The organism is Lentzea sp. (assembly GCF_035525475.1).
Lineage (GTDB): Bacteria > Actinomycetota > Actinomycetes > Mycobacteriales > Pseudonocardiaceae > Lentzea.
This window is the reverse complement of record NZ_DATLEC010000103.1, coordinates 1-111,897: the sequence shown is the minus strand read 5'-3', so window position 1 is coordinate 111,897 and position 111,897 is coordinate 1. Positions and strand designations below refer to the sequence as shown.

The 111,897-nt window shown below is 71.3% G+C and carries 111 protein-coding genes and 2 pseudogenes (1 of these 113 only partly in view); 55 read left to right on the top strand and 58 right to left on the bottom strand.

Annotated features, from left to right (window positions below; genetic code table 11):
* Window positions 1–367, top strand: the final stretch of a protein-coding gene (locus VM306_RS18735; protein WP_325516605.1) for an aspartate aminotransferase family protein. 860 nt of this gene lie to the left of the window's left edge; only the last 367 of its 1,227 coding nucleotides appear in the window; the start codon falls outside the window, past its left edge; its stop codon occupies window positions 365–367.
* A gap of 162 nt (window positions 368–529) precedes the next feature.
* Here the strand turns inward: VM306_RS18735 and VM306_RS18730 are convergent, their stop codons facing one another.
* From VM306_RS18730 to VM306_RS18705, 6 genes and pseudogenes are all read right to left on the bottom strand, one after another.
* A complete protein-coding gene (locus VM306_RS18730) occupies window positions 530–916 on the bottom strand; it encodes a carbohydrate-binding protein (RefSeq protein ID WP_325516640.1) in 387 nt (128 codons plus the stop codon).
* Between the two features lie 27 nt (window positions 917–943).
* Window positions 944–2,752: pseudogene (locus VM306_RS18725) on the bottom strand (glycoside hydrolase family 3 protein); the annotation flags it as partial.
* Between the two features lie 129 nt (window positions 2,753–2,881).
* Window positions 2,882–3,424: an SMI1/KNR4 family protein gene (locus VM306_RS18720; protein ID WP_325516603.1), complete on the bottom strand. Its 543-nt coding sequence runs from the start codon at window positions 3,422–3,424 to the stop codon at window positions 2,882–2,884.
* Between the two features lie 22 nt (window positions 3,425–3,446).
* Entirely contained in the window at window positions 3,447–5,843 is a 2,397-nt protein-coding gene (locus VM306_RS18715; protein ID WP_325516601.1) for a type 2 lanthipeptide synthetase LanM family protein, read from the bottom strand.
* A 75-nt stretch (window positions 5,844–5,918) separates the two neighbouring features.
* Complete coding sequence (locus VM306_RS18710; RefSeq protein WP_325516599.1) at window positions 5,919–6,275, bottom strand: hypothetical protein; 357 nt, start codon at window positions 6,273–6,275, stop codon at window positions 5,919–5,921.
* A 21-nt stretch (window positions 6,276–6,296) separates the two neighbouring features.
* The gene (locus VM306_RS18705) at window positions 6,297–6,797 is read right to left on the bottom strand and encodes a helix-turn-helix domain-containing protein (RefSeq protein WP_325516597.1); all 501 of its coding nucleotides are present in this window, start codon (window positions 6,795–6,797) and stop codon (window positions 6,297–6,299) included.
* Between the two features lie 96 nt (window positions 6,798–6,893).
* Between VM306_RS18705 and VM306_RS18700 the strand changes: the two genes are divergently transcribed.
* Entirely contained in the window at window positions 6,894–7,394 is a 501-nt protein-coding gene (locus VM306_RS18700; protein ID WP_325516593.1) for a PaaI family thioesterase, read from the top strand.
* A gap of 36 nt (window positions 7,395–7,430) precedes the next feature.
* Here the strand turns inward: VM306_RS18700 and VM306_RS18695 are convergent, their stop codons facing one another.
* Entirely contained in the window at window positions 7,431–8,195 is a 765-nt protein-coding gene (locus VM306_RS18695) for an SDR family oxidoreductase (protein WP_325516591.1), read from the bottom strand.
* Between the two features lie 100 nt (window positions 8,196–8,295).
* Here VM306_RS18695 and VM306_RS18690 point away from each other — a divergent pair, with 100 nt between their 5' ends.
* The gene (locus VM306_RS18690; RefSeq protein WP_325516589.1) at window positions 8,296–9,138 is read left to right on the top strand and encodes a helix-turn-helix transcriptional regulator; all 843 of its coding nucleotides are present in this window, start codon (window positions 8,296–8,298) and stop codon (window positions 9,136–9,138) included.
* Here the strand turns inward: VM306_RS18690 and VM306_RS18685 are convergent.
* On the bottom strand, window positions 9,125–9,601 hold the full coding sequence (locus VM306_RS18685) for a GNAT family N-acetyltransferase (protein WP_325516587.1): 477 nt from the start codon (window positions 9,599–9,601) through the stop codon (window positions 9,125–9,127). The genes VM306_RS18690 and VM306_RS18685 overlap by 14 nt on opposite strands.
* Entirely contained in the window at window positions 9,598–10,620 is a 1,023-nt protein-coding gene (locus VM306_RS18680; protein WP_325516585.1) for an alpha/beta hydrolase-fold protein, read from the bottom strand. Before VM306_RS18680 ends, VM306_RS18685 begins: the two co-directional genes overlap by 4 nt.
* A 53-nt stretch (window positions 10,621–10,673) precedes the next feature.
* Between VM306_RS18680 and VM306_RS18675 the strand changes: the two genes are divergently transcribed.
* The 5 genes from VM306_RS18675 to lnt all read left to right on the top strand — a co-directional run bounded on the left by VM306_RS18675 (window position 10,674) and on the right by lnt (window position 16,921).
* A complete protein-coding gene (locus VM306_RS18675) occupies window positions 10,674–11,285 on the top strand; it encodes a TetR/AcrR family transcriptional regulator (RefSeq protein WP_325516583.1) in 612 nt (203 codons plus the stop codon).
* Window positions 11,286–11,360: 75 nt separating this feature from the next.
* Window positions 11,361–12,068 carry an SDR family oxidoreductase gene (locus VM306_RS18670; protein WP_325516637.1) on the top strand — a complete coding sequence of 236 codons (708 nt, stop codon included), beginning with the start codon at window positions 11,361–11,363 and terminating at the stop codon, window positions 12,066–12,068.
* A gap of 330 nt (window positions 12,069–12,398) precedes the next feature.
* Entirely contained in the window at window positions 12,399–13,949 is a 1,551-nt protein-coding gene (locus VM306_RS18665) for a sigma-70 family RNA polymerase sigma factor (RefSeq protein ID WP_325516581.1), read from the top strand.
* 97 nt (window positions 13,950–14,046) lie between these two features.
* On the top strand, window positions 14,047–15,456 hold the full coding sequence (gene mptB, locus VM306_RS18660) for a polyprenol phosphomannose-dependent alpha 1,6 mannosyltransferase MptB (protein ID WP_325516579.1): 1,410 nt from the start codon (window positions 14,047–14,049) through the stop codon (window positions 15,454–15,456).
* Window positions 15,443–16,921: an apolipoprotein N-acyltransferase gene (lnt, locus tag VM306_RS18655; protein ID WP_325516577.1), complete on the top strand. Its 1,479-nt coding sequence runs from the start codon at window positions 15,443–15,445 to the stop codon at window positions 16,919–16,921. The genes mptB and lnt overlap by 14 nt, the downstream gene beginning before the upstream one ends.
* Here the strand turns inward: lnt and VM306_RS18650 are convergent.
* The 3 genes from VM306_RS18650 to VM306_RS18640 form a co-directional block, all read right to left on the bottom strand.
* Complete coding sequence (locus tag VM306_RS18650; protein ID WP_325516575.1) at window positions 16,898–17,821, bottom strand: ArsR/SmtB family transcription factor; 924 nt, start codon at window positions 17,819–17,821, stop codon at window positions 16,898–16,900. The two genes, lnt and VM306_RS18650, sit on opposite strands and share 24 nt — an antisense overlap.
* A gap of 182 nt (window positions 17,822–18,003) precedes the next feature.
* Complete coding sequence (locus VM306_RS18645) at window positions 18,004–18,438, bottom strand: peptidase inhibitor family I36 protein (protein WP_325516573.1); 435 nt, start codon at window positions 18,436–18,438, stop codon at window positions 18,004–18,006.
* Window positions 18,439–18,560: 122 nt separating this feature from the next.
* Entirely contained in the window at window positions 18,561–20,006 is a 1,446-nt protein-coding gene (locus tag VM306_RS18640) for a phenylacetate--CoA ligase family protein (protein WP_325516571.1), read from the bottom strand.
* Window positions 20,007–20,107: 101 nt separating this feature from the next.
* Between VM306_RS18640 and VM306_RS18635 the strand changes: the two genes are divergently transcribed.
* Window positions 20,108–21,223, top strand: a complete 1,116-nt coding sequence (locus VM306_RS18635; RefSeq protein WP_325516569.1) for a glycosyltransferase — start codon at window positions 20,108–20,110, stop codon at window positions 21,221–21,223.
* Here VM306_RS18635 and VM306_RS18630 read toward each other — a convergent pair.
* From VM306_RS18630 to VM306_RS18605, 6 genes are read right to left on the bottom strand one after another with little or no spacing between them, the layout of a single operon-like run.
* Window positions 21,198–22,472, bottom strand: coding sequence for a cation:proton antiporter (locus tag VM306_RS18630; protein ID WP_325516567.1), 1,275 nt, complete (start codon window positions 22,470–22,472; stop codon window positions 21,198–21,200). The genes VM306_RS18635 and VM306_RS18630 overlap by 26 nt on opposite strands.
* 16 nt (window positions 22,473–22,488) lie before the next feature.
* Window positions 22,489–23,796: a cytochrome P450 gene (locus tag VM306_RS18625; RefSeq protein ID WP_325516565.1), complete on the bottom strand. Its 1,308-nt coding sequence runs from the start codon at window positions 23,794–23,796 to the stop codon at window positions 22,489–22,491.
* Window positions 23,790–24,797: an alpha-hydroxy acid oxidase gene (locus VM306_RS18620; RefSeq protein ID WP_325516563.1), complete on the bottom strand. Its 1,008-nt coding sequence runs from the start codon at window positions 24,795–24,797 to the stop codon at window positions 23,790–23,792. Before VM306_RS18620 ends, VM306_RS18625 begins: the two co-directional genes overlap by 7 nt.
* Complete coding sequence (locus tag VM306_RS18615; RefSeq protein ID WP_325516561.1) at window positions 24,794–26,347, bottom strand: NAD(P)-binding domain-containing protein; 1,554 nt, start codon at window positions 26,345–26,347, stop codon at window positions 24,794–24,796. The genes VM306_RS18620 and VM306_RS18615 overlap by 4 nt, the downstream gene beginning before the upstream one ends.
* A gap of 11 nt (window positions 26,348–26,358) precedes the next feature.
* Window positions 26,359–27,726, bottom strand: coding sequence for a class I adenylate-forming enzyme family protein (locus tag VM306_RS18610; RefSeq protein ID WP_325516559.1), 1,368 nt, complete (start codon window positions 27,724–27,726; stop codon window positions 26,359–26,361).
* Window positions 27,713–29,257, bottom strand: coding sequence for an NAD(P)-binding domain-containing protein (locus VM306_RS18605; RefSeq protein ID WP_325516557.1), 1,545 nt, complete (start codon window positions 29,255–29,257; stop codon window positions 27,713–27,715). Before VM306_RS18605 ends, VM306_RS18610 begins: the two co-directional genes overlap by 14 nt.
* 62 nt (window positions 29,258–29,319) lie before the next feature.
* Between VM306_RS18605 and VM306_RS18600 the strand changes: the two genes are divergently transcribed.
* Window positions 29,320–30,816, top strand: coding sequence for an aromatic amino acid ammonia-lyase (locus VM306_RS18600; protein WP_325516555.1), 1,497 nt, complete (start codon window positions 29,320–29,322; stop codon window positions 30,814–30,816).
* Window positions 30,817–31,064: 248 nt separating this feature from the next.
* Here the strand turns inward: VM306_RS18600 and VM306_RS18595 are convergent, their stop codons facing one another.
* From VM306_RS18595 to VM306_RS18575, 5 genes are all read right to left on the bottom strand, one after another.
* Complete coding sequence (locus tag VM306_RS18595; RefSeq protein WP_325516553.1) at window positions 31,065–32,315, bottom strand: HAMP domain-containing sensor histidine kinase; 1,251 nt, start codon at window positions 32,313–32,315, stop codon at window positions 31,065–31,067.
* On the bottom strand, window positions 32,312–33,001 hold the full coding sequence (locus VM306_RS18590; protein WP_325516550.1) for a response regulator transcription factor: 690 nt from the start codon (window positions 32,999–33,001) through the stop codon (window positions 32,312–32,314). The genes VM306_RS18595 and VM306_RS18590 overlap by 4 nt, the downstream gene beginning before the upstream one ends.
* Window positions 33,002–33,248: 247 nt before the next feature.
* Window positions 33,249–34,040, bottom strand: coding sequence for a glycoside hydrolase family 20 zincin-like fold domain-containing protein (locus VM306_RS18585; RefSeq protein WP_325516548.1), 792 nt, complete (start codon window positions 34,038–34,040; stop codon window positions 33,249–33,251).
* Window positions 34,041–34,074: 34 nt separating this feature from the next.
* Entirely contained in the window at window positions 34,075–35,775 is a 1,701-nt protein-coding gene (locus tag VM306_RS18580; RefSeq protein ID WP_325516546.1) for a HAMP domain-containing sensor histidine kinase, read from the bottom strand.
* A complete protein-coding gene (locus VM306_RS18575) occupies window positions 35,762–36,457 on the bottom strand; it encodes a response regulator transcription factor (protein WP_325516544.1) in 696 nt (231 codons plus the stop codon). The genes VM306_RS18580 and VM306_RS18575 overlap by 14 nt, the downstream gene beginning before the upstream one ends.
* A 79-nt stretch (window positions 36,458–36,536) precedes the next feature.
* Here VM306_RS18575 and VM306_RS18570 point away from each other — a divergent pair, with 79 nt between their 5' ends.
* Genes VM306_RS18570 through VM306_RS18555 form a run of 4 tightly spaced genes read left to right on the top strand, consistent with a single transcriptional unit; the run spans window position 36,537 to window position 39,988 of the window.
* Window positions 36,537–37,568, top strand: coding sequence for a peptidoglycan-binding protein (locus VM306_RS18570; protein ID WP_325516542.1), 1,032 nt, complete (start codon window positions 36,537–36,539; stop codon window positions 37,566–37,568).
* A complete protein-coding gene (locus VM306_RS18565) occupies window positions 37,565–38,275 on the top strand; it encodes an ABC transporter ATP-binding protein (protein WP_325516540.1) in 711 nt (236 codons plus the stop codon). Before VM306_RS18570 ends, VM306_RS18565 begins: the two co-directional genes overlap by 4 nt.
* On the top strand, window positions 38,272–39,441 hold the full coding sequence (locus tag VM306_RS18560; RefSeq protein ID WP_325516538.1) for an ABC transporter permease: 1,170 nt from the start codon (window positions 38,272–38,274) through the stop codon (window positions 39,439–39,441). The genes VM306_RS18565 and VM306_RS18560 overlap by 4 nt, the downstream gene beginning before the upstream one ends.
* Before the next feature lie 10 nt (window positions 39,442–39,451).
* Window positions 39,452–39,988 carry a hypothetical protein gene (locus VM306_RS18555; protein WP_325516536.1) on the top strand — a complete coding sequence of 179 codons (537 nt, stop codon included), beginning with the start codon at window positions 39,452–39,454 and terminating at the stop codon, window positions 39,986–39,988.
* 1 nt (window position 39,989) lies between these two features.
* On the opposite strand, the gene VM306_RS18550 is transcribed toward VM306_RS18555, so the two are convergent.
* Together VM306_RS18550 and VM306_RS18545 are read right to left on the bottom strand one after the other, a co-directional pair.
* Entirely contained in the window at window positions 39,990–41,009 is a 1,020-nt protein-coding gene (locus VM306_RS18550; protein WP_325516534.1) for an LLM class flavin-dependent oxidoreductase, read from the bottom strand.
* Window positions 41,006–41,599, bottom strand: coding sequence for an NADPH-dependent F420 reductase (locus VM306_RS18545; RefSeq protein ID WP_325516532.1), 594 nt, complete (start codon window positions 41,597–41,599; stop codon window positions 41,006–41,008). Before VM306_RS18545 ends, VM306_RS18550 begins: the two co-directional genes overlap by 4 nt.
* A 97-nt stretch (window positions 41,600–41,696) precedes the next feature.
* Here VM306_RS18545 and VM306_RS18540 point away from each other — a divergent pair, with 97 nt between their 5' ends.
* Window positions 41,697–42,449 (top strand): class I SAM-dependent methyltransferase, encoded by a 753-nt coding sequence (locus tag VM306_RS18540; protein ID WP_325516530.1) that lies wholly within the window; start codon window positions 41,697–41,699, stop codon window positions 42,447–42,449.
* Here the strand turns inward: VM306_RS18540 and VM306_RS18535 are convergent.
* Window positions 42,433–43,212, bottom strand: coding sequence for an alpha/beta fold hydrolase (locus VM306_RS18535; RefSeq protein ID WP_325516527.1), 780 nt, complete (start codon window positions 43,210–43,212; stop codon window positions 42,433–42,435). The two genes, VM306_RS18540 and VM306_RS18535, sit on opposite strands and share 17 nt — an antisense overlap.
* Window positions 43,213–43,470: 258 nt before the next feature.
* On the opposite strand from VM306_RS18535, the gene VM306_RS18530 reads away from it, so the two are divergent.
* A complete protein-coding gene (locus tag VM306_RS18530) occupies window positions 43,471–43,779 on the top strand; it encodes a DUF1540 domain-containing protein (RefSeq protein ID WP_325516524.1) in 309 nt (102 codons plus the stop codon).
* 14 nt (window positions 43,780–43,793) lie between these two features.
* On the opposite strand, the pseudogene VM306_RS18525 reads toward VM306_RS18530, so the two are convergent.
* Together VM306_RS18525 and VM306_RS18520 are read right to left on the bottom strand one after the other, a co-directional pair.
* Window positions 43,794–44,210, bottom strand: a pseudogene (locus tag VM306_RS18525) (MgtC/SapB family protein); the annotation flags it as partial.
* A gap of 172 nt (window positions 44,211–44,382) precedes the next feature.
* A complete protein-coding gene (locus VM306_RS18520; RefSeq protein ID WP_325516522.1) occupies window positions 44,383–45,207 on the bottom strand; it encodes an aldo/keto reductase in 825 nt (274 codons plus the stop codon).
* Between the two features lie 30 nt (window positions 45,208–45,237).
* Between VM306_RS18520 and VM306_RS18515 the strand changes: the two genes are divergently transcribed.
* Complete coding sequence (locus VM306_RS18515; RefSeq protein ID WP_325516519.1) at window positions 45,238–45,879, top strand: TVP38/TMEM64 family protein; 642 nt, start codon at window positions 45,238–45,240, stop codon at window positions 45,877–45,879.
* Window positions 45,880–45,983: 104 nt separating this feature from the next.
* On the opposite strand, the gene VM306_RS18510 is transcribed toward VM306_RS18515, so the two are convergent.
* Entirely contained in the window at window positions 45,984–46,328 is a 345-nt protein-coding gene (locus VM306_RS18510; RefSeq protein ID WP_065919117.1) for an RNA polymerase-binding protein RbpA, read from the bottom strand.
* A gap of 238 nt (window positions 46,329–46,566) precedes the next feature.
* A complete protein-coding gene (locus tag VM306_RS18505) occupies window positions 46,567–47,322 on the bottom strand; it encodes a thymidine kinase (protein ID WP_325516512.1) in 756 nt (251 codons plus the stop codon).
* Window positions 47,323–47,651: 329 nt separating this feature from the next.
* Between VM306_RS18505 and VM306_RS18500 the strand changes: the two genes are divergently transcribed.
* From VM306_RS18500 to VM306_RS18490, 3 genes are read left to right on the top strand one after another with little or no spacing between them, the layout of a single operon-like run.
* Entirely contained in the window at window positions 47,652–47,999 is a 348-nt protein-coding gene (locus tag VM306_RS18500) for a PadR family transcriptional regulator (protein ID WP_325516509.1), read from the top strand.
* The gene (locus VM306_RS18495) at window positions 47,981–48,823 is read left to right on the top strand and encodes a hypothetical protein (protein WP_325516505.1); all 843 of its coding nucleotides are present in this window, start codon (window positions 47,981–47,983) and stop codon (window positions 48,821–48,823) included. Before VM306_RS18500 ends, VM306_RS18495 begins: the two co-directional genes overlap by 19 nt.
* Complete coding sequence (locus tag VM306_RS18490; RefSeq protein WP_325516502.1) at window positions 48,820–49,716, top strand: hypothetical protein; 897 nt, start codon at window positions 48,820–48,822, stop codon at window positions 49,714–49,716. The genes VM306_RS18495 and VM306_RS18490 overlap by 4 nt, the downstream gene beginning before the upstream one ends.
* Here the strand turns inward: VM306_RS18490 and VM306_RS18485 are convergent.
* Complete coding sequence (locus VM306_RS18485; RefSeq protein WP_325516500.1) at window positions 49,679–51,088, bottom strand: MFS transporter; 1,410 nt, start codon at window positions 51,086–51,088, stop codon at window positions 49,679–49,681. The genes VM306_RS18490 and VM306_RS18485 overlap by 38 nt on opposite strands.
* Window positions 51,089–51,142: 54 nt before the next feature.
* Entirely contained in the window at window positions 51,143–51,904 is a 762-nt protein-coding gene (locus tag VM306_RS18480) for a glycerophosphodiester phosphodiesterase (protein ID WP_325516495.1), read from the bottom strand.
* A gap of 384 nt (window positions 51,905–52,288) precedes the next feature.
* On the opposite strand from VM306_RS18480, the gene VM306_RS18475 reads away from it, so the two are divergent.
* The 3 genes from VM306_RS18475 to VM306_RS18465 all read left to right on the top strand — a co-directional run bounded on the left by VM306_RS18475 (window position 52,289) and on the right by VM306_RS18465 (window position 55,363).
* The gene (locus tag VM306_RS18475) at window positions 52,289–52,630 is read left to right on the top strand and encodes a hypothetical protein (protein ID WP_030475304.1); all 342 of its coding nucleotides are present in this window, start codon (window positions 52,289–52,291) and stop codon (window positions 52,628–52,630) included.
* A gap of 63 nt (window positions 52,631–52,693) precedes the next feature.
* Complete coding sequence (locus VM306_RS18470) at window positions 52,694–54,703, top strand: putative bifunctional diguanylate cyclase/phosphodiesterase (protein ID WP_325516478.1); 2,010 nt, start codon at window positions 52,694–52,696, stop codon at window positions 54,701–54,703.
* 21 nt (window positions 54,704–54,724) lie between these two features.
* Window positions 54,725–55,363 (top strand): VOC family protein, encoded by a 639-nt coding sequence (locus VM306_RS18465; protein WP_325516477.1) that lies wholly within the window; start codon window positions 54,725–54,727, stop codon window positions 55,361–55,363.
* A 133-nt stretch (window positions 55,364–55,496) separates the two neighbouring features.
* Here VM306_RS18465 and VM306_RS18460 read toward each other — a convergent pair whose 3' ends face one another.
* Window positions 55,497–55,961, bottom strand: a complete 465-nt coding sequence (locus VM306_RS18460) for a PPOX class F420-dependent oxidoreductase (RefSeq protein WP_325516633.1) — start codon at window positions 55,959–55,961, stop codon at window positions 55,497–55,499.
* Window positions 55,962–55,971: 10 nt separating this feature from the next.
* On the opposite strand from VM306_RS18460, the gene VM306_RS18455 reads away from it, so the two are divergent.
* A complete protein-coding gene (locus VM306_RS18455; RefSeq protein ID WP_325516475.1) occupies window positions 55,972–56,889 on the top strand; it encodes an alpha/beta hydrolase in 918 nt (305 codons plus the stop codon).
* On the opposite strand, the gene VM306_RS18450 is transcribed toward VM306_RS18455, so the two are convergent.
* The 4 genes from VM306_RS18450 to VM306_RS18435 all read right to left on the bottom strand — a co-directional run bounded on the left by VM306_RS18450 (window position 56,886) and on the right by VM306_RS18435 (window position 62,585).
* Window positions 56,886–58,139, bottom strand: coding sequence for a GGDEF domain-containing protein (locus VM306_RS18450; protein WP_325516474.1), 1,254 nt, complete (start codon window positions 58,137–58,139; stop codon window positions 56,886–56,888). The genes VM306_RS18455 and VM306_RS18450 overlap by 4 nt on opposite strands.
* 166 nt (window positions 58,140–58,305) lie before the next feature.
* Window positions 58,306–59,568 carry an MFS transporter gene (locus VM306_RS18445; protein ID WP_325516473.1) on the bottom strand — a complete coding sequence of 421 codons (1,263 nt, stop codon included), beginning with the start codon at window positions 59,566–59,568 and terminating at the stop codon, window positions 58,306–58,308.
* Between the two features lie 33 nt (window positions 59,569–59,601).
* A complete protein-coding gene (locus VM306_RS18440) occupies window positions 59,602–61,089 on the bottom strand; it encodes a carboxylesterase/lipase family protein (protein WP_325516472.1) in 1,488 nt (495 codons plus the stop codon).
* Entirely contained in the window at window positions 61,086–62,585 is a 1,500-nt protein-coding gene (locus tag VM306_RS18435) for a carboxylesterase/lipase family protein (protein ID WP_325516470.1), read from the bottom strand. Before VM306_RS18435 ends, VM306_RS18440 begins: the two co-directional genes overlap by 4 nt.
* A 130-nt stretch (window positions 62,586–62,715) precedes the next feature.
* Between VM306_RS18435 and VM306_RS18430 the strand changes: the two genes are divergently transcribed.
* The 3 genes from VM306_RS18430 to VM306_RS18420 are packed head-to-tail and all read left to right on the top strand — an operon-like array spanning window position 62,716 to window position 65,644.
* Window positions 62,716–63,372 (top strand): HAD family phosphatase, encoded by a 657-nt coding sequence (locus VM306_RS18430; protein WP_325516468.1) that lies wholly within the window; start codon window positions 62,716–62,718, stop codon window positions 63,370–63,372.
* A gap of 20 nt (window positions 63,373–63,392) precedes the next feature.
* Window positions 63,393–64,415, top strand: coding sequence for a phosphotransferase family protein (locus VM306_RS18425; protein WP_325516466.1), 1,023 nt, complete (start codon window positions 63,393–63,395; stop codon window positions 64,413–64,415).
* 2 nt (window positions 64,416–64,417) lie between these two features.
* Window positions 64,418–65,644 carry an acyl-CoA dehydrogenase family protein gene (locus VM306_RS18420; protein ID WP_325516464.1) on the top strand — a complete coding sequence of 409 codons (1,227 nt, stop codon included), beginning with the start codon at window positions 64,418–64,420 and terminating at the stop codon, window positions 65,642–65,644.
* A 489-nt stretch (window positions 65,645–66,133) separates the two neighbouring features.
* On the opposite strand, the gene VM306_RS18415 is transcribed toward VM306_RS18420, so the two are convergent.
* Together VM306_RS18415 and VM306_RS18410 are read right to left on the bottom strand one after the other, a co-directional pair.
* Complete coding sequence (locus tag VM306_RS18415; protein ID WP_325516463.1) at window positions 66,134–66,847, bottom strand: poly-gamma-glutamate hydrolase family protein; 714 nt, start codon at window positions 66,845–66,847, stop codon at window positions 66,134–66,136.
* A gap of 54 nt (window positions 66,848–66,901) precedes the next feature.
* On the bottom strand, window positions 66,902–67,333 hold the full coding sequence (locus tag VM306_RS18410; protein WP_325516461.1) for an Hsp20/alpha crystallin family protein: 432 nt from the start codon (window positions 67,331–67,333) through the stop codon (window positions 66,902–66,904).
* Window positions 67,334–67,437: 104 nt separating this feature from the next.
* On the opposite strand from VM306_RS18410, the gene VM306_RS18405 reads away from it, so the two are divergent.
* The gene (locus tag VM306_RS18405) at window positions 67,438–67,983 is read left to right on the top strand and encodes an HSP18 transcriptional regulator (RefSeq protein WP_325516459.1); all 546 of its coding nucleotides are present in this window, start codon (window positions 67,438–67,440) and stop codon (window positions 67,981–67,983) included.
* A 329-nt stretch (window positions 67,984–68,312) separates the two neighbouring features.
* Here VM306_RS18405 and VM306_RS18400 read toward each other — a convergent pair whose 3' ends face one another.
* On the bottom strand, window positions 68,313–69,161 hold the full coding sequence (locus VM306_RS18400) for an LD-carboxypeptidase (protein ID WP_325516457.1): 849 nt from the start codon (window positions 69,159–69,161) through the stop codon (window positions 68,313–68,315).
* Window positions 69,158–71,044 carry a prolyl oligopeptidase family serine peptidase gene (locus VM306_RS18395; RefSeq protein ID WP_325516455.1) on the bottom strand — a complete coding sequence of 629 codons (1,887 nt, stop codon included), beginning with the start codon at window positions 71,042–71,044 and terminating at the stop codon, window positions 69,158–69,160. Before VM306_RS18395 ends, VM306_RS18400 begins: the two co-directional genes overlap by 4 nt.
* A gap of 78 nt (window positions 71,045–71,122) precedes the next feature.
* Between VM306_RS18395 and VM306_RS18390 the strand changes: the two genes are divergently transcribed.
* From VM306_RS18390 to VM306_RS18345, 10 genes are all read left to right on the top strand, one after another.
* The gene (locus tag VM306_RS18390) at window positions 71,123–71,689 is read left to right on the top strand and encodes a DUF3090 domain-containing protein (protein WP_325516453.1); all 567 of its coding nucleotides are present in this window, start codon (window positions 71,123–71,125) and stop codon (window positions 71,687–71,689) included.
* Between the two features lies 1 nt (window position 71,690).
* The gene (locus VM306_RS18385; RefSeq protein WP_325516451.1) at window positions 71,691–72,479 is read left to right on the top strand and encodes an SCO1664 family protein; all 789 of its coding nucleotides are present in this window, start codon (window positions 71,691–71,693) and stop codon (window positions 72,477–72,479) included.
* Window positions 72,480–72,666: 187 nt separating this feature from the next.
* On the top strand, window positions 72,667–73,095 hold the full coding sequence (locus tag VM306_RS18380; RefSeq protein ID WP_325516449.1) for a hypothetical protein: 429 nt from the start codon (window positions 72,667–72,669) through the stop codon (window positions 73,093–73,095).
* Between the two features lie 5 nt (window positions 73,096–73,100).
* Window positions 73,101–73,805 (top strand): aminoglycoside phosphotransferase family protein, encoded by a 705-nt coding sequence (locus VM306_RS18375; RefSeq protein WP_325516447.1) that lies wholly within the window; start codon window positions 73,101–73,103, stop codon window positions 73,803–73,805.
* A gap of 9 nt (window positions 73,806–73,814) precedes the next feature.
* Window positions 73,815–74,621 (top strand): DUF3097 domain-containing protein, encoded by an 807-nt coding sequence (locus VM306_RS18370; protein WP_325516445.1) that lies wholly within the window; start codon window positions 73,815–73,817, stop codon window positions 74,619–74,621.
* 97 nt (window positions 74,622–74,718) lie between these two features.
* A complete protein-coding gene (locus tag VM306_RS18365) occupies window positions 74,719–75,144 on the top strand; it encodes an NfeD family protein (protein WP_325516443.1) in 426 nt (141 codons plus the stop codon).
* Between the two features lie 82 nt (window positions 75,145–75,226).
* On the top strand, window positions 75,227–76,423 hold the full coding sequence (locus tag VM306_RS18360; protein WP_325516629.1) for an SPFH domain-containing protein: 1,197 nt from the start codon (window positions 75,227–75,229) through the stop codon (window positions 76,421–76,423).
* 177 nt (window positions 76,424–76,600) lie between these two features.
* Complete coding sequence (locus VM306_RS18355; RefSeq protein WP_325516440.1) at window positions 76,601–77,023, top strand: YciI family protein; 423 nt, start codon at window positions 76,601–76,603, stop codon at window positions 77,021–77,023.
* 26 nt (window positions 77,024–77,049) lie between these two features.
* Complete coding sequence (locus VM306_RS18350; RefSeq protein ID WP_325516438.1) at window positions 77,050–78,354, top strand: RNA polymerase sigma factor; 1,305 nt, start codon at window positions 77,050–77,052, stop codon at window positions 78,352–78,354.
* A 63-nt stretch (window positions 78,355–78,417) separates the two neighbouring features.
* Window positions 78,418–79,524 carry a hypothetical protein gene (locus tag VM306_RS18345; protein ID WP_325516436.1) on the top strand — a complete coding sequence of 369 codons (1,107 nt, stop codon included), beginning with the start codon at window positions 78,418–78,420 and terminating at the stop codon, window positions 79,522–79,524.
* A 13-nt stretch (window positions 79,525–79,537) separates the two neighbouring features.
* Here VM306_RS18345 and VM306_RS18340 read toward each other — a convergent pair whose 3' ends face one another.
* Entirely contained in the window at window positions 79,538–80,944 is a 1,407-nt protein-coding gene (locus VM306_RS18340) for an amidase (protein WP_325516433.1), read from the bottom strand.
* A 42-nt stretch (window positions 80,945–80,986) separates the two neighbouring features.
* Window positions 80,987–81,487, bottom strand: coding sequence for a CGNR zinc finger domain-containing protein (locus VM306_RS18335; protein ID WP_325516431.1), 501 nt, complete (start codon window positions 81,485–81,487; stop codon window positions 80,987–80,989).
* Window positions 81,488–81,512: 25 nt separating this feature from the next.
* On the opposite strand from VM306_RS18335, the gene VM306_RS18330 reads away from it, so the two are divergent.
* Window positions 81,513–81,719 (top strand): hypothetical protein, encoded by a 207-nt coding sequence (locus VM306_RS18330; RefSeq protein ID WP_325516429.1) that lies wholly within the window; start codon window positions 81,513–81,515, stop codon window positions 81,717–81,719.
* On the top strand, window positions 81,706–82,317 hold the full coding sequence (locus tag VM306_RS18325) for a TetR/AcrR family transcriptional regulator (protein ID WP_325516427.1): 612 nt from the start codon (window positions 81,706–81,708) through the stop codon (window positions 82,315–82,317). Before VM306_RS18330 ends, VM306_RS18325 begins: the two co-directional genes overlap by 14 nt.
* Here the strand turns inward: VM306_RS18325 and VM306_RS18320 are convergent.
* From VM306_RS18320 to VM306_RS18305, 4 genes are all read right to left on the bottom strand, one after another.
* Window positions 82,284–82,805 (bottom strand): AAA family ATPase, encoded by a 522-nt coding sequence (locus VM306_RS18320; protein WP_325516425.1) that lies wholly within the window; start codon window positions 82,803–82,805, stop codon window positions 82,284–82,286. The two genes, VM306_RS18325 and VM306_RS18320, sit on opposite strands and share 34 nt — an antisense overlap.
* Window positions 82,806–82,871: 66 nt before the next feature.
* Window positions 82,872–83,735: a sucrase ferredoxin gene (locus VM306_RS18315; protein WP_325516422.1), complete on the bottom strand. Its 864-nt coding sequence runs from the start codon at window positions 83,733–83,735 to the stop codon at window positions 82,872–82,874.
* 129 nt (window positions 83,736–83,864) lie between these two features.
* Complete coding sequence (locus tag VM306_RS18310; protein ID WP_325516419.1) at window positions 83,865–84,188, bottom strand: hypothetical protein; 324 nt, start codon at window positions 84,186–84,188, stop codon at window positions 83,865–83,867.
* Complete coding sequence (locus VM306_RS18305) at window positions 84,185–84,772, bottom strand: PadR family transcriptional regulator (protein WP_325516415.1); 588 nt, start codon at window positions 84,770–84,772, stop codon at window positions 84,185–84,187. Before VM306_RS18305 ends, VM306_RS18310 begins: the two co-directional genes overlap by 4 nt.
* A 50-nt stretch (window positions 84,773–84,822) precedes the next feature.
* On the opposite strand from VM306_RS18305, the gene VM306_RS18300 reads away from it, so the two are divergent.
* On the top strand, window positions 84,823–85,521 hold the full coding sequence (locus tag VM306_RS18300; protein WP_325516412.1) for an SDR family oxidoreductase: 699 nt from the start codon (window positions 84,823–84,825) through the stop codon (window positions 85,519–85,521).
* Between the two features lie 66 nt (window positions 85,522–85,587).
* The gene (locus tag VM306_RS18295; protein WP_325516409.1) at window positions 85,588–86,217 is read left to right on the top strand and encodes a class I SAM-dependent methyltransferase; all 630 of its coding nucleotides are present in this window, start codon (window positions 85,588–85,590) and stop codon (window positions 86,215–86,217) included.
* Between the two features lie 3 nt (window positions 86,218–86,220).
* Here VM306_RS18295 and VM306_RS18290 read toward each other — a convergent pair whose 3' ends face one another.
* A complete protein-coding gene (locus tag VM306_RS18290; RefSeq protein ID WP_325516407.1) occupies window positions 86,221–86,577 on the bottom strand; it encodes a VOC family protein in 357 nt (118 codons plus the stop codon).
* A gap of 31 nt (window positions 86,578–86,608) precedes the next feature.
* On the bottom strand, window positions 86,609–87,358 hold the full coding sequence (locus tag VM306_RS18285; protein ID WP_325516405.1) for a ZIP family zinc transporter: 750 nt from the start codon (window positions 87,356–87,358) through the stop codon (window positions 86,609–86,611).
* A gap of 151 nt (window positions 87,359–87,509) precedes the next feature.
* Here VM306_RS18285 and VM306_RS18280 point away from each other — a divergent pair, with 151 nt between their 5' ends.
* Window positions 87,510–88,454 (top strand): YafY family protein, encoded by a 945-nt coding sequence (locus tag VM306_RS18280; RefSeq protein WP_325516404.1) that lies wholly within the window; start codon window positions 87,510–87,512, stop codon window positions 88,452–88,454.
* A gap of 2 nt (window positions 88,455–88,456) precedes the next feature.
* Entirely contained in the window at window positions 88,457–88,723 is a 267-nt protein-coding gene (locus VM306_RS18275) for a hypothetical protein (RefSeq protein WP_325516401.1), read from the top strand.
* Between the two features lie 35 nt (window positions 88,724–88,758).
* On the opposite strand, the gene VM306_RS18270 is transcribed toward VM306_RS18275, so the two are convergent.
* Window positions 88,759–89,277 (bottom strand): cadmium resistance transporter, encoded by a 519-nt coding sequence (locus VM306_RS18270; protein WP_414672410.1) that lies wholly within the window; start codon window positions 89,275–89,277, stop codon window positions 88,759–88,761.
* 129 nt (window positions 89,278–89,406) lie between these two features.
* On the opposite strand from VM306_RS18270, the gene VM306_RS18265 reads away from it, so the two are divergent.
* Together VM306_RS18265 and VM306_RS18260 are read left to right on the top strand one after the other, a co-directional pair.
* Window positions 89,407–90,279, top strand: a complete 873-nt coding sequence (locus VM306_RS18265) for an SDR family NAD(P)-dependent oxidoreductase (protein ID WP_325516394.1) — start codon at window positions 89,407–89,409, stop codon at window positions 90,277–90,279.
* 9 nt (window positions 90,280–90,288) lie between these two features.
* Window positions 90,289–90,849, top strand: a complete 561-nt coding sequence (locus tag VM306_RS18260; RefSeq protein ID WP_325516392.1) for a TetR/AcrR family transcriptional regulator — start codon at window positions 90,289–90,291, stop codon at window positions 90,847–90,849.
* On the opposite strand, the gene VM306_RS18255 is transcribed toward VM306_RS18260, so the two are convergent.
* Together VM306_RS18255 and VM306_RS18250 are read right to left on the bottom strand one after the other, a co-directional pair.
* Window positions 90,838–91,635, bottom strand: a complete 798-nt coding sequence (locus VM306_RS18255) for an LLM class flavin-dependent oxidoreductase (RefSeq protein WP_325516389.1) — start codon at window positions 91,633–91,635, stop codon at window positions 90,838–90,840. The genes VM306_RS18260 and VM306_RS18255 overlap by 12 nt on opposite strands.
* Before the next feature lie 61 nt (window positions 91,636–91,696).
* Complete coding sequence (locus VM306_RS18250) at window positions 91,697–92,191, bottom strand: DinB family protein (RefSeq protein WP_325516386.1); 495 nt, start codon at window positions 92,189–92,191, stop codon at window positions 91,697–91,699.
* 553 nt (window positions 92,192–92,744) lie between these two features.
* Between VM306_RS18250 and VM306_RS18245 the strand changes: the two genes are divergently transcribed.
* The 5 genes from VM306_RS18245 (at window position 92,745) to VM306_RS18225 (ending at window position 98,087) form a co-directional block, all read left to right on the top strand.
* Window positions 92,745–93,722, top strand: a complete 978-nt coding sequence (locus tag VM306_RS18245; RefSeq protein ID WP_325516625.1) for a tyrosine-type recombinase/integrase — start codon at window positions 92,745–92,747, stop codon at window positions 93,720–93,722.
* A 119-nt stretch (window positions 93,723–93,841) separates the two neighbouring features.
* The gene (locus VM306_RS18240) at window positions 93,842–94,663 is read left to right on the top strand and encodes a Ku protein (protein WP_325516385.1); all 822 of its coding nucleotides are present in this window, start codon (window positions 93,842–93,844) and stop codon (window positions 94,661–94,663) included.
* Entirely contained in the window at window positions 94,664–96,136 is a 1,473-nt protein-coding gene (gene ligD, locus VM306_RS18235) for a non-homologous end-joining DNA ligase (protein ID WP_325516382.1), read from the top strand. It abuts the gene before it with no gap.
* Window positions 96,126–97,013, top strand: coding sequence for a non-homologous end-joining DNA ligase (gene ligD / locus VM306_RS18230; protein WP_325516380.1), 888 nt, complete (start codon window positions 96,126–96,128; stop codon window positions 97,011–97,013). Before ligD (VM306_RS18235) ends, ligD (VM306_RS18230) begins: the two co-directional genes overlap by 11 nt.
* A gap of 33 nt (window positions 97,014–97,046) precedes the next feature.
* Complete coding sequence (locus tag VM306_RS18225; RefSeq protein WP_325516379.1) at window positions 97,047–98,087, top strand: GrpB family protein; 1,041 nt, start codon at window positions 97,047–97,049, stop codon at window positions 98,085–98,087.
* Here the strand turns inward: VM306_RS18225 and VM306_RS18220 are convergent, their stop codons facing one another.
* Together VM306_RS18220 and VM306_RS18215 are read right to left on the bottom strand one after the other, a co-directional pair.
* Window positions 98,088–100,220, bottom strand: a complete 2,133-nt coding sequence (locus tag VM306_RS18220; protein ID WP_325516377.1) for a choice-of-anchor P family protein — start codon at window positions 100,218–100,220, stop codon at window positions 98,088–98,090. It abuts the gene before it with no gap.
* A 126-nt stretch (window positions 100,221–100,346) separates the two neighbouring features.
* Entirely contained in the window at window positions 100,347–101,375 is a 1,029-nt protein-coding gene (locus tag VM306_RS18215; RefSeq protein ID WP_325516376.1) for a GlxA family transcriptional regulator, read from the bottom strand.
* Between the two features lie 52 nt (window positions 101,376–101,427).
* Here VM306_RS18215 and VM306_RS18210 point away from each other — a divergent pair, with 52 nt between their 5' ends.
* A complete protein-coding gene (locus tag VM306_RS18210) occupies window positions 101,428–101,820 on the top strand; it encodes a cupin domain-containing protein (RefSeq protein ID WP_325516374.1) in 393 nt (130 codons plus the stop codon).
* Window positions 101,821–101,849: 29 nt separating this feature from the next.
* On the top strand, window positions 101,850–104,588 hold the full coding sequence (locus VM306_RS18205) for a BTAD domain-containing putative transcriptional regulator (RefSeq protein WP_325516372.1): 2,739 nt from the start codon (window positions 101,850–101,852) through the stop codon (window positions 104,586–104,588).
* A 3-nt stretch (window positions 104,589–104,591) separates the two neighbouring features.
* Here VM306_RS18205 and VM306_RS18200 read toward each other — a convergent pair whose 3' ends face one another.
* From VM306_RS18200 to VM306_RS18185, 4 genes are read right to left on the bottom strand one after another with little or no spacing between them, the layout of a single operon-like run.
* Window positions 104,592–106,115, bottom strand: coding sequence for an ABC transporter ATP-binding protein (locus VM306_RS18200; RefSeq protein ID WP_325516369.1), 1,524 nt, complete (start codon window positions 106,113–106,115; stop codon window positions 104,592–104,594).
* Window positions 106,116–106,117: 2 nt separating this feature from the next.
* Window positions 106,118–106,936, bottom strand: a complete 819-nt coding sequence (locus VM306_RS18195) for an ABC transporter permease (RefSeq protein WP_325516367.1) — start codon at window positions 106,934–106,936, stop codon at window positions 106,118–106,120.
* Complete coding sequence (locus tag VM306_RS18190) at window positions 106,933–107,883, bottom strand: ABC transporter permease (protein WP_325516365.1); 951 nt, start codon at window positions 107,881–107,883, stop codon at window positions 106,933–106,935. Before VM306_RS18190 ends, VM306_RS18195 begins: the two co-directional genes overlap by 4 nt.
* The gene (locus tag VM306_RS18185; protein ID WP_325516363.1) at window positions 107,884–109,638 is read right to left on the bottom strand and encodes an ABC transporter substrate-binding protein; all 1,755 of its coding nucleotides are present in this window, start codon (window positions 109,636–109,638) and stop codon (window positions 107,884–107,886) included.
* Between the two features lie 44 nt (window positions 109,639–109,682).
* On the opposite strand from VM306_RS18185, the gene VM306_RS18180 reads away from it, so the two are divergent.
* Together VM306_RS18180 and VM306_RS18175 are read left to right on the top strand one after the other, a co-directional pair.
* Complete coding sequence (locus tag VM306_RS18180; protein WP_325516361.1) at window positions 109,683–110,510, top strand: M55 family metallopeptidase; 828 nt, start codon at window positions 109,683–109,685, stop codon at window positions 110,508–110,510.
* A 17-nt stretch (window positions 110,511–110,527) separates the two neighbouring features.
* Window positions 110,528–111,814, top strand: coding sequence for a M20/M25/M40 family metallo-hydrolase (locus VM306_RS18175; protein WP_325516359.1), 1,287 nt, complete (start codon window positions 110,528–110,530; stop codon window positions 111,812–111,814).
* The last annotated feature ends 83 nt before the right edge of the window (window positions 111,815–111,897 follow it).

Sequence of the window (111,897 nt, the reverse complement as noted above, 5' to 3'; positions counted from 1 at the left end):
GCACGTGTCGGACCCGCTCGTCGCCGCGGTCGGCAACACCGTGCTGGACGTGCTGGCCGAGGAACGGCTGGACGAGCGCGCGGCCAAGCTGGGGACGTTCCTGCGCAACGGGCTGGACGACATCGCCTCGCGCCACTCGCTGGTGTCGGACGTGCGGGGCCGGGGACTGCTGGTGGGGCTGGAGATCGCCGACGAGTCGCTGAGCGCGCCCATCACCCGGAAGTGCCTGGAGCTCGGGCTGCACATGAACATCGTGCAGATCCCGGGGATGGGCGGGGTGTTCCGGATCGCGCCGCCGCTGACCGCCTCGGAGGAGGAGCTGGCGCTCGGGCTGGGCATCCTGGACGAGGCCATCGGGTCCGCCTGACCACCTGGCCACCCGGCTCGCTGACCACCACGCTCATCGCGCCGAGCTGCTCGGCAACTCCTGCGTGTGGCTGGCCCTGGCGTTCCTCTGCTGGTGCGCGGTCCAGGTGAGGCGGGGAGGGGCTGGACGGGGTCCCCGCCCGGAACCCCGTCCCGCGACCGCTCATCGCGTGAACTGGAACCAGTTCACGTTCGCCAGGTCACCGCCGCTGCCCCCGGTGGCGACGAGGTACAGCCGGTGCACCCCGGTCGCACCGGACGCGGCCGCGGTCCGGCTGGTCCACGTCTGCCACCCACCGGTGCTCGCCGCGGACACCGACGCCACGAGCGGCCCTGCCGGGCTGTCCAGCCGGTACTGCAGGGTGCCGCCGGCGGTCGACCCGGAGGCGAGACGCGTCGTGACGGAGGTCGGCGGCGTGGCGCCGAAGTCGACGTCCGCGTAGGCCACGTGGTCGCCCGGCGTCAGGTAGCCGACGTTCTGCCCGCAGCCCGAGTCCGTGCACCGCTCGACCTGCGTGCCGCGCTGCTCGTCGTAGTAGGAGGCGCCGATGATGTTGTAGGCGTTCTGCGTGGCGGGGAACTGGGTGCCGAAGCCGTACGGGAACAGCGGTGTCTTCCCGTCGCCGACGTTGATCGGCTGCTGCGAGGCGCTCTGCATCCACGTGAACGGCAGCGTGCCGGTCGGCTGGTAGTCGCCGAAGAGCACGTCCGCGACGCCGTTGCCCTCCGTGCCGGGCAACCAGGCGGCGACGAGCGCGTGCCAGCCGGAGAGCTGGGCCGCGATGTCCAGCGGACGTCCGGAGACGAGCACGACCACGACCGGGACACCGGTGGCGCGCAGGGTGTTCAGGGTCGCGAGGTCCTCGGCGTCGAGGCCCATGCCGCCGGGCCGGTCGCCGGCGCCCTCGGCGTACGGGGTCTCGCCGACCACGGCGATCGCGGCCTGGTACGTGCCGTCGATGCCGGTGCCGTTGCGGTTGTGGGTCACCGTGGTCGACGACGACACGGCGGAACGGATGCCCTGCAGCACGGTGGTTCCCGGCGTGACGGCTCCGCTGCCGCCCTGCCACGAGATGGTCCAGCCGCCGCTCTGGTAGCCGATGTCGTCCGCGCTCTTGCCCGCCACGAACAGCTTCGACGAGGTCTTCGGCAGCGGCAGCACGCCGTTCTGGTTCTTCAGCAGGACCTGCGACTTCCGCACGGCCTCGCGCGCCAGCGCCCGGTGTGCGGCGTTGCCGACGGTCGGGGTGTAGCCGCGGTCGGTCAGCGGCTTCTCGAACAGGCCCAGCTCGAACTTCTTGGTGAGGATGCGGCGGTTGGCGTCGTCGATGCGCGACATCGGCACGCGACCGGCCTGCACCTCGGCCTTGAGCAGCGTGATGAACGAACGCCACCCGGTCGGCACCATGACCATGTCGAGGCCCGCGTTGATCGAGGTGCGCACCTCGGCGGCGGTGAAGCCGGGCTGGCCGTCGATCTGGTCGATCGCGTTCCAGTCCGACACGACGAGACCGCTGAAGCCCAGCTCGCCCTTGAGCACGTCGGTGATGAGGTACTCGTGGCCGTGCAGCTTCACGCCGTTCCAGCTGCTGTAGGTGATCATCACCGAGCCGACGCCGCGGGCGACGGCCTCGCGGAACGGCGGCAGGTGGACCGACCGCAGCTCGGCCTCGGTGAGCCGGGTGTCGCCCTGGTCGTCACCGCCGGTCGTGCCGCCGTCGCCGATGTAGTGCTTGGCGGTGGCGAGGACCGAACCGGAGTCGGACAACCGCGCGCCCTGCAGACCGGTGATCAGCGTGGCCATCGAAGTCGCGTTCTCGGGCGTCTCACCGAACGACTCGTAGGTGCGGCCCCAGCGGTCGTCGCGCGCGACGCACAGGCACGGCGCGAAGTCCCAGTCGATGCCGGTACCGGACACCTCCTCCGCCGTGGCGCGGCCGATCCGCTGCACCAGCGCCGGGTCGTGCGCCGCGCCGAGGCCGATGTTGTGCGGGAAGATCGTGGCGCCGACGACGTTGTTGTGCCCGTGCACGGCGTCCACGCCGTAGATCATCGGAATTCCCAGCGGCGTGGACAAAGCGGCCTGCTGGAAGCCGTCGTACATGGTCGCCCACGAGGTGGCGTTGTTCGGCGACGGCGCGGACCCACCGCCCGACAGCAGCGACCCGATGCGGTAGGTGACCAGGTCGGCGTTGCTGACCGCGGCGCGCTCGGCCTGCGTCATCTGCCCGATCTTCTCGTCGAGCGACATGCGGCCGAGCAGGTCCGCGATGCGCGCGGGGATCGGCTGCGCCGGGTCCTTGTAGATCGGGTCGGCCGCGGCGGACGCGCCGGTCGGAACCGCGGCGGCCGTCAGCAGGAGCACGGCCGCGAGAAGCTTTCTCATGGGGCAGACCTCCGCAGGACGAGGTCCTGTTCACCTTGCGGCACAACAGGTTCCACCGAGCCTAGTAGGTGCCTGCAAACTGGTGTGGACCACCGGGGAACCGGTACTGGTTCCGGTTGCTCCGCGAGATCACCGGCACCACGACTGCACGGTCTCGGCGAAGTCCGGGAACTCGGCCCGTGCCGCCGCGAGCACCTCGGCAGGAGTGCGCGGCCCGACACCGGAGTACTTCTCGGCGACGGCCCGCAGTTCTTCCTGCGGCACACCGCTGTCCGCCCCGATCTCGACGGCCTCCTGCGGCCCGACCCCGCCGGCCAGCAACCACAGGAACTCCCCGAGGCTCGTCGCGACCGGCCCGGCCTCGCCCTCCGAGCCGAAGAACACGACGGGCTGGGCGGTCAACGGCCCTTCCCTCACCAGCCACAACGCGGCGAGCCCGCCGGTGCCGTCCTGCCCGAACACCCGGAACGCGTCGCCGTCGAGATCCTGGTTGCCCGTCCACGCCCTGATCCAGCCGGTCGTCTCCTCGGCGGAGTCGAACTCCTGGTACGGCTCGTAGTCCATGTTCGCGGCGCCTGCCTCGTCGGCCTCCTCGTCGAACTCCCACGGGAAGGTGATGCCGCTCAGCGCGGTCAGGGCCGCGGGGAACTCGCGGTCGTCTGTGATCTTCACGCGCGCACGGTACTGGACCAGGTCATCCCGTCGCCTCGAAACGCAGCACCGACGGCGTGCGGTCCGGGAAACCGAGACGCAGCAAGCCGATGCCGAGGCCGGCCAGCCCGCTGAGCAGGCCGGGCGTCGGCACGTTCCCCGGCGTGGCGCACCGGGGTCCGTCGCGGTCCAGCTCGGCCAGCACCTCGTCCGTGCGGCGGTGCCGGGTCGCGGCGGACCAGCCGCCGGCCGACACGTCCGCGTGGCCGAGTTTTCCGTGGCACAGCGACAGGTCCTCGTCCGTCCAGGCGGCAGCGCCGTGCCGGCACCACTGCACGGGTCCGGTGGGCCCGTCCGGGTAGTGCTCGGCCAGCTCGCGCGCGTAGGAGCAGCCGATCTCCGCGTCCAGGGCGCGCATCGCCGCCGCCAGGCCGTGTTCCGGCGCCTTCACCTCGGCCGCCAGGTCGGCCAGCCGGACGGTCGAGCGGGCCCAGCCGGCGATCTCGTCGTCGTCGAGCAGGGTGGCGGTTCTCGCGAGCGCGTACCCGATCCCGGCGAACCCGGTGAGCCCGCCGGACCCCACCTCGGCGATCAGGTCGTCGTTGTCGCGCAACGCGATCAGGAGATCGGGTATGGCGGTCAGCGCGCGGCGTGCGACGTCGGTGTAGCGGCGGTCGTCGCTGATCTGGCCGAGCTGGGCCAGGAACAACGCCACGCCCGTGTAGCCGTGGGCGAGACCGGCGCCCATCGGCAGCACGAGCCACTGGGTGCCGTCAACGGGTTCGAGGCCCGTCCAGTTGATCCGGCCGGTGCCGCGGCCGGTCGCGATGATCCGGTCGGCGATCGCACGGGCGGCGGACAGCACGTCGTCCGTCGTGATGGTGTGCCGCTCGGCCTGACCGGCGCCGACCGTCGCGACCCGGCGGGTGGCCAGGGAGGCGGCGATCACCCACTCCTGGTCGGCGCGGTCGGACCCGTCGAACGCGGCGAGGCACGTCAGCGCGTCCTCCAGTCCGGACGTGGCGAGCACGCCGGGGAACGCGCCCTTCGCCGACTCCAGGTCGTGGCCGTCGGCACGGGCGGTGAACAGCGGGACGTCACCCGCGTCGAGCTCGGCGGCCTCTGCCTCGGCCAGGGTGGGCAGGAAGGCGGCGCAGGCGTGGTGGAGGGCCCGGAACCTGGCGTGGGCGTCGCGCATCATCGCGGGTCTGCGTGCGGCGGCGAGGAGTTCGGCGTACTGCGCCGCCGGCCGGGGCACGATCCGCACCGGCAGCGAGCCGCACATGGAGAGAATGCGGGCGAACTCCGCGCGGTGCGAGCAGATCGCGTCGTAGGTCTGGCGGAAACCGGACAGCACCGCGTTCGTGTGGTCGGCGGCCTCGACCGGTTGTCCCTGCCACGTCGGGCGGTTGGCGGCGCCGCGCGTGAGCTCCGGCCGGAGCACCGCGTGCATCCCGTCCGTGCCCGCGTCGAGCCATTCCGCCGTGGTGCCGGAGGTGTGCTGGCCCGCGTCGCCACCGACCGCGGAGATGTCGACGAGCCCGTGCCGTCCGGTTCCCGCCGGCAGGATGCCGGTGCGCGCGACCGAACAGGCGAGCGCGACGGTCGCGGGATCGTCCTGCGAGCCGGGAAGTGGTGACCGGAACAGGGTTTCCACGTCGATGAGCAACGGCTGGTCCGCGCGCGTGATCATGTTCTCGTGGTGCATGTCCGTGGCGCGCAGGAGGTGCAGCACCGCGAGCAGACCGCCGAGCCGCCGGAAGTACGTGTCGGCGTCGCCCGCCGGCAGGGGAGCGGGCTCGATGAACTCGGTCCAGCCGTGGTCGTCGCCCGCCACCGCCGTGATGGTCTCGAGTTCGAGGCCCGCCAGGTCGTTCACCAGCTCGACCACCCTGGCCAGCGCCAGGTGCGCGTCGACACCGCGCGGCTTGTAGACGACGCGCTGACCGTCCGCCAGCCACAGGATCGTGGTGGCGCGGCCTCCATGGTGGCGGTCGCCGCTCGGCTCGACGCCGACGAGCGCGGCCTTGGCGTCGAGCACCGTCTCGCTCAGGCGGTCCTGGTCGGCGGCGTACCGGGTGGCGATCTCGGTGATCACCTCGACCGCGGTGTCGCGTTCGGAGTCCAGCTCCCTCACGAGCACGGGATAGGGCCCGAAGTGGCGGCGGGTCAGGAAGTCCGCGAACCGTTCGTGCTCGTCCTCACCGCGGAGCTCGGTCGCCCGCGAGAGCTCGTGCACGAGAACCGGCGCGGCGAGACGCGTCAGGCGCGACGTGAGGCGTTCGGCGCACGAGACGACCAGAGCGCCCGGCTCGACCGCCGACGCGGGCAGTGCGGCCAGCGCGGCGTGCAGGCGGTCGGCGGCCGCGCTCACCCACGGGGCCACGACGTGCGCGAACACGTCCGTGGGTGCGGGTGCGACCCGGCCGCCGATCTCCATGACGCAAAGGGTGCCAGTGAGTCGGCCTCGCAGGCGGACGTGGTGTGGCTGACCGGCCGGATGGACGCCCGCCGGTCAGAAGACGAGCTTCTGGTACGGCTCGCGGTCCAGGTCGTAGACCTCCAGCGTGAGCTGCGCCGGAAGCCCCTCGACCGGCTTCAGGTGGTCGCGCGCGAGACCGATGGCCACCCGTCCCACCTCCTGCTTCAGCTCCACCGGCCGCCCGGACAGCAGCCCGACCCGCACGTGCGCCATCGCCGCCGGCGAGCCGTCGCCGATCACGCTCTCCTCGATCTGCCGGAACCGCGTCTTGAAGTCCACCAGCTCCGAGCTCACCAGCGGGGAGAGGGCCTGGTGCAGCGCCAGGGCGAAGCCGCGGCGGTCGAAGGACTCGGCGAGTCCGGCGGAGTACTCGACGGTGATCTGTGGCATGCCCTCACGCTACCGGTGGGCTCATGTCAGCGGTTCCAGCAACCGGCGCGGCGTGCTGAGCTGCGCGGACACGGGATCGAGCTCGTCGCCCGGAACGTAGCCGGGACCCGGCTCGGTCCGGATGTCCTGCACCGCAACGGTTTCACCGCACGCCCTGCACCTGCCCTCGCGGGTGAGCAGACCGCCGTCCGCGGCGTGCCGGAACGTGCGCCTGGGGCCGTCGGGGGAGTAGTGGGTGTCGCCCCAGATCATCATCGCCCGCATGACCGGCAGCAGCTCCATGCCCTTCGGGGTGAGCTGGTACTCGCCGCCGACGTGCTCCAGCACCCCCTCCTGCACCAGGGACCTCAGCCGGTTGGTCAGGACGGCGCGCGGGATCCCGAGCTGCGTGGCGAAGTCGCCGAACCGGCGGACCCCGAGGAAGGCGTCGCGCACGATCAGCAACGTCCACCGCTCGCCGACGATCTCCAGCGCTCGCGCCAGCGAGCAGTTGCGGTCCGCGTAGGTGCTGGGCAGTGCCATCACCTCAGTGTAGTTCAGTCACTGAACTGGCATGCTACGGTTCGATCGGTTCAGTGAATGAACTCGCCGAGCCTGTTCCGACGCGGAGGGAATGTCATGACGGAACCGCGCACGCGCACCGTGACCTGGAGCGACCCGAAGGCGATGGCCGCAGTGGCGCGGGAACGCGACGGCCTGGACTTCCTGCGGGCCGTCGCCGCGGGCGAGGTGCCGCCGCCGCCCGTCGCCGAGCTGCTCGGCGCGCGGATCGTGTCCGTCGGGAAGGGCGAGGTCGTCTTCGAGCTGGACCCGGCGGAGTTCCACTACAACCCGATCGGCTCCGTGCACGGCGGCGTCTACGCGACGCTGCTCGACTCCGCCGCGGGCTGCGCGGTCCACTCGCTGCTCGAAGCCGGCACCGGCTACGTGAGCCTCGACCTCGCCGTGCGCTTCCTCCGCCCGATCAGGACGGACACCGGCACGGTCACCTGCACCGGAACCGTTGCCCACCACGGCCGCCGGACGGTGCTCGCCGAGGCGCGGATGACCGACGGGGACGGCCGCCTGCTGGCCACCGCGTCGAGCACCTGCCTGATCCAGTCGAAGGCGCGGAGCTGAGCGAGGTCGCCGGCTCGCGCCGCGAGCCGGCGAGCGTCACTTGCCGTGCGGGTCGGTCTGGTTGAGCGCCGCGACCACCTGCTCGTAGTCGCCGCGCGCCTCGGCGTAGCGCAGGAACTTCACGCGCTCGACCTGGATCTCCCGCGCGTCCGGCTGCGTCTCGATGATGCTCATGACCTCGGCGACGTACTCGTCGAGCGGCACGGCGTGCTCGTTCTCGGCCTGGCCGGGCAGCAGGTCGGTCTGCACCGACGGCGGCTCGAGCTCGACGACCTCGACCGAGGTGTCCGCCAGCTGCAGGCGCAGCGTCTCGCTGAGCATGTGGATCGCGGACTTGGACGCGTTGTAGCTGGGCGTGATCTTCAGCGGCGCGAAGGCCAGCCCGGACGAGACGGTCATGATCGTGGCGTTCGGCCGGGTCTGCAGGTGCTCGACGAACGCGGCGATCAGGCGGATCGGGCCCAGGACGTTGGTCGTGATGGTGGCCTCCGCCGACTCGAGGAACGACTCGGGCCGGTGCCAGTCCTCCGCGCGCATGATGCCCGCCATCGTGATCAGCACGTTCAGCGACGGGAAGCGGGCGATCACGTCCTTCGCGGCGTCCTGGACGCTCGCGGCGTCCGCGGTGTCGATGCGGACGGTCTCCACGCCGGGGTGCTCGGCGGCGATCTTCTCGAGCAGCTCGGTGCGCCGGCCGCCGACGACCACGGTGTTGCCGCGCTCCCGCAGTGCGAGGGCGAGCGCCAGACCGATGCCACTGGTGGCGCCGGGGATGAAGACGGTGTTTCCGGTGATGTCCATGCACCGAGCTTGCGCCATCGCGCGGGGGTCGCGGCAGAGAGCCGTTATCGGGGGATCGGCGATCCCTGGTTGAGCGCGTGCCGGTGCCCATACTGGACACATGGACCGTGTCGAGCTCGCCGCCTTCCTGCGGCGCCGCCGTGAAGAGCTGAGGCCGGAGGACGTCGGCCTGCCGGTCGGCGCGCGCAGGCGGGCGCCGGGGCTGCGGCGCGAGGAGGTCGCGTCGCTCGCCGCGATGTCCACGGACTACTACACGCGCCTGGAACAGCAACGCGGCCCGCAGCCCAGCGAGCACATGCTGGCCTCGCTGGCGCGTGCGTTGCGGCTCAGCGACGGCGAGCGCGACTACCTGTTCCACGTCGCCGGCCGCAACGCCCCGTCGCCCCGTGCCACCAGCACGCACGTGGCGCCCGCTCTGCAACGGGTGCTGGACCGGCTCGACGACACCCCCGCGCTGGTCCTGTCCAACCTCGGCGAGGTCCTGGTGCAGAACCGGTTCGCCGAGGCCCTCTACGGCGACTCGTCCGGGTTCACCGGCCTGGCCCGCAGCGGCATCTACCGCTGGTTCACCGATCCCGACGAACGCCTCGTCTACCGCGAGCAGGACCGCGACCACCAGTCCCGGGCACAGGTCGCGAACCTGCGCGCCGCCTACGCCACGATGGGTCCGCGTTCACGGGCCGGTGAGCTCGTCCGCGCGCTGCGCAAGGAAAGCGCCGAGTTCACGGAGCTGTGGGAACGGCACGAGGTCGCGAAGCGGTTCGAGGACCACAAGGTCCTCGTGCACCCGCAGCTCGGTGAGATCGAGGTGGACTGCCAGGCGCTGTTCACGGAGGACCAGTCGCAGGCCCTGCTGGTGCTCACCGCGCCACCGCGCACCGAGGCGTTCGAGAAGCTGCAGCTGCTCGGCGTGCTGGGCACGGAGAAGTTCAGCCGAGCTTGAGGATCGTCTCCTCGATCTCCGCTCCCCGCGCGGCCGCGTGACCGACGTCGGTGCCGACGACCTCGAAGCCCGCCCTGGTGAGGACCTTCAGCGATCCCGCGTTGTCGCTGGCGGCACGGCCGTACACCGGCCTGGTGGTGACCTCCTCGAGCAGCAGCGCGAGCGCCCGGCCCGCCACGCCCTGACCCCAGGCGGAGCGGTCGACCCAGTAGGTGACCTCCGTGTCGCCCTCCACCACGAAGCTCGCGATGGAGCCGACGACGCGACCGTCCCCGACGATCACGCGGTTCGTCGTGTCCTCGCGTGCCAGGTTCCTGCGCATGTGCGCGTCGAACGCGGCCCTGTCGTCGGGGTCCTCGGCGGTGAAGGCTGCCATCCGCACCGATTCCGGGTCGCGCATGAACTCGAACAACACGTCGAGGTCGGTCTCCTCGACCGGCCGCAACGTCACGTCCTGGATCACCGTGCCACCCTCTCCGCGAGCCACGCCAGTGAGAGCGGGTAACGGTAGTCGATCCCGCCGTGGCCGGCGTCGAAGAGCTCGAAGTGCACGCGCTCGCCGGGAATCCCGGCCTCCGCGATCTTCGCCCGGAACGCCTCCGCGCCCAGGTCGAGGTAGTACTCGTCGCTGCGGCCCGCGTCGATCCACACGGCGCGCAACGACCGGATCGCCTCGGCGTGACCGGGCACCATCCGCACCGGGTCCCAGTCGAGCCAGCGCTGCCACACCTCGGGCAGCGGCGCCCCCGTCACCGGGTCGAACGGCAGCTCCGGCGTCCCGTCCTCGCCGGCCGAGAAGCACGCCGCCACACCGAGAACGCTGAGCAGCACCATGTCCTCGGGCTTGGTGAACGCGGTCCGGCCGGTGAAATCCGCCCACCACCGCTGGATGTCGTGGTCGTAGCCGCGCAACGCCCGCGCGGCCTTGCCGAAGTCCGCGAGGTAGCAGAGCTCGTAGAGCGCGTCCCCCGCGTGCGTGGCCAGCGCGCCGAACACGTCCGGCCTCAGCATCGGCGTGATCATCGCCCCGAACCCGCCCGACGACTTGCCCGAGATCGCCCGCGACTCGCGGTCCGGGATCGTGCGGTAGTGCTCGTCCACCCACGGCACGATCTCGTCGCACAGGTACGAGTGGTAGCGGCCGGTGCCGGGGGAGTCGACGAACTGCGAGCCACCGTAAGACGTCCACGCGTCGACGAACACCACGACACACCCCGGCGCGCCGCTGGCGAACACAGCGTCGGCGGTCTCCACGAACGGCTGGCGGAACGGCGAGCGGTTCGTCCACATGCCCACGTGTCCGCCGTAGCCCTGGATGACGTAGACGGTGGGGTAGCGCTCGTCGCCCTCGTCGTAGCCCGGCGGCACGTACACCCACAGCGGCCGCTCGTGCGGATCACCGAGCGGGTTGTCGCGCAGCAGCTCGGACACGACGGTGCACCGGTCGAGCCGACCGGCGAGCGGGCTTTCCCAGGGAAGCATGATCACAGTCAACCACAGTGGACTAAGCGGTCCAGAAAACCTATCGTGGGCCGGTGAAGCTCACCGCGAAGGGCCGTGCGACCCGCCAACGCATCATCGAGGGCGCGGCCGCCCACCTGCGCAGCGACGAGGCGGCCGGCGTGACGCTGGACGACATCCGCGCGATCACCGGCACCAGCAAGGGCCAGATCTTCCACTACTTCCCGGACGGCAAGGAGGAGCTCTTCCTCGCCGTGGCGCAGTTCGAGGCCGACCGCGTGCTGGACGACCAGCAACCGCACCTGAGCGCCCTGACGTCGTGGGCGGCCTGGCAACGCTGGCGCGACTCGGTGGTCGCCCGCTACCGCGCGCAGGGCCGGTCGTGCCCGCTGGGCGTGCTGATGGGGGAACTGGGCAGCACGCCGGGCGCGCAGGAGGTCATCAGCACGCTGCTCCACCAGTGGGAGTCCGAGCTGCACCGGGGGATCGTCGAGATGCAGGGAGCCGGCTTGGTGCGCCAGGAGGCAGACCCGTCGCGGCTGTCCGCGGCGTTGATCGCGGGAATCCAGGGCGGTGTGCAGGTGCTCAGGTCGACAGGCAGCGTCGGGTACCTGGAGGCCGTCCTCGACACCCTCCTGGACCACCTCCGAATTTCTGGACTTGCAGGTCCAAAAAACCACTCCTAACTTCGAGGGCATGGCACAACGACTGCAGGGCAGGACCGCCCTCATCACCGGTTCCACCAGCAACATCGGCGCGCGATCGCGGTCGCGTTCGCCCGGGAGGGGGCACACGTCGTCGTCTCCGGACGCGACGAGACCAAGGGCGCGGCCGCAGTGGCCGAGATCCGCGCGGACGGCGGCAAGGCCGACTTCGCCCGCGCCGACCTCGACGGCTCCTCCGCGGCCAGCCGCACGCTCGCAGCGCAGGCCACCGACCTGCTCGGCGGCCGCGTCGACATCCTCGTCAACAACGCCGGCATCTACCCGGCCTCGTCCACCACGACGGCCGACGACGAGGTGTTCGACCGAGTCTTCGGCGTCAACGTGAAAGCGCCGTTCTTCCTGACCCAGGCCCTCGTCCGCGGCATGATCGCCGCCGGCGGCGGGGCGGTCGTCAACCTCGGCTCCTGGATCACCAGGCTCGGCGTGCCCAGCGGGTCGATCTACAGCTCCAGCAAGGGCGCGATGGAGACGCTCACCCGCGCCTGGGCCTCCGAGTTCGGGCCGCGGGGCATCAGGGTCAACGCCATCTCGCCCGGCGTCATCGCCTCGGCGGACTGGGACCCGGCCACCCGCGACGCCGCCGACGTGATGATGCGCGGCACACCCGCGGGCCGCTCCGGGCAGCCGGAGGCGATCGCCGCGGCGGCGGTGTACCTGGCGTCGGACGAAGCCGAGTTCGTGCACGGGATCGTGCTGGACGTGGACGGCGGGCGGACCGGGGTGGCGGTCGTCGCCACCGCGTGACGTGCCGGGCGTGGGCCGGGGTCGGGCGATCGGGCGGCGCGGGGACTTGAGGAACGCTTGCCGCTTCGCCTGCCCGGTCCATCGCCGCGCCGCCACACCTCGTCCCGCCGCCCGCTGTACCCCGCCCACAGCCCTGCTCGGCTGCCCGTGCCCAACTCCGTTCCCCGCCTCGCCAGCCCTCGCACCTCCCCTCAGCCGTCGCCCCGCCCCCACCCCGCCGCATACAGCGTGTGACCTGGCTCACCTATACGCCCTGTTTCTGTGACCTGAGGTGAGACTCGCCGGTCTCCCCATGGCGTACGGACGGTCGCCGGGCGAAGGGTGCGGAAGTTGACGGGTCGGGAGTGGCTGGGGCAGGTGGACGCGGAGCAGGTGGAGGCCGCGCGGGCCGGTGATCGGGCGGCGCTGGACGCCGTCGTCGCGGCCTGCCTGCCGCTGGTCTACAACGTCGCCGGTCGGGCGCTGCACGCCGACGCCGACGTCGACGACGTGGTGCAGGAGACGATGGTCCGCGTCATTCGCGGCATCGACGCGCTGCGGGAGCCCGACCGGTTCCGGTCGTGGCTGGTCGCCGTCACCATCAACCAGGTGCGCGAGCACTACCGGCGCCGCGACATGGCTCCCGCGCCGCTGGAGGAGTACGACCGGCCCGATCCGGGGGCCGAGTTCGTCGAGGTGGCGTTGTCTCGGTTGCACTTCGCCCAGCAACGGCGCGAGGTCGACGAGGCCGCCCGGTGGCTCGACCCGTCGGACCGCGAGCTGCTGGCGTTGTGGACGCTCGAACGCGTCGGGCAGCTCACGCGGCCGGAGGTCACTGACGCCCTCGACCTCGGCGCCCACGCCGTCACGGTGCGGGTCAGCCGGTTGAAGAGCCGTCTGGAGACGATCCGGCACCTCGTGCGCGCGCTGTCGGTCGAACCGCGCTGCGCCGGGCTGGAGAAGGCGGCGCAGGGCTGGAACGGGGAGCCGAACCCGTTGTGGCGCAAGCGGCTGCTGCGGCACGTCGACGAGTGCGGGCGGTGCCGGCGCGGCGTGGACGACGCGATGCCGGTCGAACGCATCCTGACCGGCGCGGCACTGCTCACCGTGCCCGCCTCCTACCTGCCGCGGCTGCTCGAGAACCTCGGGGACGTCACTCCCGTGGCACACGCGGCCGCCCACCTCGCGGAAGCGACCGGTCCGTTCGCGAAGCTCGCCGGGTTCGTCTCGGCCAAACCGCTGCTCGCGGCTGCCGGAGCCGCGGCCGTGTGCGCCGTGCTGGGCGTCACCGCGGCGGTGGTGCTGCTCCCGTCCGACCCGCCGGCAGCCGTGGCGATCCCCAACGCGGCCACGAACACAAGCACGGCCACGAGCACCGGCACGACCTCGTCCACCACGTCGTCATCAGCCGCGCAAACCACGACCACCACGACGACGACCACGACCATCCCGACGCCGGAACCGGTGCGCGTCCCGACGCCGGAGGAACGCGTCCTCGCCCTGATCAACGAGACCAGGGCGAACGCCGGTCTGCCCGCGGTGACCATGGACCCCGCCCTGGTCACCGCCGCCGAACGGCACACCAGGGCCATGATGAGCAACGGCTGCGGCCTGTCCCACCAGTGCCCGGGCGAGAGCGGGCTCGGCGAGCGCGGCACCGCCGCGGGCGTGAGGTGGAGCTCGGTCGCCGAGAACGTCGGCATGGGCGGCCCGGTCAAGGACGCCGTCGAGCCGATCACCAAGATGGCGCTGAACCTGACCCAGGGCATGATCGACGAGAAGCCCCCGAACGACGGCCACCGCAAGAACATCCTCAGCAGGTCGTCCACGCGCATCGGCATCGTGGTCGTCCGCGACGCCAAGGGAACCGTGTGGATGACGCACGACCTCGCCGGAGGTTGACCGACCGAGGTCGGAAAAAGATCATCCTTTAGTAGTACGCGGGAGCGCGACCGGAGGCGGACGCGCGGTGATCGGTCCTGGCAGCACCCTCTTCACGGTGCAGACCGTCACCTACCGCTGGCCCACCGGGGTCGCCACCGGCACCCCGGAGCTCCTCCGCTGGACGGGGTTCGGGGGCGCGCTCCTGCTCACCGCCGGGGCGTGGGCCGCGAGATCCACCGCGGTGGCCCTGGGTGCCGCGATCGCGGGTGCCGGGCTGGTCGTGCTGACGTGGGCGCTCCTCGGGCGCACGCGGGCGGATCCCCAGTGGTCGCGGCGCACGCTGGCGTGGTGGTGCGGGCCTCTGCTCGTGGCCCCGCCGCTGTTCAGCGGCGACGTGTTCAGCTACCTCGCCCAGGGCGAGGTGGCGGCACGCGGTCTCGACCCCAACGTGGTGAGCCCGGCGGCCGGGGCGAGCGCGGAGGCGGTGGCCCGCGTCGGCGTCTACTGGCGCGAGACGCCCTCGCCGTACGGGCCGCTGTTCACCACGGTCGAGCGCGCGATCACCGAGGTCACCGGCGGGAACCCGGTGGCGGGCGTCGTGCTGCACCGGTTCGTCGCGGTCCTGGGTCTGCTGCTCGTCGTGTGGGCCGTGCCGAGGCTCGCGGCGTTGGCGAACGTCGAGGAGCGCGCGGCGTTGTGGCTGGGCGTGCTGAACCCGTTGGTGCTGTGGCACCTCGTCGGCGGGGTCCACAACGACGCGCTGATGCTCGGCCTGATGCTGTCGGGCACGGTGATCGCGCTGCACGCCCTGCCGGAGCTCCGGTGGTGGCAGCTCACGGCCGGTGTCGTGCTCATCGGGCTCGGCGCGCAGGTCAAGCTGCCCGCACTGGTGGCGCTCGCGGTCGTCGGCACCGCGGTGGCCCGCCGGCTGGGCGGTGGCCTGGCCAGGTTCCTGGCGGCCGGGGTGAGCATGGTCGTCGCCGCGGTCGTGGTGTCGGTCGTGACGTCGCTCGCCGGCGGGTCCGGGTTCGGCTGGGTGCGAGCGCTCGGGACGCCGTCGAAGATCAACAGCTGGATGGCCCCGACCAACTGGCCCGGCTTCCTGACGGGTGCGGTGTCGGGTCCCGAAGCCGGTCAGGCGATGATTTCCTCGGCACGGATCGCGGGGCTCGTGCTGATCCTGTGCGGACTTGTCGTGATCGTGAACCGGCAGTTGCGCGGCGGGGTGTCCGAGGTGACGGCGCTGGGAATGATGATGAGCCTGATCGTGGTGCTGGGGCCGGTGATCCAGCCGTGGTACCTGCTGTGGGCCGCGCTGCCGCTGGCCGCGTGCCTGCCGGTGGGGACGTGGCGGACGCGGGTCGCCGTGCTGGTGGGGGTGTTCGCGCTGCTGGTGCCGCCGCTCGCGGGCAACTTCAGCGGTCGCGTCGCCGAGCTGGTCACGGCCTACGTGCTGGGTGTCGCCCTCGTGGGTGCCGCGTACCTGGTGCTGCGCCGGGTGAGGGTGTCCGTTGCGCAGGGCTGACCTCGGCCGTTACGCCGCGGCCGCACTGGCCGGCGGGGCGCTGGCGCTGAGCTTCCCGCCGCGGACGGTCTGGTGGCTCGCGGTCCCGGCGTTCGCCGTGTTCTGGCTGACGCTGAAGGACGTGCGCGGGCGTCGCGCGGCCGGACTCGGGTTCGTGTTCGGGCTGGGCTTCTTCCTGCCGCACCTCTGGTGGATCCAGCACTTCCTCGGCGACGACTTCGGTCCGTGGCCGTGGCTCGTGCTCTCGGCGTTGATGGCCTTGTTCATCAGCGCGGTGATGGCGTTCGTGCCGTTGGTCGCACGTCTGCCCGTGGCGCCCGTGTGGGCGGCGTTGTTGTTCGTGCTGCAGGAGACCGCGCGTGGCCTGATCCCGTTCAACGGCTTCCCGTGGGGCCGTGTGGCCTTCGGGCAGGTCGACGGTCCGTTCGCGCGGCTCGCGGTCGTCGGTGGCGCGCCGCTCGTGACGTTCGCGGTGGTCGTCACCGGGTTCGGGCTGGCCGCCTGGCTGCCCCGTGTGCGGGAGTGGCGGCGCGGCTGGGCGCTGGTGCCGTTCGCCGCCGCGCTCGCGGTCGGCCCGCTGGTCGCGGTCGACGCGCAGAACGGGCAACGCACCGTCGCGGTCGTGCAGGGCAACGCGCCGGACATCGGGCTCGACCTGCTCACCGCGGGCGACACCCTGCGCGCCAACCACCTGCGCGAGACCGCCGAGCTGACGGCGTTGATCCGCGGCGGCTCGGTGCAGAAGCCGGACCTGGTCGTGTGGCCGGAGAGCGCCACCCGCACCCGCGACCGCGACCCGGTCCTCGACCGCGCGATCACCGACCTCGGCGTGCCGACGCTCGTGAGCGCGTTGCGCGGCGGGCAGAACGCCGTCATCGCCTGGGAGCCCGGCACCGGCGCCGGCCGGTCGTACGCGAAGCAGGAGCTCGTCCCGTTCGCCGAGCACATCCCGCTGCGCGAGCTCGCCCGGCTCGTGACGCCGTTCGCGGACCAGCCCGACCTCGAGGCGGGAACCGAACCGGGCGTCCTGGACATCGCGGGCACCCGCGTGGGCGTCGGCATCTGCTACGAGGTGGCCTACGACTACGTCCTGCGCGAGAGCGCGGCCGCCGGTGCGCAGGTGCTGGTCGTGCCGACGAACAACGCATGGTACGGCCGTGGCGAGATGACCTACCAGCAGCTCGGCATGGCGCGGCTGCGCGCGATCGAGCACGGTCGCGCCGTCGTGGTCGCGGCGATCAGCGGGGTGAGCGCGGTGGTGCGCCCGGACGGCGGCGTCGTGCAGTCGACGGGGATGTTCACCGACGCCCTGATGGTGGACAGCGTCCCGCTGCGGTCGGACCTCACGTTCGCGACGAGGTTCGGCGGCGCGATCCACGTCCTGCTCACGGGTGCGGCGTTCGCCGCGTGCGTGATGGGGCTGTGGTCGCGCCGCCGAACCTCAGTTGTTGCCCAGCAGGGCTGATCCGAGCAACGTCCTCTGGTGCAGCACGGAGAGCCCCTGCCTCTCCGTGGTGAGCAGACCGGCCTCGCGCAGCACGGTCGTGTGCCGGCTGACCGACGAGGGGGAGGCGCCCAGCCGTTCCGCCAGTTCCGTCGTCGTCGCACCGGCGCCGACGGCGGCCAGCACCGCCGAGCGCGTCGTCCCGAGCAACGCCGCGAGCGCCCCCTCCTGACGGCGCCCGCTCGCGAGCTGCCGCTGCCACGTCCAGTCGTGGTGCAGCGGGTAGACCACCGTGGGCGGCAGTCCGGGATCAGCGAACGCGACGGGTGTGCCCCGGCAGAAGTACGACGGCACCAGGCGCAGCCCGCGCCCGTTGAGGTGGAGATCCCGGTCGCACGCGTACTGCACCTCCAGCACCGGCGCACGCCAGTTCATCAACGGCCACATGCCCCGCAGCAGCGCGTCGACGTCGCCCGCCACGCCCGTCCTGTGCATGCGGTCGGTCTCGACCGCCTCCTCGATCAACGAGGTGTACGGCTCGACCACCGCGCCGTGGTAGCGGGCCATCGCCTCGGTGAGATCCAGCAACGCCGCACCGTCGCCCGCCGCCACCGGACGTGTCCACGCCGGTGTCGGACGGACCTCGTCCAGCAGCCTGAACTCCTCCTCGAGCCGGTGGCGCGGTGTCGACCGGATCGCGTCGAGAGCGCCGCACAGCCCCAGAGCGCCCTCCGGTGGTGTGAGCAGGTCGGGGAAGTACGGCCCCAGCGGCGCGAGCACCGACCACATGCGCACACCGGACCTGATCACCTCGCGGTCGCCGCTGCGCCGGATGTCGCGCAGCCACGGCTGCAGCATCAGGCCGCAGTCCAGTTCGGTCAGCCTCAGCCAGCTGAACACCATTTCCCAGAGCGGGTCCACCCTTTCTGCTACCTGCGTACGCTCCAAGTCCAACGCGGAAAAATGGATGCGCAACACAGCAACCTCCCCAGGCCAGGTCACCGTGGATCACAATACTGGTCTTGTCACTCCGCCGAATTCCGCAACGGAAAACCGGTCCCGGGGCTGGGGCCGGGGGACCGGTTCTCACGCGTCCACTGTGATCAGCCGCAGGTGCCGCTGGTCCACTGGTGCGACCGCACCTGGTAGGTGCCGGCGAGATCGCCCTTCTTGCCCTGCTTCGTGCAGCCGATCCGGTTGTTGTACCCGGTGTTGCGGTAGAACACGACGCCCTTGGCCGAGGAGGTACCCCGGTTGTACACGGACTTGACCTCCTTGGTCGTGGCCCAGGAGCACTTGACGGTGCCCGCGGTCCAGTCCGAGTCGGCCACGTCCCACATGCACCTGCTGCCGGTCCCGCCGAAGCCGGTCCAGAAGCAGACGTTGCCGGTGTTGCAGTCCCAGGCGGCGAGCGCCTGGCCCGTCTCGGAGTCGTACGCCGCGCCCACGGCTGCCGCCTGTGCGACCGGCGCCTCGGCCTGCGCGCTCGGGGCAGCGAGCCCGACGACCATCAGCATCGCGAGCGGCATCATCGCCATCAATACACGCCGAACAAACCTCAAGGATTCCTCCACCCCAGTCAACGAATTGCGCCGGGGCCAACTCTAAGCAGGAAGAGGAAGTCCGGAAAAGCTATTGCTCCGTGGTGCAAAAGCGCTTTTCAGGATCGTCGGGTGTACCTGTGTTTCACGCCGGCCGGGAAGTACTCGGGATCGCCCGCCGGCCGCAGCACGACCTCGGGCAGCTGCCGTTCCGCCGGGACGTAGTGCGCGAACTCGCTGTTGAGCCGGAGCAGTTGCTCCTTGATCGACTCCGCGATCGCCGCCGCGTCCGCCGTCCTGCCCGGCGCGGTCTCGACGGTGATCCGCAGCAGCCGGTCGCGGTCGGCGTCCTCGACCGACTCGATCACGAACCTGCCGGTCACCACGTCGCTGACGCCGGGCTGCTCCAGGCCGACCGCCACGTTCTCCGGGTGGACGTTCGCGCCGAAGAACGACACCGTGAACAGCGACCGCCCGAACAGGAAGACGAACGGCAGCTCCGGTCCCGGCGGTGGAGTGAAGCCGTGCCCGGCGCAGAACGCGAGCAGCTCGTCGTGTGCGAAGATCCCGCCCTCGTCGGCGATTCGATAGCGCACCAACGGGATCCCGCCGTCGGCGGTGAACACGAGCGTGCCGTCGTGCACCTCGAAGAACCGGCTGGCCGGGTCGTACTGCACCAGCGTGGGCAGCCGCGAGTCGCCGAAGAGCTCCCGCGCGAGATCGGGACGAATCGCGAAGAACCGCCGGATCCCCACCGACAGCGCGGTTTCGTTGCCGAGCACGCCGGAATCCGCTGTGCCGTACAGAGAAGCGACGTCGCTGACCGGGTCGGGAATTCCAGCCCGTTGTGAAACGAGGTCGCGCCACTGCTCGCTGAACACCTCTCCGGCGAGCACCAGTTTGATCGAGAACGCGGCCCAGCCGACGTCCTGCGCGAGCCCGGTGTCGATCACGTCCTTGACGAACGGCGGATAGCCGAGCAGCACGACCTGGTCGAAGTGCGGCGCCAGCTCCGGCAGCACCCGCAGGATCTCGGCCTTGTTGTTGCCCGGCGCCACGACCGTGATCGGGCAGCCCTTGGCCGCGAGGTGCCGCACGCACGCCTGCGTGAAGAGCCCGCCGACCCAGGTGCCGAGCGGGAAGCACACGACGGCCAGCGTGGACCGTTCGTCAGCGCGGAACCCGTCCACGAGCACCTGCTCGAACCGGCGTGCCACGTGCAGCTCGTCCTCGAGCGAGCGCGGCCAGATCGTCGGACGTCCGCTCGACCCCGACGACACGGCGATCATGTCGCACCCCGTCACCGTGCCGCCGCGGCACAGCTCCGGCAGCGGGTACCGCTCGTGGTAGTTCGCCTTGTCGAGCAGCGGCAACCGCTGGAAGTCCTCGGACGTGCGGATGTCCGCGGGGTCGATCCCGTTGTCCCGCAACAGTTCTGCGTAGGCGGGGACGGTCGAGGCGGTGTGCTGGAACAGGTCGAGCACCCAGCTCTCCGAGCTCGGCGGGATCGGCGCGAAGAAGTCGTCGAACGCCTGGCGCACGCGGGTCTGCCGGCTGCTGTCCATGATCCGAGCGTAGTCATCGGACGGTGTTCTAAAACCTCTATTTCTTCAGTGTTGACTAAAGTGAACCCCTCGGCGTGGTGGAGATCGTTAGAGTCGGGGAAGTGCGCATCCTCTTCTCGTGCCGCCCTGCTCACGGCCACTTCTTCCCGCTGGTCCCGCTCGCCCGAGCAGCCAGGGAGGCGGGCCACGACGTCGTGTTCGCGACGGGTCCGAGCTTCCTGGACCACGTTCGCGCCCTCGGGTTCGAGGCCCACGCGGCGGGCATCTCGATCGGGGAGGCCGAAACGGAGGCGCGCCGGCGTCACCCCGACGCCGAGGTGGTCACGCTGCTGATCACCATGTTCGCGGACCTGGTGCCGCGGGCGACGCTCGCGGATCTGACCACCTTGCTGCCGCGGGTCAAGCCGGACCTGGTGGTGTACGAGCAGAGCGACACCGGTGCCGCCAAGGCCGCGCGGGACGCAGGGATCCCGGTCGTGTCCCACGTGATCGGGCGGTCGATGCCGCCCGCGATCATGGCGATGGCGGCGGAGCACATGGCGTGGCTGTGGGACGGCGAGCCGCCGGCCGACCTGATGCTGGGTGACGCTGTGATCGACATCTGGCCGGACGCCGTGCGCGACCCCGAGGTCGTCAAGCTGCCGACGGTCATCCGGCAGCGGCCGGTGGCGGTCGACCTCGACGTGCCGATGCCGGAGCTGAACGCGGAAAGGCCGCTCGTCTACCTGACTCTCGGCACGGTGGTGTTCGGAGCGACGGAGGTGTTGAGGACGGCCATCGGTGGTCTCGCCCGCCTTCCGGTCGAGGTCCTGGTCGCCGTGGGACCCGGTGATCCCGCGGTGCTGGGCGAGCTGCCGGGGAACGTGACCGTGGCCGGGTTCGTGCCGCAGGCGAAGGTGCTCCAGCGCGCGAGCCTCGTCGTGCACCACGGCGGGACCGGCACCACGCTCGGCACGCTGGCGGCCGGCCTGCCGCAGCTCGTGCTGCCGCAGGGCGCCGACCAGTTCGTGAACGCCGACGCGCTCGTGGAGGCGGGTGCCGGCACCAAACTGGTCGGGCCGGAGGTCACCGCGGACGCGGTCGAGACCGCGGCGCGCCGTCTGCTCGACGACGGCGCCGTGAGGGAGGTCGCGCTGGAGGTGGCGGCCGAGATCGCGGGCATGCCGGACCCGGCCGCCGTCGTTCAGCGGCTCACCGCACTGGTGCGGGGGTCTTGAGGCTCGCCTGGGCCTCCAGGTGCTCCGGCAGGGAGGCGCGGTAGATCGGCATGGCGGCCGCGGTGGTGACGATGGCGACCGCGACGAGGATCGCGAACATCTCCGGTGTCACGAGGTCGTAGGCGAGGCCGATGTTGATGAAGATGAGGATCATCAGGCCGCGGGCGTTCATCAGGCCGCCGACGGCGGAGGCGTAGCGCCAGGAGTAGCCCTGCGCCTTCACGACGAGGCCGCAGCCGACGTACTTGCCGACGAACGCGACGAGCATGATCGCGGCGAGCTGGAACCACAGCGCGCCGCCGGAGCCGAAGCCGTCGACGCGCGTGTTGAGACCGCTGAACGCGAAGAACACGGGCAGCAGCAGGATGGAGTTCAGGTCGGAGAGCTTGGTCTCGAGCTCTTCGCGGACGACCTTCGACTTCGGCATCGCGAGGCCGGTGATGAAGCCGCCGAACACCGAGAACACGCCGATGTAGTCGGTGAACCAGCCGGCCAGCAGGACGATGAACAGGATGACGGCCACCATGTCGCGGCTGAGCTTGCCGTCGCGTTCCGCCCGCTCGCCGAGCTTGGCCAGCCACTTGCGGCCGAGGGTCAGCGTGAGGACGGCGAAGATCGCGGCACCGATGATCGTCTTCAGGGCGCCGGACGGGCTGCCGGACGCGCCGACCGCGATGATCAGGGCGAGGAACGCCCACGCCACGGCGTCGTCGATCGCCGCGGCGACGAGGGTCAGGCCGCCGATCGGGGTGTTCGCGATGCCGCGTTCCTGCAGGATGCGCGCGAGCATGGGGAACGCGGTGATCGACAGGGCGCCGCCGACGAACAGCATGAACACCCACAGGCTGGTGCCCTCGGGGCTGAGGGAGTCGTAGAAGACCATCGCGGCGCCCGCGCCGAGCAGGAACGTCGGCACGATGCCGGACACCGCGAGGATGGACGCCTTGCGCGCGTTGGAACCCGCGGTCAGTCCGTGGTCCAAAGAGGACCCGACGAGGAACATGTAGAACGTCAGGCCGATGGTGCTCAGCACGTACAGGGTGTTCTTGACGTCGGCGGGGAAGAGCTGTGCCTGCACGCCGGGTGCCACGGCGCCGAGCAGTGCGGGGCCGAGCAGGACGCCGGCGACCATCTCGCCGACCACCCTGGGTTGCTTGACCAGCATGGCGAGGCGCCCGCACAACGTGGTCGCGGCGAGCACGACCGCCAGCGCGGCGAAGACCTGCAACGCGAAGTGGATCTGGTTCACGGATGATCTCCTGGGGTCAGTGGCGGACCGGGCAACCCTGCGGGTCGTGCGTGTCGAAGTAGTCGCCCGCCAGCCGGAGCCGATGGGCGTGCAGCACCATGGCGGTGCCGAGCACGAGCTGGACGACGCTGCGCCAGACGTCCTCCCAGCGGTCGCGCACGCGCAGGAACACCAGCCGGAGCCGTGGCGTGGAACCGTCGCGGACCAGCAGACAGGGGCCTCGGCTCGGCAGGGACCGGGTGTGGGCGACCGAGGAGTGCGGCGTCACGCGCCGGAGCACTTCTCTCGCCGCGGCCCGCATCGCCAGGGGCGAGAGCCGCCACGCGGGGCACGGCCGGTTCGCCGCGATGCCGAACGGGATGTGGTGCGACGACCGTGCCGCGGTGTGCTCCCAGCGGCCGGGGTCGAACTCGTCCGGCCGTTCGTGGCCGGTCGCGTGGTAGGCGGGGTAGTTGAAGCACAGCACCGAACCGGCCGGGAACGTCGTGTCGTCGTCCAGGGAGATGTCGGCGGTGGTGATGCGGTGGGCGATGCCGAACAGCGGGTAGAGGCGGAAGGTCTCGTCCAGGACGTGGGCGAAGTAGCGGTCGTCTGAGGGGTTCGCCGCGAGCCTGTGCGCGACCGGGGGGTGCTGGGCCAGTGCGAGCAGCAGGTGTGCCATCGCCTCGGACATCTGCACGACGGCGGTGTTGAAGTAGGTGCCTTGCAGGTAGTGCACCTGTTCGGTGGGGGAGAGCGTCTCGGGCAGCGGGTGCCGGACGTCCGCGAGCCGCCGTTCCAGGTACCGGGTCAGCCGTGCCCGTCGCTTGGGGTGGCGCAAGCCCGTGCACTTCAACGACGTCACGACGTCGTTGGCGTGCCCGATGATCAGGTCACGTGCCGCACGCGGGCACGGTTCGCCGAACACGAGCTCGTGGAAGTACTCGGCCCAGACCGGCATCATCAGGTCGCGCAGCCGGACGTGCGTGACGGGCCCGGTCAGCACCTCGTCGAGCACCTTCGCGGTGCAGCGGGTCGCCGCGGCCGACAGCTCCTCCGTCGGCCCGGCCAGGAAGCCGCGTGTCGCGCGGGCCACGTCGTCGTAGCGCGGCCCGGCCTCCAGGTGCTCCTGGTGCACCTCGGGACCGGGGGCGAGCCAGTACCAGAACAGGTCCGAGAGCCCGGCGCCCCTGCTGCGGCCGTTCGCGGCGGGGTGGCCGTAGAGCTCCTGGAAGCGCTCCGGGCCGACCTGGGAGTTGGGGAACGTGATCGCGTTGTCGCCGTTGACCTTCTCGAACACCTTGGCGCGCAGGGCGACCACCCGTCCGGGCAACCAGCTCAGCACCGGGGCCCCCTGACCACGACCATGTCGCGGGTGAGCCGGCCGCCGCACATCGTCAGGACGTGCAGGAACTCCTCGCGCAGCACGTCGAGCACCCGCCGCACGCCGGCCTCGCCGTCCGCCGCCAGTCCCCACAGCACCGGCCTGCCCACACCCACCGCCGTCGCTCCGAGCGCGAGCGCCACCGCGATGTCCGCTCCACTTCGGACACCGCCGTCGAGCACGACGGGCACGCGCCCGGCGACGGCGTCGACCACGGCGGGCAACGCGTCGAGGGAGGCCGGCACGACGTCGAGCTGGCGGCCGCCGTGGTTGGACACGACGATCCCCGCGACCCCGTGCCCGAGTGCGATCTCGGCGTCGTCCGGGTGCAGGACACCCTTGAGCCACAACGGAAGTGAGGTCATCTCACGCACCCGGTCGATGTGCTCCCACGACACCGCGGCCGACATCTCGATGCTCCGCGGCCCGGGAACGCCCGCCAGGTCCCGCATGTTCTCGGCGGCGAGACCGGCGGGCAGGTCGTGGAAGCCGTGCTCGATGTCGCGCCGGTGCCGGCCGAACACGGGGGAGTCGACCGTCACGACCAACGCCGTGCAGCCCGCCCGTTCCGCCCGCCGCACCAGCGCTTCCGTGACGTCCATGTCCGGCTGCACGTACAGCTGAAACCACACGGGGCCGCGGGAAGCCGCCACGACGTCGGCGATCGGCACCGTCGACGCCATGCTCGACACGACGACCGTGTCACCGGCCCCGCGTGCGGTGGCCAGCTCGCCGTCGGGGTGCGCGAGCTTGTGGAACGCCGTCGGCGAGACCAGCACCGGCACGTCGGTCCGGAGCCCGGTGCCCCGCAGCACCCGTGGCAGCAGGGCGAGCCGCCGGAACGCGGCCTCGTTCTCCGCGAGGACGGCCTCGTCCCCGACCCCGCCCGCGAAGAAGTCGTAGTGGACTCCGTCGAGCACCGCACGCGCCTTGTCGTGCAGCTCGGCGAGCGCCGGGTTCACAAGCGGGAGCCCAGGAACGCGCGCAGCGGGGCCTTGTGCACCTGCTCGCTGTCCCACTCGTTCTCGAGGTTCTCGGTGATGTGGTGCTCGCCCCGCAGGTCGCCGGCGCGGAAGTGCCGCACGACCGGGTGCAGGTAGCGGCCGTCGAGCCCGCTGGTGTCCTGCTGCGAGGTGCGGCGCGCGGTGATGTCGAACGGGTTGACCTGGTCGTGGTCGGCGCCGTACTCCAGCGTCACCGTCAGGTACGACTCGACGTCGCCGAAGTCGCCGCGCGCCACGGCCTCGTGCAGGTGCGCGACCGGTACTTCCTCCACGTACCGCACGGAGCCGTCCGGTCCGATGAGCACCGCGTCGGCCATGAACGCGAACAGCTGCCACAGCGCGGAAGTGCGGTTGACCCGCTCGATGACCGCCTCGGTGACGTCCCCGGCCGCGACGGGCCGGCTCGGCCAGTCGACGCCGTGGTAGCGCTGCTCGACGATCCGGTGCAGCGCCTGGACCCCGTAGCGGAAGCCGTGGATGAACCCGCTGGTCGACTTCTTGAAGTCGCGGGCCTGTGTGATGGTGCCCGCGAAGAACAGGTCCGGCACGTTCACCGACTCCCACGCCGCGGTCTGGTCGGGGAACCGGGACTTGATCGTGAGCCGCGGCCGGCACTCGGGCGCGAAGATCGAGGCGTCGAACCGGAACCCGGTGGCGAGGATGACCCGGTCGTAGCGGATCTCCTTGATCACCTCGTCGACCCGCTGGAAGCTGACCTTGACCAGGTAGTCGTCGCCGTCGCGCCGGATGCCCGCGATGTGCCCGTCCAGCAACGCGTTCTGCGACTTGAGCTGGTAGGTGTCGAGGAAGTTGTTGTTCACCGCCCGAAGGTGCCCGACGAAGTGCGTCTGCCAGGCCAGCTTCAACGAGCCGGGGCCCGCGAGGTGGATGACCGACGCCGTCTCGACCAGGGCGTCGGCGGTCTCGAACGCCGAGTTGCCGCGGCCGATGATCAGCACCTTCTTGTTCACGAAGTCCTGCGGGTCGACGGAGACGTCGTAGTAGTGCTCGGCGTGCTCGACGCCCTCGATCTCCGGCACGTACTGCTGCGAGACACCGGTCGCGACGATGACCCGCTTCGCCCGGTAGGTGCCGCCGTGCTGGTCGTGCACCACGAAGTCGTCCGGCCTGGCCACCGACACGACTCTGGTGTCGTAGCGGATCGGCAGGTCGTTCTTCACGGCGAAGTCGCCGAGGTAGCGGACCATGTCGTCGGCGTGCGGGAAGTAGCGCGGCGTGTAGCCGGTGAACAGCAGCTCGGGGTCGTCGGACAGCAACGAGTTCCAGTCGACCCGCAGGTTGAGCTCCGGGTCGTCCCAGCCCGTGTGGACCTTGTTGATGGAGATCAACTGGCGGTGCCAGGGGAAGCGGGTGAAGAACGTCCCCGCCGCCGCGCCGGCCTCCAGCACGATGTGGTCGCGTCCGGCCTGCTTGAGCAGGTAGGACGCCTGCAGGCCCGCCGGACCGGCGCCGATCACGAGACACTCGGTCGAAACCTCGCTGGACACGACGATCTCCTTCACGCGATGAGCTGACGCTTGTCGGGTTTGCCGCTGGGGGCGACGGGAGGTTCGGGGATGGCGGTGACGGCCACCGGAGCGCAGGCGGCGCCCAGCCGTTCGGTCACGAGCTCGCGGAGTTCTCCGATCGGGGGAACGCGGTCCGCTCTCGGGACGACGAACGCGTGGACGGCCTCGCCGGTCTCGTCGTCCGGCACCGCGACGACGTAGGCCTCCGCGACGTCCGGGTGCTCGTTGATGACGTGCTCGATCGGGCCGATGTGGTGCAGGTTCGCGTTGATGATCACGACGTCCCTGGCGCGCCCGGTGAGGATCAGGTTGCCGTCGTCGTCGAACCGGCCGAGGTCGCGCGTGCGGATCCACCCGTCCACGAACACCTCGGCGGACTCCTCAGGGGCGTCCCAGTAGGAGCTCGCCTGGGCCGGGGTCCTGACGAACAGCTCGCCGTCGCGGATCTTCACGTCCACCGGCGGTTTCCCCACCGTGCCGGGAGGGTCGGACGGGGTGGCCATCGAGATCATGCCGGTCTCGGTCTGGCCGTAGCCGTGGAACAGCACCGGTCCGAGCACGGCGAGCGCCTCGCGGTGGCGTTCGGCGGTCAGCGGTGAACCCGAGACCAGCAACGCCTTCAGCGAGCCCAGGTCGGCAGGGGAGTGCTTCTGCGACGCGACGAGCCTGGCCAGTCCGGGCACGGTGATCACGCGGGCCGTGGCGCGCAGGCGGGTGATCGCGTCGGCGGGGTCGTCCGCGACGACGACGGTGCCACCCGCGGTGAGGGTGAGCACCGCGTACTCGAACATCACCTGGCTCGACAGCGACCCGAACACGAGGTAGCGGCCGAGCCGGGTCGCCAGGTCCCGGACCGCGGGAGGCCAGGCGTCGGGCCGGGTGTTCCACGCGTTCGTCATCGAGGCGTAGGTGTGCGCGCACGCCTTGGGCGCGTCCGTGCTGCCGCTGGTGTGGACCAGCCGCGCGACGTCGTCGAGCCTGCCGGTGCACTTGATCGGGGCCGCGGGTGACGCGGCGAGGTCCTCCGTGTCGCGGACGACGAGCCTGATGTCCAGTCCCAGGAGGTGCTCGACCTGTGCCTCGGTCAGTCCCGGACGGACGCCCACGACCCGCGCGCCCACCGCGTGCGCCGCCAGGATCGTCGCGAACGCCTCCGCGGTCACGCCGAGCAGCAACGCGACCCCGTCACCGGGCCCCAAACCTCTGGCGCGCAACCCGTTCGCGATCCGCGCGACGAGGTCGAGCAGTTCCGCGCCGGTCACCACGCGGGTGCCGTGCTCGAACACCGGCCGATCCCCGGCGGTGCCGAGCACGTCGAGCACCGCGCGCGGGAACGGCTCGGCGTCACGCGCCGGCAAGGCATTCCTTCACGAACGCGGCCAGCGGCTGCTGGTGCACCTCCGGCAGGTCCCAGTCGTTCTCGAGGTTCTCGGCCAGGTGGTGCGTCGCGGTGAGCACGCCGTCGCGGTAGTAGCGGGTCACGGGGTGCAGGTAGCTCGCGTCCGCGGCGTTGACCGGGTCGTTCTCGGCGACGCGTGGGACGGTGATGTCGAACGGGTCCACCGTGTCGTGGTCGGGCCCGTACTCCAGCGTCGTGACGAACCGGTGCCCGGCCGGTCCCAGCCCGCCGTCGGCGACGTAGGCGACCGGCACCTCCTCCTCGTACCGCGCGGTCTCGCCGTCGACCGTGACGACGTCGCCGATGACCGCGAACTGCTGCCACAGGCACGAGGAGGTGTTCACCCTGGCGATCACGGCGTCGCTGATCGCCTCCGGCGACAGCTCCAGCTCGGTCATGGGCCACGGGGTGTCGTGGTGGCGGGCGTTGAGGACGCGGTGCAGCGCGCGGGCGCCGTAGCGGAAGCCGTGGATGAACCCGCTGGTCGACTTCTTGAAGTCGCGCGACTGCGTGATCGTGCCCGCGAAGTACAGGCCGGGGATGTTGGTCGACTCGAACGCGGACGTCAGCTGCGGGAACCGGTCCTTGATGATCAGCGTCGGCCGGCAGTCCGGGGCGAAGACCGAGGCGTCGAACCGGAACCCGGTGCACGCGATGATCCGGTCGTACTCCAGCTCGCGCAGCTTCTCGACCGTGCGCGCGTACCGGAACTGGATCCGGAAACCGCCTTCCGGGCGGGGCTCGATGCGTTCGACCGTGCCGTCGATGACCGCGTTCTCGCTCTTGAGCTGGTAGGTGTCGAGGAAGTTGTTGTTCACCGCCCGCAGGTGTCCGACGTAGTGGGTCTGCCAGGCGAGCTTCACCGAGCTCGGCCCGGCGACGTGGATGACGGCCGCGTGCTCGACCAGCGCGTCGGCGGTCTCGAAACCCGAGTTGCCCTTGCCGATCACGAGCACGCGCTGGCCGGTGAACGACGCGGGGTCGGTGTCGAACGTGTCGTAGCGCTCGGCGTGCTCGATGCCGGGGATCGGCGGCACGTGGAGCTGCGAGACGCCGGTGGCCGTCACGAGGCGCTTCGACCGCCAGGTCTGCCCGCTGTGGTCCTGGACGATGAACCCGTCGTCGTCGCGGGAGATCCGCGTGACATCGATGTCGTAGTGCACCTTCAGGCCGTCGGCGCAGTCCTGGAAGTACCGCACGATGTCGTCGGCGTCCGGGAAGTACCTGGGGGAGTAGCGGGTGAACAGCAGCTCCGGGTCGTCGAGCAGCAACGAGTTCCAGTCCATCCGCATCCGGCGCTCCGGGTCCGCCGACCCGGTGTGCACCTTGTTGATGGAGATGAGCTTGCGGTGCCTCGGGTAGCGCGTGAAGAACGTGCCGGCCCCGCTGCCGCGCTCGAGGACGGCGTAGTCACGACCGTCCCGCTCGAGCAGTGCCGCGAGCTGCAAACCGGCCGGTCCCGCGCCGATGATCAGGTAGTCGTACGCCATGGCGGGGAAGCTACCCACGCGATCTCAGAACTTTCTGAGATCGCCTGCCTACCGTCCGTGCGGTGACGACGACTGCCTCAGACACGGCCGTGGACCTGGGTTCACCGCTGACCGTCCCGCAGCTCCTGCGCGCCTCGGCGCCGCTGGAGGTGATCGCCGGAGCGGTGGTGGAGGACCGCGTGGCGCGGGGCCGCGCCTACGTGCGCTCCCTGCTGGCCGACGACGAACGCCCCGTCTACGGCCTGAAGACCGGCTTCGGCGCCCTGGTGGGCTACGCGGGCCGTTCCTCCGAGGCCGACCAGTGCGACAACACCCTGGCACACCTCGGCGCGGGCAAAGGACCCGACCTGCCCCTGGACGTCGCCCGCGCCGCGCTGCTGGTCCGCGCCTGGTCGTTGGCCCAGGGCCTGTCCGGCGTCTCCTCACACGTCGTCTCGGGCCTCGCCGCGATGTTCGCCACGACGTTCACGCCGGCGATCCCGCGCTACGGCTCGGTGGGCGCCAGCGGCGACCTCATCCCGCTCGCCTACGCGGCCCAGGCGCTGCGCGGCCGTGGACACGCCTACCTCGACGGCGTCCGGCGGCCGGCGTCCGAGGCACTGACCACCGCGGGCCTCTCGCCGTTGGAGCTGGACGGCCGCGACGCGCTGGCCCTGGTCAACGGCACGTCCGTGACGACCGCCGCCACCGCGCTTGCCCTGTCGTCGGTGCGGGCCTCGCACCGCGCCCTGTCCGACCTGACCTGCCTGCTGGTGGACGTCCTCGGCGCCGACGCCGGCTTCGTGGACGCCCGGCTGATCTCCGCCTTCGGCCACACCGGTGCCGTGACGGTGGGTTCGTGGATGCGCTCCATGCTGTCGGGTGCGTCGCCGAGTGGTTCGCGTGCGTTGCAGGAGCCCTACAGCATCCGCTGCTCACCGCAGCTGCTCGGAGCGGCGGAGGACGCGCTGCGCTACGTGGACGGCGTGGTCGCCGCGGACCTCGGGGGAGTGAGCGACAACCCGTTGTTCTTCCCCGGCGACGACCTGGTGGCGCACGGCGGCAACTTCTTCGGCCAGCCCGCCGCGTACGCCGCCGACGTCCTGGCGATGGTCACCGCGTCCCTGGGCAACCTCGCCGAACGCCAGCTCGACCTCCTCGTCGACCCGGCGCGCAACACGGGTCTGCCACCGATGCTCGCCGCCGGCCCCGGTCAGCAGCACGGGTTGCAGGGCGTGCAGCTGGCGACCACCGCCTTCGTCGCGGAGATCCGCCGCAACGTGCTGCCCGCCAGCACCCAGAGCCTGCCGACCAACCTGCACAACCAGGACGTGGTGCCGTTCGGCACCCAGTCGGCGCTGCGCGCCTACGACCTGGCCGACCTGTTGCGGCTGCTGTGCGGATCGCTGGCACTGGGACTGCGGCAGGCCGTGCACGTGGGCGGCAGGCGGCCGACCGCGCCCCGGTGCGCGGCGCTGCTGGACGCGCTGGCCGCGGCGATCGAGCCGGTGGACCCGGACCGCCCGCTGGACGAGGACGTGCGGGTGGCGGCACGGGTGGTGGTCGACGGCGAGTGGTGAGGCGCCGCTCAGAGGCAGGCGGACGTCATGCGGCGTCCTGCTTCGGCGGCGGCACCCGCCGGGTGAAGCGGGGCCTGGCGCTCGGTGCTGCCGGCCGTGGCGAGCGGGCCGCTGGGCTCGGACCGGCTGGGTGGCGGTGGACGCCAGGCGAGGCGCGTGCCGTTCTTCAGGAGCCATCGGGTGTGACGGGGATGCCGGGTCCTGGTGCACGGCGATCGAGCCGTCGGACCAGGACGTCCGGGCAGTGGTCAGGCGAGGTGCGCGCCGTCCCTCGAGGGCAGGCGGACGTGACGCGGTGGCCCCACCGGCGTCACGTCCCGCTCCACCAGCGGCACCCGCAGCGTGAACCGCGCCCCGCGCCCCGGATGCCCGACGGCCTCCACCGCCCCGCCGTGCCCGGTCACGATCTCCCGCACCAGCGCGAGTCCCAGCCCGTACCGGCCCTCGCCGGTCCCGCGGTGGAACCGCTCGAACAACCGCGACGCCTCACCGGGCTCGAACCCCTCACCCGTGTCCGCCACCACCAGCTCCACGTGCCCGCCGGACGCCGTGACGCCCACGGTGATCCGCCCGCCCTCCGGCGTGTGCCGCACGGCGTTGGCCAGCAGCTCGTCCACCGCCCGCCGCAACGCCGTCTCGACACCGATCACCACCAGCGGGTGGCCGGGGTGTTCCAGCGCCAGCGCGATCCGTCGTTCCGCCGCCCGCTCGGTCTCGCCCACCACCGCGGCCTCGGCCACGTCCGCGAGGTCCACCGGCCTGCCCTCGAAGGAGCCGCGGTCGAGCTGGGAGGACCGCAGCAGGTCGTCCACCACGTCCGCGAGCCCGCGGATCGACCTCGTCAGGGCGTCGACGTTGTCCCGTTGCGCGTCGGGGACGGTCGCCGCCAGCAGCTGTGCCCGGAGGTGTGCTCGTGCGATCGGGGTCCGCAGCTCGTGGCTCGCGTCCGTGACGAACCGCCGTTGCCGGGCCAGTGCCTCCGCGAGCGGGCTCACCGCGCGGCGGCTCACCCCGAGGCCGATCAACGCGGCCACCAGCAGGCCCGCCACCTGCGCGATGCCCAGCGCCAGCAGCAGGTGCCAGCGGTCGGCGAGCTGGTAGCGCACGTCGAACACCGCCTGCACCGTGGTGCCGTCCGCGCCCGGTGTCGTGAGCACCTCGTACTCCGTGCCGTTCGCGGAGACGTCCCGCGTGATCGCCTTGCCGGAGGACACGACCGCGTCGAGGTCACCGCGCAACGGGAAGCCGGCGGGCACGGCCAGCACGCCCTGGTCGAGCACGCCGTCGTCCAGCACGAACACCCACGCGCACCGCGGGGCGACGTCCGGCACGCCGTAGGTGGCGTTGTACCGCAGCTCGCGCGCCACCTGCGTCTGCTGCGCCTGTGCCATGACCAGGTACGCGATCCCGCCGACGAACGCGATCACCATCGTGATCGCGACGCCGACCAGCACGCTCACCCGCAGCCGGGCGCGCCGGACCTCCGCGTCCGCCTTCACAGAGCCCCCAACCGGTAGCCGATCCCCTGCACCGTGAGCACGACCGAACGCCCGACCTTGGAGCGCAGGTAGTGCACGTAGGTGTCCACAATGGACTGTGATGGCGCGTCCTGGAACACCGTCCTGCGCAGCGCGGCCCGCGTGTGCACCGTGTCCGGGTGGGTGGCGAGCACCCGCAGCAGCGCGAACTCCCGCGCTGTCAACGGGACCTTCTCTCCGTCGGGCAGCACCACCTGGTGCTGCTCCAGCTCCAGCCGCCCGGCGCCGATGCGCAGCACCGCGGCCAGCTCCGCCGCCCGCCGGCACAACGCGCGCAGCCGGGCGGTCAGCTCGCCCAGGTCGAACGGCTTGGTCAGGTAGTCGTCGGCGCCCGCGTCGAGCCCGTCGATCCTGTCGTGCACCGAGCTCATCGCGGTCAGCACGAGGACCTGCGTGCGCAGGGACCGGGATCGCAACCGGGACACCAGGCCCAGCCCGTCGATCACGGGCAGGCCGCGGTCGATCACCAGCACGTCGTACGGCTGGGTGAGCGCGAGGTGCAGTCCGCGCTGCCCGTCGGACGCGACGTCCACGACGTACCCCTCGCCGCGCAACGCGGCCGCGAGCAGGTCGACCAGCTCTCGGTCGTCCTCGACGAGGAGCAACCGGAAGGGGTGGGTCAGCCGGACCTTCGAAATACCCCGCACATCGACACAATCGCACGCGATCACTCATCCGGCCAGGTCGTCTCAACAGCACAACAGCGAACGGGCAGGCGCCTTTTTTCGCGCGGTACAGGCGGTTTCGCGGCCATGGGGCACAAGGGGATGCAGCATTCGGCGGACACCCCGATGGGCCTGCGCACCGGAAAGCGGAGAAAGACCGGACAATTCAACGATAAACATGTGAACAGCCGCGCTGTGCGACCTGCGATCACAGTCCAGCTGTGAACGGCTACCAGGCCGGTGCGACCGCCGAGGTCGTCCGCTGCCCGCCCACCCAGCCCGCGGTCGCGACGGCGCGCAGGCCGTCGTCGCCCTCGACGAGCTGCCCGTGCGGGCCGAGGAAGTCCGCTCCGCCGTCGTGCCAGCGCACCGGCAGGCGGTCGTGGCGTTCGAGCAGACCGGCGAACCTCGTGCTCAGCTTGGCGCTGCCGATGTGCACCCAGCGGCTCGGGAACAGCTCCAGCAGCTCGATCGTCGCCGGGCTGAGCTCGGGCACGACGGTGATGCCGTGGTCGAGGCCGTACTCGACGAGCTCGCGCAACGCGTCGGGGTCGCCGTCGGGGAAGACGTGCAGCACGTTGAGCTTGTACGCGGCCATCCTGTCGATGGCCTTGCGCATCTCGGCCGGCGCCAGCAGCGGGCTCGACACCCCGCGCCACGCGAACGCGGGGGAGTCGCGCACGTCGGCCGCGCGGACCGTGCCGTCGCGGGTCATCAGCTGCCGGAACGACTGCACGCCGTGGCGCAGACCAGCCTGGGTGCCCGCGCGCAGCATCACCGCGTCCTTGCTGACCAGCAGCGCGTAGCCCTCGGGACCGAGCCCGCGCATCGCCGGGTCGTGCGACACCATGAGCATGCCGTCGGGCGACTCGGCGAGCAGGAAGCCGGTCTGCCGGAAGACGTGCTCGCGCAGCATCGCGGCCGCGGTGCGGGCCTGCCCGGTCACCCGGACGGTCACGTCTTCGGTCAGCACGAACGAGCCCGTGCGACGGGGCGCGCTCGCAGGCATGGGAACGATCACCGGTTTCTCCTCCAGCGGTTCAACGCCGGAGGTGTCAGCGGAGTTCCGGCAACCGGACGCGGAACGTCGTTCCGGCACCTGTCGCGCTGGTCACATCGACCGTGCCGCCGTGCGCCTCGACGAGCTTGCGCACGATCGCCAGACCCAGCCCGCTGCCCCCTGTGCTGCGCGAACGCGACCTGTCGGCCCGCCAGAACCGGTCGAACACGTGCGGCAGGTCCTCCTCGGCGATGCCCGTCCCGGTGTCCGCCACGGAGATGATCACGTTCCCACCATCCGGGACCGCGGTCACCGACACCGATCCGCCGGACGGCACGTACCGCAGCGCGTTCGCCACGAGGTTGTCGAGGATCTGCCGCAACCGCAGCGCGTCCGCGCGCACCACCAGCGACGGCCCTGCCGACACCGACAGCACGACACCGGCCTGCGCCGCGCGTGCCTCGTGCGCCGCGCGGACCTGGTCCAGCGCCGCCGCGACGGGCACCGGTTCGACGGTGAGCCGCAACGAGCCCGCCTCGGCCACCGCCAGGTCCTGCAGGTCGTCCACGACGTGTTGCAGCACCAGCGCTTCCTTGAGCAGCAACGTGATCAGCGCCGGGTCGAGGTCGCTCACCCCGTCCTCGGCCGCCTCCAGCCAGCCGCGGATGGTGCTCAGCGGGGTGCGCAGCTCGTGGGCGACGTCGCTGACCATCGCCTTGCGGGCCTGCTCCAGCTGCGCCCTGTTCGCGGCCATCGTGTTGAACGCCCTGGTCAGTCCCGCGATCTCGTCCTGCCCGCGCACCGGGACCGGCGGGATGTCGCCGCCGGCGGACATGTGCTGCGCGGCCGCGGTCAGCGCCCGCAGCGGCCGCGTGATCCGCGCTCCCGCGAACGCCGCCACGCCGACCGCGGCCAGCAGCACCGCCGCCGCGGCACCCACGACCTGCCAGCCGTTGCCCGACAACGAGATCGCGGTGGTCGGCGTGCCCGTCGGGTTCGTCAGGTACAGCAGCGCGGGCGGTGCCACGTAGGGCTGGAGCTGCTCCTTGCGCGAGGTGGTGACGCAGGCGGCGACGGCCGGTTCGTCGGGCGGTTCCGCGCCGGACGACTGCTTGCGCGCGGGCGTGTAGTCGGGGTCGAGGTCCACCGGCGGCAGCGACCGGCGCGCCAGGCAGGCGTTGACCAGGTCCTCCAGCTCGAGCAGCGCGGTGAAGTCGGCTGCGGTGTCGAACGGCAGGTCGTCCTCCCGGCAGTCCAGCCGCGCCAGCTCCTTCCTGACCAGCCGCAGGCAGTACAGCGAACCCGTGCGGTCCTCGCGGTCGCGGAAGTCGATCGGCGTGCGGAACGGCCCGAGCACCCGCTCGTCGATGCGGTCGGCGGGGGCGTCCGGCACGAGCACCGGGTCCACGGCCAGCGCGTCGACGACCGCGGCGGCCGTCGACGGGAGCTGGCCGCCGTCCCCGCCGCGGTCGGCGACCGTCCTGCCGTCCTTGGTGACCAGCACGACCCGCCGGTGCGGGTGTTCGGTGACCAGCGACTCGACGTAGCCGTCCACTTCGGACCAGTCGCGGTGCGCCGCCGCGTAGCCGAGCAGCGTGCTGTAGATCTTGTTGTCCGCTGCCAGCTCACGGCCCTGCTCCCGGGCGATCGACGCACGGGTGAGCTGGGTCGCGAGCCACGCCGTCGCGGCGATCGAGCACACCGCGATCAGCACGACGACCACGAGCAGGCGGGTGAAGACGCTACGGCGCACCACGGCGCCCGGCGGTGAGCTTGTAGCCGATGCCGTACACCGTGACCAGGTGCTCCGGCGTGCGGGTGTCGGTCTCGATCTTGCGGCGCAGGTTCTTGACGTGCGTGTCGATCGTGCGGGTGGTCAGGAAGCTGTCGAAGCCGTGCATCCGCTCCAGCAGCTGCTCGCGGGAGAACACCCTGTCCACTTCGGACGCCAGCACCTCCAGCAGCCCGAACTCGCCGGGCGTGCACTCGACCGGCTCGCCGCGCACCGTCACCTCGTGCCGCACGGGGTCGACGACGATCGGCCCGACGGAGAGCAACGGCGTGGGTCTGTCCACCGGGCGCCGCCGCAGCAGCGTCCGCACCCGTGCCACCAGTTCGCGCGGGCTGAACGGCTTGGTCATGTAGTCGTCCGCGCCGATACCGAGGCCGTGCAGCAGGTCGTCCTCCGTGGACCGCGCGGTGAGCATGAGCACCAGCACGTCCGAGTCGGCCCGCAGCGCGCGGCAGACGTCGAGGCCGCCGAGTCCGGGCAGCATCAGGTCCAGCACGACGAGGGCGGGCTGCCGGGCGCGCACGACGTCGAGCGCGTCCCGTCCGTCGTGGACCACGAGCACCCGGTGGTGGTCCTGCTCCAGGTAGCGGCGGACCAGCTCGGCCTGGTTCTCGTCGTCCTCGGCGACGAGGATGAGAGCGCTCACCGGGCGATCATAGGGACGCCCTCGGGGCGGTCACCGCTTCGACACAGGATCCTCACAAGTGCCTCCGAAGATCCACCGCATGCGCAACACCGTCATCGCGGCCACGCTGCTCGTCGTGGCCGTCACCGCCATCGTGCTGGTCGTGCGCGGCAGACCCGCCGAACCGGAAGCGGCGCCGCCACCGGCGGTGAAGACCACGACCGTGCGGAAAGGAGACCTCGCGAACACCCGCGTGCTGCAGGCCACCCTCGGCTTCGGCACCGCCCGTCCGGTCAAAGGGGGCACCGGCACCGTCACGAAGCTGCCGGCCACCGGTCAGGCCACCGAACTGGGCAAGGAGCTGTACCGCGTGGACGACCAGCCGGTGGTCGTGTTCTACGGCGCGACGCCCCTGTTCCGCACCCTCGACGCGCCGGGCGTCAAGGGCTCGGACGTCGCGGTGGTGATGGACAACCTCGCCGCGCTGGGCTACCAGGTCGGCACGCGGCCGAAGGACGCGTCCAGGGCCGAGCTCACCCCGCGTGCGGTCGAGGCGCTGAAGAAGTGGCAGAAGGCCGTGGGCGTCGAGCAGAACGGTGTCCTCGCGCCCGGCCGGGTGCTCGTGCTGGACCGGCCGATGCGCGTCGGGTCGGTGAAGGCCCAGCTCGGCGCCGCCGCCTCGGAGGAGCTGTTCGAGCTCACGCCGACCACCCGCCTGGTCACCGCCCAGGTGCCGGTCGCCGACGCGGGCGTGGTGAAGGCCGGCATGCCCGTCACGGTCGTGCGCCCCGACAACCGCGAGGTGCCCGGCAAGGTCACGTCGGTGACGAACGCGGCCCCGCAGGAGAACGGCGGCGGCCAGAAGGTCGACGTGGTGGTCACCCCGGACACCCCGGCCGACGTGGGCGACCTGGACACCGCGCCGGTGCGCCTGAAGATCACGACCGAGAGCAGGACGGGCGTGCTGACGGTCCCGCTGGCGGCGCTCATCGCGTTGAAGGAGGGCGGCTATGCGGTTCAGCTGCCCGGCGGCGGGCTGAAGGCCGTGAAGACCGGGCTGTACTCGAACGACCAGGTCGAGATCTCCGGTGACGGCGTCACCGACGGCCTGGAAGTGGTGACGGCGCAGTGACCCCGGTGCTCGCGTTGCGCTCGGTCAGCAAGCGCTACCCCGGTGGCGTGACGGCGTTGGACGACGTGTCGTTGCAGGTCCGCTCGGGAGAGCTGCTCGCGATCGTGGGCCCGTCCGGCTCGGGCAAGTCCACGCTGCTGCACCTGGTCGGCACGCTCGACCTGCCGTCGTCGGGGACGGTGGAGATCGACGGCCAGGACGTGTCGGCGTTGCCCGACCGCAGGCTTTCGGCGTTGCGCGGCAGCCGGATCGGGTTCGTGTTCCAGCAGTTCCACCTCTCCGACGCGCTCTCGGCCACCGAGAACGTCGCCACCGGCCTGCTGTACGCGGGCGTGCGGCGCAAGGACCGCCGGGAGCTGGCCGTGGGGGCGTTGAAGCGCGTCGGCCTGGGCCACCGCGCCGACCACCGGCCGCAGCAGCTCTCCGGCGGCGAACGGCAACGCGTCGCGATCGCCCGTGCCGTGGTGAACACCCCGTCGCTCGTGCTGGCCGACGAACCGACCGGCGCACTGGACACCGCGAACGGCCGCGCGGTCCTGGACCTGCTGCGCGAGCTGAACAGCCAGGGCACGACCATCGCCCTGATCACGCACGACCGCGACATCGCCGCCTCATTGCCACGTCGGGTGGAATTGCGCGACGGGCGCATCGTCTCCGACACGGGCACGGCGTCCGGACGAACCGTCGTGACCAGGAGCGTGCGATGAGACGTCTCTCGTTCGCCGACCTGCTCTCCCTGGGCTCCCTCGGCATCCGCACCCGCAGGCTCCGCGCCGCCCTGTCCGCGCTCGGCATCGCGCTGGGCATCGCCACCGTCGTCGTGGTCACCGGCATCCCCGCGTCCAGCCAGCAGGCCCTGCTCGACGAGCTGACCGCGCTCGGCACCAACCTCCTGCGCGCCCAACCGGCACCACGCCAGGAGGACCCGGTGCTGCTGCCGGAGTCCTCGGTGGCGATGGTCCAGCGCATCGGCCCGGTGACCGCCGCGGCGGCCGTCGCCAACACCCACGCCCGCGTCCGCCGCAACGACCTGCTCGACCCCGGCCACAGCTCCGACCTCACCGTCCTGGCCACCACCCCCGGCCTGCTCGGCGCCGTGAACGGCCACGTCCGCAGCGGCGAGTTCCTGCCCCGCCCGGACTTCCCGTCGGTGGTGCTGGGCCACGTCGCCGCGTCGAGGCTCGGCATCCAGGACGCGGGCGGGCACCCGGCGGTGTTCGTGGGGGAGAGCTGGTTCACCGTCGTCGGCGTGCTGGGCCCCATGCCGCTGGCGCCGGACATCGAACGCGCGGTCCTCGTCGGCTGGGAGGCCGCCCGCACCCGGCTCGGCTTCGACGGCCACCCCACGGTCGTGTATGTGAAGGCACGCGAGGAGTCCATCGAGGACGTCCGGGCCGTGCTGCCGGCGACTCTGTACGGCGAGACACCCGGTCTCGTGCTGGTCAGCCGCCCGTCCGACGCGCTGGCCGCCAAACGAGCCACCCAGAACTCCTACAGCGCCCTGTTCCTGGGCCTGGCGGGTGTCGCGCTGCTGGTCGGCGGCGTCGGCGTGGCGAACACGATGGTGATCTCCGTGCTGGAACGCCGCAGCGAGATAGGCCTGCGCCGGGCACTCGGCGCCACCCGCGGCCACATCCGGGCCCAGTTCCTCACCGAAGCCGTTCTCCTGTCGGGCCTGGGCGGCCTGGCGGGCACGGCCCTGGGCGCGCTGGGCGTCGCCGGCTACGCCACCTGGCACCGCTGGCCGCTCGTCATCCCCGTGCCGGTCCTGGCCTCCGGCGTGCTGGCCGCGTTCGTCGTGGGCGCCGCCGCGGGCCTCTACCCCTCCATCCGCGCCGCCCGGCTCACGCCGACGCAGGCGCTCTCCGTGTGAAAGGTTCCCGATGAAGAAAGCTCTGCTCGCCCTGCCGCTGCTGTTCGTGGCCGCCTGCGCCCAGCCGGCAGCCCCACCGCAGGTCGCCTCGATCTCGACACCCAGCAGCGCCGCCCCCACCTCCGCCGCACAGGAACAACGCCCGCGCGAACGCCTCGACATGACCCCGGAGGACTTCGAGGCCCTGCGGGCCCCGTACGACCAGTGCATGGCGGGGTTCGGCATGGACAGGAGGGGCCGCCCCGCGGAAGGCAGCGGCCGGCCGGAGCCCGTCAAGGAGGAGCTGGACAAGGCGCTGAAGGCGTGCGAGAACAAGGTCCCGCTGCCACCGTGGGAGAAGGACACCACCAACCCGGAGGCGGTCGACTTCGCCAACCGGGTCGTGCAGTGCCTGCGGGGCAAGGGCGTCCGGTACGTCGAGGTGCTGAACGAGCCCGGCGCGGAGATCATCGGCTACGCGCTCGGCGGCCCGAACAACGACGCCGCGTCGATCTCCCTCGGCCTCGAGCACGCCAAGGAGTGCGAGATCGCCTCGTCGCGGAGGTGACCTACGCGAGCAGGTCCCGCACGCGCGGCACGACCTGCGTCCCGTACAGCTCGATCGTCCGCATCAGCGACTCGTGCGACAGCCCGCCGATCCCGTACTTCAGGTCGAACCGGCTGGCGTCGAGCGTCTTCATGGTGCGGGCCATCTTCGCGGCCACCGTCTCCGGCGACCCGACGAACAGCGCGCCGTGCGGCCCCACCTCGTGGGCGAAGGACTCCGGGGTGGGGGTCGCGAACCCGCGCGTCCTGCCGAGCCGGCCGATCATGTCCAGGTAGTGCGGCCAGAACTCCTCACGCGCCTGCTCGTCGGTCTCGGCGACGTGGCCGGGGGAGTGGATGCCGATGGGCAGCGGCTCGCGGCCGAACTTCTCCAGCGCGTGCTTGTACAGCTCGGTGAACGGGGCGAAGCGCGACGGGTGACCACCGATGATCGCGAGCATCAACGAGAAGCCGTAGGACGCGGCGCGCACCACGGACTGCGGGCTGCCGCCCACGCCGATCCACGTCGGGAACGGCTCGCTGAACGGCACGACGTCCTGCTCGTGCAGCGGTGCGCGGGTCTTGCCCTGCCAGGTGACCGGGCCGCCCTTCAGGATCTCCGCGAACAGGTGGGTCTTCTCCTCGAACAGGTCCTCGTAGTCGGCGAGGTCGTAGCCGAACAGGGGGAACGAGTCCACACTGGACCCGCGGCCGAGGATGATCTCCGCGCGGCCGTCCGAGACGGCGTTGAGCGTCGAGAAGCGCTGGAACACGCGCACCGGGTCGTCCGAGCTGAGCACCGTCACGGCCGAGCCCAGGTGGATGCGGGAGGTGCGGGCGGCGATCGCGGCCAGCACCACGTCGGCGGCCGAGAGCGGCATGTCCGGCGTGTGGTGTTCGCCGATGCCGAAGAAGTCCAGGCCGACCTGGTCGGCGAGCACGCCCTGCTCGACGAGGTCGCGGATGGTCTGGGCGTGGGTCAGCGGGGTGCCGGAGGCGTCGTGGGTGACGTCGCCGAACGTGTCGAGCCCGAACGTGGTCATGATTGCTCCTTCACGAGCGTGGAGAGGTTTTCGAAGTCCGGCCTGCCGGCCGCGACGCCGAACAGCGGGCTGCCCGGTTCCAGGTGCCGTCCCGCAGCCAGGGGTCCCACCGGCACCGGGTCGAACCCGATGTCCCGCAGGAACTCCGCCACGAGACGCACGGCGCCGGGGGAGTCACCGGCGACGCCGGCGGCACGGCCGCCCGCGGGTTCCATGTCCTGGTAGGCGATGTGGTTGAGCGCTTTCACGACGTGCGCGCCCACGAGCCGTGCGGCGACTTCCTCGCTCGTGCCCAACGGCGCGGCGGCGGGTGGCCAGTGGTTCATCGCGTCCACGACGACCTTGCCCGCGAACATCCCCGGCTCGAGAGCGGGGAACCGGTGCTGCGGGATCGCCAGCACGACGAGGTCGGCGTCCGCGACGGCGTCGGAGGCGGACATCGGCACCGCGCCCGGCGCGAGGAACTCGGTGATCATCGCGATCCGCGAGGGGTCGCCGGAACCCGCGATCGTCACGGTGTGGCCCGCCGCGAGGGCGAGGCGCGCGAGGACGGGACCGACGTGGCCCGCACCGAGAACAGCGATCTTCACAGCACACCCGACCTTGCTAGTTGACGTATCACCTAGCTTAACCGGACCAGCCCCCGGATATTCCCCGCGGGTGGCGAGCGGCGTTACCCTTCGCCGCGTGTGGGGATTCGGTGAGGCGTACGAGAGGTACGTGGGCCGGTGGAGCCGGCCCGTCGCGGTGGAGTTCGTGCGCTGGCTGGACGTGCCGCCCGGCAGGACGTGGCTCGACGTCGGCTGCGGCACCGGCGCGCTGACCGAGACCGTCCTCGCCCACGCGCGACCCGCGTCGGTCACCGGCATCGACCCGTCGGAGGGCTTCCTCGCACGCGCACGGCGGCAGGTGCCCGGCGCGACCTTCGAGGTCGGCGACGCGCTGGACCTCGGCGGGCGCACGGCCGACGTCGTGGTCAGCGGGCTCGTGCTGACCTTCGTGCCCGACGTGGCGCGGGCCGTGGCGGAGTTCGCCCGCGCCGGGTCACGGGTGGGCGCCTACCTCTGGGACTACACCACCGGCATGCAGATGATGCGGTTGTTCTGGGACGCCGCGAAGGACGTCGACCCCGCCGCGGCGTCGCACGACGAGGGCCTGCGCTTCACCTCGGTGAGCGCCCCCGACCCGTTGCGCACCTTCTGGACGGGAGCGGGCCTGAACGACGTGGAGGTGCGCGGCATCGTCGTGCCCACGGTCTTCCGCGACTTCGACGACTTCTGGGAGCCGTTCCTCGGCGGCACGGGCGCGGCCCCCGCCTACGCCGCCACGCTGCCCCCGGAACAGCTCGACGCCGTGCGCGACCTGCTGCGCTCCCGCCTGCCCGCCCAGGGGCCGATCGAGCTCACCGCCCAGGCGTGGGCGGTCACCGGGTCGCGCTGAGGAACCGCTCCAGGTGCGGGTTCACCTCCGCCGCGTGGGTCAGGCTCAGGAAGTGCGCGCCGCCCTCGACGAGGACCAGCGGCTCCGCCCCCGGCAACGCCGCGACGAGCGCCTCGGCCTTCGCGACGGGGTAGGCGAGATCGGCCGTGCCGTGCAGCACCAGCGCGGGCGCCTCGATCTCACCGAGACGCTCCAGCACGCTCTCACGGCCCACCAGGGCGTTCACGATCAGCCGCAGCCGCTCCGGCTCGACCGCGCTCCACTTCGGCGTCCACTCCGACGGGTCGTAATCGCCCAGGCAGATCTTCGCCACCGCCTCGGTCACCGTCTCCGGTCCCTGCGCGATCCACACCTCCGAGAGCTGCTGGTAGGCCGCCGAGATCTGCTCGTCCTCCGTCTCACCGGACGTGCCCAGCAACGCGAGCGCGCTCACCCGTTCCGGCGCCAGCAATGCCATGCGCAGCGCCACGAACCCGCCCTGGCTGGTTCCCGTCACGGCGGCACGGGCGATGCCGAGGGTGTCGAGCACCGCCAGCGCGTCCCGTGCGGTGTCCCAGTGGTCGAACGGCCCGTCGGCGGGCGTCGCGCCGTGCCCGCGCTCGTCGATCGCGATGAGCCGGAAGCGACCGCCGAACGCAGCGACCTGCGGCGCCCACATCGTCGCGTCCATGAGGAAGCTGTGCAGCAACACGACCGCCGGGCCGTCACCGCCGTGGTCCACGTAGGACACGAGCTGCCCGTCACCTGTCGTCACCATTGCCATGCCACACCTTCACATCTCCCGCTCCGCCGCGCACCCGACAAAGCGGTTCGAAAAAGAGCCGATGACTCGGAAGTGTGGAGAACAGCCTTCGCCGAGTAGGGGATCCGCTCGCTGCAAGGCCAGGTCAGACCCGCTGTCTCCACTGCTGAAATGATTCTTGGAGGATAGGCTCACCTACTCTGTTTCGAATTGCGGGGGTTCTGCCGCGGTGGCATCGTCCGGGTCAACCGAACCTTTCCCACCACGGCAGGAGCGGACATGACCACTCTCGAGAACCCGGCGATGCCCGCGGTCCACGATTGCACCGTGAGCGACTGCTCGTACAACCACGACGGCTGCCACGCCTTCGCGATCACGGTGCGCGGCGACAACGGTGCCGCGGACTGCGGCACGTTCATCCCGCTCGGCACCAAGGGCGGTCTGGACAAGGTCGTCGCCCAGGTCGGCGCCTGTTCGCGCACCGACTGCGTGCACAACGCCTCGCTGGAGTGCACGGCGCAGAGCGTGCGCGTCGGTCAGGGCGCCGGCGACCACCTCGCGAACTGCCTGACGTACCAGCCGCGCTAGGGAACACCCTGGTCGTCGTCCTTGCGGTCGACGGCCCTGCCCAGCTCTCGCAGGCCGACGTTGACCGCGATGACGGCGACCGTGCCGGCCGCCGCGACGGCGTGCAGACCGGCACCGGCGAGCGAGCCCACCGCGGCCGCGCACCAGAGCGTGGCCGCGGTGTTCAGCCCGCGCACCGACAGCCCGTCGCGCAGGATCACGCCCGCGCCGAGGAACCCGATCCCGGACACCACCTGTGCGGCGACGCGCGTGGGGTCGCCCTGGCCGTCGAAACCCTGCGCGGACAGCAGGACGAACAACGCGGCGCCCACCGCGACGAGGGCGTTGGTCCTCAGACCCGCCATGCGCGAGCGGTACTGCCGCTCGAAACCGATCAACGCGCCGAGGCCCATGCCCTCGGCGATGCGCAGTGTCATGTCGAAGACGTGCATCGTGTGACTCCCCTTGCGTACAGGGGTGTGCGTCACACGCCAGAACTGAAGCGTGCGAGGTGGGATGACCTGCGCGGGCTACTGTCGCCTGGCATGTGTCGCTCACCTCGCTTCCTCGTGTCCGTCGGCCGAAACCTGCCGGCAACGCTACCCGCCTCCGCGTGAGAGGCGGCTACAGCATCGCGAGCGGTTCCGGTCCGCTCGGGGGAGGGAACGCGCGGTCGAGCTCGGCCAGGTCCTCGTCCGTCAGCGTCAGGTCCAGCGCCCGAGCGTTGTCGCGGACGTGTTCCACCGTGCCCGCCTTGGGGATCGCGTTCACGTGCGGCAGCCGCAGCACCCACGCCAGCGCCACCTGCGCGGCGGTCGCGTCGTGCCGCCGCGCGACGGACGCGAGCACCGGTGAGCCCAGCAGCCGGCCCTGTTCGACGGGGGAGTAGGCCATCACCGGGATGCCGGTCTCCGCGTGCCACGGCAGCAGGTCGTGCTCCGGGCCGCGCCGCGTGAGGTTGTAGAGGATCTGGTTGGTCTGGCAGAAGCCCGGCAACGCCGTCAGCTCGCGCATGCCGGCCAGGTCGAGGTTGCTCACGCCCCAGTGCCGGATCTTGCCCGCCTCGACCAGCGCCGCGAACCCGTCGAGCGTCTCGGCGAGGGGGAACCGGCCCCGCCAGTGCAGCAGGTAGAGGTCGACGCGGTCGGTGCCCAGCCGGCGCAGGCTCGCCTCGCAGGCGCGGACCGTGCCGGCGGTGCTCGCGTTGCCGGGCAGCACCTTGGACACCAGGAACACCTCGTCACGGCGTTCGGCGATCGCCTCGCCGACGAGCGACTCCGCCGCGCCGTCCCCGTACATCTCCGCCGTGTCGATCAGCGTGAGGCCCAGGTCGAGCCCGGCCCGCAGCGCCGCGACCTCGCCGGCGCGCCGGGCGTCGTCCTCGGCCATCATCCAGGTCCCCATGCCGAGCGAGGGGATGGTCTCGCCGGACGGCAGCAGCACGGTCATGGGCTCCAGCTTGCCGGGTAGGTTGGTGTGATGCGACGCGCGGCCCTGATCCTCCTGGTGCTGCTCGTGGTCGCTCTCGCCGTCCTGGCCCAGGTGATGGACGTCCCCGACGGCGCCGCGCTCCGCTCGTGGGTCGACGGCGCGGGGTGGGCGGCCCCCTTCGTCTTCACGGGCGTGTGCGCGCTCGGCACGGCGGTGTTCTTCCCGAAACCGGTTCTCGCCACGGCGGCGGGGCTGCTCTTCGGCATCGGGTGGGGGAGCGCTCTCGCCGTCGCCGGGTTCACGGCGGGCGCGATGATCGCGTTCGCGGTCGCCCGCGGGCTCGGGCGCGACACCGTGAAGGGCTGGCTGGGGGAGCGGCTGCGCGTGATCGAGACCGTCTTCGCCCGGCGTGGCGTCGAGGCGACGCTCGTGATCCGGCTGCTGCCGGTCGTGCCGTTCACGCTGGCGAACTACGGCGCGGGCGTCACGGCGGTGAAGGCGAGGGACTTCGCGCTCGGCACGGCGCTGGGGCTCGTGCCCTCGACGGTGCTCGCCGCGGTGCTGGGGGACGCGCTGAGCGACCTCGGGTCACCCCGTTCGCTGGTCGCGCTGGCGATCTGGGGCGTCCTGGCGGTCGCGGGGGTGTGGTGGGGGCGGAACTTGATCACAGCGGCCGCGCGGGCCGCGTAGGGCCCTGGGCCGCGACTGTCGCGGACGAGACCCACGGGACACGCCCTGACGCAAAAAGCCGCCCCGGCGGGAGACCGGGACGGCTTGAAGCGTCTGCGAGGAGATCAGGCCGTGCGGGTGCGGCGTCCCCGGAGCTCTTCGAGGCGCTCGTCGAGCAGCTCCTCGAGCTCGGGGATCGACCGGCGCTCCAGGAGCATGTCCCAGTGAGTGCGCGGCGGCTTGATCTTCTTCACCTCCGGCTCGACCCCGTCGATGATCTTCGACTCGGTGCCGTGGAGACGGCATTCCCAGGTCGGTGGCAACTCGGCGTCGTCGGAGAACGGGACCTCGAAGTCGTGTCCCTTGGGGCAGGCGTACCGCGCTGCCCGGCGCGGAGCGAGATCGTGGTTGCGGTCGGTCTCGTAGCTGACTGCTCCGAGCCGGCTTCCACGCAAAACGCGGTCGGCCATGGCGGTGTCCTTTCGCTCGGCTCAGGGCCGGGGCCCAGGCTTCTTGCTCACCGTGTGCAACGCCCGGATTGCTCCGTTTGTTTCCGGTTCGCTCTCATGGTCGCCCACAGTGACGTCGTTCACTCGTCAACGAAGGCTTCCTACTAATGGATGCGATCGCCACAGGATCGTGACGCGTTATCAAGCTCCTGCGCTCATGCATCACTCTAATGGCCTAGAGGAGGCGAGTGGTAGTCGCCTAGGCCAATCGAAGCTGACCACTTTGTGCGACGTCAGGGCCTAGGTCGCCCAGTCGGAAGTGACGCCTGCACAGCACCTGGTAGCGCACGGTAGTTTCCGTGGTGTCGGTTACACCGTCGCTCTCCGTACCCGGCCGGTGCTGTTGCGTATCCGGCGCCGTGTCGGCGACCAGAACGGTGTCCCCGGCGCGGATCACCTGGCCGGACAGCACCCGTGCGTTGAACCGTCCCGGTACGCCGCACCAGCACAGCACCTCGACCTGGATGGCCTTGAGCTCGTCGGCCAGCTCGAACAACCGCTGCGATCCGGGGAACATCTCGCCGCGGAAGTCCGTGGCGAGCCCGAAGCAGTACACGTCGACCTGGACGTCGTCCGCGAGTTCCGCCAGCTGTTCCACCTGGTCGGAGGAGAGGAACTGCGCCTCGTCGACGATCAGGTAGTCCACCCGCCGGCCCTGCGCCCACTCCGCCCGCACCAGCCGGCGGAGATCGTCGTCGCGGATCTCCGCGGCCTCGCGCGTGATGCCGATGCGGCTGGAGATCTGCGGCTTGCCCGACCGGTCGTGCCGCACCAGCAGCAGCCCGCGACGACCCTGCCGCGAGTTGTTGTGGTCGATCTGCAGCGCGAGCGTCGACTTGCCGCAGTCCATCGGACCGAAGAAGAACTTGAGGTGCCCGACCACCGGCGTCGAGCGCCGGGAACCAGCGACAGGTACAGCGGAGAGGGCGTCTGTCGGATCGGGAAGGGCGTCCACGGCGGGTCACCCTAGTGCCTGGGTCCCGATCATGAGGAATCCCCACGGTTCATCGCCCGCCCCTTCACCCCGCGACCTGGTAGTTCCGCGAGGACATAGCCGTGGAGCGGGGTGCTCAAACATCCTCTCCGACCAGGTCACCCGATAGTTTCAGCGTTGACCGAAATCGACCTTCAGGCCGCCGCGGGACAGGACCTCGGGCTCACTGCCGGCCGCCTGAGCGACGTCACAGTGTTCTGGTTGCTCGATAACTTCAGTGTTGACTAAAGTTGATGTCGCCTTGCGGTTCCGCTTCCCGATATAACTCGTGTCGCGATATATTCAAGGACATGAGTGGTCGGATCATGTCCGAGCAGACGTTCCTCGTGCTTACCGCGCTGGCGGAGGAGCCGTTGCACGGGTACGCGATCGTGCAGGCGGTGGAGCAGCTGTCCGAGGGGCGGATGGTGCTGCGCGTGGGCACGTTGTACGGGGTGCTGGACAGGGTGGTGGCGGACGGGCTCGCCGAGCGGGACCGCGAGGAGGTGCACCAGGGGAGGCTGCGGCGCTACTACAAGCTGACCGACTCCGGTGTGCGGGCGTTGCAGGCGGAGGTCGCGCGGCTCAGCGCGAACGTGCGGGCGGCCTCGGCCGTGCTGCGGGGGAGAGGTGTTCAGGCGTGGACGGGTCGGGCATGAGCAACCTGGAGCGGCGGTACCGGAGGCTGCTGGGGGTGTTGCCGCGGTGGTACCGGCAGGACCGCGAGGAGGAGATGGTCGGGATCTTCCTGGCCGACCGGACCGATGACCTGGACCTGGAGCACGGCTGGCCGGGGTGGGGCGAGACCTGGGCGGTGCTCGGGCTCGCGGTGCGCACGCACCTGGCGGCGGGGGCCGCGCTCGGGGGCGGCGTGAGGTGGCGCGGCGAGGTCGTGCGGGCGCTGGGCATGATCGGGTTGCTCGTCGGGTTGCTCCAGGCGGGCGCGTCGGTCACCGGTTCGGGGCTCTCCGGACCGGGCAGCGGGATGCTGGTGCTGAACCTGGTGCCGGTGGCGGCGTTCGTGGCGTTGCTGGCGGGGAAGCGGACGACGGCGAAGGTCCTGGCGTTCGTGGCGGTCGCGACCGGTCTGCTGCTGGGGCCGTTGATGGGGACGTGGTTGCTCTTCCAGTTGCCGGCGGTGGTGACGTTCGCGTGCCTCTGCCTGGGGTTCCACCGGGAGGCGCCGACGCCGCCGGCCGGGAGGCTCGCGTGGTGGGGCGGGGGAGCGCTGCTGCTGGGGCTGGTCGCCGGGCCGTGGCTGGGGACGGTCGCGGTCATCGCGGTGCTGGTGGTGGTGCGCGTGGTGGCGTTGGTGCGCGGTGACTTCGTGCTGGGGCGGGCGTTGTCGTTGTTCGCGGTGCTGGAGCTGGGGCCGGTGGTGTTGCTGCTGCTGAGCGGGACGGTGTTCGCCGTCGCGCTCGTTCTCATGGCGTTGCTGGTGGTCAGCGCGGTGGCGCCGGTGCGGAGGCCGCAGTTCTCGTGACGAACTTGGAGCGCAGGTACCGGGCGTTGGTGGGGGTGTTGCCGCGGTGGTACCGGGAGGACCGCGAGGAGGAGATGGTCGGTCTGTTCTTGGCCGATCGGACCGACGAGCTCGACCTGGAGCACGGCTGGCCGGGGTGGGGCGAGACGGGTGCGATGCTCGCGCTGGCGGTCCGCACGCGGTTCGCGGCTTCTCACGCACCGGTGAGCGCGGTGCGGCTGGGGGAGGTCGCGCGGTGGCTGGCGGTGCTGGGGTTGGTGCTGGGGCTCAAGGACGTCGTGCACGTGGTGTACGCCGAGATCGTGGTGCGGGTCTCGGGGGAGCAGGTGCCGCCGCCGCAGTGGGAGGCGGTGCTGGCGAACTTCAGTCCGCTGGCGGTGATCGCGCTGCTGCTGCGCGGGCACCGGACGTGGGCGAAGGTCGTGGCCGGGGCGGCGTTGGTGCCGTGGCTGGTCAATGCCGTCACCGATCCGGGTCCGGCGGGGGTGGCGAGCGTGCTGTGGCAGTTGCCGCTGCTGGGGGCGTTCGTGGCGCTGTGCCTCGGTTTTCACCGGGAGGCGCCGGTGCCGTCGGCCAGGTCGGTGCTGTGGTGGGCCGGGGCCGCTGTGCTGGTGGGCGTGGCGGAGCTGTTCGCGTGGGGCTTCAGCCCGCTCGTGGTGCCGGTGGCGGTGCTGGCCGCGCGGGTGTTCGCGTACGTGCGCGGGGAGGTGGCGTTGGGACGAGCGCTGGCGATCTTCGCGGTGTTGTCGGCCGGGGGTGTCGTGGTGACGTACCTGAGTGGGCCGCCCGAGCTGCGCGGGGTGGTCGTGGTGGCGGCGGCGCTGCTGGTGGTCAGCGCCGCCGCCCCGGTGGGCGCTACACGAGTGCGGGTTCGTCGTTCCCCACGGCCTTGATGGCCCTGCGGACCGGTACGAAGATCAGCAGGATGAAGCCGGCGACGAAGAAGACGATCAGGGCGAGGATGGCGGGGCGCAGGCTGCCGGTGGCCTGGCCGACGCCGGCGAACACCAGTGGGCCGAGCCAGCTGGTGGAGCGTTCGCCGACCTCGTAGAGCGAGAAGTACTGCGCTTCGCGGCCGGGTGGCACCATCTGGCTGAAGAGGCTGCGGGACAGGGCGTTCGTGCCGCCGAGCACGATGCCGATGCCTGCGGCGACGAAGTAGAACTGCAGCTCGTCGCCTGCTTCGACGAAGAACGCGGCGGTGATGACGACGATCCAGACGAGCAGTGAGCCGAGGATCGTCTTCTTGGCGCCGACGCGTTTGGCGACGAAGCCGTGCAGGACGCCGCCGATGAAGGCGACGAACTGGACGATCAGGATCACGGTGATGAGCGTCTGCTGTTCGAACTTGAGCTCGACGCTGCCGTACTGGGCGGACACGTTCGCGACCGTGGCGATGCCGTCGGTGTAGATCAGGTAGGTGCCGAGGAACGCGAGTGTGAGCGGGAAGGCCTTGGCCTGCCTGAGGGTTGTGCCGAGTTCCTTGAAGCCCGCGGAGACGACCGAGGTGCCTTGTTCGCGGCCGTGCGGGTTCCGGTGCTCGGTGAGGGCGCGCAGCGGGATGATCGTGAATGCGGCCCACCAGATGCCGGAGATGACGAACGCGATGCGCGCGGCGTCGCCGGAGGTGATGCCGAGGGAGTCGGCGGAGAGCGTGATGCCGAGCTGGATGGCGAGGGCGACGCCGCCGCCGAGGTAGCCGAAGGCCCAGCCGCGGCTGGAGACGGCGTCGCGTTCGTCGGGGGTCGCGATCTCGGGCAGGAAGGCGTAGTAGACGACGACGCTGGCGCCGTAGCAGATGTTGGCGATGATGAAGAAGAAGACGCCGAGCTTCCAGTTGGTGCCTTCGACGGTGGCGAGCGCGATGGTGGCCGCGGAGCCGGTGAAGGCGAAGAAGGCGAGCATCTTCTTCTTGTTCTGGGTGCGGTCGGCGATGGCGCCCATGACGGGCAGCACGAGGACCTGGACCACGGTCGCGATGGAGAGCAGGTAGCCCCACAGCGAGCCGGAGGGGAACTGCAGGCCGAGGATCGTGACGTCGCAGTGGTCGAACGCGTTGTCGTTGGCGCACGGGGTGGCGCCGTTGAGCGCGGTGTCGGCCTTGGCGGCGTTGGTCGCGATGCTCGTGAGGTACAGCGAGAGGAAGACGGTGATCACGGACGTGGGGAACACGGAGTTCGCCACGTCGTACCAGACCCAGCCGCGTTGTTCCTTGCGACGGCTGGTGGTGTTGGCGTCGGCGGCGTCGTCGCCCTTGACCTTCATGTCGGCGGACTGTACTTGTCCGGCCACTCGTCCCATGACCGACTGTCCAAGCTGTTACCAGCTGTTGCGCGAGCGGAGAACTTCGCGCAGGACGTCGGGCCTGTCGGTGACCAGGCCGTCGACTCCGAGGTCGAGCAGGGCGCGCATGTCGGCCTCGTCGTCGATCGTCCACACGTGCACTTCGAGGTCCCTGCGGTGGGCTGCTCGGACGAAGCGGGCGTCGACGACTTTCAGGCGTCCCTGGTTGACGGGGACCTGGGCGACCTGGCCGCGCACGGCGAGTCCGGCGAACGGGATGCGTCCCGCTGCCCACAGGGCGCCGGCGGAGCGGGGGCCCATGGAGGTGAGCAGGCCGGGTCCGCCGAGGCGGCGCAGGCGGGCGAGGCGGTTGTCGGAGAAGCTCGCGAGGCAGACCCGCTGCAGTGCCTTGGTCTTGCGCAGCAGGGTGAGGATGGGTTCGACGGCGTTCTCGGACTTCACGTCGATGTTGAAGAACGTGTCCGGGAGCTCTTCGAGGACGTCGGCGAGGCGGGCGACGGGTTCGCGGCCGCCGACGCGGGCGTGCCGGACCTCGGTCCAGGGCAGGTCGGCGACGCGTCCGCGTCCGTCGGTGGTGCGGTCGAGGGTGTCGTCGTGGTGGACGACGACCTCGCCGTCGGCGGTGGCGTGGACGTCGGTCTCGATGTAGCGGTAGCCCTCCTGCACGGCGCGGCGGAAGGAGCTCAGGGAGTTCTCCATTCCGGTGAGGTCGTCGACGTGCCAGCCGCGGTGGGCGAAGGCGCGGGGCCGCGGGTCTGCGAGGTACGGGTGGGTCACGGCCCCGAGTCTGCCTGGTGGTGGTGGCTCCGGGATGGACGGTGGGTGGCGCGACACTTTCTTCTTGTTCTCTATTGCTTCAGTGTCATCTGAAATCAAATTTCCACATCATCGCGTCCGCAGAAACGTCACGAGTCAAGAACGCAATGGAACCCGGGAAGGTCATTCGATCATCGAAGAGGGCGGGGACATCGGGCAGAGGAGAGGCCGTTGACGCGCGAACAACCGAAGCAGCCGCACCGCCGTGGAACGGCCACGGGTGACCGGGTGCTGCCCGAGACCGGTGCCACCGGCTCGGGCGGTGCTGTCCGGTTCCCTACGAAGGTAGTGCTTTCTGGCGCGTCGCTGGAGGTCAAGCGCCGTCATTCGCTACCGTCGCGCGCCATGGAGCGGTCCATGGAGGCGGATGAGCCGAGGCACTGCGCGTGGTGCGGGAGGCGGTTGCCGGGGAGTGGACGGATCGGCCGGCCGAGGCGGTACTGTGCGCAGCCGTGCCGGCAGCGTGCGTACGAGCGCAGGGCGGCGTTGCAGCGGGGTGGTCTTCCCGAGGACGCTGTGGTGTTGTCGACCGCGGAGCTGGCTGATCTGCAGGACCGGCTGTTCCAGCTGCGGTGTGCCGCGGAGGACGTGGTGACCGCGGCGCAGGACGGTGCGGAGAACGAGGAGCTGAGGAAGCTGGCGGCGGAGCTGGTGGAGTCGGCGAAGGGTTTGGAGAGGTTGCGTTAGCCGTTCGGGCAACAGCGAACCAACCGGCGTAGCGGGTTGCTTACGTCCGGTGATCGGACGATCATGACGCGCGTGATGTCCTACTGCCGCACGGTGCTGGACCGGGCGGGTGTCGGCTATGCCGTGACGGATTCGCGCGGGAACCTGCTGTGGTGCAACCGCGCGATGGGTGTTGTGCTCGGGGTTCCGGTGGAGCAGGCGTACGGGCGGTCGTTGCCGGCGTTGCTGCCGGGTGCGCCCGAGGTGCCTGCTCCCGCGCGGGAGGTGCTGGTGCCGGGGCCGAAGTGGCTCGAGGTGCGGTGCACCCGTTTGGGTGATGACCTGATGTACGAGGTCGTGGACGTGTCGGCGTGGCGTGATCGTGAGTTGACGGTGACGCAGGAGGCGGACGCGTTGCGGCGGGCTCAGGCGCTGGGGCGGATGGGCACGTGGGAGTGGGCGATCACCGAGGATCGGGTGACGTGGTCGGACACGTTGCTGGAGATGTTCGGGTTCGCGGCGGGGACGGCGTTCGACTTCGAGATGTACTCGCGGCTGGTGCACCCGGACGATCTGCCGATGATCGAGGAGACGCTGGACGCGGCGCTCAAGACGGGGTCGGTGTTCACGTACACGCATCGGATGTTGCGTCCGGACGGCAAGGAGCGGGTGTTCGAGTGCTTCGGTGAGGTCGTCGTGGGTGATGACGGCACTCCGTTGCGTGCTTTGGGGACGGCGCACGACGTGACGCAGTCGTCGCGGGTGCACGACGAGCTGGTGAGGATGGCGGAGCAGGATCCGCTGACGGGGTTGCCAAACCGCAGGGCGTTGACGCGTGCGCTGGAGCGGGAGCTGGCGAACGGTGTGTCGGGTGCTCTGCTGGTGCTGGATCTGGACAACTTCAAGGACGTCAACGATCTGCGTGGTCATGCGGTGGGTGACCGGGTGATGCGGATGCTGGCGTCGGCGTTGCAGTCGCGGCTGGGTGATCGGTTGATCGCGCGGTTGGGTGGTGACGAGTTCGCGGTGGTGTTGCCGGGTGCGTCGCCTGCGGACGCGTCGGCGGTGGCGGATGGGTTGCGGGACGCGGTGTCGCGTTTTCCGCTGGCGGGGATCGGTACTCCTGCGCGGATCACGGTGAGCACGGGGCTGGCGGAGTTCGGTCCGGGTGATTCGTGGGAGTTGGTGCTGGCGAACGCGGATTTGGCGTTGTACGCGTCGAAGGCGGCGGGCCGGGATCGGGTGACGGTGTACGAGCCGAACCATTACGCGGACACGGTGAAGCGTGTTTCGGTGCTGGATCGTCTTCGTGCGGCGTTGGCCGGTGGTGGGTTGGCGTTGTACGGGATGCCGATGGTGGAGCTGACGACGGGTCAGACGCTGGGGCACGAGTTGTTGTTGCGGTTGGAGGACGGGCAGGAGCCGTATCTGGGTCCTGCGGATTTCCTGCCGGTGGCGGAGCGGTCGAACCTGATCCTGGAGGTGGACCGGTGGGTGTTGACGACGGCGATCGACGCGTTGGTGGCGGAGCCGGATTCGCGGTTGCGGTTCAACGTGAACGTGTCGGGCCGGACGTTGGAGGATCCGGACTTCGGTGATTTCGTGCTGGACAAGCTCGGTTCGGCCGGTGTCGCGCCGGGGCGGCTTGGGTTGGAGATCACGGAGACGGCGGCGGTGACGAACCTGGACGCGGCGGTGGCGTTGGCGACGCAGTTGCGGAGTTTCGGGTGCCGGATCACTCTGGACGACTTCGGGTCGGGGTTCGGGTCGTTCGTGCACCTGAAGCACCTGCCGATCACGGGGATCAAGATCGATGGTGAGTTCGTGAAGGGCATCGAGACGAACGACGCGGACGCGGTGCTGGTGTCGGGGATCGTGCAGATCGCGAACGGGCTGGGGTTGTCGGCGGTGGCGGAGTGGGTGGAGCGGCCGTCGCAGGTGGAGGCGTTGCGGCGGTTGGGTGTGCGGGTGGGGCAGGGTTTTCACCTGGGCAGGCCGGTGCCGTTGCGTGATGTGGTGAGCGCGGAGCGCATGCCGCCGAATGGCGCATTGTCGTCTCAGGTGGTCGGAGCAGAGGATGGTGCGCGCTCCTGATCCCCGCCTGATGGGTTGCCCGTGTCGTCTTGTGGTGTGCGTCGTCTTGAGTTGAGTGTTGCCGCGCCTGAGTTGTCGGTGGATTTTTTGGCCGGTGTGCTGGGGTGGACGGTGATCGCGGAGCCTGGTGGGTCGTTCTCGGGCTGGGTGGGTGATCGGCTCGCGGTTCAGGTCGTCGCGGGGAACGCGGGCTGGTGTGTGGTGTTCGGTGGCGATGCGCCTCGGGGCCTGGAGCTGAACTGCTCGGTGGATTCGGGGCGGGTGTTGCACGGTCCGTGGGCGCCGCCGCCGCGTCATGGTGAGCCGTGTTGGGTGGAGCTGGTGTCGTCGTCCGAGGTGGGGTACTGGGCGCGGGAGCTGGGCTGGGAAACGGCTCCGGGTGGTGTTTTCACGTCGTCTCGGCATGGTGAGCCGCGCCCGGTGGCGGGGAGCTCGCCGGACGGCGTGCCTGGGGGCTGGGGTGTGTTCTTCGCCGTTGACGACATCAAGGCGGCGTGCGCGCGTGTGTCCGAGTTGGACGGTGAGGTGATCTCGGGTCCGTCGTCGTCGCCGCTCGGTGTGGTGGCGTCGATCTCGGGTCCGAAGGGCGGGGTGTGCTCGGTGCTGGAGTGCCCTGCCGGGTGGGGCGGGCTTCAGGGCTCGTACGGGGTTCAGGGCTAGTACGGGGTTCAGGGCGCGTAGCGGGTGGCGGTCTCGGTGGCGCGCCGGTGCAGGGCGTCGGGCAGCCGCCGGGGTGTCCGCGCACCAGCGCGGTGACCCCGATGGGCGGTCGGCCGCCCATCGGGGTGTGGGGTCAGGCGTCCAGTTCGGGCGGGAAGCCGCCGGTGGCGATGGGGCCCCAGCTGTCGATGGTGACGCGGATGAGGGACTTGCCCTGGCGGAGCATGGCGGCGCGGTACTCGTCCCAGTCGGGGTGTTCGCCGGCGATGCTGCGGTAGTACTCGACGAAGTCGTCCAGTGCCTCTGGCAGGTCGAGGACTTCGGCGGTGCCGTCGATCTGGACGTAGGCGTCGTTCCAGTCGTTGGAGAGCACGCACATCGTGACCGAGGGGTTGCGGCGGGCGTTGCGGACCTTGGCGCGCTGCGGGTAGGTGGCCACGACGATGCGGCCCTGCGTGTCGAGGCCGCAGGAGACGGGGGAGACCTGCACGCCGTCGGTGGTGCTGCGGCGGGTGATCAGGACGCCGTGGTGGCGCGGTCGGAGGAACTCGAGCAGCTGCGGCCGGTCGACGAGGTCGGCCGTGGCGATCTTCGGCATGATGTGCAGCATGGCACGGTTCACCTCGTTCGACGGTACGGAGCTCGCTTTCCGGGAGGCCGGTGACGGCGTCCCGCTGGTGGTGCTGGCGGGTGGTCCAGGCAGGGCGTCGTCCTACCTGGAGACGTTGGGCGGGCTGGACGCGTCGCGGCGGCTGGTGGTGCTGGACAACCGGGGCACGGGCGAGTCGGGCGAGCCCGCGGACCCGTTCACCTACCGGCGCGACATGCTCGTGCGTGACGTGGAGATGCTGCGCCGCCACCTGGGTCTGGAGCGGGTGGACGTGCTGGGGCACTCGGCGGGCGCCGGGATCGCCATGGGGTACGCGGCGGATTTCCCGGATCGGGTCGGGCGGCTGGTGCTGCTGACGCCGGCGTTGCGCAGTGTCGGGTTGTCGCCGGAGCAGAGCGACTGGGACACCTTCCTCGCCGCCCGCGCCGGCGAGCCGTGGTTCGCCGGCGCGGTGGCCGCGCTGGAGCGCAACGCCGCGGGGGACGACTCGGTGGAGAACCGGGTGGCCGCCTCCCCGCTGCTCTACGCCCGCTGGGACGACCGGGCCCAGGCGCACGCGCGGGCCGAGCTGGGGCAGTGGAAGTACGAGGTGGCGCTGGGCTATAACGCCGAGGGCGCGTTCGTGCCGGGGGTGTTGCGGCGCGCGCTGGCCGACTTCGACCACCCGGTGCTGGTGTACGCGTGCACCGAGGACCCGATCTCCCCGGTGCGCCGGTGCGCGGAGCTGGCGGAGCTGTTCCCGCACGCGACCCTGCACGTGCACGAGGGTGTCGGGCACTACCCGTGGGTGGAGGAACCGGACAGGGTCGCGAAGCAGATCGCGACGTTCCTGGACTCCCGGAAACCGGACTCCCCGAACCTGGGCGCCCCGAACCTGGGCGCCCCGAACCTGGGCGCCCCGAACCTGGGCCCCTAGAACACCGTGGCGGTGGCGACGCGGTCGCGGCCGTTGTTCTTGGCCTGGTAGAGGGCCTCGTCGGCGGCCAGCAGCAGCGGGCTGAGCTCGGTCGCGGTGTCGGGGAACACCGCCGCGCCCACCGACGCCGTCAGCCCGGAGATGACCCGGTCCTCGCCGAGGCGGTCGACGACGGCGATGTGCAGGCTCGCGATCTCGAACCGGATGCGTTCGGCGGCGGCGCGGACCTCGTCGGTGCTCACGCCGGGCAGCAGCACCGCGAACTCCTCACCGCCGAAGCGGCCCACGAGGTCGTAGGAGCGCACGGAGTGTTTGAGCGCGTCGGCGACGGCGCGCAGCACCCGGTCGCCGGCGAGGTGGCCGTAGTTGTCGTTGATCAGCTTGAAGTGGTCGAGGTCGAGCAGCAGCACGCCGACGGTGGAGACCAGGCGGCGGGCGCGGGCCAGTTCGCGTTCGGCCACGTCGTGCCAGAACGTCGCGTCGACCAGGCCGGTCTTGGAGTCGGTGCGCGCCGCGACCCGGAACTGCGGCAGCAGCAGCCCCATGTGCAGGGCGAGGACGGTGAGCAGCAGCATCGGCGTGAGCCACGGCCGTGCCAGCATGATGATCGCCACTCCGGAGCCCAGGCCGACCGAGGCGAGCACGATGAGCACGTCGGAGGCGTTGCCCAGTGCCGTGCGGACGGGGTTCTGGCGGTTCGTCACGAAGATCGCCGTCACGACCAGCGCGTAGTTGATGAACCAGTACAGGAAGCCGGCCGTAACCAGCACCAGCAGGCCGAGCGGGCCGTCGACGTCCACCGCCCTGCCGGGGAAGAGACCGAGCACGAGCTGCGCGGCAGCGCTGCCGAGGACCACGGAGGCCGCCGAGAACACCTTGCGGAACAGCACCGCCCGCCGTTTGTAGACCCGGAACCACGAGTGCGTGTAGCTGACGACGATCAGTGCCACGAGCAGGGGCATCGGCAGCACGAGCACGCCGGCGAAGAGCCACACGGACTGCATGTGGGCGTGCGGCGACCCTTCGGCGCCGATCTCGCGGATCCGTTCGATGCCCCGGGCCGCTTCCAGGTGCAGCACGGCACCGCCGGCCAGCAGCAGGAAGAAGGGCCAGTTCAAGGCCTCGGCAGGGGTACGTCGTGCGGTGGCGAGCGTGACGAGGGTCGCTGCGGCAACCACCGTCACGACATAGGCCAGCACCACAGGGGGAAGCGACCATAACTTCCACCGGCGCGGGTCGAGCCAAGGCACGCTGCCACCCCCACACCACCGTCCAGGAACCAACCACTGTAGCTACCGGGTAACTCAAAGTCGTGGCTCCATGTGGGGGACCTCACTGTGAGTAGTCCTCACTGAATGCGGCCCCGGTCCATCACCGCAGTTCACACGCAACGAACACCCATAGGAGCAGTCATGATCAACCGTACCTCCGCTGCCGGCCGTCCCGTCCGTCCGACCGACTGGCTGCGCCCCACCGACTGGAACCGCCCGACCGACTGGGCCCGGCGCTGAGCCACCACACCACGGCCGCCCCGCTCGCCGCGAGCACGCCCAGTGCTCCGGCGGCGGCGACGACCTGGTGCACCGCGAGGGTGTCCGCGGCCAGCCCGGCCAGGGCGATCCCCACGCCCTGCGAGACCCGCAGCGCGGTGACCGCCAGCCCGAACGCCTGCCCGCGCGAGGAGTCCGGCACCGCCCGCACGAACCGCGTGTTCGCGACCAGGTGGTAGGAACTGGCCGCGCCGGACAGTGCGAACAGCCCGAGACTGACCACCAGGCCCGGCCGCACCGCGGCCGGGACGAGAACCGCGCACGCCGCGATCGCCAGCCACGGCATCAGCCGCAGCTGCAGCCGCTCACCCAGCCGCGCCACCACCAGCATGCCCGCGGCCGCGCCGGCCGCGTAGGCGCCGAAGATCATCCCCACCCCGGCCGGTCCCGCCCCGAGGCCCGCCGCGTAGGGGGCCGCGAGCGCCTCGCCGACGATGTAGAAGCCGGACACGCAGGCGAGCGCGAGCAGTGCCCGCAGCTGCCGGTCCTCCCACACCAGTCTCGCCCCGCCGACCAGGTCGGCGGGCCACGCCCGCACGTGCGGGCTGGACGGGGCGGGCCGCGGCAGCAGGAACACCCCCACCAGCAGCGCCGACACCGCGAACGTGACCGCGTCCGCCAGCAGCACCAGACCCGGCCCGAACCACGCCACCAGCGCGCCGCCGGTGAGGAACCCGGCGACCTGCGCGGCCTGCGTCACCGTGCTCAGCACCGCCTGGCCCAGCGGGTAGCGTTCGTCGGGCAGGATCTGCGGCAGCAACGCCGCCCGCGCCGCCCCGTGCGGCGCCCCCGCGAACTGCACCTGCACCAGCAGCGCCGCGAGCACCCACAGCGGCAGCCCCGGCACCGCCATCACCACCAGCAGCGCCACCCGGACCAGGTCGGCGGCGACCATCACCTCCCTGCGCGCGAACCGGTCGGCGAGCCCGGAGAGCACGGGCCCGCCGATGAGGTCCGGCAGGAACGTCAACGCATACGTCAGCGCGGTCAGGCCCGCGCTCGCCGTGCGGTCGTAGACGTGCACGGTGAGCGCGACCCGCGCGAACTGGTCCCCGGCCACCGACACCCCGTGCGCCACGAACAGGGCGCGGAACTCGCGGTCACGGGCGAGCTCGCGGTAGCCGGGCATGCGTCCCAGAATGGACGACTACCCGATCGGCGACTACCCGGTGGACGACCAGAACGCGCACCGGTGATCCCGTGCGAAGTCCGTGCCCCCGATCGCACCGGGCGCGAACGACTGCACCCGCGCGCGCCAGCCCGGGGCGCCGGTGCGGGCGAACCGCCCCCACGCCGCGACCATGCGATCGGACACCTCGCGCTGCTCAGGTGTGAGCTGCTGGCCCAGGTCGAACAGCATCAGCAGCTCGGAGGCGTGGTAGGCCTTGTAGTCCGGGAACGGCGGCAGCGGGAAGATCAGCGGTACGTCCGGGTCTGCGAACTCGTAGCCCGCCACCCGCGCGAACCGGCCGAGTTCGCGGCGCGCGACCTGTGAGGTGCACGACCACGACTTGTCGGTCAGCAGTCGCGCGATCTCGTCGCGTGCGTCGTCGTTGCCGTTCACCGGGTACAGCGCCGCGATGGCGTCCACGTGCCGTGGATCGAACAATCCGCCCAGCAGCTCCTTGTACGCGGACTCGGGGATGGGTTGTGGCCAGATCAACGGCGCGAACAACGTCATCTCGTCGTGCGTCGTCCCCACCATCGTCGGCACCCGGTGCATCCGCCCGGTCCGCTGCGCCACCACCGGGTCGACCGGCAGCACCGCCGTGCCGAAGGCGGGGTTGCCGAACTGCTCGTGCACGGTCAGCACCGCCGACGCCGGCTGCGCCCGCAGACACGCGAGATCCGCGCAGCCCAACGCGCCCACGCCCCGTTGCTCGACCTCGGCGCGTGAGCGCCACACCGTCGAGAACTCCCGCGGACCCGGCCCCGGCGAGGTCAGCCCGCACGGGCCGGACTGGATGATCGCCTTGGCGAACAACCCCGCCGCCCGCGGCGACGCCAGCTGCGCGCACACGCTCAACCCACCCGCCGACTCCCCGAACACCGTCACGTTGCGGGCGTCACCGCCGAACGCGCGGGCGTTGCGCTGCACCCACCGCAACGCCGCCTGCTGGTCGGCCAGCCCGAACGCCCCCGAACCGGGCAGCCCGGGATAGCCGAAGAACCCGAACGCCCCCAGCCGGTAGTTCACCGTCACCACGATGACGTCGTTGCGGGTCACCAGCCACCGGGCGTCGTAGTCCGACGCGCCACCCGCGGTGAACCCGCCACCGTGGATCCACACCATCACCGGCCGGGGCTTGTGCGCCTTGCTCGCCGGGGTGGTGACGTTGAGGTAGAGACAGTCCTCGTTCTCCGCCCCCGGCTGCCCGAGCTGCGAGGTCTGCGCGCACTTCGGCGCCGGTGCCGTCGCGTCCCGCACACCCGGCCACGCCGTGACCGGTCGTGGGTCGCGCCACCGGTTGTCCCCGACCGGGGGAGCGGCGAACGGGATGCTCCCGAACGTGCGGACCTGGCCGGTCACCGTTCCCCGCACCACGCCCTTGTCGGTGCGCACCACCGCGCCGCTGTCCGCGGCCGCCGGGCTCACCAGCACCGCACCGGTCACCACAGCGGTGACCACCACCGTCAGCAGCCTGTTCACAGCGACCCCCAGAAACCGCACTGGTGATCCTTCGCGAAGTCAGCCGGCTTCACCGCGCCCACCGACAACGACTGGACGTCCGCGCGCCAGCCCGGGTCACCGGTGCGGGCGAACCGCCCCCACGCCGCGACCATGTAGTCCGACAGCTCCCGCTGCCCCGGCGTGAGCGGCACCCCGAGGTCGAACAGCAACGGCAGCTCCGAGCCGTGGAACGCCTTGTAGCCGCCGGGGAAGGCGGGCAGGCCCGGGAAGAACATCGGCACGTCGCGGTCGGCGAACTCGTAGCCCGACACCCGCGTCGTGCGGCCCAGCAGACGGCGTGTGTCGTGTGTCGGGCACGCCCACGAGTGGTCGGTCAGCACGGTCGCGAACTCGTCGCGGGCGTCACCGTTGCCGTTGACCGGGTAGCGCGCCACGATCGCGTCCGCGTCGCTCTCCCCGAACACCGTGCCGACCAGCCCGCGATAGCCCTCCTCGGGCACCGGGACCGGCACGAACAACGCGGCGAACAGTGTCGCCTCGTCGTGCGTCGACCCGACCAGCGTCGGCACCCTGTGCATCCGGCCGGTCCGCTGCGCCTCCGCCGGGTCGGCCGGCAGCAGGCGCGTGCCGAACGCCGGGAACGCGAACGCGTTGTGCACCGGCAGCAGCGCCGCGACCGGCAACGCCCGCAGACAGGTCAGGTCCTCACACCCCAGCGGCTGTGCCGCGCCCATCCGCTCGACCTCGGCGCGCGGCTTCCACAGCGTGGTGAACACGCCGGGTCGTTGCGTGTCCGGCGTCGTGATCGCGCACGCGCCGGACTGGATGATCGCCTTGTGGAACAGGCCCGCCGCGGCCGGTGACGCCAGCTGCGCGCAGACACTCAGGCCGCCCGCGGACTCGCCGAAGACGGTGACGTTGCGGGTGTCGCCGCCGAACGCGCGGGCGTTGCGCCGCACCCACTTCAGCGCGGCCTGCTGGTCGGCGAGGCCGAACGTGCCCGAGCCGGGCAGGCCGGGGTAGCCGAAGAACCCGAACACGCCCAGCCGGTAGTTGATCGTGACGACGACGGCGTCACCGGCGGCCGCGAGGTGTTGCGCGTCGTAGAGGCGTGCGGCGCCGCTGGTGAACCCGCCGCCGTGGATCCACACCATCACCGGCCGGGGTTGGTGCGCCTTGCCGGCCGGGGTGGTGACGTTGAGGTAGAGGCAGTCCTCGTTCTCGGAGGACGGCTGGCCCAGCTGCGGTGTCTGCGCGCAGTCCGGGCCCGGTGCGGTCGCGTCCCTCACGCCCTGCCACGGCGTCACCGGCCGCGGGTCGCGCCACCGGTTCTCACCCACCGGCGGGGCGGCGAACGGAATGCCCGCGAACACGCGGCCGGTGCCGGTCACGGTGCCCCGCACCGCACCCGCGTCGGTCTGGACGATCCCGCCGCTCTCCGCCTGAGCCGCCGGGACTGGGATGAACGCGAGCGCCATCACGGCAGCCGTGGCCGCCGTCAGAATTCTCGACATCAGTGTCGACCCCCTTCGGGCTCGAAAGTAGCGAGCCCGGCCCGGACCGGGAACCGCTGAAAGAGAACACCGGCCCCGCCGGACGTCGTCACCTGTTGCCCACATACCGACCGGTCGGTACCCTCGTGTCGTGGGTGACACGACACTTCCCGAACAGCCCCTCGTCGACGCGCTGGTGTTCGACTGGGGCGGGGTCATGACAGTCTCCGTGCCCGAGTTCGTCGGCGCGTGGCTGCACTCCGAGGCCGTGGACCGCGAGGTCTACGGCCGGATCATGCGCGAGTGGCTGGGCCGCGAGGCCCTGCCCGGCAACCCCGTGCACCGCCTCGAGACCGGTGAGCTGACGGTGGCCGAGTTCGAACGGCTGCTCGCCGCCGAGCTCATCACCACCACCGGGGCCCGCGTCGGCGAGAAGGGGCTGCTGCAGCGCATGTTCGGTGGCGCCACCCCGGACCCGGCGATGGTGGAGCTCGTGCGCAAGGCCCGCGCCGCCGGTCTGCACACCGCGCTGCTGTCCAACAGCTGGGGCGAGGGCTACCCGAAGGACCTGCTGGTCGAGCTGTTCGACACGGTCGTGATCAGCGGCCGCGTCGGCCTGCGCAAACCCGACGAGCGCATCTACCACCACACCCTCGACAAGATCGGTGTCCCCGCCGCCCGCGCGGTGTTCTTCGACGACGCGCCGATCAACGTCGACGCCGCCCGGGCCGTCGGCATGCACGCCTTCCGGCACACCGGCGCCGACAGCACCCGCACGAACCTCGCCACCCTCGGAGTGAACCTGTGACCGACCTGCCCGGACCTGACTTGCCCGGACCTGACCTGCCCGGCCTCGACCTGGACGCACTGGCCGCACACCTGGGCACGGGCCCGCTGACCGGCGAGCTGTTCCGCGGGGGCCGCTCCAACCTCACCTACAGCGTCACCGACGGCACCCGGCGGTGGGTGCTGCGCCGCCCGCCGCTGGGCCACGTCCTCGCGACCGCGCACGACATGGCGCGGGAGTTCCGCGTCATCTCCGCGCTCGCCGGCACCGCCGTCCCCGTGCCGCGCGCCTACCAGCTCGTCGAGGACACCGCCGTCATCGGCGCGCCGTTCTACCTCATGGAGCAGATGCCCGGCGCCGCGCTGCGCGAACGGTCCCAGTGCCCGTGGCTCACCCCGGACATGGCGCGCACCCTGTCGCAGCGGCTGGTCGACGTGCTCGCCGACCTGCACTCCGTCGACCCCGCCACCGTCGGCCTGGAGGACTTCGGCCGGCCGGAGGGGTTCCTCGCCCGCCAGGTCAAGCGGTGGGGCAAGCAGCTCGACGCCTCCCGCAGCCGCGACCTGCCCGGCATCGACGAGCTGCGCGACAAGCTCGCCGCCACCGTCCCCGACTCGCCGCGGGCCACGATCATCCACGGCGACTACCGCCTCGACAACGCCCTGGTCACCCAGGACCCGCTCGACATCAGCGCCGTCCTGGACTGGGAGATGGCCACCCTCGGCGACCCGCTCGCCGACCTCGGCCTGCTCTACGTCTACTGGGCCGGCCTGGGCACCGACCCGCAGGCCGGCAGCGACCCCATCACCGGCGGCGTCACCTCACTGCCCGGCTTCCCCACCGCCGACGAGCTCGTCGCCCGCTACACCGCCCGCACCGGCACCGACACCTCCGGCCTCGGCTGGTACATCGCGTTCGGCTACTTCAAGCTCGCCGTCATCGTCGAAGGCATCCACTTCCGCTTCGCCAGCGGCAAGACCGTCGGCGCCGGCTTCGAGAAGCTCGGCGCGTTCACCGTTCCCCTCGCCCGGCAGGGACTCGCCGCCGCACACAAGGAGCTCTGACCATGGACTTCGCCTACGACGCCAAGACCGAGGAACTGCGCACCACGCTGCTCGCGTTCATGGACGAGCACGTGTATCCGGCCGAGGCGGTGCTGGAGCAGCAGCTGCACGACGCCGCCGACCCGTGGGAACGCCAGCCGATCCTCGCCGAGCTCAAGGCCGAGGCCCGCCGCCAGGGCCTGTGGAACCTGTTCCTGCCACCGACGAATGATTCTGGGCACGAGCACGGCGGCGGCCTGACCAACCTGCAGTACGCGCCGCTCGCCGAGATCACCGGCCGCAGCCCTCACCTCGCCCCCGAAGCCCTCAACTGCGCCGCGCCGGACACCGGCAACATGGAAGTGCTCGCCATGTTCGGCACCGACGAGCAGAAGAAGCAGTGGCTGCAGCCGCTGCTCGACGGCGAGATCCGCTCCGCGTTCTGCATGACCGAACCCGACGTCGCCTCCTCCGACGCCACCAACATCGCCACCCGCATCGAACGCGACGGCGACGACTACGTCATCAACGGCCGCAAGTGGTGGTCGTCCGGCGCGATGAACCCCAACTGCGCCATCTTCATCGTCATGGGCAAGACCGACCCCGGCGCCGACCGCCACCGCCAGCAGTCGCAGATCCTCGTCCCGCGCGACACCCCCGGCGTCACCGTCGAACGCGAGATGCGCGTCTTCGGCTACGGCGACCACGCCCACGGCGGCCACGCCGAGATCGTCTTCGACAACGTCCGCGTCCCCGCCTCGAACCTCATCGCCGGCGAGGGCGAGGGCTTCGCGATCGCCCAGGCCCGCCTCGGCCCCGGCCGCATCCACCACTGCATGCGCCTGATCGGCATGGCCGAACGCGCCCTCGAGCTGATGTGCCGCCGCGCCGTCTCCCGCGTCGCCTTCGGCAAGCCCATCGCCACCCAGGGCGTCGTGCAGGAATGGATCGCCGAGGCCCGCGTCCGCATCGAACAGGCCCGCCTGCTCGTGCTCAAGACCGCGTGGCTCATGGACACCGTCGGCAACAAGGGCGCCCACACCGAGATCCAGGCCATCAAGATCGGCACCCCGCTGATGACCGAATGGGTCCTCGACAAGGCCATCCAGGCCCACGGCGCGGGCGGCGTCAGCCAGGACACCCCGCTCGCCGAGTTGTGGGCCGCCGCCCGCATCCTGCGCCTCGCCGACGGACCCGACGAGGTGCACCGCATGTCGCTGGCCAAGCGCGAACTCAAGAAGTACCTGTAACCAGTCCCCAGGTGGTGTGCGCTCATCGGGGCGCGCACCACCCCGCATGGATGCCCGTCCGGGTCGAGCAGGACCTTTCGGTGGCCGCCCCGGCGCGAGCGCCGACCCGCACGCAACGGCGTGACCGGCTACGCCGCCGGGCGGCAGCAGAACCACCGCGGAGCCCACCGGACCACCCTCCCCGGTGACCCGCAGCACCACGCTCAGGCTCGAACCACACCGCGCACGAGTTCGGAAACGCGCTGCTCACAAGCTCGAAAACGCGCCGCGCGCAAGCCCCACCCACCCCGGGGGCCGACCGGCCAGCACCTACGACACTATCGACGAAACCGGCATGTCAACCCACCACTCGGCGATCTGTGGACAACCACAGCGCCCGATGCGGGTGCGGTCAGCCCGGCGTTCTGCGGGCAACTATGGCGCCCGAGGCGGGTGCGGCCAGCCCGCGACCTGCGGACGACCGGGGCGCCTGAACCGTGTGCGGCCGGCTCAGTCGCCGAGCGCCTCGCGTGCCGCCAGAGCCGCCCGGCACGCGTGCACGAAGCCCCAGAACACCTCGGTCGTCGTGTGCCGCCGGCCGGGCCGCGAGTTCTCCGCGAACATCGCCGTGCGCAGGGGAGTGGTCAGCTCCAGCTGACCGCCCTGCCGCGAACGCGTGCGGTTCGCGATGTTCGCCCGGTCGTAGCCGCCCAGCATCGGGTGGTCCACCGCGTCGATCGTGTGGAACCCCGCACGGCGCAGGCACGCCAGCAGCTCCACGCGCAGCAGCGCGTCACGGCCACCGACGAGCACCGCACGGTCGTGGTCCTCCAGGCCCGCCGCCGCGGCAGTGCACCCGTGCAGGCCCAACGCGTGCGAGGCGCCCGACACGAGCGTGCGGGCCACACGGTCGTCGCAATGCGAGGACGTCACGTGCAACTCGTCGTTCGCGGCCGTGCGCAGGCCCTCGAACATCCAGTAGTCGTGCGTCTGGCCGATCGGCACCCGCGTGGAGGGGTGGTAGCCCGCGATCGCGAGGCACAGCTCCGACGTGCCGACCTCGATACCGCCGCCGTGCGGGGCGAGGACGACGGACGGGGTGCGGGGACGGTGCCGCCGGAAGCGGCGCCGGTAGTCCACCCGTTCCACCAGTCGGGGATCGGCGTAGAGGTCGGAGTTGGACGCGTAGACGTCCAGCTCCGACCACTGAGGCTGGGGTCTCATGGCGGGCGGAAGCCTACCCGGCACCACCCGGTCGGCCGCCGCCCGCCGGGGTGATCAGGCGTCGATCTGCCTGGGCGTCTCGTCGGCCGAGGTGATCGCGATCTTGCGGGGCTTCGCGCGTTCCGCGATCGGGATCCGCAGCGTCAGCACACCCGCGTCGTACTTCGCGTCGATGTGGTCGGTGTCGAGCGTGTCCCCGAGGAACAGCTGCCGCGAGAACACACCCAGCGGCCGCTCCGACACCTGCATCTCCACGTCCGCGCCCACCGGCCGGCGCTCCGCCTTGACCGTCAGCACGTTGCGCTCGACACCGAGCTCGATCGCCTCCGGGGACACACCCGGCAGGTCGAAGCACACGACGAACTGGTCCCCGTCGCGGTAGGCGTCCATCGGCATCGCCGTGGGCCGCGACCAGGTGCCCGAACCGCCGAACACCTGCTGCGTCAGCCGGTCCAGCTCGCGGAACGGGTCAGTGCGCATCAACATCTGACACCTCCTGTTTGTCTCTCGCGGACTGTCAATGCGCTGCACCACTGTTGTAGCATGTCGTCGAAACGATGACAAGCCTCCGATGTCATCGGGAGGGCGACATGACGAACGACTACGACTCCGTCCGCGCCGCGGCGGCCGAACCAGGCGACGCCACCGAGGTCCTGGCGGCGTTGATGCTGCTCAGACAGCTGCGCGACGAACTGTCCGGCTGGGAGCCCCAGCTCATCGAAGCCGCACGCGCCCTCGGCACCAGCTGGGCCGACCTCGCCCCGGCCCTCGGCGTCGCCAGCCGGCAGGCGGCGGAGAAGCGGTATCTGCGCGTGCGCCGCACCGGCGAACCCGGCACCGGCGACGAACGCGTCCAAGCCGAACGCGACCGCCGCGCCGGCGACCGAGCCGTCGCCGTCTGGGCCCGCAAGAACGCGAGCGTGCTGCGAGGACTGGCCGCCCAGGTCGGCCCGCACGACCCCGCGGTGCAGGAAGCGCTCGGCGGCGAGGACGCGGCGAGGCTGCTCGCACCCCTGGCCGACGCGGGACCGGCCCTGCGCACCGGACAACCCGGGCTCGCCGACCAGATCGCCCGCCTCGGCGAACAGACCGACCAGATCCGCCTCGGCGCGCAAACCCGCAGGTCCGGCGCCTGAACAGAAGTGTCGGTGGTGCTGAGTACGGTGAAACGCAGGGGTTCCCAGCTCGGGGGTACCCCTGCGTCAGCGCGCCCGGACCCCGGTGGCAACGCACCCGCACCCGAGCGGCAACGCGCCCATACCCAGGTGACAACGCCTCGGCACCCGGCGTCGGCCTGCCCACACCCAGCAGCGTGCCTGCATCCAGACACTGCGTCAGCGTCGACAAGCCCGCCCTCGGTGACAACGCACTCAGCGGCAGCGTGCCCACACCTGGCAGCACACCTGCCCCAGCGACGAAGGCGTCCGCATACCCGGCACCGCGTCCTCACCCGGCGGCAGCGTGCTCACACGAGCGTCAACGTCGCGGCCGAGGCGTCCAGCTCCGCCTCCACCCCCAGCGGCAGCGACCACGACCCGGCGCAGTGCCCGAACCCGAACTCGCCCAGGATCGGCACCCCCAGCCCCGACAGCCGGTCCCACAACACCGACGCCACGTCACCGCAGCCCGTCCACGACCCCAGCACGATCCCGGACACCGGCTCGAACCACCCCGCCCGCAGCAGCTGCGTCAGCAGCCGGTCCAGCCGGTACGGCTCCTCACCGACGTCCTCCAGCAGCACCACCGAGCCCTCGACGGGCCGGGCCCACCGCGGCCCGCCCACCGACGCCGCCAGCAACGCGCAGTTGCCGCCCGTCAGCACCCCGCGCGCGACACCGGGCACCACGGTCACACCGGACGTCCACGACCGCACGCCCTCGAACAGCACCGACCGCAGCCGTGACTGGGCCAGCGGGTCGTCCACGAAGTCCGAGGTCCCCGGCATCGGCCCGAACACCGTCGGCAGGCCCACCAGGTTCAGCTCGGCGTGCAGCACCGTCACGTCCGACGAGCCCACGAACACCCGCGGCGGCAGGTCCTTCCACGGCACCAGGTCCGTCATCCGCAGACACCCGTAGCCGCCGCGCACGCAGAACACCGCCGACACGTCCGAGCGCCACGCCGACACGAACTCCGCGGCCCGCGCCTCGTCGGAGCCGGCGAGGTAGGGCAACGACCACGGCTGCACCACCGGCACCACCACCGACAGGCCCCACGACCGCAGCACCTGTGCCCCCGCGAGCAGCCGCGCGGGCAGCGCCGGGCCGGCCGGTGACACCAGCGCGACCCGGTCCCCGGGCGACAGCAAGCTCACTCGGACAGGTCCAGCACCGGCACGCCCGCGGGCACGAACCCGAACACCTGGCCGTAGAACGACAGCTCCGCCTCCAGCGCCGCCTTGATGTTCTCGGCCTTGCGGAACCCGTGCTGCTCGCCCTCGAACGTGATGTAGGCGTGCGGGACGCCCGACCCGGCGAGGTCCGCGGCGAAGCGGTCCGCCTGCTCCGGCGGGCAGATCTCGTCCTCCAGGCCCTGCAGCAGCAGCACCGGGCCCGACACCGACCGCGCCTTCGTCGACGGCGACCGGTCGCGGTAGCGGTCCGCGGCCTCCGGGAGCGTGCCGACCAGGCCCTCGACGTAGCGGGACTCGAAGTCGTGCGTCTCGCCGCCCTGCGAGGTCCAGCCCGCCAGGTCCAGGATCGGGAACGCCACCATCCCGCACCGGTACACATCCGTGGAGGTCAGCGACGCCGCCGACGTGTAGCCGCCCGCCGAGCCGCCCCGGATGCCCAGCCGCGCCGGGTCCGCGGTGCCCTCCTTCGCGAGCTGCTGGGCCACGAACGCGCAGTCCTCCACGTCCACGACACCCCACTGCTCCCGCAGCCGCTCCCGGAACGCCCGCCCGTAGCCGGTCGACCCGCCGTAGTTCACCGCCACCACACCGATGCCGCGGCTGGGGAGATAGGCGATGTCGCTGTCGAGCTTCGGCAACGCACGGCCCGTGGGGCCGCCGTGCACGTGCACCACGTACGGCGGCAGCTCACCCTCGGGCGCGGCGAAGTCCGGGTTGGACGGCGGGTACACGTACGCCGGGATCTCCCCGAACACCCGCTCCACCGGCACCGGCACGTAGGCGTCCTCGGGTGAGGTCTCGCCGCCGGTGAGGTAGGTCAGCTCCCCGTTGGACAGGTCCAGCCGCACCACCGAGAACTCCGACGTCGGGCCGGCCGCGCCGCACACGACCACGCCGTCGCGCACCGCCAGCTCCGGCGCCCACGTCGGCAGGTCGGTCTGCACGTCGGTGACCGTGGCGCTGCGCTCGTCGAGCACCGCCAGGTGCCCTGAGCGCACGACCAGGTAGCGGCCCGGCGACAGCGTCGCGAACCAGCGGTTGCCCAGCCGCCACATCGGCCCGCCCAGCTCCTCCGCGCACGGCGCGAGGTTGCGGCGCGTGCCGTCGGGGGAGACGCGGAACAGGTTCCACCAGCCGTCCGGGTCGGTCAGCGCCAGCAGCTCCTCGCCCTCCCACTCGAACTGGCACACCGCCTCGGTCTGCGACCCCGACACCACGCGGTGCTCCGGCGAGCCGACGTCGGCGACGCACAGCTCGGAGCCGTCCCACGGCATCTGCGGGTGGTTCCAGCCGATCCACGCGAACCGCGTGCCGTCCGGGCTGATCTTCGGGCCCGTCATGAAGTGGTGCGAGGCGCCCAGCACCCGGATCTCACCCGAAGCGGTGATCGCCACCAGGTCGCGGCGCACGTCCGTGCGCGCGTCACCGGTGATCGTCTCCCGCACGCACCACACCTCGCCGTCCGGGCCCGCGGACAGGTCGGCGAAACGCACACCGTGGTGGCGCTGAGGTTCCGGTGTCAGCGCCACCGGCCGCGGGTCGTCCGGGTTGAACACGTACACGCGCTGGTCGGCCCAGTTCGTGAACGCCACCCTGTCGGAGGCCAGCACCACGAACGGCCTGCCGCCGTACTCGTGCACCCGGTTGCGGGCGTTCCACGGCGCGGGCAGCACGTCCACCCCGTCGCGCACCAGCGCCACCCGGCCGCCCTCGGCCGGACGGCTCTCCGCCCACCACACCCGATCACCGGCGAGGTCGGCCCACTGGAAGCCACCACCCGGCTTCGAGGTGTCGCCGGCGCTGATCGGCGAGGTCCACGTCCCGTACGAAGCGATCTTCACCACAACCCGACCCTATACGCGGAGTGTTTGGTGGGGGAGGACCTGCCGACGATCTCCGCGTGGCCTAGGGTCGTAGGTGCCATGGCTCGCGTCATTCACGTATTCCGCGCACCCGACCGGTTCATCGCAGGAACCGTCGGGCAGCCCGGCGACCGCACCTTCTACCTGCAGGCCTCCGAGCAGAGCAGGTTGATCAGCGTCGCCCTGGAAAAGCAACAGGTGCAGGTCCTCGCCGAACGCATCGGCTCGCTGCTCGAGGAGGTGCACCGCCGCTTCGGCACCGACGTGCCCGACGACGCACCCCCCGACGACCTCGACACCCAGCCCCTCGACGTGCCCGTCGAGGAGGAGTTCCGCGTCGGCACGATGGGCCTGGGCTGGGACGCCGAGTCCAAGGCCGTCGTGATCGAGCTCCTCGCGATCTCCGAGGAGGAAATCGACGAGGCCGTCGTGCTCGACGACACCGAGGAAGGCCCCGACGCCGTGCGGGTGTTCCTGTCCCCGTCGGCGGCCCGCGCCTTCGCCGAACGCGCCGACCGCGTCGTCAACGCCGGCCGCAAACCCTGCCCGCTGTGCGCCGAACCGCTCGACCCGGACGGCCACATCTGCCCGCGGCAGAACGGCTACCGCCGCACAGAAGAAGACTGACGTGGACACCGACGCGGCCCTGGAGTTGCTGACTCACGGCCGCATCGAGGTCGAGGGCCGCCTCGTCGACGCCTCCAACGCGACGCTGTTCTGCAAGATCTCCCTGGACGGCGCCGACGCCCAGTGCGTCTACAAACCCGTGCGCGGCGAACGCCCGCTGTGGGACTTCCCCGACGGCACCCTCGCGGGCCGCGAGGTGGCCACCTACCTCATCTCCGCCGCCGCCGGCCTCGGCGTCGTGCCGCCCACGGTGCTGCGCCCCGGCCCGTTTGGCAGCGGCATGGTGCAGCTGTGGGTCGACACCCGCGAAGAGGACGAGCTGGTCGACATCGTCGGCGTCGACGACGTCAAACCCGGCTGGATCCCCGTCTTCCACGCCCACGACCGCTTCGGCGACCCCGCCGTGCTCGTGCACGCCGACCACCCCCGCATGGCCCTGATGGCCGCCTTCGACGTCGTCGTCAACAACGCCGACCGCAAAGGCGGCCACGTCCTGCACGCCCTCGACGGCTCCGTCTACGGCGTCGACCACGGCATCTGCCTGCACGTCGAACCCAAGCTCCGCACCGTGCTGTGGGGCTGGGCCCGCGACCCGCTCGGACCCGAGGTCCTCGACGCGCTGCGCCGGCTGCGCTCCGAGCTGGACGGGACGCTGGGGGAGACGCTGCACGAACACCTGACCCGCGCCGAGGTCCGCGCCGTGGCCGAACGCACCGGCAAGCTCCTCGCCGCCGGCGTCTACCCCGAACCGTCCGGCGACTGGCCCGCCGTCCCGTGGCCCGCGTTCTGAACGACCGCCCTCTCCGGCGCCAATTGAGACGCGACGAAATCCCCAGAAAGCCATCAAGCTCGAACATCCCTATTTCTGATTCGCTGTTCAGAATTCGGACATTGACGCGCAGATCATCGTTCCCCTATCTTTTGATGGGCATCTGACCTGCGCAAACATTTGAATTGCGAATTCGGGCACGGGGGACATGACTTATCTGGAACGCATCGTCGTCGTCGGGACCGCCGAACTCGGCGCCCAGGCGGCCACGCGTCTCGCGCGAAGATTCGGGCCGGTTCACCTGATCGGACCTGCCACCGGCGCGCTCACCGGCATCGGGGTGCGGTGCTACCCGCTCGCCACCGTCCGCGACCTCGACGTCGACACACCCGCGGTGATCGTCGACAACGACGGTGGCCGCCTGCAGCGGCTGGTCTGCGACCGGCTCGTCGTGGTCGGGTGGCCCGTGCCGCTGCTGCCGCGCAACCGGTGGGTCGTCGACGGCAGGGTCGCCATCGCCGGCGACGGCGCGGCCCTGGAGCTGCTCACGTCGTGCCTCGACGCGAACGGCCTGTGGCGCCCGGCGCTCGCGGAGTACCAGTTCCGCCGCCAGGCGGGAGCCGACTCGCTAGCCTGAGCCGGGTGATCGACGAGGACGCCGGATCCCGGCTCATCCGACGCTTCGGCAGCGACGTCACCGGCTGGATCGACGCACTGCCCGGCCTGGTCGCCGCCCTGAGCGCCCGCTGGGGCCTCACCGTCACCGCCTCCGTGCCCGGCGGCACCAGCGCGGTGTTCCTGTGCACCACCGCGGTCCTCAAGCTCACCCCGGACCACGCCATCGCCGCCCTCGAGGCCCGCGCCCTCACCGCCTGGTCCGGCACCCCCGCCGTGGTCGACCTGCTCGACACCGACCTGTCGTGCGGTGCCCTGCTGCTCGAACGCGTCACCCCCGGCACCCCCGCCCCCGACGACGCCGCCAAGGTCCTCCCGCTGCTGCACCGGGCACCACCGGCGGGGTTCCCGCCGCTCAAGGCCCGCGTCGACTTCCTGTTCGAAACCCTGCTCACCCGCCGCACCGGCACCTACTACGCCACCGAGCACCACCGCGCCCGCACACTCGCCGACGACGACATCGCGCCCGTGCTGCTGCACGGCGACATGCACCCCGGCAACGTCCTGCGCGGCGCCACCGGCCCCAGGGCGATCGACCCGCGCGCCTGCGTCGGCGACCCGGCGTTCGACTGGATGGACTTCGTGCACGACCACCACGACCTGCACGGCGCCGACGTCGACCTCGGCCGCGTCCACGAGTGGCTCACCGCCTTCGAACCGTTCTACGGCTAGCGTGTGCGCGTGCGTTCCCACGACTACGGCCGCGACGTCCTGTCGACCCCGAAGCGCAAGAAGGTGCCTGAGATCCCGGCCGAACCCGGCCTGGTCGTCGAGGACCCCGCCAGCGGATTCTGCGGCGCCGTCGTGAAGTTCGAGTACGGCCAGGTCGTCCTGGAGGACCGCCACGGCCGCCACCGCCTGTTCCCGCTGGCCCCCGCCGGGTTCCTCGTCGACGGCAAGCCCGTCACCCTCGTCAGACCCGCACCCCGGCCGGCGGGACCGCGCATCACCGCGTCCGGCTCGGTCCGCGTCGAAGGCCTGCGCGCCCAGACCGCCAAGGCCAGCCGCATCTGGGTCGAGGGCAAGCACGACGCCGAGCTCGTCGAACGCGTCTGGGGTCACGACCTGCGCGTCGAGGGCATCGTCGTCGAACCCCTGCACGGCGTCGACGAGCTCCCGCAGCGCATCGCCGAGTTCGGCACCGCCCCCCACCGGCGCCTCGGTGTGCTGGTCGACCACCTCGTCACCGGCTCCAAGGAACAGCGCGTCGTCGACCAGATCCGCGACGACAACGTCCTGGTCACCGGCCACCCCTACGTCGACATCTGGCAGGCCGTGAAACCGCGGGCCGTGAAGATCGAGGCCTGGCCGGTGGTGCCCCGCGGCGCCGACTGGAAGACCGGTGTCTGCGCGCGGCTGGGCTGGGGTGAGACCTGGGAGGGCTGGCAGCGCGTGCTCGGCGCCGTGAGCAGCTACCGCGACATCGAACCCGACCTGCTGGGCGCCGTGGAACGGCTGATCGACTTCGTCACCGTCCCGCGGGACTGACCAGACCCTCCGCCGGGTGATCGATTTCGCAACGGTCCGGGGTGCGGCACGGCCAATCCCGGACCCCCGCACTCCACGGTGGTGTATGTATGGGCTCATGGCCGCGCTGATCTGGCTGATCGTCGGGATACTGCTCGTCGTCGCCGAGGTTCTCTCCGGTGACTTCGTGCTGGTCATGCTCGGCGCCGCCGCGCTGGCCGCCGCGGGCGTGTCCGCGCTGGGCGCCGCCGACCTGGTCAGCGTCCTGGTGTTCGCGGCCTCGTCGCTGGGCCTGATCGTCACGGCCCGGCCGCTGCTCAAGAAGCGGCTGCAGCTCGGGTCCGACGTCCGGATGCACCACGACGCGCTGCTGGGCGGCAGGGCCGTCGCGGTGACGCGGGTGGACGAGCACGGCGGGCAGGTCAAGATCGGCGGCGACACCTGGAGCGCCCGCACCCTCGACGGGTCCGTGGTCGAGCAGGGTGAAGCCGTCACCGTTGTCGAGATCTCGGGCGCGACCGCCGTGGTCATCGCGGCCGTGTGACCCGGACAAGCGTGTGACCCGGACAAGCGTGTGACCCCGACAAGCGTGTGACCCGGATAAGGATGTGAACGAGTTGGACCCGATCACCCTCGTGGTCGTGGCCGTCATCGCGCTCTTCGTGCTGACCCTCGCCGTCAAGTCGGTGCTGGTCATCCCGCAGGCGCAGGCCGCGGTCATCGAACGCCTCGGCCGTTACCGCACCACCGCGGCGCCCGGCCTCAACATCATGGTGCCGTTCATCGACAAGGTGCGTGCCCGCATCGACCTGCGCGAGCAGGTCGTGTCGTTCCCGCCGCAGCCGGTGATCACCCAGGACAACCTCACCGTCTCGATCGACACGGTCGTGTACTTCCAGGTCACCGAACCGCGCTCGGCGGTGTACGAGATCTCCAACTACATCGTCGGCGTCGAGCAGCTCACCATCACGACGCTGCGCAACCTCGTCGGCGGCATGAGCCTGGAGGAGACGCTCACCTCCCGCGACCACATCAACGGCCAGCTGCGCGGCGTCCTGGACGAGGCCACCGGCCGGTGGGGCCTGCGCGTGGCGCGCGTGGAGCTCAAGTCGATCGACCCGCCGCCCTCCATCCAGGACTCGATGGAGAAGCAGATGCGCGCCGACCGCGAGAAGCGCGCCATGATCCTCACCGCCGAGGGCCAGCGGGAGTCGTCGATCAAGACCGCCGAGGGCCAGAAGCAGTCGCAGATCCTCGCCGCCGAGGGCGGCAAGCAGGCCGCGATCCTGTCCGCCGAGGGTGAGCGGCAGTCGCAGATCCTGCGCGCCCAGGGTGAACGCGCCGCCCGCTACCTGCAGGCGCAGGGCCAGGCCAAGGCCATCGAGAAGATCTTCGCCGCGATCAAGGCGGGCAAGCCCACCCCGGAGGTGCTGGCCTACCAGTACCTGCAGACCCTGCCGCAGATGGCACAGGGCGACGCGAACAAGGTGTGGATGATCCCGTCCGACTACGGCAAGGCCCTCGAGGGCTTCGCCCGCATGCTCGGCGCCCCCGGTGACGACGGCGTGTTCCGCTACGAGCCCCCGGCCGCCGACGAGGGCCAGGCGCCGCGCCCGGAGGACGAGGACGAGTCGGTCGCCGCCTGGTTCGACCTCAAGTCCGACCCGAAGGTCGCCGAAGCGGTCGCCGCCGCCGAGGCCGTGGCACGCCAGGAGGTGCCCAGCCCGCTGAGCACGCCCCGGCCGGTCACCGCCGCCCCGCCGGTGCCGGAGCTCGAAGCCGACCAGCCGCGCGCACCGCACCAGCTCGGCGACCAGGCCTGACACACCCCTCTGAGCGGTCTGCCCCGAATGCCCGGGACAGACCGCTCAGTCATGTGACCTGCGGAAAAAGAAAACTCAGGAAAATCCGGGCCCGGTGTCGATTGAAGGCACCTCCCGTTCGACCTCGGCGTGACAGGGTCCGCAAGGGACCCGTCCGCACCACTGGGAGAGACCGACATGAAGTTCATGCTGATCTGGCGCGTGACCTCCGACGAGGCCTGGGGCAACCTCGGTGAGATCGACTTCGACCAGATGCTCGAGACCGTCGGCCGGTTCAACGAGGAGCTCATCGAGGCCGGTGTGCTGATCGCCGCCGAGGGTCTCGCTCCCGCCGAGGAAGGCGTGGTCGTCGACTTCTCCTGCGAGCCGCCCGTGGTCACCGACGGCCCGTACGGGGAGACCAAGGAGCTGTTCAACGGCTTCTACCTGATCAACGTCCCCACCATCGGGGACGCGGTCGAGTGGGCCAAGCGCACCCCGATGACCGCCGCCGGGTTCAAGACCGAGATCCGCCGCGTCCCCTCGATCGACGAGTTCCCGCAGGACAACGAGTGGATCAAGAAGGAACGGGCCTGGCGGGAGTCCACCGGCCAGCTCTGACCGGCGCGTCGGGTGGGATCTGACCCATGAGCAGCAGCGACCCCACGGGACGCAAGGCCGTCGCGGCGGTGTGGCGCATCGACTCCGCGAGGATCATCGGTGCGCTCACCCGCTACACCGGCGACTTCGCCCTGGCCGAGGACCTCGCCCAGGAAGCACTCGCCGAGGCGCTGGTGACCTGGCCGCGCGAGGGCGTGCCGGCCAACCCGGCGGGGTGGCTGCTCACCGTGGGCCGGCGCCGCGCGATCGACGCGTTCCGCCGCCGCAGCACCCGTGACGAGAAGTACGCCGCCCTGGCGCACCACCTGCCCGAGGGCGGCGCTCTCACCGGCGCCACCGACCCCGGCGCCGCGCCCGGCGACGTGCTGTGGGACCCCGACCAGATCGACGACGACACCCTCGCGCTGATGTTCACCTCGTGCCACCCCGTGCTCTCGCGCGAAGCGGGCGTGGCGCTGACGCTGCGCGTGATCGGCGGCCTGACCAGCGACGAGATCGCCCGCGCGTTCCTCGTGCCCACCGCGACCGTGCAGGCCCGCATCACCAGGGCCAAGAAGACCCTCGGCGCGGCGGGCGTGCCGTTCGAGGTACCGCCCGCCGCCGAACGCCCCGCGCGCCTGGCCCAGGTCCTGAGCGTGATCTACCTGATCTTCACCGAGGGCTCGTCGGCGACCTCCGGCGGCGAGGTCCTGCGCCTGGACCTCGCCGGCGAGGCGCAGCGCCTGGCCCGCATCCTCTCCCGGCTCATGCCGTCCGAGCCCGAGGTCCACAGCCTGCTGGCCCTGCTGGAGCTCACCGCCGCCCGTTTCCCCGCCCGGCGGGGCCCCGACGGCGAGACGGTCCTGCTCGAAGACCAGGACCGGCGCCGCTGGGACCGCTCCGCCATCGCCCGCGGCCGCGCCGCCCTGGCCAAGGCCGCCGACGCGGGCCGCGGCTACGGCTACTACGGGCTGCAGGCCGCGATCGCCGAGTGCCACGCGCTGGCGGCCTCGGTCGAGGAGACCCACTGGCAGCGCATCGTCGCCCTCTACGACGGGCTCGGGCGCCTCGCCCCGTCCCCGGTCGTCGACCTCAACCGCGCGGTCGCCGTCTCCATGGCCCAGGGCCCGGCCGCGGCGCTGCCGATCGTCGACGCGCTGGCGGGCACCGACGCGTTCACAGGCTCCCACCAGCTGCCGGGCGTGCGCGGGGAGCTGCTGCGGCGGCTGGGCCGGGTCGAGGAGGCCCGTGCCGAGCTGGACCAGGCCATCCGCCTGTGCGGCAACGACCGCGAACGCGCCGTGCTCACCCGCAAGCTCGCGGACCTGGAGGCACCCGACCACGAATGGTGAACCTCAAAGCCGTTCAGGGGACATCAGTAGTACTCGACCGGGCTACGACGGAATGATGTCGTGATGGAATCGCTGCTCGCCGCCGTGGCCTCCGCGCTCGCCGAGGCCGACAGCGACAGCGCCACCGACAGCGACACCGATAGCGAGCCCTTCGGCTGGCCCGCCCGCTGGCAGGTCCTCACCACCGTCTCGGTCGAGCTGCAGGCACTGCTGGCCACCGGCGCGAGCCCGGAGCTGGTCGCGCTGATCGAGGACATCGTCACCCAGCTGGCGGACGGCGTCGCGAACAGCCGGCGGCACCGCGTCGAGCTGGCCGAGCTCGCCCACCGCGTCCTCGGTATCCACGCCCGTGCGTGCGCCGCGGCCCGCCCGGACCCGGTGCGGCTCGCCGACTGGCTGCTCGACCTGCAGCTGGAACACCCCGACGCCCCCGACGTCGGCCTCGCCGCCTACGCCGGGCCGCTCGACGACGACGGGCTCGCGCACTACCGCGACCGCGCGGTGGCGTTGTTCGCGCCGCTGCCGGTGATCGGGTTCGGCGAGACCGGCCGCTACGACCGGGCCCGCTGGGCGTTGCTGCGCGTCATGGAGGAGCTCGCCGAGTACACCGACGACGTCGACCTGCAGCTGCTCGTGCTCACCAAGGACCTGTCGTCGGGCTGGCACTACCTGCAGGTCGCCACCGTGTTGCGCGACAACGGCCGGTCGGAGGAGGCGCTGGAGTGGGTGCGGCGCGGGCTGGGCGCGGTCGGGGGCAGGGGCGCGGCGCTGCGGCTGATCGACCTCGCCGTGGAGGAGCACCTGCGGCGCGGCGCCCCGCAGCAGGCCGTCGAGGTGTGCCGGGAGGCGTTCCTCACCCGTCCCAGCCTCGAGGTCTACCTCAAGGCCCGCGCCCTGGTCGTGCACACCGACGACTGGCCGCCGCTGCGGGCCGAGCTGGTCGAGCACCTCGTGCGCGACGGCGGCCGGCTCGCCGTCGAGGTCTACCGGCGCATCGTGGAGGTGGAGCTCGCCCGCCGCGGCATCGGGGAACAGGACCTGCTCGTGGAGTGGCTGCACCGGCTGCGCGGCCTGCAGCCCGACGCGTTCGGCGACTACCTCGACCACATCCGGTCGCGCCACGCCGCCGACCGCGACCTGCTCGACGAGCTGACCCGCCGCGGCTTCTGACCCGCCGGCCCTGCTACCCCAGGCCGGCGGGGATCCGGTCCGCCCACGGCCGGGCGCGCTCGAGCTGGGCGGACACCGACAGCAGCGTGCACTCGTCGTGCTGGCGGCCCACGAGCTGCACCGCCAGCGGCAACCCGGACGAGCTGCGCCCGGCGGGCACCGACGCCGCCGGGTTGCCGACGATGTTCCACAGCGGCAGGAACGTCGTGTACTGCGCCGCCGCGAGCAGCGCCGTCACCACCGAGCGGCCGTCCCACTCGCCCACGCGGATCGGCGGCCGGGTCAGCACCGGGGTCAGCAGCACGTCGACCGAGGAGAACACGCGGTTCGCGTACGCCGTGAGCGACGCGTCGTCCTTGAGCGCCCACCGCACCGCACTGCGCGGCAGCCGCCGGCCCAGCTCCCCGGCCGCGCGGGTGCGGGGCTCGAGCAGGTTCGGCAGCTCCATGCCGGTGCAGGCCAGGTGGGCGTTGCGCAGGTAGCGCACGGCGAACTGGGCGGACGCGGTCAGCTCGCGCATCGGCGGGTCGAGGCGCACGACGTCGTGGCCGAGGTCGGTGAGCAGCGCGGCGGTGTCCTGCACGGCGTCGCGGACCTCGCCGGCGATCGGGATGCCCGGCCCCCACGGCCGCAGCGACACCCCGACGCGCAGGCGTCCCGGGTCGGTGCGCGCGGCCTCGGTGAAGCTGGTGCGCGGCGGGTGGGCGACATGCGTGTCACCGGGTGCGGCGCCGTGGATCTGGTCCGCGAGCAGCGCCCAGTCGGCCACGGTGCGGGTGATCGGCCCGGCCACGACGAGCCCGCCCCACATCTGCGGCTCCGGGGCGAGGGAGACGCGGCCGCGCTGGGGCTTGAGGCCGAACAGGCCGGTCATGGCGGACGGGATGCGGATCGACCCGGCGCCGTCGGTGCCGATCGCGCCCGCCGCCAGCCCCGCCGCCACGGCCGCGGCCGACCCGCCGCTGGAGCCGCCGGGGGAGTGCGTCAGCGACCACGGGTTGCGCGTCGGCCCGGCCCAGGAGCTCTCGGTGTGCGGCCACAGGCCCAGCTCGGGCATGCGGGTGCGGCCGATGATCACCGCTCCGGCCGCGCGCAGGCGCCGCACGACCTCCGAGTCCGCCGGCTGCGGGGTGCGGGCGGCGTTGGTGCCCTTCGTCGTGGGCAGGCCCTCGATCGCGATGTCCTCCTTGACCGCGATCGGCACGCCCCGCAGCGGCAGGTCCTGCCCGGAGGCGTCGGCCCTCTCCGCCTCCGCCAGTGCCTGCTCGGCGAAGACCAGCCGGAACGCGTTGAGCCGCGGGTCGAGGCGCTCGATGCGGCGCAGGTGCTCGGCGACGAGGTCGCGCGCGGTCACCTCACCGGAGCGCACCGCGTGCGCCTGCCTGACCACACCGGCGAAACACAGCTCCGTCAGCTCCATGATCCGACCCTAAGCGCCCGCGGGTGATCAGCGGAATGGGCCTCACGCCGGCCGGCGGCTGCGGTGGCCGGCCACCGCGACCCGGTTCGCGCACTTCGTGGAGCAGAAGCGGCGCCGGCCGTTGCGGCTGGTGTCGATGAACACCGTGCCGCAGCCCTCGCGGCCGCACCAGCCGATGCGCCCGGCGTCCTCGCAGTACACCGCCGCCATCCCGGCGGCGGTGTAGGCCTTGATCCGCACGTCGATGGGCGCGTCGGCGCGGGCGTAGTGCAGGTGCGGGGCGCGACCGTCGTGGGTGGAGATGTAGGGCGTGGTCGACGACTCGGCGAGCAGCGCGTTGAGCAGGTCCACCGACGGGTCGCGGAAGACCTGCCGCAGCCGTTCGACCCAGTCTCGTACGTCACGTTCCTGACGGGCGTCGAGCGGCACCAGCGGCTTGTAGTCCGACTCTTTCAGCACGTCGAAAACGGGTGCCGCGGGATCGGCGTTGACGAGCTTCGCGGCGAGGTCGGCCGCCGCCCCGCCGTAAGGGTTGAAATGCACTAGACCATGACATCACGCTGGGGGCATGATCGCCACCTGCCCCACCTGCCGCTGGCCCTGCGCCTCCGCCGTCTCGTCGCACGGCACCGTGTCCTACGTGCGCTGCGTGTGCGGCCTGTTCCTGATCGTCGAACGCGGCACGGTCACCGCGACCGCCGGGACCAGCACGTTCGCCCCGGTCCACCACGGCTGTGGTGATCTTGCTAGTGTGCCGGACCGTGAGCCGTCGTGACCTGCTGTGCGACACCGCGATCCAGATCCTCGCGGTGGAGGGCGGCCGGGGGCTGACCCACCGCGCGATCGACCGCGAGGCCGGCGTCCCGATCGGCACCACCAAGAACTACTTCCCGACCCGTGAGGCGGTCCTCACCGCCGCCGCGGCCCGCATGACGTCGCTGCACCGCGCCGCCGTCGACCGCCTGCGCGAGACGACGCCGACCGGCATCAGCGCCTCCGACGTGGCCGAGCTCTACCCGGCGCTGCTGCGCCGCGCGGTCGCCGACGACCCGACCCAGATGCTCGCGATGGTGGAGCTGTACCTGGAGGCGGTGCGCCGGCCGGGAGTGCGCGAGGCGTTGTCGGGCATGGTGCTCGCGAACGCCGAGGCCGCCGCCGCGTTGCAGCAGGCAGCCGGGCTGCCGTCGACGGTGCGCGACACGGGACTGCTCGACGCCTACTTCCTGGGCGTGGCGATCTCGCTGCTGGCACTGCCGGCGCAGACGCTCGCGACCGTCGGCCTGGACGACCCGTACGCGCTGGGCATCGGCGTGTTCTCGGCGACCGCGCCGCGACCCGGTCAGGCCGGCAGCGCGGCGAGCAGCTCCTCGTAGGTCTGACCGGCCTCGGCGCCACCGGTGTCGATGGTCGTGGTGAGCGCCGTGACGTAGGTGGCGAAGTGCTCGTGGACCCGCCGGATCACCGTCTCGCCGCCCAGCGCCTCGACGGCCTGGTCGATGGGGTGCCCGCGGCGCCGGAACCGGTCGATCGTCGTCTCCGGCGGGGCGAGGAGCACGAACTCGAGGTACTGCGCGCCGGCGGAACGGGCGGCGTCGGCGAACCTGTCGCGTTCGTGGCGGCGGGCGATGAGCTGGGGCATCACCACGTCGTGGCCCGAGGCCAGGTGGGTGGCCGCCATCGACAGGGCCAGCGGGCGGACGAGGTCGACGGCGCCGTAGAAGTCGTCCTGCCAGCCGCCGACGAGCCGGACGATCTCGTCGGCGTCGAGGTTGAGCGTCCTGGGGTGGTCGGCGGCGTAGCGGGCGGCGATGGTGGACTTGCCGACGCCGGTGGGGCCGTTGAGGTGGATCAGCCGGGGCACCGGTCCGATTGTCCCGGCCGGTGGGCGAGGACGACCACCGGCCTGCCGCGGCTTTGCCCGCGGGACCTAGCGGCTGACCTTCACCAGCTGGTCGATCGCCGTCGCCACCAGCGCGATCGCGATGTCCGGTGACTTCCCGCAGCTGGCCGGCCGTGGCGGCACCGGCTGCTCGGCCAGCGCCACCCGCCACTCGCGCCCGTCGCGGTGCCGCACGGTCGCCGAGTCGGCGGTCTCGGCCACGACGGTCAGCACGTCGCGGGTCTCGCCGATCCGGTGGCGCACGGCCACCTCCGCGACTTGGCCCCGCGCGGTGAAGCACGAACGGCCGCGGCAGCGGTCGGCGACGATGCCCTGCGTGACCACGCGGTGCGCCAACTGGTGATCGATGCGCCCGTACAGGTGACCGGTGGGCAGCAGCACTCCGGTGGGCGCGAAGCGGTGCCCGCCGGTGTGCGTGCACTCCCACAGGTTCAGGGCGGTGGCGATCGGGCGGCCGTACAGGGCGCAGCAGACGTCGCGTTTGCTGTTGGTGCAGATCAGCAGCAACGGATCCGCGACCGGGGTGCCGAACGCCGTCGAGCGGCCCTTGCCCAGTGCCTCGAAGTCGAGTTCGAGCGCCTCCTCGGGGGAGGCGAGGTCGGCCTGCTCCAGCCAGGACGCGCCGGGCTTCGTCGAGGCCAGGTACAGGCGGCGGGTCGCGGGCACGTGGTCGTCGGCGTGGCGGCCGGGACGGCGGATCAGCAGGATGCGCACACCGGTGCCGGCGGCGCGGCGGGCCAGCTCGGCGCCGAGCTCGGGGTCGAGGTGGCTCTCGGTCAGGGCGTCACGGCCCCACGGGCCCGGCTGTTCCAGGCACAGCCACGCCGTCGCGGTCGCGGCCGTGCCGGCCAGCGGTTCGTCCGCGAATCCGGAGAGTGTCGAGCACCTCATCTGCACACCCTATACGGCCTTTCGGGTGATTACTAAGGCCAGCCTTACCTTTTCCTCGTGATCTGGGACATCGCTGCGGGCTTCACCAAGCCGGCCACACCGAAACAAGATCTTCTCCCCAGGCCGGCTCTAGCCTTCGAGCTGGGCGATCCGCTGCCGCAGCGAGGCCTCGAGCTTCGCGCGGTAACCGAGGAACAACTTGTTCGCCAAGTAGGGCGCCCAGTTGCCCTGGGGTGCGATGTTGTAGACGCGGTGCACGAGCAGCGCGCCCTGCTCGTGGGGGTGCAGGGAGTCCTCGCCGCGGTACCACCAGTCGCCCCAGTAGGCGATGACACCGGCCTCGCGGTCGACGAGCCGGTGCGATCCGGACACGCCGGCGTCGGCGAACATGCGCGCGCGGACGTCCTCCAGCGGTGCGTGCACGACGCCCTGTACCTCGAACAGCAGTCTCATCGGTGCGCGTCCTCCCAGTGGTCGTACCCGCCGACGGTGCCGTCGCGGGTGGCGGTGGCGAACCAGGTCAGCCAGGCGCGTTCGGCGCGCAGCATCGCCCGCCGGTAGTCGAGCTCGATCCACGCCAGCTGCGGCAGTCCCATGCCCGCGAGCTTCTCCAGCAGTACGGCCAGAGCGGCGAGCTGCTCGTCCACGGCCGCGCGGCGCTGCTCCACGGCGACGAGTGCCTCGGCCGGGGGGAGCAGGCCGACCATGGAGACGCCGGCCTCGAACCGCGGGTACTCCCTGGCGGGCACGGCGATCAGGTCGCGCAGCCAGTCCCGCAGCTCCGCGGTGCCGGACCCGGTGACGGAGTAGACGGTGCGCTCGGGGCGGTTGCCCGCCTTCCGCGTGGCGCTCGCGGTGATCAGCTCGTGCCTGGCCAGCGACTCGACGACGGTGTAGAGCGAGCCGTAGTTGAGCTTGATGACCTCCTCCTGGTGGCGTTCCCGCATGGTCCGCGCCATCTCGTAGGGGTGCATCGGCCGTTCCGACAGCAGCGCCAGCACCGCGAGGGCCAAAGGGTTCGTGCGCTTGAAAACCATATATCCGCTCCCGAATACTCGGCCACGAATATATGGCTAGAGTGGGCGCCATGACAACGGTGATCACCGGGGGAAGCCGGGGTATCGGTGCCGCGACCGCGCGCAGGCTCGTGCGCGACGGGCACCGGGTCGTGATCAGCTACCGCCAGGCCGCCGACGAGGCACGCCGGTTGGAGCAGGAGCTCGGGGTGCTCGCCGTGCGGGCCGACACCGCGGACGAGGACGACGTGGCACGGCTGTTCGACGCCGCCGGTGACGACATCACCGGCGTGGTCAACAACGCCGGCATCACCTCTCCGTCGGGCCCGCTGGCCGAGCTGCGCACCGAGGACCTGAGGCGCGTGGTGGACGTCAACGTCGTCGGCGCGTTCTTCGTCGCTCGTGAGGCGGCGCGGCGGATGACGCGCGGCTGCATCGTGAACGTGTCCTCCGGTGCGGCGACGCTGGGCAGTCCCGGCGAGTACGTGCACTACGCGGCGACCAAGGCGGCGGTGGACGCGATGACGATCGGCCTGTCCAAGGAGCTGGCGCCGCGGGGGATCCGGGTGAACTGCGTGCAGCCGGGCACGATCCGCACCGACATCCACCAGCTCTCCGGCCAGCCGGACCGCCCCGACCGGGTCGCGGGACGGGTGCCGATGGGTCGGGCGGGTGAGGCGGACGAGATCGCGAACGCCATCGCGTGGCTGCTGTCGGAGGAGGCCTCGTACGCGACGGGCGCGATCCTGCGGGTGACCGGCGGAACCTGATCCGGGAACCTCTACGGCCTTTCGCCTCTGAGGCCACGGCGGCCCGGGCCCCTAAGCTTCTCCGTCATGTCCGCGCCTGCGCTGTCCGACTTCGTGCTCGCCAACACGACGCTCACCCCGGTTCCGCTGGTGCCCGAGGTGCTGCTGCACAGCGCGGTCGAGGCGATGGACCTGTGGGAGCTGACCGACCACGACCAGCCGCCGTTCTGGGCGTTCCCGTGGGCGGGCGGCCAGGCGCTGGCCCGGCACCTGCTCGACCACCCCGGCCTGGTGCGCGACAAGAAGGTCTTCGACCTCGCGTCCGGGTCCGGCCTGGTGGCGATCGCCGCCGCGCTGGCGGGCGCGGACTCGGTGACCGCCAACGACATCGATCCGCTCTCGCTCACGGCGGTGCGGCTCAACGCCTCCGCCAACGGCGTCTCGGTCACCCCGCTGCCCGGCGACCAGCTCGACAGCGACGCCCAGGGCGCCGACGTGGTGCTGGCCGGAGACGTCTTCTACGACGCCGAGATCACCGCGCTGATGCTGCCGTTCCTGACCAGGGCCGCGGCACGGGGAGCGCTGGTGCTGCTGGGCGACCCGGACCGCGCGCACCTGCCGCGTGACCGGTTCGTGCGGTACGGCCGCTACGAGGTCCCGGTGCCGTTGACGCTGGAGAGCACCGAGACCCGCAACGCGACCGTGTGGCGCATCTAGCAGCTACACGACGACCAGGCAGAACGGGTGCCCGGCCGGGTCCGCGTAGACGCGGCAGGCCGGGTGGTGGTCGTGCAGCTTCGTCGCGCCGAACTCGAGGACCTGCGCCTCGGAGGCGTCCAGGTCGGAGACCGCGACGTCGACGTGGATCTGCTGCGGCACCTCCTGGCCGGGCCACCGCGGCGGCGTGAAGTCCTCGACCCGCTGAAACGACAGGCGCCTGCCGTTCGCCGTCCGCAGGCTCACCCAGCCGGCGTCGGCGTCGACGACCTCCCCGCCGACGAGCCACCGGTAGAACTCCGCGAGCGCGGCGGGATCCGGGCAGTCGATCACCACGTCGTAGAACTCGCCGATCGCCACGGCGGGTCCCCTTCCCGGTCGGGGACTGAGGTCAGCCGAGACGTTCCACCACGAACGCGGTGAGAAACCCCGCCGTCAGGCACAGGCCCGTGTACAGGCGGGTGCGCTCGAAGGCCTCGGGGATCATCGTGTCCGCGATCATCGCCAGGATCGCCCCGGCCGCGACCGCGGTGATCACCGCGATGAGCTGCGGCGGCGCCCCGTCGAGCAGCAGGTTGCCCAGTGCCGCGGACAGCCCGCTCGCCACCGCGATCACACCCCACACCCCGAACACGTACCCGGCCCCGCGCCCGGCCTGCTTCATGCCGGCCACACTGGACAGTCCTTCCGGGACGTTCGAGATGACCACCGCCGCGAGCATCGCCACCCCGACCCCGCCACCGCTGAGCAGCGACACACCCAGCACCACCGACTCCGGAATGCCGTCCAGCAGCGCGCCGACCGCGATGGCCGTGCCGCTGCCCGCCTGGTCGGTCTCCGACGGCTGGTTGCTGCTGCGCTTGCGATGCCGCCCGCCCAGACGCGCGAGCAGCACGTTGGCCAGCACGTAGATCACCGCCCCGCCCGCGAACCCGGCGGAGGTGGCGAGCAACCCACCGGTCTTCTCCGCCTCGTCCACCAGCTCGAACGCCGCGGCCGCCGTCAGCACGCCCGCGCCGAACGCCATCACCACGGCGACCACGTCCCGCGGCACCCGCAGGAACCAGGCGACGAGCGCGCCCAGCACGAGCGCCCCGCCACCGGCCAGTCCCCACAACCCTGCTTCCACCCACTGCGCCATGCGTGAGGATGACCTGGATCCCGGTGAAGAACACCTCGAGATCACCCACGAGCAGTCCGGGGGAGTCGCCGCCCTCGTGGACCCGCTGGGGATGTCCACTCGTCATCCTCCGATGGCTCTTGCGGTCACGTGCTGTCCTAAAGTTCCGGCCATGTTGGAGACCTCGGCCCGCCTGCTGCGCCTGCTGGCCCTGCTGCAGTCCCGCCGCGACTGGCAGGGCGGCGAACTGGCCGACGAGCTGCGGATCAGTCCCCGCACCGTGCGCCGCGACGTCGACCGCCTGCGCGAGCTCGGCTACCCGGTCAACGCCACCACCGGCTCGTTCGGCGGCTACCGCCTGGGCGCCGGCGCCGAGCTCCCGCCGCTGCTGCTCGACGACAACGAGGCCGTCGCCGTCGCCGTGGCCCTGCGCACCACCCCCGTGACCGGCCTGGAGGAGGTCTCCCTGCGAGCCCTGCTCAAACTCGAACAGGTCCTGCCCTCCCGCCTGCGCCACCGCGTCTCCGCCTTCGAACACGTCGAACAGGTCCCGCGCGACCACGTCGCCGCCGCCGTCGACCCGCAACTGCTCACGACCCTGGCCGCGGTCAGCCGCGACAGCGAGACCATCCGCTTCGACTACACCTCCCACGACGGAGCGCCGACCCGCCGCCGCGTGGAGCCCCACCGACTGGTGAACTGGGGCCGCCGCTGGTACCTCGTCGCCTGGGACTGCGACCGCGCCGACTGGCGCAGCTTCCGCGTGGACCGCATCACCGCCCCCACACCCCCGTACGGCCCGCGCTTCACCCCACGCTCCTTCGACGCCACCACGTTCATCGCCTCCCGCGTCACCTCCGCCGCCTGGCGCTTCCAGGCCCGCGTCGTCGTACGGGCACCCGCCGCCGACGTGGCCGCGCGCATCAACGCCGCGATCGGCACCGTCGAAGCCGTGGACGACTCGTCCTGCGTACTGGTGACCGGCTCGGACTCCGTGGAGTCACTGGCCGTGTGGATCGGCATGCTCGGCTTCGACTTCGAGGTCACCTCACCGCCGGAGCTGGTCGAACACGTTCGCACCCTTGCGGCCCGATACACGCGGGCCGTAGAAGACTGAGCATGACCATCACCGGACGGGACATCGAGCACCTGCTCTACACCGATACGCCCGACCCGGTCCTGGTCGTGCACGACGGGGTCGCCTCGATCGTGACCGCCGAGGAACTGGGAGAGCACACCGGAGCCGTCGTGGTGGTCTCACGCGACGAGGTCCTGCGCCACGTGGGGGAGCGCGACATCAGCGAGGGAGATCTGGCCGCGATCGCGGCCACTCTGCAGGCGGCCATTCAAGACCCAGCTCAGCCGCGGCCGCTCTGGCCCGCCTGACCAGATCCGCGCAGGATCAAATCTCGGGCGGGCGGTCAACCCGAGAACAACACCACAAGACCAATCGCGATCAGTACGACCGGCAGGGCGATGTGACCCCACTTGGCCAGCGCCTTCGCCACCACCTGGCGGGAGGCCAGGAACCGGCCCGCCAGGCACCACACGCCGACCAGGAGCAGGAACACCGCCACGTAGAGCCACAGGGAGTCCGTGACGGTGAAGACCGGGACGTAGACGCCGATGTTGTCGCCGCCGTTCGCGAGCGTCACGCCCGCCACCGTCAGGACGCCAGGAGCCTGGGAGGGCTCGTCGTCGGAGTCGGAGGCCCGCCACAGCGACCAGGCCGCCTTCACGCCCAGGGCCAGGGGGATCAGGCCCAGCCACGGGCGGAGCTGCTCGGGCAGCAGGGACGCGCCCAGTGCGCCGAGCACCGTCACGGCGAGGATGCCGGTGAAGCCCAGGTACTGGCCCGCGACCACCCTCCACGCCGCGCCGGCCTGCGCGAAGAAGAGGGCCAGGATCACCAGGTCGTCGACGTTCGTCACCGCGAACATGCCCGCCGCCTGGCCGATCACCCCGAGATCCACGGCGCGGATTCTGCACGACCGTGAAGCGGATAGCTCATCCGGATGTGTGCTAGCGTCGGAGACGTAAGCGGATCATCTATCCGGATTGAGGTTGTCATGGCACGCACGGCAGTGGTCACGGCGGGAACCGGCGGCATCGGGCTCGAGACAGCGCTGGGGCTGGCGAGACACGGGTACGCCGTCACAGTCGTCGGGCGCAACGCCGAACGAGGCGCCAAGGCCGTCGAGAACATCAACGCCGAGGCGGGGGAGCAGGCCCGGTTCCTACAGGCCGACCTCGCGTCCCTCGACCAGGTACGAGCCCTCGCCGCGACGATCGCCGCGGACGGAGAGCTGGAACTACTCGTCAACAACGTCGGCGCCATGTTCGCCCACCGCACCGACATCGACGGCGTCGAAGCGTCCTTCGTCGTCAACCACCTCTCGCCCTACCTGCTCACCGAACTCCTGCTACCCGTCATCACCCGGCGAATCGTCAACGTCACCTCCGGCGCCATCATCACCGCCAAGAAGGTCTTCGACGCGGTCGAGCCGCCCGGCGGCTACTACGGCTTCCACTGGTACGGACGCGCCAAGCTCGCCAACCTCACCTACACGCTCGACCTCGCCCAACGACTACGCGGCAGCGGCGTGTCCGTGCTCGCCGCGGACCCCGGCGGCGCCGACACCGACATGACCAACGGCAACAGCCGCCACCCCGGCATCGTCTCACCCGGACTGCGACTGCTCTGGCCCCTGGTGAAGCGCACCTTCGAACACGCCACCTCCAAGCCCGCCTCCCAAGCCGCACGCCCCTCACTCCGCGCCGCGACCGACCACACCCTCGACACCGGCACCGTCATCGGACGCACCGTCATGCCCACCAAACCCACCAAAGCCGCCACCGACCCACGCATCATCGACGCCGTACGACAGCTCAGCGAGAAGCACGCCCCACTCCGACGCGTTCCGGATGAGGTATCGAATTAGGCTCAACCCATGACGCCGCAGCGGAAGGACGCCGCCCGCAACTGGGACCGCATCATCACCGTCGCCAGGGACCTCGTCGACAACGGCACCCCGCTGCAACTCAACGACGTCGCACGCCGCGCCGAACTCGGCGTCGGCACCGTCTACCGGCACTTCCCGACCACCGAAGCACTGCTCGAAACCGTCGCCACACCCCGCCTCGAAGCACTCGCCACCCACGGCGAACAAGCACTCCACGACAACGACGCCTGGCAAGCCCTCGCCGGCTACCTCACCCGCCTCGTCGAAGCACAGGTGAGCGACCCAGCACTCGCCAAGGTGTCCGCCACAGGCGAAAACGCCCTCCCACGCACCACAGAACTCAAACGCCACATCCTCACCATCGGCGCACAACTGCTCAACCGCGCCCGCGACACCGGAGCCGTACGACCCGACCTCGCCGACGGCGACCTCGTCCCACTCATGTGCGGCATCGCCTACGCCACCCACGTCCACGGCGACGCCACCACAGACCGGCTGACCACCGCACGCCGCTACCTCGACACCCTGCTCCGCGGACTACACGCCTGACCGCGGCGGACCAGCCACCACGAACGCCCGCAACTCCTCCACCTCCACCGCACCACCATCAGTCAGCAACCACGTCACACCCGCCTCCTCGTACTCCGCCACGTTCGCCGGCAACACCCCACCACCCCACAACGCCACATCAGCGTCAGCCGCACCACCCGACGCCACGAAATCCGCCTTCACCCGCGCGGCATCAGCGGGGGAGAGAACCACCAAACCGCCCTCCCCGAACGTCGCCGGCACCACACCCGAAGCGTGCGCGGCAGCACGGAACGGCACCTCACGCGGCCACACCCCACCCACCCAGATCGGCACCTCCACCGGCGCGAACCGCACACCCGACGCCTGGAACAGCGGACCCCGGTGCTCCACCACCTCGCCCGATAACAACGCACGCAGAAGCCCGACACCCTCCGACATCGCTTCGGCCCGCGACACGCGCTCACCGAAGGGGGAGTAGTCCTGCGGCACCCCCGCACCCACCCCCAGCACGAACCGGCCACCCGAAAGCCGCTGCAACGTCGACGCCTCCGCCGCCACCTTCCACGGACGCCGCCGCCCCAGCGACGTCACCAAAGGCCCCAACCGGATCGACGACGTCCGCGCCGCCACCGCACCCAACGTCACCCACGGATCAGCCACGACCGACTCACCCGGCACCACCACGTGATCCCACACGAAGAACCCGTCCCACCCCGCCTCCTCCGCGGCGACGGCGAGCGACACCAGCACCGAAGGATCACCGAGCGACGAGCCGAACGACGGCACATGAATCGCGAAGCGCATGCCACCAGTGTGACGAGCACCACCGACAAGATCATCCACACGCGGGGGAGCAGCACAAACGTCAGCGACCCTCACCAGTCGCACCATCCAGCTGCTCCCGCAGGATGTCAGCGTGCCCCGCGTGCCGCGCCGTCTCCGTCACCACATGCACCAAAACGTTGAACAACATCACGTCAGGACGCGGCCACCACGGCACATGACCAGCAGAATCCACCGCAAGAGAAGAAATAGTCACATCCGAATGCGCCCACACACGCCGATACCGACCAACGATCTCCTCACGCGTCTCCAGCTCCGTCGCCCACATGTCCGCACCCCGCGCCGCAAGGTCGTCCCACCGCGGCATCGGCTCGGGAAACGGCCGGCCGAACACCTCACCGAAGTACCGCGACTCCGACAACGTCAGATGCTTCACCAGACCGAGCAGGTTCGTGCCCGACGCCGTCAACGGACGACGCACGTCCACCTCGGCCAGACCGTCGAGCTTCCACAGCATCACCTCACGCAACTCACGCAGATCGCCGTGCAGGTAGTTCTTCGCGAAGTCATCGATCATGGCCGCGGAGCCTGCCACAGCAGCTAACGCCACGGTGACGAAAGCACGGAAGGGCGCGGCAGCGCTGACAGCGTCCGAAGAAGGCGCCGTCAGGAGCCCGCTGAGCGAGACGCTCGTACGAACGACCCGTCGGCGACGCAAGAACGGCGAGCGCTGAACGTGGCCGACAGCGACGGCGGGACAGCAGGCGGCAGACCTGTCCGGGGAGGGCCAAATCTCCGTTACTTGACATAATGTAGATTATCGGCGAAACGGCGACCTGCGAAGATCGTTGCCGGAAGCGGTTCGACGGCGTGTGTTGGCGCGCCTGCAGACATCGGCCGACGGGCAGGCCGGCCGTCTCCGCAGACGCTCAACACCTCAAGCCTCGGCGATGCCGGAGCGCGGTCGGCACAGACGAGTCATCAGTAGAGACGTACGCGGCGGGGTGCCATTACGCTCACGATCCCCGGCAAGTGACGCCACCTGGTCCAGCCGCCTGTGGAACCGGGCGAAACGGACATTTCATGCATAATCGCCATTATCCAGCACAGTGAGCGGAATTGTCGGTGCTGTGCGGTACAAGATCCATATGCACGTGCTCGCCGCCCAGGACGCCTTCTTCCTCGCCCGCCGGACTCGCAAGGACTCGCCGCACACCACAGCGGCCTACCAGCGCGATCTCGCCGGCGTGAACGCGCTCCTGGCCGAGACGCTCCGCTCCCCCGTCGAAGACCTGACGGTGCAGGACCTGGCGGGCTCGAACCTCCGTCATGCTTTCGGGTTGTTCGCGGACACCCACGCCAAGAGCTCCGTGCTGCGGGCCTGGTCGACGTGGAACCAGTTCCTGACGTTCTGCGTGGCCGAGGACCTCATCGCCGGCAACCCGATGGGCGCGGTCGCGCGTCCGAGGACCCCTCCCCTCGTCCCGAAGCCGCTGAGGGGTGAGGACACGCCGGAGCAGTTGCTCACGGCGGCCGCGGAGGGGGCGCGCAAGGGTCGTGACCCGTGGCCGGAACGGGATGTGCTGGTCATCGCGCTGGGGCTCGTGGCGGGTCTGCGCAGTGCGGAGATGCGCACGTTGACGCTGGCGAGCGTGGTGGGGCGGGAGGGTGATCGGAGGTTGCACGTGAAGGGCAAGGGCAACCGGGATCGGAGTGTGCCGATCGAGCCGCCGATGGAGCGGATCGTGGACGCGTACCTGGCGAGTTGCAGGAAGCGGTTTCCGCAGGGGCGGTTCGATCGGGACAGTGCGTTGCTGAGGGATCGTCATGGTGAGCCGATCGGGCGGGGTGGGCTGGAGTACCTGGTGAAGTCGTGTTTCCGGTGGGCGGGGTTGAACGACCGGGTGCCGACGGGGGCGAATCTGCACGCTTTGCGGCACACGTTCGCGACGCGGTTGGCCGAGGACGGGGCGTCGGCGAGCGAGATCATGGCGTTGCTGGGGCATGCGAGTCTGGCGACGAGTCAGAACTACATCGAGGCGACGGCGCGGGAGCGTCGGGCGGCGGTGGCGAGCAATCGGACGTATCGGGCGTTGAGGGACATGTAGCCGGGTTCTACCGGTGTGCGGGACCCTGGGGTGAGACGCGTGGTGTCGGGGGTCGCCCGGTTGGGCCGTGTGGGTGACCTGGTGGTGCGTGAACCGCATTTCAGGGGTACCCAATGGCAATGAGATCCGTGTGGCGTGGGGCCATCTCCTTCGGGTTGGTGTCGATCGCCGTGCGCCTGTACACGGCTGTCGAGGAGCACGACTTCCGCTTCAACCAGGTGCATCGGGAGGACGGCGGGCGCATCAGGTACAAGCGCGTCTGTTCGGTGTGCGGTGAAGAGGTGGAGTACTCGGAGATCACCAAGGGCTATGAGCTGGACGACGGCCGGATGGTGATCATGGAGAACGAGGACTTCGAGAACTTGCCGGTGAAGACGGACAAGTCGATCGACGTGCTGGAGTTCGTGGCGGCGGAGGAGATCGATCCGATCTACTTCCAGAAGACCTATTACCTGGAGCCGGACAAGGCTGCGGCGCGGCCGTACGTGTTGCTCAGGGATGCGTTGGTGAAGACGTCGCAGATGGCGGTCGTGAAGATCACGATTCGGCAGAAGGAGACGTTGGCGACGATCCGGGCGCGGGACGACGTGCTGGTGATGCACACGATGTTGTGGCCGGACGAGATCCGCAAGGCGGAGTTCGGCTTCCTGGATCAGGAGGTCGAGGTGCGGCCGCAGGAGTTGAAGATGGCGACGTCGTTGGTGGAGTCGATGGCCGGGGACTTCGATCCGGACACGTTCACGGACGACTACCGGGATGCGTTGGGGAAGGTCATCGCGGCGAAGGCGGAGGGTGCGGAGTTGCCTGTGCAGCCGGAGGTCGAGGACAAGGGCGATGTCATCGATCTGATGACGGCTCTGGAGCGCAGTGTGGAGAAGGCGAAGGCGGGGCGGAAGAACGCGAAGAAGGTTCCGCCGAAGAAGAAGGCTTCGTCGGCGTAGATGGCGGGGCTCGACGAGTACCGGCGCAAGCGGGATGCGGCGAGGACGCCGGAGCCCGTGCCGGGTGCTGAAAAGCTTCCCCGGGGTGATCTTCTCCGGGGTGATCTTCCTCAGGGTGCCGATGACACGTTCGTGATTCAGGAGCATCACGCGTCGAGTTTGCATTGGGATGTGCGGCTGGAGCGTGGTGGTGTGCTGGTGTCGTGGGCGGTGCCGAAGGGGTTGCCGCCTACGACGGATGTGGTGCGGTTGGCTGTGCACACCGAGGATCACCCTTTGGAGTACGCGGAGTTCTCGGGGGTGATTCCGAAGGGTGAGTACGGCGGCGGTGAGATGTTCATCTGGGACCGCGGTCGCTACGAGACGGTGAAGTGGTCGGACCGCGAGGTGGACGTGGTGCTGCACGGGCAGCGCGTCGAGGGTCAGTTCGTGTTCTTCCGGTCGGGTGAGGACGGGAAGAACTGGATGGTGAAGCGCCGGCACGCCGCGGCGCGGCCGGACTGGGCGGTGCTGCCGGAGCTGCTCAAGCCGATGCTGGCGGTGCCGGGTCCTCTGCCCTCCGATGATGACGACGAGTGGGCGTATGAGTTCAAGTGGGACGGTGTCCGGGCGATCCTGAGGGTCGAGGGTGGCCGGGTGCAGGCGTGGTCGCGGCTGGGGAACGACATCACGGTCGCCTATCCGGAGTTGCAGGGTGTCGGTGCGCAGCTGGGGTCCACCGAGGCGGTGCTGGACGGGGAGATCGTGGCGTTGCAGAACGGGCGGCCGAGTTTCAGCGCGTTGCAGAACCGGATGCACGTGAGCAAGTCGGACGCGGCGCGGCGGGCGGCGCGTCAGTACCCGGTCACGTTGCTGGTGTTCGACCTGCTGCACCTGGACGGCACGTCGTTGCTGGACCTTCCGTTCCGGCAGCGTCGTGAGCTGGTGCGTGAGCTGGAGTTGAAGGGTCCGCATTGGCTTACTCCCCCGTCCTACGACGAGGACGGGGCGTCGGTGCTGGCGGCGAGCCGGGAGCAGGGGCTCGAGGGTGTGGTGGCGAAGCGGCTGGACTCGGTGTACCAGCCGGGGACGCGGTCGCCGGTGTGGCGCAAGATCACCGACCTGATGGCGCAGGAGGTGGTGATCGGGGGCTGGCGGATGGGTGAGGGCAAGCGGGCCGGGGTGATCGGCGCGTTGTTGCTGGGTATCCCGCGGGGTGACGGTTTGGCGTTCGCGGGGTCGGTGGGGACCGGGTTCAACGATGCGGAGCTGGCGGTGCTGACGCCGAGGTTGAAGGCGTTGGCGCGCGGATCGTCGCCGTTCGTGACGGAGATGCCGAGGGAGAGGTCCAGGGGCGCGAAGTGGGTCGAGCCGGAGCTGGTGGCGGAGGTGGTGTTCCGGCAGTGGACACCGGACGGTCGGATGCGTTTTCCGTCGTGGCGGGGGTTGCGGCCGGACAAGACTCCCGGGGAGGTGCGTCGGGTTGAGCAGTGATGCCCCCAAGAAAGAGGTCACGGTCCGGGTCGAGGACCGGGTGCTGAGGCTGACGAACCTGGACAAGGTGCTGTACCCGGAGTTCGGGTTCTCCAAGGGTGAGGTGATCGACTACTACACGCGGATCGCTGCGGTGCTGCTCCCCCACCTGCGGGATCGGCCGGTGACGCTCAAGCGCTATCCGAACGGGGTGGGTGGGAAGTGGTTCTTCGAGAAGAACGCGCCGGAGCACCGTCCTGACTGGGTGCGGACGATGCGGCTGGAGTCGCCGGGCAGCACGAAGGGCAACGAGTTCGTCAACTACGTGATGGTGGACGAGCTGGCGACGCTGGTGTGGCTGGCGAACCTGGCGGCGTTGGAGTTGCACGTGCCGCAGTGGACGGTGGGGCCGCGTGGGGGCAAGCGGGATCCTGACCTGCTGGTGTTCGACCTGGATCCGGGGGCGCCGGCGACGGTGGTGGAGTGTTGCCGGGTCGCGGAGCTGGTGCGGACCGTGCTGGATGACGACGGTGTGGACTCGTGGGCGAAGACGTCGGGCAACAAGGGCATGCAGGTGTACGCGTATGCGCCGGCGAAGGACACGTCGGAGTACGCGAAGGCGGTGGCGCGGCGGCTGGCGAAGGAGCATCCGAGGCTGGTCGTGTCGACGATGGCGAAGGCGCAGCGCACCGGGAAGGTGCTGATCGACTGGTCGCAGAACAACCCGGCGAAGACGACGGTGGCGCCGTACTCGTTGCGGGCGCGGGAGCGGCCGACGGTGTCGACGCCGGTCACGTGGGACGAGGTCGAGGAGTGCCGGGTGGTGGAGGACCTGGTGTTCACGGCGGACGAGGTGCTTCAGCGGGTTGAGGCGGCGGGTGAGCTGTTCGGGAGTTGATATTCTGGCCGACTGCCTACGAGGGGGTTTGCCGTGAAGATCGAGCTCGCCGAGTACGACCCTGCCTGGCCGGGTCTGTACGAGCGGGAACGTGCCAGGGTCCGTGGGGTTCTGCCGGGTGCCGAACTGGAGCACGTGGGGTCGACGGCGGTGCCGGGGTTGTGCGCGAAGCCGGTGATCGACCTGATGCTGGTGGTGGGCGACGCGGCGGACGAGGCGTCGTACGTGCCGGTGTTGGAGGCGGCCGGGTACCGGGTGGTGGTGCGGGAGGACGACTGGCACCACCACCGGATCCTCAGGGGGCCGGACACGAACATCAACCTGCACGTGTTCTCACGCGGGTGTGCGCAGGTGCGGCGGCATCTGCTGTTCCGGGACTGGTTGCGGGCGCAGGAGCAGGACCGTGAGCTGTACGCGTCGGCGAAGCGGACGCTGGCGGAGTCGGACTGGGACTCGGTGCGGGACTACGCGGACGCGAAGAACACCGTGGTGCTGGAGATCCTCGAACGGGCCTACGTGCAGTGGCGGTTGCCGTCGGATGACGTGGAGTTCGTGACCGAGACGCAGACGGGTGGTGTGCGGATCGTGCTGGAGGAGCACAACCCGGAGTGGGCGCGGTGGTACGCGGTCGAGGAGTCGCGGATCCGGGCGGCGCTGGGCGGGGCGGTGCTGCGGCTGGAGCACGTCGGGTCGACGTCGGTGCCGGGGCTGGCGGCGAAGCCGTTGATCGACGTGCTGCTGGTGGTGCCGGACTCGGACGACGAGGACGCCTACGTGCCGGCGTTGGTGCGGGCCGGCTATTACCTGCGGTTGCGGGAGCACGGGTGGCACGAGCACCGGTTGCTCAAGCGGCATGAGGCGCCGGACGTGAACCTGCACGTGTTCTCCCCCGTGTGCGAGGAGATCGACCGGATGCTGGTGTTCCGCGACCACCTGCGTGCCGTTCCGGAGTCGAGGGACGAGTACGAGCGGACCAAGCGCGCCTTGGCGGGCGAGACCTGGAACCGGGGCCAGGACTACGCCGACGCCAAGACGCGGGTGGTCGAGCGGATCATCCTGCGGGCGCTGGCCTGATCAGCCGAGGCGGCATGCGCTCAGGACGATCTCCTGTCCGAGCAGGGTGCGGACGCGGACGGCGTTCTGGACGAGCTGGCCGTTCGGTCCGGTGGTGGTCTCGTTGAGGTGGACGGTGGCGACGCCGGGGATGCCGATGGTGGCGGGGCCGGTGCCGATGGGCTGGCCGTTGAGGGTGCCGACCTTGGACGAGCCGGTGATGCCGTTCGCGTCACTGGTGCAGGTGGCTTCGACGGCGTTGAGGGTGATCGCCCCGCCGAGCAGGGACGCTCCCTCTACCCGTGCGCGGGCGACGGTGCGGCCGGTGCCGGGGTCGAGGGCGCAGTCGGCGTGCAGGGCGTTGACCGAGGCGAGGCCGAGGACGTTCACGGCGGCGACGGTCTTGTCCTCGTTGGGCGGGCACTGGGCGTGCGGCGTCTTGGCGACGGAGACGAGGCCGTTGGCCGAAAGCGCCCATGCTTCGCCGCGCAGGTAGACGACGACCTTGACGACGGCGGTGGCCGATGCGCCGTCATCGTCGGTCACGGTGACCAGGACGGTGTGCGGGCCGAGTGCGGTGAACGTGCGCGAGGAGGTGCAGGTGCCGCTACCGGCGCCTTGGGTGACGGTGCCGGCCACGGTCGGGCTGCCGTCGTCGAAGTTCAGGGTGCAGGTGTGCTTGTCGTTGGTGGCGATGTCGGTGAACGGCGCGGTGAAGGTGACCGTGGTGCCGCGGGTGACGAGGGTCTTGTCGGCGTTCAGGGTGACCTGCGGTGCGACGTTGGACAGCGTCAGCGTGGTGGTCGCCGCGACGGGCGGGTTGACGCCGTCGTTCGCGGTCAGGGCCAGCGTCCAGACGCCGTCATCGGTGCACTTCACGGTCGTGGTCTGGGCGGCGGCGCCGGCGAACGAGCAGGTGGCGCCGGCGTCGACACCGGACTGCGGTGCGGCCGTCCAGGTAGTGGTCAGAGACGGGCCGTCGGGGTCGGTGACCAGGCCCGCGATGGAGACGTCGGTGCCTTCCTGGCCCGCGTAGGGGCCGCCGGGCTTGACCACGGGCGGGGCGTTGACGATGACGGTGGTGCATTCGGTGACGTCACCAGGGCCGCCGCCGTCGGTGCCGTGCGCGGTGACGCACAGCTCGTGCGTGCCGGCGGTCAGGGCCGGGGTGTCGACGGTGTAGTCGACGGTCGCGGGTCCGTCCTGCGGCAGGCCGGGTGTGATCGAGGTGATCGGGATGTCCGTGCCGTTGTCGACCTTGAGAGTCAGGTTCGTGAGCTTGGAGGCGATGACGCCGGGCACGACGTCGGGCAGCTGGGAGACGTCCGGGACCTCGGTGCAGGTGCCGCCGGTGGTCTCGGCGATCTTGCGCAACGAGCCCTGGGTGCCGGCGTTGTTGCAGGCGGCGGCGTTGGACACGGCGAAGGTGAAGATCTTGATGCCCGCGTTCACGGCCTGCTGCAGTGCGGCGTCGACGGTGCCGGCGTCGGTGGATCCGCCGTCGGAGAAGAACACCATCAGTTTGCGCGGCTGGGACGCGGCGGTGGCCGAGGTGATGCCCGCGTTCAGGCCGCCGACGAAGTTGGTGCTGCCACCGGCGTTGCGCGGGGTGAACAACTGCACGCCGCCGCCGATGAACGCGCTGCCCAGGGCTTCGGAGACGTCGGTGGTGCCGTTGCCGTTGGCGTCGGTGGCGGGCGCGACGACCTTCTGGTCGCCCCCGGCGGGGCTGACGTCGACGGACTGCCCGCTGGCGCCGAAGACGGCGGCGCCGACGTTGCCGACGACGGTGTTGGGCAGGGCGGCCTTGGTGTGCAGGGCTCTGGCTGCGGCGATCTCGCAGTCCAGGATCGTGGCGGGCTGACCGTCGCCGTTCTGGTCGCCGCCGCAGCCCGCGGCGACGCCGGTCTGGGTGGAGCCGGACACGTCGAGCACGTAGGTGAGCGCGGTGTCGACGACCGGGACGCCGGTGCCGATCGAGGCCGTGCCGGTGACGGTGATCGGGCCCGGGACGACGACGGCGTTGTCCGCGGGGCTGGCGATCGTGACGCCGATGCTGGTGCCACCGGGCAGGTTGCCGGTGGCCGCGTGCGCTGGTAGGGCAAGTGCCACGGTGGCCGTCAGTGCGGTTGCGACCGTGATGGTGCGTCTCATGCTTCTCCACTCGATGGTGTGGTCCCCCGACCCAACCGAAGGAGACCGCACGCGCCCGTGGAGATACCGTCGGTCACTGGTTCGCGGCGACGGTCGACCTGATCAGAGCAGCAGGGGCATGACGCTTCACTCGTGAGAGGTGTTCACGGCGTTGGGCAGTTCGGGAAGTGCGACCAGTCCATCGGCGGCTTGAGTTCTCAGCCCGAACCTGCGCCGGTACTGCGAGGGGGCCAGGCCGGTCTCGCGGCGCATGACCGACCGCAGGTTGGCCGCGGTGCCCAGGCCGGTGCGGCGGGCCACGACGTCGAGGCGTTGCTCCCCCAGCTCGATCAGCCGGCACGCCAGCGTGACCCGCTCGCCGGTCAGCCAGGCCAGCGGGGTCGTGCCGAGCTGGGCCTGGAAGCGGCGGTGCAGCGTGGCCGGGCTGATGTTCGCGCGGGCGGCCAGGCCGGTGACGGTGAGCGGGGTGTCGAGGTGTTCCTGGGCCCAGGCCAGCAGGGGTGCGAGGGACTCGTCGCGCAGGTCGGGTACCGGGCGTTGGACGAACTGCCGCTGGCCGCCGTCGCGGTGGGCGGCGAAGACGAGGCGGCGGCTGACGGAGTTGGCGATCTCGGCGCCGTGGTCACGGCGCACGAGGTGCAGGCCGAGGTCGAGGGCGGCGGCGCTGCCGGCGGAGGTGAGGACGTCGCCGTCGTCGACGAAGAGCACGTCGGGTTCCAGCCGCACGGCCGGGAAGCGGGTGCGGAACTCCTCGGCCCACTGCCAGTGGGCGGTGGCGCGGCGGCCGTCGAGGACGCCGGCTTCGGCGAGGGTGAACGCGCCGCTGCAGAAGCCGACGAGGCGGGCGCCGCGGGCGTGGGCGCGGCGGATGGCGTCGAGCACGGCCGGGCGGCGGGGCACCTGCACGTCGGGGCGGTTCGGGACGATCAGGGTGTCGGCGGTGTCGGCGGCGTCGAGGCCGGCGACACCGGTGAGGGTGAAGAACCCGTCGCGCATCGCGGTGTGCGGTGCGGGTGAGCAGAGGCGGAAGTCGTAGAGGTCGCGGCCGAGCTCGGGGCGGCGCAGGCCGAAGACCTCGGTCGCGCAGCCGAGCTCGAACGGGTTGGAGTTCTCGTCGACGATCACCACGACCCGGTGCGAGGATTCTTGCGGCATGTGCGATTCCTAGCACTCACGCCGGTGTGGCGCCAGCGGCGAGGCTGGGCACGTGACCGAACCCATTGCTCTCGAGAGCGCCCTAACCTCGTTCGACGCCCTGTGGAGCCCGCGCATCATCACCCGCGTCAACGACTACGACGTGCGCATCGCCAAGGTCGGCGGCGAGCACGTCTGGCACGTCCACGACCACACCGACGAGTTCTTCCTGGTCCTGGACGGCGAGCTGCACATCGCCCTGCGCGAACCGGCCGGGGAACGCACCGTCGTGCTCGCCCGCGGCGCGGTGTTCACGGTGCCGCGCGGCACCTACCACCGGCCGTCCGCGCCGTCGGGTGCGTCGATCCTGATGTTCGAACCGACCGGCACGATGACGGTGGGCGACCACCACGACGACGTCCCGGACCACGTCGACGCGACCACTGGGCACGAACTCGCCTCCTGACACCGCGCCGTGCGCCACAATCACGCGATGTGAGGTTCGGGGTGCTGGGGCCGGTCGAGGTGCGCGACGAGTCGGGGACGGTGACGCCGGTCGCCGCGCCCCGGCAACGGGCCCTGCTCGCGCTGCTGGCCCTGGACGCCGGGCGGATCGTCGGGCACGACCGGCTGGTCGACGGCCTGTACCCCGACCCGCCCGCCGGTGCCGCGAACGCGCTGCAGTCGCAGGTCTCGCGGCTGCGCAGGACCGTGCCGGACCTGGTGATCGAGCACCACCCCGCCGGGTACCGGCTCGTGGCCGAGGCGTCCGCGGTGGACGCCCACCGGTGCGTCGAGCTGCTCGAGGACGGACGGGCCGCGGAGGCGTTGCGGTTGTGGCGGGGCACGGCGCTGGCCGACGTGGACGCGCCGTTCGCGGCCGAGGCACGGCAGCGGCTGACGGACGTGCTCATCCAGTGCACGGTGTCCGGCGGCACCGAGCAGGATCTGCGCCGCATCCTGTCCGAGCACCCGTTGCGCGAGGACGTGCGTGCGGCGTTGATGCGCGCCCTGCACCGCGACGGCCGCACCCCTGAAGCGCTGCGGGTGTTCGCGCAGGGCCGGGCGTTGCTGGCCGACGAGCTCGGTGTCGATCCCTCCCCCGCGCTGGCCGCCGCCCACCTGGAGCTGCTGCGGGCCGGCGCACCGCACCGGGGCGTGCCCGCGCAGCTGACCAGCTTCGTCGGCCGTGACGACGACCTGCGCCGGGTGGTCAGGTGGCTGCGGGAGAACCGGCTGGTCACGCTCATCGGGCCTGGTGGCACCGGCAAGACGCGTCTCGCCGTCGAGGTCGCGCACCGCGATCCCGGCGAGGTGGCGTTCGTCGACCTCAGTGCCACCGCCGACGTCGCCCGCGCCCTGCTCGACGGCGTCGGCGTCCGCGAGGCCGGGCTGCTCTCCGCCGCGCCCCTCCCGGTGGAGGACCGGTTGCGGGCCGCACTGGCCACCCGCGAGGTCCTGCTCGTCGTCGACAACTGCGAGCACGTCGTCGACGAGGCCGCCCGCGTGCTCGGCGCCCTGCTGGCGGCGTGCCCGGACGTGCGGGTGCTCGCGACCAGCCGCGCACCGCTCGGCATCACCGGCGAGACCCTCAGCCCCGTCGCCGCCCTGGACACCGGCTCCGCCACCCGGCTGTTCCTCGACCGGGCGCGGGCGGTCGCACCGGGCTTCGCCGCCGAGCACGACGTGATCGCCGAGGTGTGCCGGCGCCTGGACGGCATCGCGCTCGCGATCGAGCTGGCCGCCGCACGGGTGCGGACGCTGCCCCTGCGCGAGATCGCCGCCCGCCTGGACGACCGGTTCCGGCTGCTGTCCAAGGGCAGCCGCACCGCCGCGCCCCGCCACCGCACGCTGCACGCCGTCGTCGAGTGGAGCTGGGACCTGCTCGACGACGCCGAACGCGACCTCGCCGCCCGCTTCACCGTGTTCTCCGGCGGCGCCTCGCTCGACGCCGTCACGGCCGTCACCGGCGCCGATGTGGACACGCTGTCCTCGGTGGTGGACAAGTCGCTCGTCGAGATCACCGGTGACCGGTACCGGATGCTCGACACCATCCGCGCGTTCTGCGCCGGCCGCGCACCGGACCTGCGCGAGCGGCACGCCCGCTGGTTCCTGGCACGAGCGCAGGAGGCCGAACCGCACCTGCGCGCCCACGACCAGGTCGAATGGCTGCAGACCCTCGGCGCCGACCACGACAACCTCACCGCCGCCGTCGCGTGGGCGGCCGGGCACGACGTAGGCCTGGCGCTGGAGCTCGTCGCGGCGCTCGCGACCTACTACTGGTTCCGGGGCCTGCGCACCGAGGCCGCCGAACGGGCCGAGGCGGTGCTGCGCGCGTGCGGCGAGACCCCGCCACCGGGACGTGGGCAGGAGTACGCGATGTGCCTGCTGATCGCCTGGCCCGTGGCGACCGGTGACCAGTCCGCGCGGCAGCGCCAGGCCGACGAGCTGCTGGTCGCGGTCAACGGGCCGCCGCGGTACCCGATCCTGGCGATGATGTGGGGCATGGCGATGGGCGCTCCGGAGGCCGAGTCGCCGGCCTGGCACAGCCGTCACCGCCTGGTCGGCACCGACGGGTGGAGTGCCGCGCTGTCGCTGGTGGGCGACGGGCTCGTGGCCTGGCAGCACGGGGACACCGCCACCGCGACCGCACTGCTGCGTCGCGGCGCGGAGGCGTTCGACCGGGTCGGTGACCGCTGGGGCATGGCCCTGGCCGTCAACCAGCTCGCCGAGCTCGCTCTCGGGGACGGGGACACGGCCGGGGCGCTGCGGCACATCGAACGCGCCCGCGGCCTGCTCGACGAGCTCGGGGCCACCGAGGACACCGCCGAGGTGCTCGTCAACCGCGCCAGGGCCCGCCTGCACGGCGCCGACCCGGCCGGTGCGCGCGCCGACTACGCCGAGGCGCTGCGCCTGGCACGCCGGGCCGGGGCGCCGCTGGTGGAGTCGAACTGCCACGTCGGGCTGGCCGAGCTCGCCCGCCTCGGCGGCGACCTCACGACCGCGGCCGCGGAGTGCGACACGGCGTGGGAGCTGACACCGGGCGGCTGGTACGGGCCGGACGAGATGCGTTGCCGCATCGCGTTCGAACGCGGCCTGATCGCCCGCGACGCCCGCGACCCCGAGCGGGCCCGGCGGCACTTCGAGGAGGCGCTGCGCCGGGCCGTCGGGCAACGCAACCGCGTGACCGAGACCGCCGTGCGCGCGGAGCTCGACGCCCTGACCGTGGCGTGACCCTCACACCGTCGGCACCGCGCGCACCAACGCCCGCGTGTACTCGTGCGACGGGGTGAGCAGAACCTGTTCCGCCGGGCCCTGTTCGACGATCGCGCCCTGGTGCATCACGGCCACCCGGTCGGCGATCTGCCACGCCAGCCCCAGGTCGTGGGTGATGAGCAGGCACGCGAGGCCCAGTTCGGCACGCAGCCGCAGCAGCAGCGCCACGATCTCCCCGCGCATCGACGCGTCGAGCGAGGCGACGGGTTCGTCCGCCACCAGCAGGCGGGGCTGCAGCACCAGCGCGCCGGCGATCACCACCCGCTGCTGCTGGCCCCCGGACAGCTCGTGCGGCAACGACTCCAGGTACAGGCTCGCCGGACGCAGCTCCGCCCGCTCCACCGCCTCCGTCACCAGCGCCTGCTCGTCACCGGGCACCCCGTGCACGCGCAGGCCCTCCGCCACCGCGTCGAACACCCGGTGGCGCGGGTTGAGCGCGCTCGCCGGTTCCTGCAGCACCAGCTGGACCTGACGCCGCACCGCCTTGAGCGCCTTGCCCTTCGACGGCACCTGCGTCCCGTCGAAGATCACCCGGCCGGAGGACGGCGTGCGCAGCCCCAGGACGGTGCGGGCCAGTGTCGTCTTGCCGGACCCGGACTGGCCCACCAGCGCCACGATCTCGCCGTGCCCGACCGTCAGGTCCACCCCGTCGACCGCGCGCGTGCGGCCGTAGTCGACCACCAGGTCCCGCACCTGCAACAACGGCTCCGGGACGGGTGCGGGTTCGGTCCAGCGGTGTGCCGGGTCGCCGATCACCGGGAACGCCGCCGCCAGCGCCGCCGTGTGCGGATGGCGGGGGTTGGCGATCACCTCCCGGGTCCGGCCGCGTTCGACCAGGGCGCCGCGGTGCATCACCGCCAGGTCCTCGCAGGTCTCGGCGAGCACCGACAGGTCGTGGCTGATCATCAGCAACCCGAGGTCCTGCTCGGCGACCAGGCGCTTGACCAGGCCCAGGACCTGGGCCTGCACGATCACGTCCAGCGCCGTCGTCGGTTCGTCCGCGATGACCAGCCGCGGCCCGCACGCCAGCGCCATCGCGATCATCACCCGCTGCTTCTGCCCGCCGGAGAGCTCGTGCGGATACGCCCGTGCCTTCTCCCGCGGCAGCTCCACCTGCTCCAGCAGGTCGGTGACGCTGCCCGGGGTGCCGTGCAGGCGCATCGGCTCGGCGATCTGGTCCCCGACGCGGCGCACCGGGTTGAGCGAGTGCATCGCGCCCTGGAACACGATCGACGCCGACGCCCACCGCACCGCCCGCAGCCGCCCCCACGACATCGCCCGCACGTCCTCGCCGTCGAGCAGTACCTCGCCGTCGACGCGGGCGGTCCTGGGCAGCAGCCGCAGCACCGACATCGCCACCGTCGACTTGCCCGACCCCGACTCCCCCGCCAGCCCCAGCGTCTGACCGGGGGCCAGCGTCAGGGACACGTCGTCGACGACGCGCGTGTGCCCGTAGTGGACGGTGAGGTTCCGCAGTTGCAGCATGGTCACCTCTTCGGCGTCACAACGGCTTCGAGGGCACGGCCGACGAGCGTGAACGCCAGCACGACCACCACGATCGCCACCCCCGGCGGCAGCAGGAACCACCACGCCTCCCGCGGCACCGCCCCGTGCAGCTGCGCCTGGTGCAGCATCGCGCCCCACGAGATCCGCGTCGGGTCCCCCAGGCCCAGAAACGCCAGCGTCGACTCCGCCACGATCGACGACGCCACCGCCAGCGTCGCGTTGACCAGCACCAGCGGCACCACCGACGGCAGCACGTGCCGCGTGATCACATGGGTGTGGCCGCCGCCCAGTGCCCGCGCGCGTTCCACGAACGGCCGGGCCTCGGTCGTCAGCGTCTGCGCCCGCACCATCCGCGCCGTCGACGGCCAGCTCGTCAGGCCGATCGCCAGGATGATCGTGCCCAGCCCCCGCGGCAGCACCGTCGACAACGCGATCGCCAGCACCAGCGAGGGCAGCACCAGGAAGAAGTCCGTCACCCGCAGCAGCACCCCCGCCGGCAGGCCGCCGAAGTGACCGCTCAGGACACCGACGAGCGTGCCGATGCCCACCGACAGCACCGCCGCCGTCAGCCCGACGAACAACGACGTCCCCGTGCCCTGCGCCACCAGCAGCGCCACCGACCGTCCCGTGTGGTCGGTGCCCAGCCAGTGACCCGGGCCCGGCGGCTGCCACGCCGCGTCGCTCACCCGCGTGACGTCGAGGGCCTCCGCGGGGATCAGCAGCGGCGCGACCACGGCGACCAGCGCGGCCACCGCGAGGACCGCGGCGCCGGCGACGCCCGTGCGGCCGAGCCCGCTCACACGACCCTCACCCGTGGGTCCAGGACCCCGTGCAGCAGGTCGGCCAGCAGGTTCATCACCACGACCGCGCCCGCCGTCACCACCAGCAGCCCCTGCAGCAGGAAGTAGTCCGGGCCGGTCAGCGCGTCGTAGAACAACAACCCCAGCCCCGGCCACGAGAACACCGTCTCCGTCGTGATCGCGCCACCCACCACCAGCCCGAACCTCAGGAACACCAGCGTGATCGCCGGCAGCACCGCGTTGGGCACGGCGTGACGGCGGCGCACCAGGTCCTCGCGCAGCCCCTTCGCCCGCGCCGTCACCAGGTACGGGGCGTGCAGCTCTTCCAGCAACGACGACCGCATCACCAGCGCGTACTCCGCGCACACCACCGCCACCAGCGTCACCGACGGCAGCACCAGGTGGTGCGCCACGTCGAGGGACTGCGACACGAAGTCCGGCGCCGTGTCGGTGTCGCGCATGCCCCGCGACGGGAACAGATCGCCCGTCACCATCATCAGCAGCATGCCGAGCCAGAACGTCGGCACCGCCCACAACGTCAGCGACACCCCCGTGGTGACCCGGTCGAACACCGAGTCGCGCCGCCACGCCGCCCGCACCCCGAGCCACAACCCCAGCAGCACCGCGACCAGCGTCGCCGTGCCGGCCAGCAGCAGCGTCGGCCCGAGCCGTTCGACGATCACGTCGGCGACCGGGCGGCGGAACGTGAACGACGTGCCCAGATCACCCCGCAGCAGCGAGGTGAGGTAGCTCCAGAACTGCTGCGGCAGCGGACGGTCCAGGCCGAACTGCGCCCGCAGCTCGGCCTGCGTCGCCGCCGTCGTCGGACGGCCCCGCGTCATCGACACGACCGGGTCGCCGGGCACCACCCGGAACAGGAAGAAACCCAGCACCGCCACCATCACCAGGCTCAGCGCGGCACCACCGAACCGACCGGCGAGGCGCACCTACTCGCGCTCCCCGGCCGTGGCCCTGCGCCGGCGCGCGTAGATCACGAACGCCATCACCACCGCCGCGATCGCCGCGCCGAACGCCGCGAGCCCGCCCCACCCGCGCGGGGCCGGAGCGGCCTGCCCGGCGGGTTCGGCGCCGTAGTAGCCCCACACGCCGTTCTGCGCCATGATCACGCCGCCCTGCGCGGGCTGGGTGGTGAACCGGGTGAAGTGGTCGGAGCGGTAGGCCTCCAGCGCGTTGTCGTAGGCGAGCACGACCGCGGGCACCTGGTCGTGGAAGCGGGCCTGCATCTGCCGCACGAGCTCTTGGCGCTTGCCCTCGTCGAACTCCGAGAGCTGCCGCGCGTAGAGCTCGTCGTAGGTGGCGTCGCAGAAGTAGGCGTCCGTGGTGCCGCCCTTGCCGTCCGCACCGGGCCGCTGCGCGCAGGTGTGCAGGCTCAGCACGAAGTCCGGGTCCACGTTCGTCGCCCAGCCGGAGAACGCCAGGTCGTAGGCCGCCGCGGTGGTCGCCTCGTTGAGCTGGTTGTCCGACACCAGCCGCACGTCCAGTGGAACGCCGATGTCGCCCATCGACCGCTTGAGGTACTCGGCGGCCTGCTCGTCGTAGGCGCGGCCCGCCCGGCCGGCCAGCCGCAGCGTGAACCGGGTGCCGTCGGCGCCACGCGGGTGACCCGCGGCGTCGAGGGCGGCGTTGGCCGCGGCCGGGTCGAACCTGCGCTGCTCCCCAGGGCCCGGCTGCCAGTGCCACTTCGAGAACACCGGCGGCACGAGCCCGGCGCCCTTCTCCGCATAGCCCAGGCTGACCCGTGCCACCAGCGCGTCGAGGTCGATGGCCTGCGCGATCGCCCGCCGCACCCGCACGTCGCGCAACGCCGGGTTGCCGTCGCCGATCGGCTCACCGGTGCGGGTCTGCGCGCCGGGGTTGATCAGCAGCTCGGTGAAGCGGCGGCCCTGCGCCTTGTTGCGCGCCACGCCCGCCTTGCCCTCGAGGGAGTCGAACTGGGCGGGCGCCATCCGGTTGACCAGGTCGACCTCGCCCTTGCCCAGCGCCTGCACCGCGGCGTCGGAGTTCTGGAAGTACACGAAGTGCAGCTCGTCGTACTTCGGGGCGCCGCGCCAGTAGCCCTTGTTGGCCGTGAGCTTGATGAACTGCCCCGGCACGTGCTCGGTCAGCACGAACGGGCCCGAGCCGACCACCGGCATCCGGTCGTTGGCGTAGTCCTTGACGCTGCCGACCTTCTCCCACACGTGCCGCGGCACGATCGGCACGTCCAGCGCCAGCATCGTCACCTGCGGCGTCTTGGTCCTGATGACCACCGTGCGGTCGTCGGTCGCGGTGACGGTGTCGAAGTTGGTGACGAAGCTGCCGTTCGCGGTGCGCGCCACGACGTCGGTGAGCATGAGGTTGTAGGTGAACGCCACATCGCGCGCGGTGATCGGCTGCCCGTCGGACCACTTCTTGCCCTCGGGCACCGTGAACGTCCACGTGAGCTTGTCGGCCGAGGCTTCCCACCGGTTCGCCAGGCCCTCGGTGACGGTCTGGTCGTCGGCCGAGTACGCCGTGAGGTAGTCGTACATCAGCCGGCCGATCTCCGTGCTCGACTGGAACACCGCCAGGAACGGGTTCAACGAGTCGATCTGCTGCACGATCGCGACCTTCAGAACGACCGGCTGCTGCGCCACCACCGGCGGTGCAGCGAGCCCCAGCGCCGTTGCCGCCGCAAGCAACGCGCACAACTTCACCCGCACGAAAACCCCTCTTCCCCAGCAGCCCACCGCTAACTTACCGAGATGTGCGGATCATGATCTCGGCGGACATGGAAGGCGCTACCGGAGTCACCTGGACCGGGGACGTCGAGCCCGGTACCGAGCAGTGGCAGCGGTTCCGGCGGCTGTTCACCGGCGACGTCAACGCCTGCGTCGCCGGACTGCTCGCCGGTGGCGCCACCGGCGTGCTCGTCAACGAGGCCCACTCCTCGCAGCGCAACCTGCTGCTCGAGGACCTCCACCCCGCGGCACGCCTGCTCACCGGGCGCCACAAACCGCTGTCGATGATGCAGGGCATCGACGGCGACGTGGATGGCGTGGTGTTCCTCGGTTACCACACCGGCGCCGGCGCACCCGGCGTGCTCGCCCACACCTACATGGAGAACTCGATCACCGGCGTGTGGCTCGACGGCGTTGCGGCCTCCGAAGGCCGCCTCAACGCCGCCGTGGCCGCCGAGTACGGCGTGCCCGTGCTCCTCGTGACCGGCGACGACCTCACCTGCGCCGACGCGGGCTCCTACGCGCCGGCCGCCGGGGTCGTGGCGGTCAAGGAGTGCGTGTCGCGGTATGCGGCCGTGTGCCTGCCACCCGCCGTGACCTCCGCCCGGATCACCGAGGCCTCCACCGCCGCCATGACCTCGGCGACACGGTCACCCGCACAGGTGACCCCGCACCGGATCGAGGTCGAGTTCGACGCCACCCACCTCGCCGAGGCCGCCGCCGTGGTGCCCACCGTCGAGCAGATCGGGGTGCGCCGCGTGGGGGTCGACGCCGAGTCCATGACCGAGGCGATGAAGGCGTTCAAGGTGCTCACCTACGTCGCGGGCGGGGCGATCGAAGGCATCTACGGCTGAAACGTAGGGTGTCGCGCATGACGCTGGACGTGGCGCAGCTGTGCGCACAGCTCATCCGCTTCGACACGACCAACCGCGGCGGAGGTGAGTCCGCCGGTGAACGCGAGGCCGCCGAGCACGTGGCGGCGGTCCTGCACGACAGCGGCGTGGCCCCCACGCTGCTCGAACCCGCACCGCGCCGCACCAACGTCCTCGCGCGCATCCCGGGCACCGACCCGTCGCTGCCCGCCGTGCTGGTCCAGTCGCACCTCGACGTCGTGCCCGCCGACCCGGCCGAGTGGAGCTTCGACCCGTTCGCCGGCGAGATCCGCGACGGGTTCGTGCACGGCCGCGGCGCCGTCGACATGAAGGACATGGCCGCCATGACGCTGGCCGTGGTCCACCGCTGGCACACCGAAGGCCGCCGCCCGCGCCGCGACGTCGTGCTGGCCTTCGTCGCCGACGAGGAGGACCAGGGCATCTACGGCGCCCACTGGCTCGTCGAACACCACGCCGCCCACTTCACCGGCGTGCAGGCCGCGATCAGCGAGTCCGGCGCGTTCTCCTACGACGTCGACGGCGTGCGCCTGTACCCCGTGGGCACGGCCGAGCGCGGCACCTCGCACATGCGGCTCACCGCCACCGGGCGCGCCGGGCACGGCTCGCGCCGCAACGACCGCAACGCCGTCACCGCGCTGGTCACCTCCCTGGCCCGCCTCGCCGCCCACGACCACCCGGTCCGGCTCACCCCCACGGTCGAGGCGTTCCTCGTGGAGACCGGCAAGGCGCTGGGCGTGGAGGTCGACCTCGACGACGTCGACGCCACCATCGCCCGCCTGGGCCCCGCGGCCAGGCTCGTCGAGAACACCGTGCGCTGCTCGACCACCCCGACGATGCTGCAGGCCGGCTACAAGGTCAACGTCATCCCCGGCACCGCCACCGCGCAGATCGACGTCCGCACCCTGCCCGGCACCGTCGACGAGCTCCTCGCCACCATCGACTCGCTGCTCGAGGACGGCGTGACCCGCGAGTTCCTCACCCACCAGCCCCCGGTCGAGGCGCCGATCGACACACCGTGGTTCGCCGCCATGGCCGACGCGCTGCGCGACGAGGACCCCACCGCCACCGTCGTGCCGTACTGCCTGGGCGGCGGCACCGACGCCAAGGCGTTCACCCAGCTCGGCATCGACTGCTACGGCTTCTCCCCGCTGCTGCTGCCCACCGGCTTCGACTACCGCGCCATGGCCCACGGCGTCGACGAACGCGTCCCCGTCTCAGGCCTGGAGTTCGGCGCCCGCGTGCTGGACCGCTTCCTGTCGCGCTGACCGCCGCTCGACGAGCTCCTGCACGGCACTGGGCAGCGTCGTGTCGAAGTCGATCAGCTTCGCCCACGTCGGCGTCACCACGA

What these genes read in the sequence shown, in the direction of transcription:
- VM306_RS18715 (WP_325516601.1), bottom strand. Translation starts at nt 5,843, where the DNA reads ATGGAGATCGGCGGCCGGGTCGCACCCGCACCCACGGACGTGTTCGCG.
- VM306_RS18710 (WP_325516599.1), bottom strand. Translation starts at nt 6,275, where the DNA reads ATGCCACAGATCACCGTCGAGTACTCCGCCGGACTCGCCGAGTCCTTC.
- VM306_RS18705 (WP_325516597.1), bottom strand. Translation starts at nt 6,797, where the DNA reads ATGGCACTGCCCAGCACCTACGCGGACCGCAACTGCTCGCTGGCGCGA.
- VM306_RS18700 (WP_325516593.1), top strand. Translation starts at nt 6,894, where the DNA reads ATGACGGAACCGCGCACGCGCACCGTGACCTGGAGCGACCCGAAGGCG.
- VM306_RS18695 (WP_325516591.1), bottom strand. Translation starts at nt 8,195, where the DNA reads ATGGACATCACCGGAAACACCGTCTTCATCCCCGGCGCCACCAGTGGC.
- VM306_RS18690 (WP_325516589.1), top strand. Translation starts at nt 8,296, where the DNA reads ATGGACCGTGTCGAGCTCGCCGCCTTCCTGCGGCGCCGCCGTGAAGAG.
- VM306_RS18680 (WP_325516585.1), bottom strand. Translation starts at nt 10,620, where the DNA reads ATGCTTCCCTGGGAAAGCCCGCTCGCCGGTCGGCTCGACCGGTGCACC.
- VM306_RS18645 (WP_325516573.1), bottom strand. Translation starts at nt 18,438, where the DNA reads ATGGCGATGATGCCGCTCGCGATGCTGATGGTCGTCGGGCTCGCTGCC.
- VM306_RS18640 (WP_325516571.1), bottom strand. Translation starts at nt 20,006, where the DNA reads ATGGACAGCAGCCGGCAGACCCGCGTGCGCCAGGCGTTCGACGACTTC.
- VM306_RS18605 (WP_325516557.1), bottom strand. Translation starts at nt 29,257, where the DNA reads ATGGCGTACGACTACCTGATCATCGGCGCGGGACCGGCCGGTTTGCAG.
- VM306_RS18570 (WP_325516542.1), top strand. Translation starts at nt 36,537, where the DNA reads ATGCGCAACACCGTCATCGCGGCCACGCTGCTCGTCGTGGCCGTCACC.
- VM306_RS18560 (WP_325516538.1), top strand. Translation starts at nt 38,272, where the DNA reads ATGAGACGTCTCTCGTTCGCCGACCTGCTCTCCCTGGGCTCCCTCGGC.
- VM306_RS18555 (WP_325516536.1), top strand. Translation starts at nt 39,452, where the DNA reads ATGAAGAAAGCTCTGCTCGCCCTGCCGCTGCTGTTCGTGGCCGCCTGC.
- VM306_RS18550 (WP_325516534.1), bottom strand. Translation starts at nt 41,009, where the DNA reads ATGACCACGTTCGGGCTCGACACGTTCGGCGACGTCACCCACGACGCC.
- VM306_RS18535 (WP_325516527.1), bottom strand. Translation starts at nt 43,212, where the DNA reads ATGGCAATGGTGACGACAGGTGACGGGCAGCTCGTGTCCTACGTGGAC.
- VM306_RS18530 (WP_325516524.1), top strand. Translation starts at nt 43,471, where the DNA reads ATGACCACTCTCGAGAACCCGGCGATGCCCGCGGTCCACGATTGCACC.
- VM306_RS18520 (WP_325516522.1), bottom strand. Translation starts at nt 45,207, where the DNA reads ATGACCGTGCTGCTGCCGTCCGGCGAGACCATCCCCTCGCTCGGCATG.
- VM306_RS18515 (WP_325516519.1), top strand. Translation starts at nt 45,238, where the DNA reads ATGCGACGCGCGGCCCTGATCCTCCTGGTGCTGCTCGTGGTCGCTCTC.
- VM306_RS18510 (WP_065919117.1), bottom strand. Translation starts at nt 46,328, where the DNA reads ATGGCCGACCGCGTTTTGCGTGGAAGCCGGCTCGGAGCAGTCAGCTAC.
- VM306_RS18500 (WP_325516509.1), top strand. Translation starts at nt 47,652, where the DNA reads ATGAGTGGTCGGATCATGTCCGAGCAGACGTTCCTCGTGCTTACCGCG.
- VM306_RS18485 (WP_325516500.1), bottom strand. Translation starts at nt 51,088, where the DNA reads ATGAAGGTCAAGGGCGACGACGCCGCCGACGCCAACACCACCAGCCGT.
- VM306_RS18475 (WP_030475304.1), top strand. Translation starts at nt 52,289, where the DNA reads ATGGAGCGGTCCATGGAGGCGGATGAGCCGAGGCACTGCGCGTGGTGC.
- VM306_RS18470 (WP_325516478.1), top strand. Translation starts at nt 52,694, where the DNA reads ATGACGCGCGTGATGTCCTACTGCCGCACGGTGCTGGACCGGGCGGGT.
- VM306_RS18460 (WP_325516633.1), bottom strand. Translation starts at nt 55,961, where the DNA reads ATGCCGAAGATCGCCACGGCCGACCTCGTCGACCGGCCGCAGCTGCTC.
- VM306_RS18455 (WP_325516475.1), top strand. Translation starts at nt 55,972, where the DNA reads ATGGCACGGTTCACCTCGTTCGACGGTACGGAGCTCGCTTTCCGGGAG.
- VM306_RS18445 (WP_325516473.1), bottom strand. Translation starts at nt 59,568, where the DNA reads ATGCCCGGCTACCGCGAGCTCGCCCGTGACCGCGAGTTCCGCGCCCTG.
- VM306_RS18435 (WP_325516470.1), bottom strand. Translation starts at nt 62,585, where the DNA reads ATGTCGAGAATTCTGACGGCGGCCACGGCTGCCGTGATGGCGCTCGCG.
- VM306_RS18420 (WP_325516464.1), top strand. Translation starts at nt 64,418, where the DNA reads ATGGACTTCGCCTACGACGCCAAGACCGAGGAACTGCGCACCACGCTG.
- VM306_RS18415 (WP_325516463.1), bottom strand. Translation starts at nt 66,847, where the DNA reads ATGAGACCCCAGCCTCAGTGGTCGGAGCTGGACGTCTACGCGTCCAAC.
- VM306_RS18410 (WP_325516461.1), bottom strand. Translation starts at nt 67,333, where the DNA reads ATGTTGATGCGCACTGACCCGTTCCGCGAGCTGGACCGGCTGACGCAG.
- VM306_RS18405 (WP_325516459.1), top strand. Translation starts at nt 67,438, where the DNA reads ATGACGAACGACTACGACTCCGTCCGCGCCGCGGCGGCCGAACCAGGC.
- VM306_RS18390 (WP_325516453.1), top strand. Translation starts at nt 71,123, where the DNA reads ATGGCTCGCGTCATTCACGTATTCCGCGCACCCGACCGGTTCATCGCA.
- VM306_RS18380 (WP_325516449.1), top strand. Translation starts at nt 72,667, where the DNA reads ATGACTTATCTGGAACGCATCGTCGTCGTCGGGACCGCCGAACTCGGC.
- VM306_RS18365 (WP_325516443.1), top strand. Translation starts at nt 74,719, where the DNA reads ATGGCCGCGCTGATCTGGCTGATCGTCGGGATACTGCTCGTCGTCGCC.
- VM306_RS18355 (WP_325516440.1), top strand. Translation starts at nt 76,601, where the DNA reads ATGAAGTTCATGCTGATCTGGCGCGTGACCTCCGACGAGGCCTGGGGC.
- VM306_RS18350 (WP_325516438.1), top strand. Translation starts at nt 77,050, where the DNA reads ATGAGCAGCAGCGACCCCACGGGACGCAAGGCCGTCGCGGCGGTGTGG.
- VM306_RS18345 (WP_325516436.1), top strand. Translation starts at nt 78,418, where the DNA reads ATGGAATCGCTGCTCGCCGCCGTGGCCTCCGCGCTCGCCGAGGCCGAC.
- VM306_RS18340 (WP_325516433.1), bottom strand. Translation starts at nt 80,944, where the DNA reads ATGGAGCTGACGGAGCTGTGTTTCGCCGGTGTGGTCAGGCAGGCGCAC.
- VM306_RS18330 (WP_325516429.1), top strand. Translation starts at nt 81,513, where the DNA reads ATGATCGCCACCTGCCCCACCTGCCGCTGGCCCTGCGCCTCCGCCGTC.
- VM306_RS18315 (WP_325516422.1), bottom strand. Translation starts at nt 83,735, where the DNA reads ATGAGGTGCTCGACACTCTCCGGATTCGCGGACGAACCGCTGGCCGGC.
- VM306_RS18310 (WP_325516419.1), bottom strand. Translation starts at nt 84,188, where the DNA reads ATGAGACTGCTGTTCGAGGTACAGGGCGTCGTGCACGCACCGCTGGAG.
- VM306_RS18305 (WP_325516415.1), bottom strand. Translation starts at nt 84,772, where the DNA reads ATGGTTTTCAAGCGCACGAACCCTTTGGCCCTCGCGGTGCTGGCGCTG.
- VM306_RS18300 (WP_325516412.1), top strand. Translation starts at nt 84,823, where the DNA reads ATGACAACGGTGATCACCGGGGGAAGCCGGGGTATCGGTGCCGCGACC.
- VM306_RS18295 (WP_325516409.1), top strand. Translation starts at nt 85,588, where the DNA reads ATGTCCGCGCCTGCGCTGTCCGACTTCGTGCTCGCCAACACGACGCTC.
- VM306_RS18285 (WP_325516405.1), bottom strand. Translation starts at nt 87,358, where the DNA reads ATGGCGCAGTGGGTGGAAGCAGGGTTGTGGGGACTGGCCGGTGGCGGG.
- VM306_RS18280 (WP_325516404.1), top strand. Translation starts at nt 87,510, where the DNA reads ATGTTGGAGACCTCGGCCCGCCTGCTGCGCCTGCTGGCCCTGCTGCAG.
- VM306_RS18275 (WP_325516401.1), top strand. Translation starts at nt 88,457, where the DNA reads ATGACCATCACCGGACGGGACATCGAGCACCTGCTCTACACCGATACG.
- VM306_RS18270 (WP_414672410.1), bottom strand. Translation starts at nt 89,277, where the DNA reads ATGTTCGCGGTGACGAACGTCGACGACCTGGTGATCCTGGCCCTCTTC.
- VM306_RS18265 (WP_325516394.1), top strand. Translation starts at nt 89,407, where the DNA reads ATGGCACGCACGGCAGTGGTCACGGCGGGAACCGGCGGCATCGGGCTC.
- VM306_RS18260 (WP_325516392.1), top strand. Translation starts at nt 90,289, where the DNA reads ATGACGCCGCAGCGGAAGGACGCCGCCCGCAACTGGGACCGCATCATC.
- VM306_RS18255 (WP_325516389.1), bottom strand. Translation starts at nt 91,635, where the DNA reads ATGCGCTTCGCGATTCATGTGCCGTCGTTCGGCTCGTCGCTCGGTGAT.
- VM306_RS18250 (WP_325516386.1), bottom strand. Translation starts at nt 92,191, where the DNA reads ATGATCGATGACTTCGCGAAGAACTACCTGCACGGCGATCTGCGTGAG.
- VM306_RS18240 (WP_325516385.1), top strand. Translation starts at nt 93,842, where the DNA reads ATGAGATCCGTGTGGCGTGGGGCCATCTCCTTCGGGTTGGTGTCGATC.
- ligD (WP_325516382.1), top strand. Translation starts at nt 94,664, where the DNA reads ATGGCGGGGCTCGACGAGTACCGGCGCAAGCGGGATGCGGCGAGGACG.
- VM306_RS18220 (WP_325516377.1), bottom strand. Translation starts at nt 100,220, where the DNA reads ATGAGACGCACCATCACGGTCGCAACCGCACTGACGGCCACCGTGGCA.
- VM306_RS18215 (WP_325516376.1), bottom strand. Translation starts at nt 101,375, where the DNA reads ATGCCGCAAGAATCCTCGCACCGGGTCGTGGTGATCGTCGACGAGAAC.
- VM306_RS18200 (WP_325516369.1), bottom strand. Translation starts at nt 106,115, where the DNA reads ATGCTGCAACTGCGGAACCTCACCGTCCACTACGGGCACACGCGCGTC.
- VM306_RS18175 (WP_325516359.1), top strand. Translation starts at nt 110,528, where the DNA reads ATGACGCTGGACGTGGCGCAGCTGTGCGCACAGCTCATCCGCTTCGAC.